The sequence below is a fragment of the Pseudomonas sp. 30_B genome, from assembly GCF_017491605.1.
GTDB lineage: Bacteria > Pseudomonadota > Gammaproteobacteria > Pseudomonadales > Pseudomonadaceae > Pseudomonas.
The window spans coordinates 1-112,099 of the sequence record NZ_JAFGYY010000005.1 but is presented as its reverse complement, the minus strand read 5'-3'; the positions used below and the strand labels follow the sequence as shown (position 1 = coordinate 112,099).

At 66.2% G+C, this 112,099-nt stretch carries 102 protein-coding genes and 6 pseudogenes; 36 read left to right on the top strand and 72 right to left on the bottom strand.

What is annotated here, in order from left to right:
* Positions 1-73: 73 nt before the first annotated feature.
* From J5M67_RS07000 to J5M67_RS06955, 10 genes and pseudogenes are all read right to left on the bottom strand, one after another.
* Complete coding sequence (locus J5M67_RS07000; protein WP_207884593.1) at positions 74-826, bottom strand: AraC family transcriptional regulator; 753 nt, start codon at positions 824-826, stop codon at positions 74-76.
* A gap of 112 nt (positions 827-938) precedes the next feature.
* Positions 939-2,186, bottom strand: coding sequence for an FAD/NAD(P)-binding oxidoreductase (locus tag J5M67_RS06995; RefSeq protein ID WP_207884592.1), 1,248 nt, complete (start codon positions 2,184-2,186; stop codon positions 939-941).
* Complete coding sequence (locus tag J5M67_RS06990) at positions 2,183-2,419, bottom strand: (2Fe-2S)-binding protein (protein ID WP_207884591.1); 237 nt, start codon at positions 2,417-2,419, stop codon at positions 2,183-2,185. Before J5M67_RS06990 ends, J5M67_RS06995 begins: the two co-directional genes overlap by 4 nt.
* Entirely contained in the window at positions 2,412-3,524 is a 1,113-nt protein-coding gene (locus tag J5M67_RS06985; RefSeq protein WP_368735923.1) for an NAD(P)/FAD-dependent oxidoreductase, read from the bottom strand. Before J5M67_RS06985 ends, J5M67_RS06990 begins: the two co-directional genes overlap by 8 nt.
* Positions 3,521-4,465: a 4-hydroxyproline epimerase gene (locus tag J5M67_RS06980; RefSeq protein WP_207884590.1), complete on the bottom strand. Its 945-nt coding sequence runs from the start codon at positions 4,463-4,465 to the stop codon at positions 3,521-3,523. Before J5M67_RS06980 ends, J5M67_RS06985 begins: the two co-directional genes overlap by 4 nt.
* A gap of 113 nt (positions 4,466-4,578) precedes the next feature.
* Positions 4,579-5,247: a GntR family transcriptional regulator gene (locus tag J5M67_RS06975; RefSeq protein ID WP_207884740.1), complete on the bottom strand. Its 669-nt coding sequence runs from the start codon at positions 5,245-5,247 to the stop codon at positions 4,579-4,581.
* A gap of 135 nt (positions 5,248-5,382) precedes the next feature.
* The gene (gene ispA, locus J5M67_RS06970; protein ID WP_207884589.1) at positions 5,383-6,270 is read right to left on the bottom strand and encodes a (2E,6E)-farnesyl diphosphate synthase; all 888 of its coding nucleotides are present in this window, start codon (positions 6,268-6,270) and stop codon (positions 5,383-5,385) included.
* Complete coding sequence (locus J5M67_RS06965) at positions 6,267-6,512, bottom strand: exodeoxyribonuclease VII small subunit (RefSeq protein ID WP_081517239.1); 246 nt, start codon at positions 6,510-6,512, stop codon at positions 6,267-6,269. Before J5M67_RS06965 ends, ispA begins: the two co-directional genes overlap by 4 nt.
* A gap of 218 nt (positions 6,513-6,730) precedes the next feature.
* Positions 6,731-7,356, bottom strand: a pseudogene (locus tag J5M67_RS06960) (START domain-containing protein).
* 100 nt (positions 7,357-7,456) lie between these two features.
* Positions 7,457-8,239 (bottom strand): hypothetical protein, encoded by a 783-nt coding sequence (locus J5M67_RS06955; RefSeq protein ID WP_243434548.1) that lies wholly within the window; start codon positions 8,237-8,239, stop codon positions 7,457-7,459.
* Positions 8,240-8,756: 517 nt separating this feature from the next.
* Here J5M67_RS06955 and J5M67_RS29920 point away from each other — a divergent pair.
* Positions 8,757-9,080, top strand: a complete 324-nt coding sequence (locus tag J5M67_RS29920; RefSeq protein ID WP_368735922.1) for a HEPN/Toprim-associated domain-containing protein — start codon at positions 8,757-8,759, stop codon at positions 9,078-9,080.
* Positions 9,011-10,051: pseudogene (locus tag J5M67_RS06945) on the top strand (HEPN/Toprim-associated domain-containing protein); the annotation flags it as partial. The gene J5M67_RS29920 and the pseudogene J5M67_RS06945, both read left to right, overlap by 70 nt.
* Before the next feature lie 44 nt (positions 10,052-10,095).
* Here J5M67_RS06945 and J5M67_RS06940 read toward each other — a convergent pair.
* The gene (locus tag J5M67_RS06940) at positions 10,096-10,455 is read right to left on the bottom strand and encodes a helix-turn-helix domain-containing protein (RefSeq protein ID WP_207884586.1); all 360 of its coding nucleotides are present in this window, start codon (positions 10,453-10,455) and stop codon (positions 10,096-10,098) included.
* A 212-nt stretch (positions 10,456-10,667) separates the two neighbouring features.
* Here J5M67_RS06940 and J5M67_RS29915 point away from each other — a divergent pair, with 212 nt between their 5' ends.
* Positions 10,668-11,297 (top strand): DUF4124 domain-containing protein, encoded by a 630-nt coding sequence (locus tag J5M67_RS29915; RefSeq protein WP_368735925.1) that lies wholly within the window; start codon positions 10,668-10,670, stop codon positions 11,295-11,297.
* Positions 11,298-11,391: 94 nt separating this feature from the next.
* A complete protein-coding gene (locus J5M67_RS06930; protein WP_207884584.1) occupies positions 11,392-12,153 on the top strand; it encodes a hypothetical protein in 762 nt (253 codons plus the stop codon).
* A gap of 423 nt (positions 12,154-12,576) precedes the next feature.
* Here J5M67_RS06930 and J5M67_RS06925 read toward each other — a convergent pair whose 3' ends face one another.
* Together J5M67_RS06925 and J5M67_RS06920 are read right to left on the bottom strand one after the other, a co-directional pair.
* Positions 12,577-15,630 (bottom strand): efflux RND transporter permease subunit, encoded by a 3,054-nt coding sequence (locus J5M67_RS06925; protein WP_207884583.1) that lies wholly within the window; start codon positions 15,628-15,630, stop codon positions 12,577-12,579.
* Complete coding sequence (locus tag J5M67_RS06920) at positions 15,630-16,712, bottom strand: efflux RND transporter periplasmic adaptor subunit (protein ID WP_207884582.1); 1,083 nt, start codon at positions 16,710-16,712, stop codon at positions 15,630-15,632. The genes J5M67_RS06925 and J5M67_RS06920 overlap by 1 nt, the downstream gene beginning before the upstream one ends.
* A 381-nt stretch (positions 16,713-17,093) precedes the next feature.
* Here J5M67_RS06920 and arcD point away from each other — a divergent pair, with 381 nt between their 5' ends.
* Both arcD and J5M67_RS06910 read left to right on the top strand, forming a co-directional pair.
* Positions 17,094-18,524, top strand: a complete 1,431-nt coding sequence (gene arcD / locus J5M67_RS06915) for an arginine-ornithine antiporter (RefSeq protein ID WP_207884581.1) — start codon at positions 17,094-17,096, stop codon at positions 18,522-18,524.
* A gap of 48 nt (positions 18,525-18,572) precedes the next feature.
* Positions 18,573-19,265, top strand: coding sequence for an MgtC/SapB family protein (locus J5M67_RS06910; protein WP_207884580.1), 693 nt, complete (start codon positions 18,573-18,575; stop codon positions 19,263-19,265).
* A 704-nt stretch (positions 19,266-19,969) separates the two neighbouring features.
* Here the strand turns inward: J5M67_RS06910 and J5M67_RS06905 are convergent.
* Entirely contained in the window at positions 19,970-20,116 is a 147-nt protein-coding gene (locus J5M67_RS06905; RefSeq protein WP_207884579.1) for a lmo0937 family membrane protein, read from the bottom strand.
* A 298-nt stretch (positions 20,117-20,414) separates the two neighbouring features.
* Between J5M67_RS06905 and J5M67_RS06900 the strand changes: the two genes are divergently transcribed.
* Both J5M67_RS06900 and J5M67_RS06895 read left to right on the top strand, forming a co-directional pair.
* Entirely contained in the window at positions 20,415-20,780 is a 366-nt protein-coding gene (locus tag J5M67_RS06900) for a hypothetical protein (RefSeq protein ID WP_207884578.1), read from the top strand.
* A 102-nt stretch (positions 20,781-20,882) separates the two neighbouring features.
* The gene (locus J5M67_RS06895; protein WP_207884577.1) at positions 20,883-29,387 is read left to right on the top strand and encodes a glucoamylase family protein; all 8,505 of its coding nucleotides are present in this window, start codon (positions 20,883-20,885) and stop codon (positions 29,385-29,387) included.
* Here the strand turns inward: J5M67_RS06895 and J5M67_RS06890 are convergent.
* A complete protein-coding gene (locus J5M67_RS06890) occupies positions 29,370-30,323 on the bottom strand; it encodes a slipin family protein (RefSeq protein WP_207884576.1) in 954 nt (317 codons plus the stop codon). The two genes, J5M67_RS06895 and J5M67_RS06890, sit on opposite strands and share 18 nt — an antisense overlap.
* Positions 30,324-30,407: 84 nt before the next feature.
* Complete coding sequence (locus J5M67_RS06885; protein ID WP_207884575.1) at positions 30,408-32,303, bottom strand: class I SAM-dependent methyltransferase; 1,896 nt, start codon at positions 32,301-32,303, stop codon at positions 30,408-30,410.
* Between the two features lie 219 nt (positions 32,304-32,522).
* Here J5M67_RS06885 and J5M67_RS06880 point away from each other — a divergent pair, with 219 nt between their 5' ends.
* The 4 genes from J5M67_RS06880 to J5M67_RS06865 all read left to right on the top strand — a co-directional run bounded on the left by J5M67_RS06880 (position 32,523) and on the right by J5M67_RS06865 (position 35,217).
* Complete coding sequence (locus tag J5M67_RS06880) at positions 32,523-33,410, top strand: BON domain-containing protein (protein ID WP_207884574.1); 888 nt, start codon at positions 32,523-32,525, stop codon at positions 33,408-33,410.
* 63 nt (positions 33,411-33,473) lie between these two features.
* The gene (locus J5M67_RS06875) at positions 33,474-33,689 is read left to right on the top strand and encodes a hypothetical protein (protein WP_207884573.1); all 216 of its coding nucleotides are present in this window, start codon (positions 33,474-33,476) and stop codon (positions 33,687-33,689) included.
* Between the two features lie 108 nt (positions 33,690-33,797).
* Positions 33,798-33,944: a lmo0937 family membrane protein gene (locus J5M67_RS06870; protein ID WP_207884572.1), complete on the top strand. Its 147-nt coding sequence runs from the start codon at positions 33,798-33,800 to the stop codon at positions 33,942-33,944.
* Positions 33,945-34,023: 79 nt separating this feature from the next.
* Entirely contained in the window at positions 34,024-35,217 is a 1,194-nt protein-coding gene (locus J5M67_RS06865) for a fatty acid desaturase (protein WP_207884571.1), read from the top strand.
* Here the strand turns inward: J5M67_RS06865 and J5M67_RS06860 are convergent.
* Complete coding sequence (locus tag J5M67_RS06860) at positions 35,175-35,927, bottom strand: Crp/Fnr family transcriptional regulator (protein ID WP_207884738.1); 753 nt, start codon at positions 35,925-35,927, stop codon at positions 35,175-35,177. The genes J5M67_RS06865 and J5M67_RS06860 overlap by 43 nt on opposite strands.
* Positions 35,928-36,095: 168 nt before the next feature.
* Between J5M67_RS06860 and J5M67_RS06855 the strand changes: the two genes are divergently transcribed.
* From J5M67_RS06855 to gnd, 4 genes are read left to right on the top strand one after another with little or no spacing between them, the layout of a single operon-like run.
* Positions 36,096-36,242 carry a lmo0937 family membrane protein gene (locus J5M67_RS06855; protein WP_207884570.1) on the top strand — a complete coding sequence of 49 codons (147 nt, stop codon included), beginning with the start codon at positions 36,096-36,098 and terminating at the stop codon, positions 36,240-36,242.
* Positions 36,243-36,277: 35 nt separating this feature from the next.
* Positions 36,278-37,591, top strand: a complete 1,314-nt coding sequence (locus J5M67_RS06850; protein ID WP_207884569.1) for a glucoamylase family protein — start codon at positions 36,278-36,280, stop codon at positions 37,589-37,591.
* Positions 37,584-39,065 (top strand): mercuric reductase, encoded by a 1,482-nt coding sequence (locus tag J5M67_RS06845; protein ID WP_207884568.1) that lies wholly within the window; start codon positions 37,584-37,586, stop codon positions 39,063-39,065. The genes J5M67_RS06850 and J5M67_RS06845 overlap by 8 nt, the downstream gene beginning before the upstream one ends.
* A 37-nt stretch (positions 39,066-39,102) precedes the next feature.
* Positions 39,103-40,008 (top strand): phosphogluconate dehydrogenase (NAD(+)-dependent, decarboxylating), encoded by a 906-nt coding sequence (gene gnd, locus J5M67_RS06840; protein ID WP_207884567.1) that lies wholly within the window; start codon positions 39,103-39,105, stop codon positions 40,006-40,008.
* On the opposite strand, the gene J5M67_RS29850 is transcribed toward gnd, so the two are convergent.
* The 9 genes and pseudogenes from J5M67_RS29850 to J5M67_RS06810 form a co-directional block, all read right to left on the bottom strand.
* Positions 39,995-40,978: a transketolase C-terminal domain-containing protein gene (locus tag J5M67_RS29850; protein WP_306432257.1), complete on the bottom strand. Its 984-nt coding sequence runs from the start codon at positions 40,976-40,978 to the stop codon at positions 39,995-39,997. The two genes, gnd and J5M67_RS29850, sit on opposite strands and share 14 nt — an antisense overlap.
* Positions 40,979-41,116: 138 nt before the next feature.
* Positions 41,117-41,176 (bottom strand): annotated as a pseudogene (locus J5M67_RS29845) (hypothetical protein); the annotation flags it as partial.
* A 125-nt stretch (positions 41,177-41,301) separates the two neighbouring features.
* Positions 41,302-42,015 (bottom strand): annotated as a pseudogene (locus tag J5M67_RS29840) (transketolase); the annotation flags it as partial.
* 71 nt (positions 42,016-42,086) lie between these two features.
* Positions 42,087-43,739 carry a phosphoglucomutase (alpha-D-glucose-1,6-bisphosphate-dependent) gene (pgm, locus tag J5M67_RS06830; protein ID WP_207884566.1) on the bottom strand — a complete coding sequence of 551 codons (1,653 nt, stop codon included), beginning with the start codon at positions 43,737-43,739 and terminating at the stop codon, positions 42,087-42,089.
* A 23-nt stretch (positions 43,740-43,762) separates the two neighbouring features.
* On the bottom strand, positions 43,763-44,860 hold the full coding sequence (gene tal, locus J5M67_RS06825) for a transaldolase (RefSeq protein WP_207884565.1): 1,098 nt from the start codon (positions 44,858-44,860) through the stop codon (positions 43,763-43,765).
* Positions 44,857-45,567: an HAD family hydrolase gene (locus tag J5M67_RS06820; protein ID WP_207884564.1), complete on the bottom strand. Its 711-nt coding sequence runs from the start codon at positions 45,565-45,567 to the stop codon at positions 44,857-44,859. The genes tal and J5M67_RS06820 overlap by 4 nt, the downstream gene beginning before the upstream one ends.
* Positions 45,561-45,995, bottom strand: coding sequence for a hypothetical protein (locus J5M67_RS29910; protein ID WP_368735924.1), 435 nt, complete (start codon positions 45,993-45,995; stop codon positions 45,561-45,563). The genes J5M67_RS06820 and J5M67_RS29910 overlap by 7 nt, the downstream gene beginning before the upstream one ends.
* A pseudogene (locus tag J5M67_RS29905) lies at positions 45,981-46,567 on the bottom strand (glucose-6-phosphate dehydrogenase); the annotation flags it as partial. The pseudogene J5M67_RS29905 and the gene J5M67_RS29910, both read right to left, overlap by 15 nt.
* A gap of 146 nt (positions 46,568-46,713) precedes the next feature.
* Positions 46,714-47,217, bottom strand: a complete 504-nt coding sequence (locus tag J5M67_RS06810) for a hypothetical protein (RefSeq protein ID WP_207884562.1) — start codon at positions 47,215-47,217, stop codon at positions 46,714-46,716.
* A 140-nt stretch (positions 47,218-47,357) separates the two neighbouring features.
* Between J5M67_RS06810 and J5M67_RS06805 the strand changes: the two genes are divergently transcribed.
* From J5M67_RS06805 to J5M67_RS06795, 3 genes are read left to right on the top strand one after another with little or no spacing between them, the layout of a single operon-like run.
* Entirely contained in the window at positions 47,358-48,080 is a 723-nt protein-coding gene (locus tag J5M67_RS06805) for a BON domain-containing protein (RefSeq protein WP_207884561.1), read from the top strand.
* Between the two features lie 14 nt (positions 48,081-48,094).
* The gene (locus J5M67_RS06800; protein WP_207884560.1) at positions 48,095-48,376 is read left to right on the top strand and encodes a hypothetical protein; all 282 of its coding nucleotides are present in this window, start codon (positions 48,095-48,097) and stop codon (positions 48,374-48,376) included.
* A complete protein-coding gene (locus J5M67_RS06795; protein ID WP_207884559.1) occupies positions 48,373-48,573 on the top strand; it encodes a hypothetical protein in 201 nt (66 codons plus the stop codon). Before J5M67_RS06800 ends, J5M67_RS06795 begins: the two co-directional genes overlap by 4 nt.
* A 550-nt stretch (positions 48,574-49,123) precedes the next feature.
* Here the strand turns inward: J5M67_RS06795 and J5M67_RS06790 are convergent.
* Positions 49,124-49,339, bottom strand: coding sequence for a hypothetical protein (locus J5M67_RS06790; protein ID WP_243434546.1), 216 nt, complete (start codon positions 49,337-49,339; stop codon positions 49,124-49,126).
* Between the two features lie 314 nt (positions 49,340-49,653).
* On the opposite strand from J5M67_RS06790, the gene J5M67_RS06785 reads away from it, so the two are divergent.
* Positions 49,654-50,214 (top strand): YSC84-related protein, encoded by a 561-nt coding sequence (locus J5M67_RS06785; RefSeq protein WP_207884558.1) that lies wholly within the window; start codon positions 49,654-49,656, stop codon positions 50,212-50,214.
* A 121-nt stretch (positions 50,215-50,335) separates the two neighbouring features.
* Here J5M67_RS06785 and J5M67_RS06780 read toward each other — a convergent pair whose 3' ends face one another.
* The 6 genes from J5M67_RS06780 to J5M67_RS06755 form a co-directional block, all read right to left on the bottom strand.
* The gene (locus J5M67_RS06780) at positions 50,336-50,551 is read right to left on the bottom strand and encodes a glycine zipper 2TM domain-containing protein (RefSeq protein WP_207884557.1); all 216 of its coding nucleotides are present in this window, start codon (positions 50,549-50,551) and stop codon (positions 50,336-50,338) included.
* Between the two features lie 119 nt (positions 50,552-50,670).
* On the bottom strand, positions 50,671-50,955 hold the full coding sequence (locus J5M67_RS06775) for a hypothetical protein (protein ID WP_207884556.1): 285 nt from the start codon (positions 50,953-50,955) through the stop codon (positions 50,671-50,673).
* A gap of 123 nt (positions 50,956-51,078) precedes the next feature.
* Positions 51,079-51,255, bottom strand: a complete 177-nt coding sequence (locus J5M67_RS29555) for a CsbD family protein (protein WP_207884555.1) — start codon at positions 51,253-51,255, stop codon at positions 51,079-51,081.
* Between the two features lie 74 nt (positions 51,256-51,329).
* Positions 51,330-51,488, bottom strand: a complete 159-nt coding sequence (locus J5M67_RS06765; protein WP_207884554.1) for a DUF3309 family protein — start codon at positions 51,486-51,488, stop codon at positions 51,330-51,332.
* Between the two features lie 200 nt (positions 51,489-51,688).
* Entirely contained in the window at positions 51,689-52,936 is a 1,248-nt protein-coding gene (locus J5M67_RS06760) for an AI-2E family transporter (protein WP_207884553.1), read from the bottom strand.
* Positions 52,937-53,025: 89 nt separating this feature from the next.
* Positions 53,026-53,517 carry a glycine zipper 2TM domain-containing protein gene (locus J5M67_RS06755; protein WP_207884552.1) on the bottom strand — a complete coding sequence of 164 codons (492 nt, stop codon included), beginning with the start codon at positions 53,515-53,517 and terminating at the stop codon, positions 53,026-53,028.
* Between the two features lie 312 nt (positions 53,518-53,829).
* Here J5M67_RS06755 and J5M67_RS06750 point away from each other — a divergent pair, with 312 nt between their 5' ends.
* Together J5M67_RS06750 and J5M67_RS06745 are read left to right on the top strand one after the other, a co-directional pair.
* Complete coding sequence (locus tag J5M67_RS06750) at positions 53,830-54,087, top strand: hypothetical protein (protein ID WP_207884551.1); 258 nt, start codon at positions 53,830-53,832, stop codon at positions 54,085-54,087.
* Positions 54,084-54,299 (top strand): CsbD family protein, encoded by a 216-nt coding sequence (locus J5M67_RS06745; RefSeq protein WP_207884550.1) that lies wholly within the window; start codon positions 54,084-54,086, stop codon positions 54,297-54,299. The genes J5M67_RS06750 and J5M67_RS06745 overlap by 4 nt, the downstream gene beginning before the upstream one ends.
* Before the next feature lie 129 nt (positions 54,300-54,428).
* Here the strand turns inward: J5M67_RS06745 and J5M67_RS06740 are convergent, their stop codons facing one another.
* The 14 genes from J5M67_RS06740 to eat form a co-directional block, all read right to left on the bottom strand.
* On the bottom strand, positions 54,429-54,767 hold the full coding sequence (locus tag J5M67_RS06740) for a hypothetical protein (RefSeq protein ID WP_207884549.1): 339 nt from the start codon (positions 54,765-54,767) through the stop codon (positions 54,429-54,431).
* A gap of 944 nt (positions 54,768-55,711) precedes the next feature.
* Positions 55,712-57,292: an AAA family ATPase gene (locus J5M67_RS06735; RefSeq protein WP_207884548.1), complete on the bottom strand. Its 1,581-nt coding sequence runs from the start codon at positions 57,290-57,292 to the stop codon at positions 55,712-55,714.
* A gap of 144 nt (positions 57,293-57,436) precedes the next feature.
* Entirely contained in the window at positions 57,437-57,730 is a 294-nt protein-coding gene (locus J5M67_RS06730) for a hypothetical protein (RefSeq protein WP_207884547.1), read from the bottom strand.
* Between the two features lie 2 nt (positions 57,731-57,732).
* On the bottom strand, positions 57,733-57,948 hold the full coding sequence (locus tag J5M67_RS06725) for an AlpA family transcriptional regulator (RefSeq protein WP_207884546.1): 216 nt from the start codon (positions 57,946-57,948) through the stop codon (positions 57,733-57,735).
* Positions 57,949-58,061: 113 nt separating this feature from the next.
* Positions 58,062-58,835: a DUF6387 family protein gene (locus J5M67_RS06720; protein WP_207884545.1), complete on the bottom strand. Its 774-nt coding sequence runs from the start codon at positions 58,833-58,835 to the stop codon at positions 58,062-58,064.
* A 92-nt stretch (positions 58,836-58,927) separates the two neighbouring features.
* Positions 58,928-60,163, bottom strand: a complete 1,236-nt coding sequence (locus tag J5M67_RS06715) for an integrase arm-type DNA-binding domain-containing protein (RefSeq protein ID WP_207884544.1) — start codon at positions 60,161-60,163, stop codon at positions 58,928-58,930.
* Between the two features lie 352 nt (positions 60,164-60,515).
* Positions 60,516-61,046 carry an inorganic diphosphatase gene (gene ppa / locus J5M67_RS06710; protein ID WP_207884543.1) on the bottom strand — a complete coding sequence of 177 codons (531 nt, stop codon included), beginning with the start codon at positions 61,044-61,046 and terminating at the stop codon, positions 60,516-60,518.
* Positions 61,047-61,126: 80 nt separating this feature from the next.
* A complete protein-coding gene (locus J5M67_RS06705; RefSeq protein ID WP_207884542.1) occupies positions 61,127-61,945 on the bottom strand; it encodes a zinc-dependent peptidase in 819 nt (272 codons plus the stop codon).
* A 6-nt stretch (positions 61,946-61,951) separates the two neighbouring features.
* Entirely contained in the window at positions 61,952-62,611 is a 660-nt protein-coding gene (locus J5M67_RS06700) for a DedA family protein (RefSeq protein ID WP_207884541.1), read from the bottom strand.
* 202 nt (positions 62,612-62,813) lie between these two features.
* Positions 62,814-63,698 (bottom strand): ABC transporter substrate-binding protein, encoded by an 885-nt coding sequence (locus tag J5M67_RS06695; RefSeq protein ID WP_207884540.1) that lies wholly within the window; start codon positions 63,696-63,698, stop codon positions 62,814-62,816.
* Between the two features lie 83 nt (positions 63,699-63,781).
* Positions 63,782-64,246: an N-acetyltransferase gene (locus tag J5M67_RS06690; protein ID WP_207884539.1), complete on the bottom strand. Its 465-nt coding sequence runs from the start codon at positions 64,244-64,246 to the stop codon at positions 63,782-63,784.
* A 284-nt stretch (positions 64,247-64,530) separates the two neighbouring features.
* Positions 64,531-65,328, bottom strand: coding sequence for an ethanolamine ammonia-lyase subunit EutC (gene eutC / locus J5M67_RS06685; RefSeq protein WP_207884538.1), 798 nt, complete (start codon positions 65,326-65,328; stop codon positions 64,531-64,533).
* 15 nt (positions 65,329-65,343) lie between these two features.
* Positions 65,344-66,738, bottom strand: coding sequence for an ethanolamine ammonia-lyase subunit EutB (locus tag J5M67_RS06680; protein ID WP_207884537.1), 1,395 nt, complete (start codon positions 66,736-66,738; stop codon positions 65,344-65,346).
* A gap of 11 nt (positions 66,739-66,749) precedes the next feature.
* The gene (gene eat, locus J5M67_RS06675; protein ID WP_243434544.1) at positions 66,750-68,117 is read right to left on the bottom strand and encodes an ethanolamine permease; all 1,368 of its coding nucleotides are present in this window, start codon (positions 68,115-68,117) and stop codon (positions 66,750-66,752) included.
* 324 nt (positions 68,118-68,441) lie between these two features.
* Here eat and J5M67_RS06670 point away from each other — a divergent pair, with 324 nt between their 5' ends.
* The gene (locus J5M67_RS06670) at positions 68,442-69,494 is read left to right on the top strand and encodes an AraC family transcriptional regulator (RefSeq protein WP_207884535.1); all 1,053 of its coding nucleotides are present in this window, start codon (positions 68,442-68,444) and stop codon (positions 69,492-69,494) included.
* A gap of 295 nt (positions 69,495-69,789) precedes the next feature.
* Here the strand turns inward: J5M67_RS06670 and J5M67_RS06665 are convergent, their stop codons facing one another.
* The gene (locus tag J5M67_RS06665) at positions 69,790-71,310 is read right to left on the bottom strand and encodes an aldehyde dehydrogenase family protein (RefSeq protein ID WP_207884534.1); all 1,521 of its coding nucleotides are present in this window, start codon (positions 71,308-71,310) and stop codon (positions 69,790-69,792) included.
* 319 nt (positions 71,311-71,629) lie between these two features.
* Here J5M67_RS06665 and J5M67_RS06660 point away from each other — a divergent pair, with 319 nt between their 5' ends.
* From J5M67_RS06660 to J5M67_RS06645, 4 genes are all read left to right on the top strand, one after another.
* A complete protein-coding gene (locus J5M67_RS06660; RefSeq protein ID WP_207884533.1) occupies positions 71,630-73,543 on the top strand; it encodes a sigma-54-dependent Fis family transcriptional regulator in 1,914 nt (637 codons plus the stop codon).
* Between the two features lie 459 nt (positions 73,544-74,002).
* Positions 74,003-75,355 carry a UDP-N-acetylmuramate:L-alanyl-gamma-D-glutamyl-meso-diaminopimelate ligase gene (gene mpl / locus J5M67_RS06655; RefSeq protein ID WP_207884532.1) on the top strand — a complete coding sequence of 451 codons (1,353 nt, stop codon included), beginning with the start codon at positions 74,003-74,005 and terminating at the stop codon, positions 75,353-75,355.
* A gap of 2 nt (positions 75,356-75,357) precedes the next feature.
* A complete protein-coding gene (ubiX, locus tag J5M67_RS06650) occupies positions 75,358-75,987 on the top strand; it encodes a flavin prenyltransferase UbiX (protein ID WP_081517259.1) in 630 nt (209 codons plus the stop codon).
* The gene (locus J5M67_RS06645; protein ID WP_207884531.1) at positions 75,971-76,264 is read left to right on the top strand and encodes a YceK/YidQ family lipoprotein; all 294 of its coding nucleotides are present in this window, start codon (positions 75,971-75,973) and stop codon (positions 76,262-76,264) included. The genes ubiX and J5M67_RS06645 overlap by 17 nt, the downstream gene beginning before the upstream one ends.
* Before the next feature lie 186 nt (positions 76,265-76,450).
* Here the strand turns inward: J5M67_RS06645 and J5M67_RS06640 are convergent, their stop codons facing one another.
* From J5M67_RS06640 to J5M67_RS06625, 4 genes and pseudogenes are all read right to left on the bottom strand, one after another.
* Positions 76,451-77,092, bottom strand: coding sequence for an oxidoreductase (locus tag J5M67_RS06640; protein ID WP_207884530.1), 642 nt, complete (start codon positions 77,090-77,092; stop codon positions 76,451-76,453).
* Positions 77,093-77,133: 41 nt separating this feature from the next.
* The gene (locus tag J5M67_RS06635) at positions 77,134-78,852 is read right to left on the bottom strand and encodes a C13 family peptidase (protein WP_207884529.1); all 1,719 of its coding nucleotides are present in this window, start codon (positions 78,850-78,852) and stop codon (positions 77,134-77,136) included.
* A 139-nt stretch (positions 78,853-78,991) separates the two neighbouring features.
* A pseudogene (locus tag J5M67_RS29550) lies at positions 78,992-79,150 on the bottom strand (TM2 domain-containing protein); the annotation flags it as partial.
* Positions 79,151-79,230: 80 nt separating this feature from the next.
* Positions 79,231-79,686 (bottom strand): MaoC family dehydratase, encoded by a 456-nt coding sequence (locus tag J5M67_RS06625; protein ID WP_207884528.1) that lies wholly within the window; start codon positions 79,684-79,686, stop codon positions 79,231-79,233.
* A 185-nt stretch (positions 79,687-79,871) separates the two neighbouring features.
* On the opposite strand from J5M67_RS06625, the gene J5M67_RS06620 reads away from it, so the two are divergent.
* The 3 genes from J5M67_RS06620 to J5M67_RS06610 are packed head-to-tail and all read left to right on the top strand — an operon-like array spanning position 79,872 to position 81,556.
* Positions 79,872-80,234, top strand: a complete 363-nt coding sequence (locus tag J5M67_RS06620; RefSeq protein WP_207884527.1) for a CidA/LrgA family protein — start codon at positions 79,872-79,874, stop codon at positions 80,232-80,234.
* On the top strand, positions 80,234-80,947 hold the full coding sequence (locus J5M67_RS06615; RefSeq protein WP_207884526.1) for an LrgB family protein: 714 nt from the start codon (positions 80,234-80,236) through the stop codon (positions 80,945-80,947). Before J5M67_RS06620 ends, J5M67_RS06615 begins: the two co-directional genes overlap by 1 nt.
* A gap of 18 nt (positions 80,948-80,965) precedes the next feature.
* The gene (locus J5M67_RS06610; protein ID WP_207884525.1) at positions 80,966-81,556 is read left to right on the top strand and encodes an LON peptidase substrate-binding domain-containing protein; all 591 of its coding nucleotides are present in this window, start codon (positions 80,966-80,968) and stop codon (positions 81,554-81,556) included.
* Positions 81,557-81,932: 376 nt separating this feature from the next.
* On the opposite strand, the gene prpF is transcribed toward J5M67_RS06610, so the two are convergent.
* The 5 genes from prpF to J5M67_RS06585 form a co-directional block, all read right to left on the bottom strand.
* Positions 81,933-83,120 (bottom strand): 2-methylaconitate cis-trans isomerase PrpF, encoded by a 1,188-nt coding sequence (gene prpF, locus J5M67_RS06605; protein WP_207884524.1) that lies wholly within the window; start codon positions 83,118-83,120, stop codon positions 81,933-81,935.
* Positions 83,121-83,254: 134 nt separating this feature from the next.
* Positions 83,255-85,864, bottom strand: coding sequence for a Fe/S-dependent 2-methylisocitrate dehydratase AcnD (gene acnD / locus J5M67_RS06600; protein WP_207884523.1), 2,610 nt, complete (start codon positions 85,862-85,864; stop codon positions 83,255-83,257).
* Positions 85,864-87,024, bottom strand: coding sequence for a 2-methylcitrate synthase (gene prpC / locus J5M67_RS06595; RefSeq protein WP_207884522.1), 1,161 nt, complete (start codon positions 87,022-87,024; stop codon positions 85,864-85,866). The genes acnD and prpC overlap by 1 nt, the downstream gene beginning before the upstream one ends.
* 193 nt (positions 87,025-87,217) lie before the next feature.
* Positions 87,218-88,105 (bottom strand): methylisocitrate lyase, encoded by an 888-nt coding sequence (prpB, locus tag J5M67_RS06590; protein WP_207884521.1) that lies wholly within the window; start codon positions 88,103-88,105, stop codon positions 87,218-87,220.
* On the bottom strand, positions 88,102-88,824 hold the full coding sequence (locus J5M67_RS06585; protein WP_207884520.1) for a GntR family transcriptional regulator: 723 nt from the start codon (positions 88,822-88,824) through the stop codon (positions 88,102-88,104). Before J5M67_RS06585 ends, prpB begins: the two co-directional genes overlap by 4 nt.
* A gap of 230 nt (positions 88,825-89,054) precedes the next feature.
* On the opposite strand from J5M67_RS06585, the gene J5M67_RS06580 reads away from it, so the two are divergent.
* Positions 89,055-89,666 carry a class I SAM-dependent methyltransferase gene (locus tag J5M67_RS06580; protein ID WP_207884519.1) on the top strand — a complete coding sequence of 204 codons (612 nt, stop codon included), beginning with the start codon at positions 89,055-89,057 and terminating at the stop codon, positions 89,664-89,666.
* Between the two features lie 8 nt (positions 89,667-89,674).
* Here J5M67_RS06580 and J5M67_RS06575 read toward each other — a convergent pair whose 3' ends face one another.
* The 10 genes from J5M67_RS06575 to ada all read right to left on the bottom strand — a co-directional run bounded on the left by J5M67_RS06575 (position 89,675) and on the right by ada (position 101,650).
* A complete protein-coding gene (locus J5M67_RS06575; protein WP_207884518.1) occupies positions 89,675-89,917 on the bottom strand; it encodes a hypothetical protein in 243 nt (80 codons plus the stop codon).
* Positions 89,918-91,047: 1,130 nt separating this feature from the next.
* Positions 91,048-91,497 carry a hypothetical protein gene (locus tag J5M67_RS06570; RefSeq protein WP_207884517.1) on the bottom strand — a complete coding sequence of 150 codons (450 nt, stop codon included), beginning with the start codon at positions 91,495-91,497 and terminating at the stop codon, positions 91,048-91,050.
* 157 nt (positions 91,498-91,654) lie between these two features.
* Positions 91,655-92,980: a sigma-54 dependent transcriptional regulator gene (locus J5M67_RS06565; protein ID WP_207884516.1), complete on the bottom strand. Its 1,326-nt coding sequence runs from the start codon at positions 92,978-92,980 to the stop codon at positions 91,655-91,657.
* Positions 92,977-94,869 carry an ATP-binding protein gene (locus J5M67_RS06560; RefSeq protein ID WP_207884515.1) on the bottom strand — a complete coding sequence of 631 codons (1,893 nt, stop codon included), beginning with the start codon at positions 94,867-94,869 and terminating at the stop codon, positions 92,977-92,979. The genes J5M67_RS06565 and J5M67_RS06560 overlap by 4 nt, the downstream gene beginning before the upstream one ends.
* Before the next feature lie 83 nt (positions 94,870-94,952).
* Complete coding sequence (gene ggt, locus J5M67_RS06555) at positions 94,953-96,626, bottom strand: gamma-glutamyltransferase (RefSeq protein ID WP_207884514.1); 1,674 nt, start codon at positions 96,624-96,626, stop codon at positions 94,953-94,955.
* 339 nt (positions 96,627-96,965) lie between these two features.
* Positions 96,966-97,700, bottom strand: a complete 735-nt coding sequence (locus tag J5M67_RS06550; protein WP_207884513.1) for an amino acid ABC transporter ATP-binding protein — start codon at positions 97,698-97,700, stop codon at positions 96,966-96,968.
* Positions 97,697-98,365: an amino acid ABC transporter permease gene (locus tag J5M67_RS06545; RefSeq protein ID WP_207884512.1), complete on the bottom strand. Its 669-nt coding sequence runs from the start codon at positions 98,363-98,365 to the stop codon at positions 97,697-97,699. The genes J5M67_RS06550 and J5M67_RS06545 overlap by 4 nt, the downstream gene beginning before the upstream one ends.
* Positions 98,362-99,108 carry an amino acid ABC transporter permease gene (locus tag J5M67_RS06540; RefSeq protein ID WP_207884511.1) on the bottom strand — a complete coding sequence of 249 codons (747 nt, stop codon included), beginning with the start codon at positions 99,106-99,108 and terminating at the stop codon, positions 98,362-98,364. The genes J5M67_RS06545 and J5M67_RS06540 overlap by 4 nt, the downstream gene beginning before the upstream one ends.
* Before the next feature lie 187 nt (positions 99,109-99,295).
* Positions 99,296-100,204: a glutamate/aspartate ABC transporter substrate-binding protein gene (locus J5M67_RS06535; RefSeq protein WP_207884510.1), complete on the bottom strand. Its 909-nt coding sequence runs from the start codon at positions 100,202-100,204 to the stop codon at positions 99,296-99,298.
* Between the two features lie 384 nt (positions 100,205-100,588).
* Positions 100,589-101,650, bottom strand: coding sequence for a bifunctional DNA-binding transcriptional regulator/O6-methylguanine-DNA methyltransferase Ada (gene ada, locus J5M67_RS06530; RefSeq protein ID WP_207884509.1), 1,062 nt, complete (start codon positions 101,648-101,650; stop codon positions 100,589-100,591).
* A gap of 124 nt (positions 101,651-101,774) precedes the next feature.
* On the opposite strand from ada, the gene J5M67_RS06525 reads away from it, so the two are divergent.
* The 5 genes from J5M67_RS06525 (at position 101,775) to J5M67_RS06505 (ending at position 108,009) form a co-directional block, all read left to right on the top strand.
* Positions 101,775-104,117, top strand: coding sequence for a transporter substrate-binding domain-containing protein (locus J5M67_RS06525; RefSeq protein WP_207884508.1), 2,343 nt, complete (start codon positions 101,775-101,777; stop codon positions 104,115-104,117).
* Between the two features lie 65 nt (positions 104,118-104,182).
* Positions 104,183-105,364 (top strand): two-component system response regulator, encoded by a 1,182-nt coding sequence (locus tag J5M67_RS06520; RefSeq protein WP_207884507.1) that lies wholly within the window; start codon positions 104,183-104,185, stop codon positions 105,362-105,364.
* 73 nt (positions 105,365-105,437) lie between these two features.
* Positions 105,438-106,334 (top strand): PA4780 family RIO1-like protein kinase, encoded by an 897-nt coding sequence (locus J5M67_RS06515; protein ID WP_207884506.1) that lies wholly within the window; start codon positions 105,438-105,440, stop codon positions 106,332-106,334.
* A gap of 5 nt (positions 106,335-106,339) precedes the next feature.
* On the top strand, positions 106,340-106,891 hold the full coding sequence (locus J5M67_RS06510; protein ID WP_207884736.1) for a nucleotidyltransferase family protein: 552 nt from the start codon (positions 106,340-106,342) through the stop codon (positions 106,889-106,891).
* Positions 106,892-107,118: 227 nt separating this feature from the next.
* The gene (locus J5M67_RS06505) at positions 107,119-108,009 is read left to right on the top strand and encodes an EamA family transporter (protein ID WP_207884505.1); all 891 of its coding nucleotides are present in this window, start codon (positions 107,119-107,121) and stop codon (positions 108,007-108,009) included.
* Between the two features lie 98 nt (positions 108,010-108,107).
* On the opposite strand, the gene J5M67_RS06500 is transcribed toward J5M67_RS06505, so the two are convergent.
* The 5 genes from J5M67_RS06500 to J5M67_RS06480 form a co-directional block, all read right to left on the bottom strand.
* Positions 108,108-108,434 carry a type II toxin-antitoxin system HicB family antitoxin gene (locus tag J5M67_RS06500; RefSeq protein WP_207884504.1) on the bottom strand — a complete coding sequence of 109 codons (327 nt, stop codon included), beginning with the start codon at positions 108,432-108,434 and terminating at the stop codon, positions 108,108-108,110.
* Entirely contained in the window at positions 108,431-108,685 is a 255-nt protein-coding gene (locus J5M67_RS06495) for a type II toxin-antitoxin system HicA family toxin (protein ID WP_207884503.1), read from the bottom strand. Before J5M67_RS06495 ends, J5M67_RS06500 begins: the two co-directional genes overlap by 4 nt.
* 92 nt (positions 108,686-108,777) lie before the next feature.
* Positions 108,778-109,179, bottom strand: a complete 402-nt coding sequence (gene cueR / locus J5M67_RS06490; protein ID WP_037013783.1) for a Cu(I)-responsive transcriptional regulator — start codon at positions 109,177-109,179, stop codon at positions 108,778-108,780.
* A gap of 46 nt (positions 109,180-109,225) precedes the next feature.
* Positions 109,226-111,628, bottom strand: a complete 2,403-nt coding sequence (locus J5M67_RS06485; protein ID WP_207884502.1) for a heavy metal translocating P-type ATPase — start codon at positions 111,626-111,628, stop codon at positions 109,226-109,228.
* A 98-nt stretch (positions 111,629-111,726) separates the two neighbouring features.
* A partial coding sequence (locus J5M67_RS06480) for a hypothetical protein (RefSeq protein WP_207884501.1) occupies positions 111,727-112,099 on the bottom strand: 373 nt, incomplete at its 5' end.

Below are 112,099 nucleotides of genomic sequence, written 5' to 3'. Positions count from 1 at the left end.
AGGGATGTGTCTGAAAGCTGTTACCGAATGAAGCAGGCGAGTGTTTCGCTGCCCCGAATCGAAGCACTGCGCATCAGCGCACTGTGGTCTGCGACTCGCGGTACTGGGTCGGCGACAGTCCGGTGAGGGCGCGGAACTGGCGGCTGAAGGCGCTGTGGTCGGTGTAGCCGCAGCGCAGGGCGATCTCGGTGATCGGCAGGTCTTCCGCCAGCAGGCGGGTGGCCGCGCCGAGGCGGGCCTTGTGGATCATCTGCCGTGGCGTGAGCTGGAAGATACGCTTGCAGTGGCGCTCCAACTGGGCGACGGAGAGCCCGGCCAGTTCGGTGAGCTCGCTGAGGTTGATCGGCTTGTCGAAGTGCTCGCGGATATGCGCATCCACCGCCGCCAGGCGCTGATACGCCGGATGTGTGGATTGCGCCGCCTGCAGGTCGCTGGAGATCCCGGCCATGCCGATCACCTTGCCGTCCGCATCGCGCAGCGCCAGCTTGTGGGTCAGGCACCAGCCGGGCTGGCGCGCGGGATAGAGGTGCAGTTCCAGCTGGTCGCTGAGCTGCGCGCCGGTATCCAGCACGCGGCGGTCCTGCTCGGTGTAGATCGGCCCGAAGCGCGAAGGGAAGACGTCTTCGGCGGTGCGCCCGAGCAACTCGCTTGCGTCCTTCACACCGCAACGCCGCGCCAGGGTCTGGTTGACCAGTACGTAGCGCGCGCTGGTGTCCTTGATGAAGAACACCACGCCGGGCATGGCATCGAGCAGCGGGGCGATCTGTCGCAGGGTCTGCAGCAGGCTGTCCAGGTCGCGGGCGCCCTGGGGGATCAGGTCGTGCATCGGGAAGCGGCTTGGCTGACGGAACACGGCTGAAGATACGGGACAAAGTGACGAGATGGTAGGGCGCATAAAGCGGAACGCTTTATCCGCCCTACGGGATGAGTGCGGCTCGTCAGTCTTCGGCGAGTTGCAACAGCGTATCGACGCGTGCCGGGCTGAACGGCGGGCGCGGCGCCGGCGGTTGCCAGCCGAACAGCTGCTTCGCCGCTGCGCCGCACACGCGGCCCTGGCAGGCGCCCATGCCACAGCGGCTGGCGAGCTTGGCGGCGGTCCAGTCCGGTTTGCCGGCCAGCGCCGAGTAGGGCACGTCCTCGCAGCGGCAGACCAGGGTGTCCGGTTCGGCCAACTGGTTCAGGCGTGGATCGAGGGCGAAGTCGCGCTGCAGTGCATCGGCGAAGCGTTGCCAGCGCTGGCGCTGCGGCCACAGATCGCGGGCACTTTCGTGCTCGCCCACCGCCGCGTGGCCGGCGATGCGGCCTTCCACCAGCGCCAGTTCAGAGCCGCCGAAACCGGTGCATTCGCCCGCCGCGTAGATACCGGCACGGGTGGTCGCCTGCCAGGCGTCGATACGGATCGCGCCGTTCTCGAGGGTGCAGCCCAGCGCCTGGCCCAGCTGCACGTTGGGGATCAGGCCAAAGCCGCAGGCCAGCCGGTCGCATTCGATTTCCACCGTCTTGCCGCCCTGGTTCAGGCGCACGCCTTCCAGGTGAGCCGTGCCCAGCGCGGCAACCACATGGCTGTCGGCGCGGTAGGCGCGGTCGTACAGACCGAAGGACTGCAGCAGCTTGTTCGGCCAGCGCGGCAGCTGTGTGGCGAAACGCGCGAGCGCCGGCCAGGACGCCTGTTCGGCGATGCGCAGAATCTTCGCGCCGTTGCTGCGCGCGGTGGCGGCGCTGGCCAGCAGCAACGGGCCGCTGCCGGCGATCACCACGCGCTGACCGTCCACCGGCACGCCACCCTTGATCAGCGCCTGCAAACCGCCGGCTCCGGTCACGCCGGGCAGCGTCCAGCCGGGGAAAGGCAACAGCAGTTCGCGGGCGCCGGTGCAGAGGATCAGCTTGTGATAGTCCAGCCGCCAGCCGCGCTCGAAGTCTTCCAGCAGCAGCCCGCGTTCGCCAGCGAGCGCGACGACGCGGGTGCCGTTGTGAATGCGGATATTGGCGCAGGCGGCGACGCGCTCGCGCAGTTCCGTGGCGGCACGCGGCAAATGGGCATTGGGTCCGTCGCGCCAAATCTGGCCGCCCGGCAGTGGATTGTCGTCGAGGATGACGATGCTGGCGCCGCTCGGCGCAGCGGCCAACGCGGCGGACAAGCCAGCCGGGCCGGCGCCGATGATGACGATATCGGCAGTCATGCTCATGGGCGCGTCTCCACCTGCATGCCATCGCGGCACAGGGTCTGGCAGGCTAGGCGGCGCTGGCCGTCGATGGTCACCCGGCACTCCTGGCAGATCCCCATGCCGCACAGCGGAGCACGGCGCTGGCCGCTGACCGAGGTGCGCGTGGTGCCGTCGCCACCCTGCGCGAGTGCGGCGGCGACCGTGGTGCCGGCAACGACGCGCAACGGGCGGCCGTCGAGGATCAGCTCAGGCATGGGTGGTGACTCCGAGGAAGCGGTGCGGGGAGTAGGGTTCGGCGGCCAGCGGCAGCGGCTCGTCACACAGCTGCGCGGCAAGCAGGTCGGCGGTGCCGGGGGCGGTGGTCACGCCCAGGCCTTCGTGGCCGACCGCCAGCCACAGGCCGGGGCGCTGCGGGTGTTCGCCTACCAGCGGCAGGCCGTCCGGGCTGGCGGCGCGGAAGCCGGTCCAGCTGCGAATCACATTGAGATTCGCCAGGCCAGGCATGTAGTCCACGGCGCGGCGCAGCATCTTCGCCAGCATCCAGCCTTCCACCTGCGGGTCGGTGGTGCCGAACTGGCGCGAGGCGCCGATGAACAGCTGACCGGTGGGGCGCGGCTGGATGTTGCAGGCCACCGACGGGCCGCTGGCGTTGTGCGCGCTGGTCACGTAGCCCAGCTCGACCAGCGTGCGGCGCACCTTGCCGGGGTAGCGGTCGGTGATCAGCAGATGGCCCTTCTTCGGCTCGATGGGCAGGCCGGGGCACAGCTCGCCGGCCTGGATGCCGTTGGCCAGCACCACGGCCCTGGCGCTCAGCCATTGGCCGTTATCGAGGCGCACGCGGGGCTCGTCGATTTCCACCACTTTCGCCTGGCGCTGGCGAATCGGTCTGGGCGTCGATTCCAGCAGCCAGGCGGCGGCGCGCGGCGCGTAGAGAATGCCGTCGCCGGTGATCTCCAGCCCGCCGTGCAGGTCGCTGCGCAGCTCGGGTTCTTCCTGCTGCAGCTCGGCGCTGTTCAATAGCTTCGCGGCGACGCCGTGCTCGCGCAGCACCGCGAACTTGCGCTCGGCTTCGGCCATCTCCTCGTCATTGGCCGCCAGCCACAGCGTGCCGTTGCTGCGGTAGGCGCACTCGGCGGGCATGTCGCGGCCCCACTCGCGCCAGCGCTGCAACGAGTAGTCGCTCAGGGCCAGTTCGGCGGCATTGTCGTCGAGTACCAGCAAGTGGCCCATACCGACGGCGGTGGCGCCGGGCAGGCGCGCGTCCAGCACCAGCACGTCCAGTCCGCGACGGGCGAGGGCATGGGCGCAGGCGGCGCCGACGATGCCGGCGCCGATGACGATGACGTCGGCATCGCTCACGAGCGGATGCCCCAGGCGAAGGGATCGTCCTCTTCCAGCAGCAGGGTGGCCTCGGCGCTGATGTTGGCGCGGCCACGGATGGTCGGGATGATGCGGCCTTCGGATGGCTCGCCGGCCCATTCGAAGCGGCCCTCGAACTGGCTGCCGATCACGCTGGCCTGGCGCCAGGGCTCGCCGGCGGCGAGCTTGCCGTCGGCCGCCAGGCACGCCAGCTTGGCGCTGGTGCCGGTGCCGCAGGGCGAGCGGTCGTAGGCCTTGCCGGGGCAGAGCACGTAGTTGCGGCTGTCTGCTTCGGGGTCGGCGGCGAACAGTTCGATGTGGTCGATCAGCCCGCCGTCTTCGCCACGGATGCCCTGGTCTTCCAGAGCCTTCTGCACGGCGACGGTGTAGGCGGTGAGGGCCTCCAGGTTGTCGCCGGCCACACGCAGGCCGTGATCGGAAATCAGGAAGAACCAGTTGCCGCCCCAGGCGATGTCGCCGTGCACCCGCCCATGGCCGGGCACTTCCACCGGCACCTGCTTGCGGTAGCGGTAGGCGGGCACGTTGCGCACGCTCACCGAGCGGTCGTCGTGCAGGGTCGCCTCGACGGTGCCTACCGGCGTCTCGATCCTGTGCGTGCCGGGGCCGATGCGCCCCAGGTGCGCCAGCGAGACCACCAGTCCGATGGTGCCGTGGCCGCACATGCCCAGGTAGCCGGTGTTGTTGAAGAAGATCACCCCGGCGCAGGCGCTCGGGTCCACCGGCTCGCAGAGCAGCGCGCCGACCAGTACGTCGCTGCCGCGCGGTTCCAATACCGCTGCGGCACGCCAATCGTCGTGGTCCTTGGCCAGGCGCGCGCGGCGCTCGGCCATGCTGCCCTTGCCCAGATCGGGAAAGCCGTCGAGCACCAGGCGCGTGGGTTCGCCGCCGGTGTGGGAATCGAGAACCTGGATGCGTTTCATGCTGCCCCCTGGGGTGTCTTGTCGTTGACCCTAGGGTGGCGCGGCGGGGGAGGCGGAGGCTTGAGGATTTTCCCCTGTGCCGATGATGAAATCGGCACAGGGAGAAGTGCCGGTCAGCTCGGCGAGGGGCGGTTCGGCAGGTGTTCGTAGAGGGTCCGGCAGACGCCGTTGATGTGCTCCTCCAGCAGCCGCGCGGCCAGCTCGCCGTCGCCGGCGCGACAGGCATTGAGGATGTCGTGGTGCTCGTGATCTGCGCGCTCCTTGCCGGCGGACAGGCTCATCTGCATGCGCAGGTAGCGTTCCAGCTTGTCGTGGATCGAACGGATCAGGCCGATCAGGTACGGCCGCTGCGCCGGTTCGTAAAGGCAGGCGTGCAGCTCCCAGTTCAGCTCGGCCCAGCGGCCCACGTCATCCTCGCCGACGAACTCGGCACAGATGCGCTCGGCGCGCTCGAAGGTCTCCGCCGTCATGTTCGGCACCGCCAGGCGGATCGCCTGGGCTTCGAGGATCACCCGCACCTCGAACATCTGCGCCAGTTCCGGCTCGGAAATCTTGGTCACCAGCGCGCCCTTGTTGCGCTGGAATTCCACCAGGCCCTCGGCCTCCAGGCGCTTGAGCGCCTCGCGCACGGGAATCTTGCTGACGTTGAACACCTGGGCGATGTCGTCCTGGCGGATCGGCTCGTTTTCCGGCAGCTGACCGGAAATGATCGCCTCGCGCAGATGCTTGGCGATGATCTCCGAGGCGGAAGGGACGATGCCCAGGTTGGGCGCGTTGCGCAGGGGTAGCGTCACGATGCGCTCCGATCAGGTGGCTGTTGTCGAATATTGTATACGAAACGGGCGCAGCACTGGGAGGGCCCGGTGATCGGGCGCTTCACGGCAATGGACACGCAAGGCGCGTGCCGGTAACAGGGGTCAGTTGCGGCGATCGACGATGTAGCGCGCCAGCGCGCGCAGCGGCTCGGCGGAGTCGCCGAAGCCTTCCAGCGCGGCCAGCGCCTGGTCGCGCAGGGTCAGGGCATAGGCCTTGGCGGCATCGAGGCCGAGCAGGGCGGGGTAGGTGGGCTTGTCGTTGGCCTGGTCCTTGCCCTGGGTCTTGCCGAGGGTCGTGGTGTCGCTTTCCACGTCGAGGATGTCGTCCTGCACCTGGAAGGCCAGGCCGACGGCCCGGGCGTAGCGGCTCAGCGCTTCCAGATCGGCGGCGCCGGCGCGGCCGCTGGCCAGGGCGCCAAGCTGTACGCTGGCCTCGATCAGCGCGCCGGTCTTGTGCCGGTGCATGGTTTCCAGCGCGGCCTGGTCGATCTTGCGGCCGACCGATTCGAGGTCGATCGCCTGGCCGCCCACCATTCCGGCGGAGCCGGCGGCGCGGGTCAGGATCAGCAGCATGTCGAGGCGGGTCTGGGCGTCCTGCGGGTTGAGCTGGGCGTTACCGATCACCTCAAAGGCCAGCGTCTGCAGGCCGTCACCGGCAAGGATCGCGCAGGCTTCGTCGAAGGCGATATGGGTGGTCGGCTGGCCGCGACGCAGGTCGTCGTCGTCCATGGCCGGCAGGTCGTCGTGCACCAGGGAATAGGCGTGGATCAGCTCCACCGCGCAGGCTGCGCCGTCGGCGCGTTCCAGCTCGCCACCCAGAGCCTCGCAGGCGGCGTAGGCCAGCAGCGGGCGCACGCGCTTGCCACCGTTGACCACGCTGTAGCGCATGGCGGCATAGATGCGGGTGAGCTCTTCACGGGGAGCGACGAACAAGGTTTCCAGCGCAGCATCGACACGCGCCTGGCAGCGCGCCTGGTAGGCGGCGATCATGCGTCGTCGCCTTCCGGATCGAAGGGTGCTTCGCTCAGCTCGCCGTCGCGTTCCAGCAGGATCTGTACCTTCTGCTCCGCCTGGGTCAACGCTGCCTGGCAATCGCGGGTCAGGCGAATGCCCTGCTCGAAGGCGCCCAGCGAATCCTCCAGCGACAGCTCGCCGCTTTCCAGGCGCTCCACCAGCGTTTGCAGCTCGGCGAGGGACTGTTCGAAGTCGAGGGAAGCTTTCTTGCGGGCCATGCGGACATCTCGGCGGGGGATTCGGAAACCTCGCGACACTAGCAGAGACGGGGTTTGCGGGCAAATCCAAGGGGCAGCGGTAGGCGCCAGGTCGGCTGCTGCGATGACTCAAGATGGGCGGATCTGCAAGCGAGCAAACGGCCCTTTTCGCGCAGAAATTCGCCCCTGACGTCTTGCTGAGTTCGATGGGGGAAATGCCAGCGGGGCAGTGGTGATTTCTAGTACCCGCCCTCCCTGATCCCCTGGTGCTCCGCCACCACCTTCAGCATCCGTAATGACTCGAACGGTGCATCCACCACGAACTGGTTCGCCAGCCAGGACGGCACGCTGCCGCCGGGTTCGGCGCGCATCTGGTAAGTGACTTCGGTGAGCTTCGGGCCCTTGGGGACCATTCGCCAGGTGCCGGACAGTACCGGCACGCGGATGCGGCCTTTCACCGGCGGAATGTAGTCCGGCGCCGCCTGGAGGTGGCGGATCATGCCGCCGTCCGGGGTTTCCTCGGTGGTGACTTGCAGCACCAGGTCACGGGGCGCGGCGGGCCAGGGGAGTTTGGTGTCGAGGTAGACCCAAATTGCCTGGTCGCTGTACTTGAGCAGACGCATCTGTGCGCAGGCATAGAGCCAGGCACAGGAAACGCGCAAGTTCTCCTGCAAGTGCCCGAGGGTGGCGACGTCGCCTTCACCCGTGTCACGCCGCGGAAGCTCTTGTACTGCGAACCTGGCACGTCGCTCAGGTAGACACGGATGCCATTCTCTTCCTTCGCCAGTTGCCAGTGCTCCGCCTGGGCCTGGACGATGGCCGGGGCACTTAGCAGCAGGGCAATAAACAGCAACGGGAGCTTCATGGCGGCGCTTCCTAGGGGATTAGCCCGATCTTAGGCGCTCTGGGTGGCAACGGCACATTGGCCGGCGAGCGGTCTGGCGCGGGGGCTGCGCTATGAACGACTACTGCAGGGCGACCTCGGTAAACTTCAGTGTCTGGGTTTCGCCGTCCCGGTTGCTGAACACCAGTTTTATAGCGGGAGTGCGGGTCAGTTTGTCGTTTGCATGTTGGAACGTCAGCGTGACGCGGGTGGGGACATTGCGAACCAATTGGAACTGCAACCCATAATAATCCTCGACTTGGCCGATCCGGATGTTGGCGGGCTGCAGCGGGCCTCCGGTCTCATCGAAGAGGCGAGTAGCCCCATCGAAGCGGAAGTTCCTATCGACATCCAGGTTCGTCAACTCGAAAGTGCAGGTTGGCAGACGGCCAATGTTCTCGCAGCCCGACAGTTCTACCCGCACGTTATCCAACACTTCCATGCGCTTACCGAGCAGGTTGGCGCCCTCGTTTTCTACGATCTTTGATTGCACCTTGGCGAACTCGAAAGAAGGCTTGGCGTACTCGGTCCCTAGGATGAAGAAGATTGCTGACAGTCCTGTAATCAGCAGGAACTGCATTGATCCGCGCAGCATGGCCGGCAGGTTGCGCATTTGCCAGCTGATGGACAGGGCACCCAGAAAGGTGAACGTGCTCACCAGCAGCACAACATTCTTCCAGTTGATGAAACTGAACCCAAAAACGCTGGGGTCAGGCACCACGTAGGTGATCAGTGCCCACATCAGGCCGAGGACGACGCCCAGCCCCGTCATGACGCGTGCGACCAGCGAGGCGACCTTGCTGGTCGGGGCTAGGGCCGGCGTGGTGGACGGTGCGGTGGGGAGAGGTAGATTCTGCTGCGTCATGATGGGCTCCTTTTCCATTCTTCGGGTCCTGTCCAGGTTCCCTTGCGGCAAAGTTCGATATCGGGGCGCCACAGCACCGGGTGGCATAGTGGATGGCGAATGGCCATTATCCAGCTGGGGGCAGTTTGGTAAAGACTTGCCTGTCATCGCAAGGTGTTCGTCCCGAACCGGGGGCATCGCTTAGAGGCCCGCATTTGAGTGCTGGGCAATGGAAAATACCGATGGGCTCGAAGGCGACGCTGGGAGCGTTCACCGACTGCGGGGCGGGAAATGGGTAAATCGCAGGCATTAAAAAAGCCGGCTTGTGGCCGGCGCATTTTAATTATAACTAATTGATTTTTAATGATTTTAAATAAAATATTGGTTTCGTACCCACACTTGTCCCCACATTTTTCGCTTGCGTGGTAGCGGACATAGCCTCTATCCACGACATGCCGGCTGCCGGGCCTGGGCATAGTAACTATTTCGATTAAGCATCGTTGGATGGTCATTCCATTCCGAATGGTGGCTGGATGCCATGCTCTCACCGTGCATTGGGAAATGGTTCCCTTGCAGCAGATGTTTAATTGAAGACCACGAGCGAGGTCAGTCGATGGGGAGCTACGCGTTCATCACGATTGGCGGTTATCCGATTCAATCTACAAAGAACTATTACGGCAGGTTCTACTTCAGGAAGGCAGACAGAGAGCTCCGCAAGCGGATGGCATCCCAGCGGAATCCAATGCTCTGGAGTTTTGGGCCTGACGAAGAGGATGTGAGGAGACTGATTATGTCTATGCCTGCTCCGCGTCGACGATGCGTCGCAGGTTGGAGCTTGCAGGTTTCAATCGCCGTACGTTAGAGGCCGAGTTCAATCAATGCATTTCCGAGCGGCTCAGATATCTTGAAGAACTTTTGGCTTGGGACGAGGAGTTGGCCAAAGACTATGTGCCACGCCTTGCTTTGCTGAGGGCGCACTCCAGTCTTGATGAGTGGCTTGCGGCGCTGAAGACGATGATCGACCGCTGTATTCCCTCATGGGCTTGGGAGGATCTTCAGAGCGGTGATCTGAACCCGGTACAGAGTCTGTTGGTGGGCATGGATGGGGCTGACGATAACTTTCCAGCACTTCACGACACAGGATTTCCATGCAAAACAATAGAGAGCATGGTTGTGGCGTGTTTGGAGGTGATGCCGCCCGACGTGGAGTGTGTTCTTGACGTCACCGACCTCATTAACGGCGGCTGGACCGACTCGTTTGAAGACCTGATCGAATATCACAAGGACTTCACGACCTTCTACGAAGTCTTCGCTACCTCGTTAAACGACACGCGATCCTTACTACCTGTAGCCGAAGAAAACAAAACGTTGGCAAGACTCCTTTATGCCAACGTCATTACGGCTATGGAAACCTACCTCTCTGACACCTTCAAGAAGCAAGTCATCAACCGAGATGCCATAAGAAGACGCTTCGTTCAGTCTAATGGTGCCTTCAAAGAGAAGATCGCTGTTCAAGAGACTTTTCGAAGAATAGAGGCTCTTAACGAAGAAATCGTGAAAGTTGTCGATCAGATGAGCTTTCACAATATTCAGAAAATCAAAGCTCTCTTCAAGTCGGTGCTGGATACCGAGTTTCCCACGGAAAAAATGAAGGACCTTATTAACGCTGTGGATATTCGGCATGACGTTATTCATCGCAACGGTAAGACGACCAAGGGACAGCCAGTCGACATCGCGCTAGCAGACGTTGCTCAGCTTCTTGATCTGGTCGACTTCACTGTCCAGTACATAGATCAGCAGGTCAAAGACGGTTTGCTTGAGGACGAGGAGTGAGCCCCCCTTCAACGAGATTCCACATGCATGTGGAAGTATGGGGGTCATTGTTGGAGTCGCCTCAGCATTTGAACAAACTCAAGCGTCAGGCGTTTGTTCTCTGGGGACAATTCGCGAAAACACTGGCGTAGCTGGATCACGTCACGTGAGAAGTCGGTGGCATGCACTGGCTCGTTGGTGTTTCGGGTATCCCCTTCCTGCACACCTTCAAGGCTCGCGTAGATTGCAGTCACACTGGTTTCCAGTGCTGACGCAAGCCGTTCCAGTAGCGCCCCTGAAGGGCGGCGCTGGCCTTTTTCGATGCGCGACAGGTTGCTGGTAGCTGTCTCTGCTGCCAGTGCCAGAGCTTCCTGGGTTAGCCCTTTTTCGCGGCGTAGCGCGTAGATGATCTGCCCGATATGCATGGGGCTGAATTGTTTGTCTCTCTTGCCGCTGAGACAAAACCAGTGTGTCAATTTGCCTTTTTATTTTGACATGGTGTCAAATTGATGCGGAGCTGCTATTTCTGGAAGGCTCAGACAGTGTTGCGCTGGTAGGTGTTGCGACACCCTTCCCTTGGAAGGGGTGCATTGCTCAAGGGGAGGCTCGCGCGCGCGCGTGTTGGTCCCGTAACTCCATGTGGAGATGCCCTCAAATGGATGTGTCCAAAAGCGTTGTGTGCGCCGGAGCCCTGTTGCTTGGCCTTACGTGGTCGCTTCAGGCGCCAGCTCAGGTCTTCAAATGCGTTGATTCCGCCACCGGAAAAACCACCTTCTCTGATCGCGGTTGCAACACGAGCGACGACGCATCTGCTGTCAGTATTCGTGCAGCCAATAGCATTGATGGCTCTCAATACCGACAGCACGCAGTAGAGCCTGAGCGGTACCGCACCTCAGTGGACCCCGTTCAGAGTGCGCCTCGCGTTACGGTCGTTGGAGAGAGCAACGATGCTCAGCGCGAGCACACAAGGCGGTGCAAACAGGCCTCAACGTCCTACCCCGGCTCGCGAGGGCTGACAGCTAGTCAGCTTGCTGCTGTGGCTCAGTTGTGTGCAGGAGTATCAGTTGCGCTTCCGGCAGAAAGCCAAGGTGCTTCGGCGTCGGCACCGCCTGCTCCAGCAGGCCCGCCAGTGATGACCAACTGCGATCCTGCCGGTTGCTGGGATAGCAATGGGGTTAGATACAACAAGGGGGCCGGGGAGACGTATTTCCCCTCCAATGGAGGGCCGGCTTGCCAGCGCATAAACGGAAATTTTAGCTGCCCATGAGCGTTCCCGTTAGGGCCTTGGAGTTCCCTCCTGAGGCCCGTCTCTCGCGCGCGTGCGCGTATTGCTCTCGTAATTCCATATGGAGATGCCAACAATGCTCGCGTTTCTGCTGATTCTTGGGATGGCATATGTGGTCGCCTACAGGGTGGGCGCTTATAAGTCCAGCTATAGGCGCGCCGCTGCTGGCTTCACTTTGGCCGTTATGGTTGCCTGGATCTTCGGAAGCATTCTTGTAGCCCAGGGGGCCGCTTTTCTGGATGGATTGCTGGGGCGAATGGATGGGCGTGATACAGATACCAAGCAACTCGTGCTTACTCTTTTTCAGCGTGGCGTGTGGTGGGCAGTGATTGGCGCGGGTGTTGGCACTTTCAGGGCGAGACGCAGAATCCGCCATCAGCAAGACGTACCGGCATCGGTGTTACCGAGGTGGGAGGGGAAAATTGTCCTGGCTGTGATCCTTTTTGGGGCCATGCTCGCAGTGGCGATACCGGAGTACCAGAATTACACTAGGCGTTCTCAAGAGCCGAGGGAGCTCTACCAAGCGCAGCAATCCGCAGCTGAGCAGCCCAGAATCCCCCCCCAAGCATCCGCCCCAAGTGCTGCTCCGCAAGTCTCTACTGACTCCAAACCAGCAGTTGATGCTGCGGTCGATGAGCACCTTAACCGAATCTACGCTGCCCACCCGGATGCAGATGCGATATTTGCCAGCGCGGACTTCAGGGCTTGGATGACGAGGTATCCGGCTTACCAGCGCATCGCGTCAGAGGGAACCACTCAAGAAGTGATTGAGATGTTCACTGCATATAAAAACCAGCGGCAATCCAATCCGTTCGGTGAGCCCAATTACGGAAAGTAGTGGTACAAGAAACGATCAGAGGGCATAGAAATCGCGGAGCGATTCAATAACTCCCCTGAACTATTCGGCTATTACGCCTTTGACCAACTCGTAGATAGTCCCTTGGCCTTCCATTGGTACTCTAAGATCGAGGAAACCAGCTACGCCGAAATCGCGCAGTCCTGCGCCTGTCTGTCCTCCGACTTTGAGGAGTAGGCAAGATAGCCAAGATGGGTGTCCAGCGGTTCCCTCTGGTTGACAAAAGTTAACGTTTTGCACTGCGACTAGTGCTTACTGCGCAATTGCACTTACTCGCCCACCTGATTGCATTCGACTTGACCAAGCATTTGCATCGGATCTGACCATCACACGAGTGGCCATGACCGGCAGAGAACGACCCATAGCGGACATGAGGCAATAGCTGCTGCTTCAATTTTCTACATGTCAGCGGAGACTCGCCTCGAATCTGCGAAGGCGATACGCGCTGGCATACAGCACCGGCAGCACGATCAGAGTCAGCAGCGTGGCGAAGCCTAGGCCGAACATGATCACCACCGACATGCTCTGGAAGAAGGCGTCCAGCAGCAGCGGAGCCAGGCCGAGGATGGTGGTCAGCGCGGTCAGGCAGATCGGCCGCAGGCGCGCGCAGGCAGCGTTCACCAGCGCCTCTCGGGGCGGCTGGCCGCTTTCGGCAAGATTGTCGACTTCCTCCAGCAGCACGATGCCGTTGCGTACCAGCATGCCGGACAGGCTCAGCAGCCCCAGCAGGGCCATGAAGCCGAAGGGGATGCCGGTGAGCAGGAAGCCCAGCGTCACCCCGATCATCGCCAGCGGCACGGTCAGCCAGATCAGCAGCGCCTTGCGCGGGGAGGAGAACATCAGCACGGTGATGATGAACATCGCCAGGAAGGCCATGGGCAGGCTGCCGAGCACGCCGTTGCGGGCGTCGCCGGAGCTTTCCACGTCGCCGCCCCAGGCCAGCTTGTAGCCCGGCGGCAGGGTCAGCGCCTCGATCTGCGGGCGCACCCGATGCAGCAGTTGCGAGGAGGTCTCGCCGCTCTGCGGGGCGACGTCGGCCATCACCGTCAGCGTGCGCTTGCGGTCCTCGCGCAGGATCAGCGGGTCCTCCCAGACGCTGTCGAAACCGCCGACCACCTGCTCGATGGGCAGGTAGCGCTGGCTGACCGGGCTCCACAGCATCAGGTCATTGATCTGCCCGGCGTCCACATCGCGTTCGCGCACGACGATGGGCATCTGCTGGGTGCCGTCGCGATAGATGCCTACACTCAGGCCGCTGAAGCTCATGCGCAGCAGGTTGTCGAGGTCGCGCTTGTCGATGCCCAGCTCACGGCCGCGGGCCTCGTTGAACTGCGGCCTGACCAGCAGCGCGCGGGCTTGCCAGTCGTGGCTGACGCCGGTGGCCACCGGGTCGGCGGCGAGAATGTCGCCCACCTGCGCGCCGAGGCGGCGCAGCTCCTGCGGGTCCGGGCCGGTCAGGCGCACTTCGATGGCGCTGCCGTTGGAGGGGCCGAACATCAGGCGCTTCAGCCCCGTCTGCACCTGCGGGTAGTTCTCGTCGAGGTAATGCTGCAGGCCTGCGATCAGCCCCGGAATCTGCGCGCGGTTCTCGGTACGCACCAGCACCTGGGCGTAGTTGGCATGCTGGCGCTCGGCGCCGTAGGTGAGGATGAAGCGCGGCGCGCCCTGACCGATGCTGGTCACCGTGCGCTCCACGCCAGGGAGGGCGGTGATGTGCCGGTCGATCTCGGCGGCGAGGTCGCGGGCGTGCTCGATGGCGGTGCCTTGGGGCAGCCACAGGTCGACAAAAAACATCGGCGTGTTGGCCGGCGGGAAGAAGTTCTGCCGCACCTGGGAGAAGCCCAGCAACGAGGCGGCCAGCGCCACCGCGAGCACGCCGAGGGTCAGTGCGCGCTGGCGCAGGCAGGCTTCCAGCAGGCCGCGGTAGGCGCGGTACAGCCAGCCCTGGTGCGGCTCGGCGCTGTCGGTCTTCACCGGCATCTTTTCGAAGGCCCAGCGGGCAAACAGCGGCGCCAGGGTCATCGCGGTGATCCAGCTGAGCAGCAGCGACACCAGCAGCACGTCGAACAGCGAGCGGCAGTATTCGCCGGTGGAGTCTGAGGACAGGCCGATGGGGGCGAAGGCCAGCACCGCAATCACCGTGGCGCCGAGCAGGGGCAGGGCAGTGAGGCGGACGATGTGGCGGATCGAGGCGTCGATGCTCTGGCCGCGCAGGCGCCCGACCAGCACGCCCTCGACGACGACGATGGCGTTGTCCACCAGCATGCACAGGGAAATGATCAGCGCGCCGAGGCTGATGCGCTGCAGCTCGATGCCCAGCAGGTACATCAGCAGTAGGCTGCCCAGCACGTTGAGCGCCAGCACCCCGGCGATCACCAGCCCGCTGCGCAGGCCCATGAACACCAGCAGGGTGCCGACGACGATGGCCAGCGCGGTGACGAAGCTGAGCAGGAAGCCGTTGACCGCGCCGTGCACTTCCACGGCCTGGTCATAGAAGGGCGTCAGTTGCATACCGGCCGGGCGTTCGCTTTCCAGCTGGTCAAGACGCAGGTGCACCGCGTCACCGACTTTCACCACGTTCACCTGCGGGGCGAAGGCGATGCCCAGCGCCAGCGCCGGCTTGCCATCGGCACGCCAGAGGTGGCTGGGTGTGTCGGTGAAGCCGCGCCGCACCGTGGCGATGTCGCCCAGGCGGATCAGCTGGGCGCTGCCCGGCGCGCTGACCAGCAGGCGCTCCAGCTCGCCGACCTCGGCGAACTCGCCGGTCGGGTGCAGGCGGATGCTCTCGCTGCCGACCCGCAGGCTGCCCGCGTCGGACACTACATTCTGCCGGTTCAGCAGGTCCGCCAGACGCTGCAGCGGCACGCCCATGGCGTTCATCTTCTCCCGCGAGACCTCCACCTGCACCTGCTCGGCCTGCAGTCCGGAGACCACCACCTTGCTCACGCCCGGCACCAGCACCAGTTCGCGGCGCAGGTAGTCGGCGTAATCGCGCAGTTCCTGGTAGCTGTAGCCGTCGCCGGACAGCGACAGGAGGATGCCATAGACGTCGCCGAAATCATCGTTCACCTGCGGCGGCGAAACGCCTGGCGGCAGGTGCGGGGCGAGGTCGTTAACCTTGCGCCGCAGCTCGTCCCAGATCTGCGGCAGCTCGCCGGCGCGATACTGCGGCTTCACGTTGACGGTGATCTGCGACAGCCCGGCGCTGGAAATCGAGGTGAGCTTATCGACGTAGGCCAACTGCTGGATGGCGTTTTCCAGCGGGTAGGTGACCTCTTCCTCGACCTGTTGCGGCGAGGCGCCGGCATAGCGGGTGGCGACCACGGCGGTCTTCACGGTGAAAGCCGGGTCTTCCAGGCGGCCGATCTCGAGGATCGCGTAGAGGCCGCCTAGGGCCAGCAGGAGGATGACGATCCAGCTGCTGACCTTGTTCTGGATAAAGTGGCCGCTGATATCCATCACAGCCCCCGTTCGCGTTGCCATGGGCGCACGTGCTGGCCTTCGCGAAGCTCGGCGGTGCCGGCGGCGACTATCCGCTCACCCGGCTCCAGCCCGGAGAGAATCTGGATACCTGCGGCGCCCGGCTGGCCGAGCTGCACCGCGCGGCGCTCGACGTGCAGCGCATCGCCAGCACTTTTCACCACCCACACCTGGCTCTCGCCCGGCGCGCCGTCGTCAGCGCTGAACACTGCTTCCACCGGGATGCGCAGGCTGGTCTGGGCGCCGCGGCCGAGCTGGGCGAAGTCCACCTCGACGGTGGCGCTCATGCCCGGCAGCAGGGTGACGTCCTTTGGTCGCTGCAGGGCCAGGGTGACGGTGTAGCTCAGGGTCGCCGGATCGGGGCGGGTGCTGTGCTCCTTGTATTGCGCGGGGAAGTCGTGACCAGGCACGCGGGCCAGGCGCACGATGGGCCGGTGGTCGCTGCGCAGGCTGGCTGCGTCGACCCGCTCCAGCAGGCTTTCCGGCAGCTGGAACTGCACGTCATAGGTATCGGCGGACTGCAGGATGGCCACCGGCTGCTTGGGTTGCAGCATTTGGTGGTTCTGCACCGGTAGTTGGGCGATGACGCCGTCGAATGGCGCGGTCAGGCGAGCATAACCGAGTTCCTGGCGGGCCAGCTTCAGCGCGGCCTCGGCGGAGTCCAACTGGGCCTTGCGCTGGTCTAGTTCGGCGCGCGCCACCAGTTGCCGCTCGTTGAGCGTGGCGACGCGCTGGTACTGGGCGCGGGCCAAGTTGAAGGTGGCTTCGCGGTCACGCAGGCGCAGTCGTAGGTCGGCGTCATCCAGTTCTGCTATGAGCTGGCCGCGCTCCACCCGCTGGCCGGTCTTCACCGCCAGGGTCTTGAGATGCCCAGCGAGACGGAAGGACAGGTCGACTTCATCCGAGGCCACCAGTTGGCCAGGGAACTGACGCACACCCTCGGCGGCCGCGGCGGGCACGCTGTACAGCTTCACCGGGCGCACGCTGTTGACGGGCGCCGAGGGAGTCGGGCCGCAACCGACCTGCAGGCTGGCGAGCAGAAGACAGGCGGGGATTTTCACGGAAGATTCCTCGTCATCGAGTGGGATGCGCCAAGGCTGCGCGCCACCCGTAGGAATTCGCCTGACATGTATCAAGGGCCGCCGGGCGGCCCTAGGAAAGTTCAGCGACGGTACAGGAATCGTTCAGAAATTGAATATAGGAATTGGATCGTCAGATCTTGATTGAGCCGGTGCCGCATGGTTGCCATCAGCTAAAGGCAGCAACTAACCCTGAGTGGACGCTTGAACTGCTGATTGGGACGATGAAGTTTATTTGATCTGGCGAAGTGTTTCGTTCAGGGCGGGTTCAGAAACCATTAGCTGACTACTGATTCATGTCACCCAAGAGCCTCCGGGTGGATTCGACACTATTCGAGTCCTAACTATTCAGGAGGCGGGGAAATGTCTGCATCGCCCAATCAGAAACTCGGACTGGCTGCCCTCACTGCGCTCGTAGTGGGCTCAATGATCGGTGGTGGCATCTTCTCGCTGCCACAAAGCGTCGCCCAAAGCGCCAGCCCTGGCGCGGTGATGATCGGCTGGGTCATCAGCGGCGTCGGCATGTTGATGCTCGCCTTTGTCTTCCAGAGCCTGTCCAAGCGCAAGCCGGAGCTGAATGCTGGCGTCTACGCCTATGCCAAAGCCGGTTTCGGCGATTACGTCGGCTTCAACTCGGCCTGGGGTTACTGGATCAGTTCCATGCTCGGCAATGTCAGCTACTTCGTGCTGATCTTCAGCGCGCTGGGCTACTTCTTCCCGGTGTTTGGCGAGGGCAACACGGTCATAGCCTTCGCATGCTCGTCTCTGCTGTTGTGGAGCCTGCATTTCCTGATCCTGCGCGGCATCAAGCAGGCCGCCTTCATCAACCAGGTCACCACAGTCGCCAAGGTGGTTCCCATCGTGCTGTTCATCCTGGTTGGCCTGGTGGCGTTCGACATGGATCTGTTCACCGCCGACTTCTGGGGCCATGGCTACGTCGATTTCGACAGCGTGATGAGCCAGGTACGCAACATGATGCTGATCACCGTGTGGGTGTTCATCGGCATCGAAGGTGCCAACCTTTATTCCGCTCACGCGAAGAAGCGCTCCGACGTGGGCACCGCCACGGTGCTCGGGTTCATCTCGGTGTTGGCGCTGCTGGTGCTGGTCAATGTGCTGTCGATGGGGCTGATGAACCAAGCGCAACTGGCCGGCTTGCCCAACCCGTCCATGGCTTACGTGCTTGAACACGTGGTTGGCCACTGGGGCGCGGTGCTGATCATCGCAGGGTTGGTCGTCTCACTGTTTGGTGCGCTGCTGGCGTGGATCCTGCTGAGCGCGGAAATCATGTTTGCCGCCGCTTGTGACCATACCCTGCCGAAATTCCTCGCCCGTGAGGATGACAAGGATGTGCCGGTGAACGCGCTGTGGATGAGCAACGTCGCGGTTCAGGCGTTCCTGGTGGTCACTCTGTTTGCCGCCAGCACCTATACCAGTCTGGTGTACTTGGCCGCCTCCATGGCGCTGTTGCCCTACCTGTTTTCCGCAGGCTATGCCGTGCTGCTGTGCCTGCGCGGGGAAAGCTATGAGGGGCTGCTGCGCGAACGCCGCAAGGACCTGGTAATCGGAGCCATCGCCTTGTTCTACAGCCTGTGGCTCGTGTACGCGGGGGGCATGGACCACCTGCTCCTGTCGGCGGTGCTCTACACCCCGGGCGCGGTGCTGTTCGTCATGGCGAAGCGCGAGCGCAGCGAAAGGGTTTTTAGCAGAGCGGAATGGGTGATCTTTGCCATTTTGGTGGCCGCAACCCTGGCCGCCGGCTACGGCCTGTATGCCGGCCAATTGAGCCTCTGAGTTTCCTTTCTCGAGCGCCGGCGCGAGCCTGGCGCGGAGCGCAAAGGCATGTCCTTCGAAATTGTCATTGACCTCTTCGCGGCGCTCTGCTTTGGAGCCCTGATAGGTATGGAGCGCCAGTGGCGCCAGCGTTTCACTGGCGTCGCCACTCACGCTCTGGTCGCGCTCGGCGCAGCTACCTTCGCCACGCTGCCCTTCCTAATGGGCGCGGAGGACCAGGTGGTGCGTATGTCTGCTCAAGTAGTAACCGGCATCGGTTTCCTCGGCGCCGGTGTCATCATGCGCGACGGCCTTAGCGTGCGAGGCCTGAGTACCGCCGCCACGGTCTGGTGCACCGGTGCGGTGGGCGTGCTGGCAGGCGCAGGATTCCTCGCGGCGGCGCTGGTCGCCACCCTGTTGATCGTGTTCTGCAACCTCACCCTGCCCTCGGTGACCCGCTGGATTCAGCGCTATGCCCACCTTGAGCCCAGCAGCGAGCGCTGCTACATGGTGCAGGCCGTCACCGAAGCACATCAAGAAGCGCTGGTGCGCTCTACGCTGCTACGCCGTCTGAGCTCCAACGGACTAGCCCTGCAGAGCCTGGAAAGCCACGCGCGCAAGACCGGCGGCGACGTGGAAGTGGCGGCGCTGGTATTTGCCCCCAGCGACAAGGACAGCCTGCTTGAGTCCCTGGTGGGCGAGCTGGCTCTGGCGCCGTACGTATCGGCAGCCAGTTGGTCGCTCAGCGACGGGCCGCAATGAGCACAGCTGTATGAAATACATGCGCACCGTCTCTCCTCGCGAGCGACCCCGGGAGATGATGCTAGTCGCCGGCTTTCGCCATCTGCCCTGTGCTGTTCATGCGCTACGGCGCCGCTCTCTGGCTGCCGTGGCCTGGGCGAACGTCGGCGTGGCGCCCGCTGGCTGCCAGGGTCTATGAACAGGCCACCTGACCCTTTAGAAAGGGCGTCAATGTCCGCTTCTGGCCGGAAGCTGCCTGATGCGGCAGCCTGCTTCTGGCCGTGGTGACCATGGTTCGTTTGCTAAGGACGAACCATGGTCATCGGTTTCTATCGATCTGAAACGGCCACTGAAGGTCGGATGAGCTTCCTTTACTCGCCGAGTCAGACGGTCTCTTGCAATCTGTGAAAGCCATTCGACGGGCCAGATCTTGATGAACTGGGTTCAATTCCCGCTCGGGCAACGACGCCTACTCGCCTTGAATCGCAAGGATCGACAGAATACTGGCGCCGATGCAGGACAATTGTCAGCAACGCCTCACCGAAGTGGACCTCATCGTGGTCTTATGCGACTCGTAGATTGGGGTGTTGGTGCTGTGCCATGCGGGCAACATTGTGCTAGCCCGAGCGGTGGTTCGGCGGGCGGGGACTTCTTGATCGGTGAAGTTCGGATTCCGAAGTATGGATTGCGTCTGGAAGCGCCTCGGCCATCTTCGATTCGGACTGTCAGACCGTGGCATTTCGCCTGAATCGATAGACCACCAGGCCGACTGCCAGGAGCGGCAACAGGTGGATGAGCCCGCCCATGTAGAACGCGGTGACGAGGCCCACGGCCCAGAGGGTGAGCAGCGTGATGATGAGTGCTTCGAACATTGGGAGCCTCCTGCTTCGTTGCGTTGGTTGTTTGCCTAGCTACAGGTTGCACCTGGCCGGGGAGGGGGTCTGTGCGGCATCGCACCCAGGGCTATTGGCTATCCGCGCCTGGAGGAGGGCGGGCTCGCCGAGCGCCTGATGGCATTGCCCGGTGCCGACCTTACCAAGACTCCTGCCGGCCAACCCTTCGCCTGGGCATAAGTGCGGCAACGCACCGACGCAGCCTGGGAGGGCTGCCATCTTGGGCGGGCCGACGACGGGCAATCGGGTTTGTCGCCGGCTCGATCCCGAGGTCCACATGAACGATCCCATCGACAGCGGCCCGCGTCGGGAAACCACAGAGCCCCTGCCTGCACCCAAGGCATCCGGGGCGCAGAGGGACGATCCGACCCCTGGCGCAACCGCCGGCCAGTCGCCCTTCGACCTGGCTGCCGCGGGCATCGCCAAGCCGCCCCCGCGCCCTGAGGAGTCCAGGCGGCTCACCCAATGGCGGCAGCGTGTCGATGCCGTGAGGCTGGCGTGGAGCAAGGTCGCCGGACGTGCGCGCTTCCCGCGGGTTGGCCAGGTGCGGCAGGCCCTGTGTGCCGTGCAGAAGCGCTATTCCATGACGCGCGAAGAAGCTAGCCGGATGGCGAGCAAACTGTTCCACCGGGACCCGTCCTGAGTTGGCGCGCGTGGCAGTCATGTACCGAGCCTGCGCCACCCTGGACTACCGGATCGGACCTTGCGCGTGCCGACAGGCGCGCAAGCGTAGGGAGCGCAGCTCGTGATTTCGATCTTCCGCCGCAGCCGCTCGCTTCCCCCCTGGGACAGCCTGGCGCCCGTGCGCGAGGAGCTGTTCGGCATCGAACGGCTCGAACAGCACGCGCAGAGCCTGGCCCTTGCCCAGCAGGTAACCGACCGGCCGCCGCGGGTGTTGCCGCTGCATGTGCGCCTGAGCGACAACGCCGCGGTCCTGCTGGCGGCCTACCGGGCCAGCGCCGCGGAACTGGAACACGGCCACGAGGTGGTGCCGGCGGCCGAATGGCTGCTGGATAACTACCACATAGTCGAGGAGCAGATCCGCGAAGTCCGCGATGACCTGCCGCCGGGTTACTACCGGCAATTGCCCAAGCTGGCCGCAGGGCCGTTCGCCGGCTACCCGAGGGTCCTCGGAGTGGCTTGGGCCTTTGTCGCGCATACCGACAGCCACGTCGATCTCGACCAGTTGCGCGTCTTCATCTGCGCCTACCAGCACGTCCAGCCGCTGACCATCGGCGAGCTCTGGGCGGTGGCGATCACCCTGCGCATCGTGCTGTTGGAGAACTTGCGCCGCCTCGCCGAGCAGATCGGCAGCGGCCGCGCCGCTCGCGCCGACGCCGACGCACTTGCCGACAGGCTGCTGGTTCCCGGACAGGCACGCTCCGCTTTGGAGGCCGACATCGCAGCACGCCCGTCGGGCCCGCTGTCCGAGCTGTTCGCGGCGCAACTGGCCAAGCGCCTGCGCGACCAGGACCCGCGCACCACCCCCGCACTCGGCTGGCTGGAGGAGCGCCTCAAAGCCCAGGGCGTGGCGATCGACGAAGTGGTGCAGCACGCGCAGCAACGCCAGGGCGCCTCGAACGTCACGGTGCGCAATGTGATCACCAGCATGCGGCTGATTTCTGCCGTCGACTGGGCGAAGTGGTTCGAAAGCGTCAGTCTGGTGGATGCGCGGCTGCGTGCCGGTAGCGCCTTCGCCAGCATGGATTTTCCCACCCGCAACCTCTACCGCACCGCCATCGAGCAGCTGGCGCGCGGTTCTGCGCTGAGTGAGCTGCAGGTCGTCGAGCGCGTGCTGGATGTCACCCATGTAGCGGCGAGCAGCGCACAGTCCGGGGTCGACGTCTCGCGCTTCAGTGATCCCGGCTACCACCTGATCGCGGAGGGGCGTCCGGCGCTGGAGCGCGTCATCGCCTTCCGCGCGCCGCTGCGCCTGAGCCTGAGCCGCTTCAACGTGCGCCTGGGCATCGGCGGCTACATCGGCGCCATCCTCCTGCTCGGCGCTGTGCTGCTGGCCTCGGTCTACCTGGCCTTGGCGCGGCCGGCGCTGCCCTGGGGCTGGATGCTGGCGTTCCTGCTGTGCCTCTCCGTACCGATCACCGAAGTGGCCACGGCGCTGATCAATCGCCTGGTCACCTGGAGCACGGGCGCCATCACCCTGCCGGCGCTTGAGCTGCTGGACGGCGTCCCGACCGAGCTGCGCACGCTGGTCGCGGTGCCGACCCTGCTGAGCAGCGAGGCGGACCTGCAGGAACAGGTCGAGCGGCTGGAAGTGCACCACCTGGCGGGCATCGGCGGCGACCTGGCCTTCGTCCTGTTGCTCGATGGCGCTGATGCGCCGCAGGAAGTCATGGGCAGCGATGCGCCGCTGCTCGCGCTGGCGGCCGAGGCGATCGAGCGCCTGAACCAGCGCTACGGCCCGGGCCCCGGCGGCCAGCGTTTCTTCCTGCTCTACCGGCAGCGCCGCTTCAATGCCGCCGAGGGCTGCTGGATGGGCTGGGAGCGCAAGCGCGGCAAGCTGCAGGAGCTCAACCGCCTGCTGCGCGGTGCCAGCGACACCAGCTTCGTGGCGGTCGCCGGGCAGCCGCCACGGGTGCCGGCGGACGTGCGCCTGGTCATCACCCTCGACGCCGATACCCGCCTGCCACGGGAGGCGGCCCTGCGCCTGATCGGCAAGATGGCCCACCCGCTGAACCGGCCGCACTTCGACCCGCTGCGTCAGCGCGTGGTCAACGGCCATGCGGTGCTCCAGCCACGGGTGACACCGTCGCTGCCGATGGGCGGCGAGGGTTCGCTATACCTGCGGATATTCTCCGGCCCGGCCGGCATGGACCCCTATGCGGCGGCGGTTTCGGACGTCTACCAGGACCTGTTCGGCGAAGGCTCTTTCACCGGCAAGGGCATCTACGACGTGGATGCCTTCGAGGCCGCGCTGGACGGCCGCGTCGCCGACAATTGCCTGCTCAGCCACGACCTCTTCGAGGGCATCTTCGCCCGCGCCGGGCTGGCCTCGGACGTCGAGGTGGTGGAGGAATCGCCGTCGCGCTTCGACGTCGCGACCAAGCGCACGCACCGCTGGACCCGTGGCGACTGGCAGCTGCTGCCCTGGATGCTCGGGCACTGGGCGGGCCCGCGCGCGGTGCCCCTGGTCGGCCGCTGCAAGATGCTCGACAACCTGCGCCGCTCGCTGATCGCGCCCTTCACCCTGGCCAGTCTGCTGCTGTGCTGGTGGCTGCCGCTGCCCCTGGCGCTGCTCGCCAGCGTACTGGTGCTGGCCACCCTGGCGATCCCGCCGGTGCTGCCGATCCTCTGCGCGCTGCCACCCCCGCAACGCAGCATCCGCCTGCGCAGCCACTTCGCCATGCTCGGCGGCGACTTCTGCCGCGCCGCGCTGCAGGTGCTGATGTCCGTTGCGTTCCTGGCGAACCAGGCGTGGAGCATGGGTGACGCCATCCTTCGCACCCTGTGGCGGCTGTACGTCAGCCACCGGCATCTACTGGAGTGGACCACCGCCGCGCAATCCTCCAGCCGGCCGCTGCCGGGCTGGCTCGGCAGCTACCGGCTGATGGCCGGCGGCACCGCGCTGGCGCTGCTGGCGGGGGTGGCCGGGCTGCTCCTGGCGCCGGCGAACTGGCCGCTGATCCTGCCGCTGACGCTGCTCTGGCTGGGCGCGCCGGTCATCGCCCTGCGCAGCAGCCGGCCCGCGCGGCCGGCCCGCCGGCTGGAGCTCTCGGCGGCGGATGTCGACGCCCTGCGCCTGACGGCCCGGCGCACCTGGCGGTTCTTCGAGACTTTCGTCACCCCGGCGGACAACCTGCTGCCGCCGGACAACTTCCAGGAACAACCCAAGCCGCAGCTGGCGCATCGCACCTCGCCGACCAACATCGGCCTCTACCTGCTCTCGGCGGTGGCCGCGCGGGACTTCGGCTGGGCCGGCGGCGGCGAGACGCTGGAGCGCCTGGAAGGCACCCTGGCGGTGCTGGAAAAACTGCCGCGCAGCCATGGGCACTTCTACAACTGGTACGGCACTCGCGACCTGCGACCGCTGGAGCCGATGTACCTGTCGTCGGTGGACAGCGGCAACCTCGCCGGGCACCTGATCGTGCTCGCCAACGCCTGCGAGCAATGGCGCGACAACCCGCGGGTCGAAGCGGCGCGCCAGGGGCTGCTGGACGACCTGCAACTGGCGCTGGAAATCATCGACGGGCCGGACCTGGTCGGTGGCGAGGCGTTGCGCAAGCTGAAGGCCGAGCTGGAGGAGATCCACGTTGCCCTGAGCGGGCCGCAGGCGCTCGATGCGCTGTTGCCGAGCCTCGGGCGCCTGGCCGAGAAGGCCGCCAGGGCCGCCGCCAGCCTGGTGCCCGCCGACGACCAGGGTACTGCCGGCGACCTGCTGTTCTGGATCGAGGCGCTGCGCAAGGCGTTGGCCGAGCACCACCGCGACCGCCAGCCCGGGCAGGCGCAATGCCTGGCGCAGCGCCTGCAGACGGTGGCCGACACGGCGCGCCGGCTGGCGCTGGAAATGGACTTCGGCTTCCTGCTCAACCAGGAGCGCAAGCTGCTGTCGATCGGCTACAGCCTGGCCGACAACCGCCTGGACCCCAGCTGCTACGACCTGCTGGCCTCCGAGGCGCGCTTGGCCAGCCTGTTCGCCATCGCCAAGGGCGATCTGCCGACCCGCCACTGGTTCCGCCTGGGGCGCACGGCGACTCCGGTGGCCGGCGGCTCGGCGCTGATTTCCTGGTCCGGTTCGATGTTCGAATACCTGATGCCGTCGCTGGTCATGCGCGCGCCGGCCGGCAGCCTGCTGGAGCAGAGCACGCGTCTGGCGGTGGCGCGGCAGGAGGCGTATGGCACCGCGCTCGGCATTCCCTGGGGGATTTCGGAGTCTGCCTATAACGCCCGCGACCTGGAGTTCACCTACCAGTATTCGAACTTCGGCGTGCCCGGGCTCGGCCTCAAGCGCGGGCTGGCCGAGAACGTGGTGATCGCGCCCTATGCCACCGCGCTGGCGACGATGGTCGATCCGCAGGCGGCGCAACGCAATTTCGATCGCCTGGCGCAACTGGGCGCGCTGGGCCGCTACGGCTTCTACGAGGCGCTGGACTTCACCCGCTCGCGCCTGCAGGAAGACGAGCGGATGGCCATCGTGTACAGCTTCATGGCCCACCACCAGGGCATGAGCATCGTCGCCATCGCCAATACCCTGCAGGGCGGGCGCATGCGCTGCCGGCTGCACCGCGAGCCGATGATCCAGGCCAGCGAACTGCTGCTGCAGGAGCGCGTGCCGCGCGATGTGGCGCTGGGGCATCCGCGTGCCGAGGAGGTCAAGGTGGCGGCCAGCGAGGGCGCCGAGGAGGCCTCGACGCTGCGCCGCATCGACGCCACGCGCGGCGGCCCGCCGATCACCCATCTGCTCTCCAACGGCCGCTACGCGCTGATGCTCACCGCCAGCGGCGGCGGCTACAGCCGCTGGGGCGATATCGCCGTGACCCGCTGGCGCGAGGACGCCACCTGCGACGACTGGGGCAGCTTCATTTTCCTGCGCGACATGCAGAGCGGTCAGGCCTGGTCGCCGACCCTGCAGCCCAGCGGTCAGCCGGTGGAGAACGGCGAGGTGCTGTTCGACGAGGACCACGCCGAGTTCATCCAGCGTGACGCCGCGCTTGCGACCAGCCTGGAAGTGCTGGTCTCCGGCGAGGACGACGGCGAGGTGCGGCGGGTGTCGCTAACCAACCATGGACGGCGGGCGCGGGAGATCGAGCTGACCTCCTATGCCGAGGTGGTGCTCGCCACGCCCGCTGCCGACAGCGCCCATCCAGTGTTCTCGCGGATGTTCGTGCAGACCGAATACCTTGCCGAATTCGGCGCCCTGGTCGCCACCCGTCGCCCGCGCTCGCCGGACGAGACGCCGGTGTGGGCGGCGCATTTCACTGTGGTCGAGGGCGAGGTGATCGCCGCGCCGCAGTACGAGTCCGACCGCGCCCGCTTCCTCGGCCGTGGCCGCAGCCTGCGCGAGGCGCACGCGCTGGTCGCCCACCAGCCGCTGGAGAACAGCCAGGGCAGTGTCCTCGACCCGATCTTCTCGCTGCGCCAGCGCGTGCGGGTGGCGCCCGGCAAGGTCGCGCGGGTGGCCTTCTGGACCCTGGTGGCCAGCTCGCGCGAGGCGCTGCTCGACCTGATCGACCAGCACCACGAGCGCAACGCCTTCGAGCGCGCCAAGACCCTGGCCTGGACCCAGGCCCAGGTGCAGCTGCGCGACCTCGGCATCGACCCCGAGGAAGCCGCGGACTTCCAGCGCCTGGCCGCCCCCATCCTGTATGCCGATGCGCGTTTCCGCGCACCGCCCGAGGCCATCCGCCGGGGCGCCGGGCGCCAGTCGGGGTTGTGGCCGCTGGCGATTTCCGGCGACCTGCCGATCGTCCTGCTGCGCATCGACGAGGTCGAGGACCTGGTCCTGGTCCGGCAGCTGCTGCGGGCTTGCGAGTACTGGCGGATGAAGGGCCTGGACGTCGACCTGGTCATCGTCAACGAGCGGTCTTCGTCCTACGTACAGGACCTGCAGGTGGCCATCGAGACTTCGGTGCGCAGTTGCCAGGTGCGTCCGCATGGCCCCGGGCAGTCGCCCTGCGGCGGGGTGCATACGCTGCGCGCCGACCTGATGACCCTGGAGGCGCGCGAGCTGCTGCACGCGGTGGCGCGGGTCAGTCTGCTGGCCCGGCATGGTTCGATCGCCGCCCAGCTCGGCCGGTTGCTGCAGGGGCCGCGTCGCCCGCTGCCGAACCGGCACGCGCAGGCGCTTGCGCCGCTATGGCCGGCGCCGGCCGCCGAGAGCGGCGAGGGCCTGGAGTTCTTCAACGGCCTGGGCGGTTTCGAGCCTGGCGGCGCGCAATACCGGATCAGCCTGGAGGGCGAGCGCAACACCCCGGCGCCCTGGATCAACGTGATCGCCAACCCGCAGTTCGGCTTCCAGGTTTCGGCGCAGGGCAGCGGTTACACCTGGGCCGGCAACAGTCGCGACAACCAGCTCAGCCCCTGGTCCAACGACCCGGTCGTCGACCCGCCCGGCGAGGCCTTCTACATCCGCGACGAAGACAGCCGCGCGCTGTGGAGCCCGACCGCCCAACCGATCCGCGACAGCGGCGTGTACCGCTGCACCCATGGTTTTGGCTACAGCCGCTTCAGCCACGCCGCGCACGGCATCGAGACGGAGCTGCTGCAGTACGTGCCGCTGGACGATCCGCTGAAGATTTCCCGTCTGACCCTGCGCAACGCCTCCGGACGCGCACGCCGCCTCTCGGTCACGGCATACGTGGAGTGGGTCCTGGGAACCTCCAGAGGCGCATCGGCGCCCTTCATCCAGACCGAAGTGGATGCCGACAGCGGCGCGCTGCTGGCGCGCAACCCGTGGAGCATCGCTTTCGCCGAGCCGGTGGCATTCGCCGACCTCGGTGGCCGGCAGAGCACCTGGAGCGCCGATCGCCGCGAGTTCCTCGGCTATACGGGCAGTGTGGCGGCGCCCCAGGCGCTGTCGGCGGGTACGCCCCTGTCCGGGGCTTGCGGCGCCGGCCTCGACCCGTGCGCGGCGCTGCAGTGCGTGGTCGAACTGGCCGCCGGCGAGTCGGTCGAGGTGCTGGCGCTGCTCGGCCAGGCGGTCTCGGCCGATGCGGCGCGGGAGCTGGTGGAGCGATACCGCACGGCCGACCTCGATGCGCTGCTGGCCAGGGTGAAGCAGCACTGGGATACGCTGCTCGGCGCCGTGCAGGTGCGCACGCCGGATCGCGCCATGGACCTGCTGCTCAACGGCTGGCTGCTCTACCAGACCCTGGCCTGCCGCATCTGCGCACGCTCGGCGTTCTACCAGTCCAGCGGCGCCTATGGCTTCCGCGACCAGCTGCAGGATTGCCTGGCGCTGTCCTTCGCCTGTCCCGCCGAGACCCGCCGCCATCTGCTGCGCGTCGCCGGCCGCCAGTTCGTCGAGGGTGACGTGCAGCATTGGTGGCTGCCGCAGACCGGGCAGGGCGTGCGCACGCGAATCTCCGACGACCGCGTCTGGCTGGCCTATGCCTGCGCCAGCTACATCGAGTCGTCGGCGGACGTCGGCGTGCTGGACGAGATCGTGGCGTTCATCGAAGGACCGCAACTTCATCCGGGCGAGAGCGATGCGTTCTTCCAGCCGCTGCCGGCGGAGGCGCGCGCCTCGTTGTTCGAGCACTGCGCCCGAGGCCTCGACCAGAGCCTGGAACTCTCCGGCGTGCACGGCCTGCCGCTGATCGGCAGCGGCGACTGGAACGACGGCATGAACCGCGTCGGCGCCGGCGGGCAGGGTGAAAGCGTCTGGCTCGGCTGGCTGCTGCTGCACACCCTGGAGCGCTTCGCGCCCCTGGCCGACGGCCGCGACGACACGCGCGCCACGCACTGGCGGGCCCGCGCCGAGGCGCTGCGCCAGGCCTTGGAACGGAGCGCCTGGGACGGCCAGTGGTATCGCCGAGCGACCTTCGACGACGGCAGCTGGCTCGGCTCGGCGGCCAGCGAGGAGTGCCGGATCGACGCCATCGCGCAATCCTGGTCGGTGCTCTCCGGCGGCGCCGAACCGGTGCGCGCGGCCATCGCCATGGACTCGCTGGAGCACTGGCTGATCCGTCGCGAAGAGGGCGGCCTGGCGCTGCTGTTCACCCCGCCCTTCGAGCACACGCCGCATGACCCGGGCTACATCAAGGGCTACCCGCCGGGCATGCGCGAGAACGGCGGGCAATACAGCCACGCGGCGATGTGGAGCATCCTCGCGCTGACCCGACTGGGCGAAGGCGACAAGGCTGCCGCGCTGTTCTCCCTGCTCAACCCGGTCAACCATGCGCGCACGCCGGAAGAGGTGCAGCGCTACAAGGTCGAGCCCTATGTGATCGCCGCCGACGTCTACTCGGTCGCGCCGCACGTCGGTCGTGGCGGCTGGACCTGGTACACCGGCTCGGCCGGGTGGATGTACCGGGCCGGCGTGGAAGGCATCCTCGGCCTACGCCGGGCGGGCGCGGACCTGCTGATCGACCCCTGCATCCCGCGCGACTGGCCGGGCTTCGAGGTCAGCCTGAGGCTGGGCGAGAGTCGCTACGAGATCGTCCTGGTGTCCGCCGGGCAGCGCTGCCGGGGGCTGCAGCGGGCGCTGCTCGACGACGCGCCGCTGGCCTGCGACGAAGGCACGGTGAGCGTCCGCCTGCAGGCTGGCGAGCACCGTCTACAGCTGTTCCTTTGACTGCGTGGGTTCGAGGCGAGCGGCCTGGTTGGTTTCTTCAAGTGCCTGGCCGTTGCCCTTGGCCCGTTCGTGCGCCGGCCTGGCACCGGCATAGACTACGCCGGGTTGTGCCGCCAGAGACACGGCGACGGCGGCGGCGGGGTTCATGCTGTCGACCATCGAACTGGGAATCAGGATGGTGGTGCCGCGTTCCTTGGTGGTCTCGTAGATGATGTTCATCGCCCGCAGTTGCAGGGCCGAGGGTTGGCTGGCGTAGACCTTGGCCGCCTCGACGAATCGCCCGGCGATTTCCGCCTCCGCCGAGCCGAGGATGATCCGCGCCTGCTTCTCGCGTTCGGCCTGGGCCTGGCGCGACATGGCGTCCTGCAACGCCACCGGGATGGCCACGTCGCGGATTTCAACCGAGCTGACCGTCACGCCCCATTCCAGGGTCTTTTCGCCGATCTCTCGGCACAGCTGCTGGTCGGAGGCGCGGCGGTCGGAGAGCAGCGCGGCGAGCATCGACGAGCCGATCATTTCGCGCAGCGAGGTTTGCGCCACGCGGTCGATGGCCTGGCGATAGTCGGTGATCGCCAGGGCGGCTTTCTGCGCGTCGTGTACGTGCCAGAAGATGATGGCGTCGACGTTCACCGGCACGGTGTCGCGGGTCAGCGCCTGCTCGGCGTTGAAGGCCGTGGTCTGGATGCGTTCGTCGATCACGGCGACCACGTTGTCCAGCACCGGGACGATCGCGAACAGCCCCGGTCCCCGCACGCCTTGCAGCTTCCCGGCGCGCAGGACGACGAATTTCTGCCAGGTGTTGGCCATCTTCAGGGTCTGCGAAACCACCGCCGCACAGAGCAGCAGGACGATGCCCCAGGCCAGCAGGCCGGCATAGATGAGCAGGGCGCCGACGGCGCTGAGCACGGCGACGATGAAGGCAGTGATGGGGTTCATGGAGGACCTCCGGCGGTGGATGGACTTCGCTTCGTCCTTCACGCTGCGCGCTGGGGCTTCGCTCGTCTGTGCGCTACGCCACCCTCAGCGACGGGGCGGCGCGTACAGGTCCTGCCGGGTCAGCGGCAGTATCTGGAGGGGGCCGTCGGCACGCCGGCTGGCGAGGATCTGGTAGACGCCGATGCCGCCGGCCTCGAACTCCAGCGCGCTGGCCGCCATGTACAGGCGCCAGGTGCGGTAGATCGGTTCGGTGACATATTGCAGCGCCTGCGCGTGATGCGCTTCCAGGCGCGCGACCCAGTGTCTGAGGGTCAGCCCGTAGTGGCGGCGCAAGGCCTCCAGGTCATGGATCTCGAAGTCCGCGCGCTCCATGGCGCGCTGGATGTTGGCGATGCTGTCCAACTGGCCGTCGGGGAATATGTAGCGATTGATGAAGCGGGTCCCGGTGGTGGTCTTCCAGCCCTCGCTGACGTTGGTGATGCCGTGGTTGAGGAACAGCCCGCCGGGCTTGAGCAGGCGCTGCACGCTGGTGAAGTACAGCGGCAGGTTGGCCAGCCCGACGTGCTCGAACATGCCGATGCTGGCGATCTTGTCGTAGCGCGCCGCGCCTTCGAGGTCGCGGTAGTCGCACAGCTCCACCGTCACCCGGTCTTCCAGGCCGGCCTGGGCAATGCGTTCGCGGGCCACTTCCAGCTGCTTGCGGCTGAGGGTAATGCCGTGGGCCTGCACGCCGTGGTGCCTGGCCGCGTGGATGACCAGCGCGCCCCAGCCGCAGCCGATGTCCAGCAGTCGCTCGCCCGGTTGCAGCCGCAACTTGCGGCAGATGTGTTCGAGCTTGGCGCGCTGGGCCAGCTCCAGGCTGTCGCCGGGCTGCTCGAAGTAGGCGCAGGAATAGACCATCTGCGCGTCCAGCCAGAGGCCGTAGAAGGCGTTGGACACGTCGTAGTGGAAGGCGATGGCGGCGCGGTTTTCCTGTTTCGTGTGGCGCTTCACCGGCTGGCGGTAGTGGCGCAGGGTCTCGGTAGCGCCGGCGTTCGGCAGCAGCAAGGCGCCCAGGACCGCGCGCAGGCGCTGGTGCCAGGACAGGCGGCTGTCCTGCAGTTGGTCCTTCATGCCGATGGCGGCGAAGAGGTCGCCTTCGACGTCGATGTCGCCGCGGAAGTAGGCCTCGACCAGGCGCAGCGGATCGCGCCCCAGCACCGGCGCCTGGACCGCCGCCGGATTGCGGCAGACCAGGGTGAAGCGCGGTGCTTCGGCGTCGCCGAAGTGCAGTTCGCTGCCTTCCCACAGGCGGATGGCGAAGTCGCCGGCGGTGTGCCGCAGCAGGCCTTGCAGTAGCCGGGTGGTGGCTTCGACGGCCGCCGAACGGGGCGGCGTGATGCTGGCCGCGCGCGGCAGGGGAGCCACCGTCGGCTTGCCGCGTACCGGCTCCGGCCGGGCGCTGCCCAGCAGCTGGTCCCAGACCCCGCTGGTCACGCCGTAGTGCCCGGGTTGCGCCAGGGCGCCGTGATGCAACGCGTGATAACGCCGCCGCTGCGACAGCCAGCGGTTTTCCGAGCCGTGCCAGTGGTGCAGGGCGTGATGGGTGATCGAGTAGAACAGGTAGCCGACGAGCAGGCCGAGGGTGAGCGCCCCGGCGCGCCAGATGTCGAGCAGCGCCAGGGCCGGCAGGAACACCAGCACCACGATCAGCGGCGCGCTGAGCGTTGCGGGGATGCCGATCAGCGCGGTGGGGCGCCGGTGATGTTCCCGGTGCCAGTCGCGGAACGGCTGCAGGCCATGCAGAACGAAGCGGTGCAGCAGGTATTCGAGCAGCGTCCAGCCGAGCAGGCCGAAGAGCGCGAGGAGCAGGCTCTGCAGGCGCAGGGCGGGCGGGCAGAGGCTGGCCAGCAGGGTCGCCAGGGCCAGGCTGAGGGTGCCGTAGAGAACGAAGTCGGCGAGATAGGCTGCCTTGCTGTGCTCCAGCTTGAATGGATTCATGCTGTTCCTCGTCGGGTGAAGGCTCGGTCTGCCTTAGCTTCCGCGCCGGGGCGCCGGCGGTCTGTCTGCTAACACACGTAGGGCGGAGGACATCGCTCGCGATGCCGACTCCGGAGGACTAAGTGCGTCGGCGCACCGACGCGCCAGCGCACGCCTGCCACTGTCGCACTCCCGATGCCTCGCAGTTTCGCGATGCCCCGGATGCAGACAGAGGTCAGCATGAACGGAACCGACACTTACGACACCGACCGCGGCTCGCCCAGGGCGATCCACCCGACCGGTCAATTCCGCAGGCTGCAGCTCGCATCCTGCATCGCCCTGGCCATGGTATTTGGCAGCACGGCCTTCGCCGAGGGGCCGAGCCCGCAGAATGTGCTCGACGCGCGGCAGGAATCGCAGATCGCCACGACCTACTCGCTGAGCCCGTACCTGCGCAACAACGATCTCCAGGTCTCGGTCCTGGACGGCAAGGCCACGCTGCGCGGCACCGTGGAGGAAAGCACCAGCAAGGACCTGGCCACGCAGATCGCCATGGGCGTGAAGGGCATCAAGCAGGTCGACAACCAGATCCTGGTCAAGGCCGACTATGTGCCCCAGCAACAGGAGGGCCGTGGCTTCGGGCAGGCGATGGACGACGCCAGCATCACCACCGCGGTCAAGTCCAAGCTGCTGTGGAGCAAGTACACCGAAGGGCTGTCGACCAACGTTGATACCACCGACGGCAAGGTGACCTTGCGCGGCACCGCCACGACTGACGACGCGCGCAAGGCTGCCGGTCGCCTGGCCTCGACCACCCAGGGCGTCACCGGGGTGGACAACGGCATCCGGGTCAAGACTGAGCCACCCGTTACCGCGCCGCCCACCGGCAAGGCGACGGCGCAGGCCGCCGGGCAGGGCATCTCCGATGGCTGGATCACCACCAAGGTGAAATCGACCTTGCTCTACTCGCGCAACGTCAGCAGTTCGGACATCGCCGTGAGCACCCGCAACGGCATCGTCACGCTCAGCGGCGTGCTGGGCAGCCGTGCCGAGCGCAACCTGGCCATCGAGCTGGCGTCGAACGTCCGTGGCGTCAATCAGGTGCAGGCGCAGGGACTCAAGTACTGATTCCCGCCAACCCCGGCGCCGCCTTCCCGCGGTGCCGGCCAGTTTCCGTTGCCCGGAGTACCCATGAAAAAATCCGTCGAAACCACCGCCAAGCCGCCTGCGCCGATACCCGATGCCGGCAGCGAACAGACGCCCTCCTGGGAGTACGGCTCGCCTGCCGAACGCTACTCCTTCCATGATCGCGGCAAGCGGCCGGTGCCGCCCGTGCCAGCGAAGGGGCGCGCCGTCGAGCCGACGCCGCCCGACGAGGACGAGGACTCCGAAAGCCCCGCCCCATGATTCGCTCCGGCGCTGCGTCCAGCGTTCGATGACGCACAGACGCGCGTGGCACGGTTGCGCAAACTGGGCTCGTCGAAAGAGACGGGCGCACTACAGGAGACACTCCAAATGCTTGAGACAATCGTGGTTCTGTTGATCGTTCTGTGGGCGCTCGGGTTGGCGACGTCGTACACCCTGGGCGGACTCATTCACATCCTGCTGGTCGTGGCATTGATCGTCCTGGCGTTCCGCATCCTGCAGGGTCGGCGGCTCTGACCCGGCTGGCGCCGGTGATCGAGCAACGCGGAAGGGCCCGTAGCGGGGCCATCCGCACTCCCCGCGAGGCAATGCCGTCATGTGGTTCACGGGCCTGCTCCATCCCTCAGTGTGGCAGCTCATCGCCGCAACGCTGGCGATGACCCACCTCACCACCCTCAGCGTCACGCTCTACCTGCACCGCCATTCGGCGCACCGCTCGCTGGAACTGCATGCCGTGCTCAAGCACCTGTTCCGCTTCTGGCTGTGGCTGAGCACCGGGATGCTCACCCGCGAGTGGACCGCCATTCACCGCAAGCACCACGCCCGCTGCGAAAGCGCCGACGACCCGCACAGCCCGCGCTACAAGGGCCTGGCTGTGGTGCTGTGGCAGGGCGCGGAGCTGTACCGCGCCGAGGCGAAGAACCCCGATACCCTGCGCCTGTACGGCAAGCACTGCCCCGACGACTGGCTGGAGCGGCATGTCTACACGCGCTTCCCCAATGGCGGAGTGACCCTACTGGCGCTGTTCGACCTGGCCCTGTTCGGCGTCCTCGGACTGACCGTGTGGGCGGTGCAGATGATGTGGATCGCCTTCTGGGCCGCCGGCGTGGTCAACGGCCTTGGCCATGCCGTCGGCTACCGCAACTTCGAGTGCCGCGACGCCGCGACCAACCTGGTGCCCTGGGGCCTGGTTGTTGCCGGGGAAGAGCTGCACAACAACCATCACACCTATCCCAATTCGGCCAAGCTATCGGTGAAGCCCTGGGAATTCGACCTGGGCTGGGCCTGGATCCGCCTGTTCTGCTGCCTGGGCCTGGCCCGCGCGGTGCGGGTCGCACCGGTCGCCTACCAAGTGCAGGGCAAGCGCAGCCTGGATGCGGAGACCGCCATGGCGATCTTCAACGATCGCTTCCAGGTCATGGCGCAGTACCGCAAGCGGGTGATCGCGCCGCTGGTGGCGGACGAGCTGGCCAGGGCCGATGCATCGCTGCGCCGCCTGATACGCCGTGCGCCACGGCTGCTGGGACGAGAACCCAGCCTGCTCGACGAGCACCAGCAGGCGGTGATCAGCGCGACCCTGGCGGTGAGCCAGGTACTTGGCGTCGCCTACGAGCAGCGCCTGGCGCTGCAGCGGATCTGGGCCCGGGCTGGCGGGCCGGGCGTGGCCGAAGCCATCGTGCAATGGGTGGGCGAAGCGGAGTCCAGCCCGCTCGAGGCGTTGCGTGAGTTCGCCGCATTACTGCGCACCTACTCCTTGCGCTGCCCGTCGGAGCTGGCGACAGGTCGGTAGGGCACGTAGGGCAGCAGGCGGTCGGTCTCTTTCTTCACCACCGCGTAGCACTCGCAGCTCAGTTCTTCCAGCCTAGCCCGGTCGAGTACGGTAATGCGGCCACGGCTGTACTCGATCACCCCCAGCTTCTGCAGCTTGCCGGCCGCCTCGGTAACGCCTTCGCGGCGCACGCCGAGCATGTTGGCGATCAGCTCCTGGGTCATGGTCAGCTGGTTGCTCGGCAGGCGGTCGAGGGACAGCAGCAGCCAGCGGCAGAGCTGCTGGTCGATCGAGTGGTGGCGGTTGCACACGGCGGTCTGGGACATCTGGGTGATCAATGCCTGGGTGTAGCGCAGCATCAGCTGGAGCATCTCGCCGTGGCGGTTGAACTCGTCCTTGATCCGCTGCCCGGACAGCCGGAAGACGCTGCCGGCGCTCTGCACGATGGCGCGGCTCGGGGTGCTCTCGCCGCCCATGAACACCGCGACGCCGATCAGGCCCTCGTTGCCGACTACGGAGATTTCCGCCGAGGCGCCGTTTTCCATCACGTACAGCAGGGAGATGATCGCGTCGGTAGGGAAGTACACATGGCGCATGGCGTCGCCGGACTCGTACAGCGCCTTGCCCAGCGGCAGCCGCAGCAGTTCCAGGTGAGGGAACAGGCGCTCCTGCACGTCGGGCGGCAGCGCCGCCAGCAAGTGGTTCTGCCGGGGGGAGGGGGTCTCGGGCATGGTGGCGTCCTGGGTCGGGTGGAAGGCCTGTCCTCCAGTAGTCAGCATATACCCGGCGCGGTGCTTGGCCAGTTCCCCATGGGTACGTTGGCGCACAGACCGGCGCGGCTGCGGGCGCCCACGCTGAAGGCTCATGCAATCCTGCCCGCGGCAGGAGGGAGAGCCGACATGCTCGAAGCCCTAGTGGTCGTCCCGGCCGCCCTGTGGCTGCTGGGGATGGCAACCGCGCACACCCTGGGCGGCTTCATCCACGTCCTGCTGATCCTCGCGTTCCTCGCCTTGATGCTGCTGATCGAGCGGGCGCGGCAATCGTAGTCGGCGCAATGGATATGCCTGGCCGGTCCCCTCCGATGCGACTGCCCACCTTGCCTGACGAGGCGCTGCTGGAGCACCTTCAGCGCGCTGCGTTCGCCTACTTCCGGGAGAACCTGAATCCGAGCATTGGGCTGGTGGCCGACACCTCGCGGCCCGGCTCGCCGGTCAGCATCGCCGTCGTGGGTTTCGCCCTGAGCGCCTACCCGCTGGCGGTGCGGCACGGCTGGCTGAGCCGTGCCGAGGCGCTGGACCTGAGTCTCGCTGCGTTGCGCTTCTTTGCCGCTAGCGAGCAGAGCACCAGCCCTACGGCGAGCGGCTACAAGGGCTTCTACTACCACTTCCTCGACTTCCACACGGGGGCGCGGGTCTGGCGCTCCGAGCTGTCGATGATCGACAGCGCGTTGCTGATTGCCGGGATGCTTGCCGCCAGCGCCTTCTTCGCCGGCACCGACACTGCGGAGCGCGAGTTGCGCGATCTGGTCGAAGGGCTCTATCAGCGGGTCGACTGGTGTTGGGCGCAGGGCGGTGAGGTGACCATCCGCCAGGGCTGGAAGCCCGAATGTGGGTTCCTGCATTACGGTTGGGAAGGGTACAGCGAGGCCATCGTGCTCTATGCCCTGGCTCTCGGTTCGCCCAGCCAGCCGATAGCCGCCGATTGCTACCACGCCTGGACCGCCACCTACCAGTGGGAGAACCTCTACGACCACGACGTCCTGTTCGCCGGACCGCTGTTCATCCACCAGTTCTCCCATGCCTGGATCGACTTTCGTGGCATCCACGACGCGTTCATGCGCGAGAAGCGCTCGGACTACTTCGAGAACAGCCGCCGCGCGGCCTATATCCAGCGCGAGTACGCGCGGCGCAACCCCCATGGGTTCGCCGGCTACACGCAAGACTGCTGGGGACTGTCGGCGTGCGGCGGGCCCAGCGACGAGAAGTCCGAACGGACCAACGAGTGTCGGCGCCTGTTCGGCTATGCCGCCCGTGGCGTGCCCTACGGTCCGGACGACGGCTCGCTGTCGGCGCCGGCGTTGCTTGCCTCGCTGCCCTTCGCCGGCGAGATCGTCCTGCGAGCGCTGCGGCACATGCTCGCTAGCTACCCGGAAATGTGCCGTGGAGGGCGCCTGGCCAGCAGCTTCAATCCCAGCTTGGCGGGGGCCGACGGGCGTGCCTGGGTGTCCGTTGGGCACTACGGCCTGGACCAGGGCATCGTCCTGTTGATGATCGAGAACCACCGCGACCAGGGGTTCTGGCGGCTGATGCGCCGCTCGCCGTACCTGCGCACGGGCCTGCGCCGGGCGGGCTTCCAGGGCGGCTGGCTGGACGCATGGGGGCGAATTGATGGCTGACGACGACCTGCGGGCCAACCTGCATCCGCCCCAGTGGCGCAACCCACGGGCCAGCGGGCGCTATCACCTGGTCATAGTCGGCGCCGGCCCGGCGGGCGTGGCCGCGGCCAAGACCGCCCTGGCGCTGGGGGCACGGGTGGCCCTGGTGGAGCGCTGGCTGGTCGGCGGCGACCGCCTGAACGACGGCTGCGTGCCCTCGAAGACACTGATCCGCACCGCCCGGCTGTACGCCGAGATGCGCAATGCAGGGCAGTACGGCGCGCGCGTGCCGGGCGACATCCAGGTCGATTTCGCCACAGCGATGGCGCGCGTGCGGCATATCCGCAGCCGGCTGAGCGAGGCCGAGTCGGCAATGCGCTTGCGCGCGCTGGGCGTCGAGCTGTTCTTCGGCGAGGCGCGTTTCGTCGATCCCGGGACCCTGGCGGTCGACGGGCAGCAGCTGCACTTTCGCAAGGCCCTGGTCGCCACCGGTGCACGGCCCTGCGTGCCGCTGATTCCCGGCCTGGCGGAGGCCGGCTACCTGACCAACGAGAACGTCTTCGACCTCGCCAGCCTGCCGCCCCGCCTGTTGGTGATCGGCGGCGGCCCGCTGGGCTGCGAGCTGGCCCAGGCCTTCTGCCGTCTCGGCGCGCGGACCACCATCGTGCAGGACCTGCCGCTGTTCCTCGGCAACGAGGAGCGCGATGCCGCGCAACTGCTGTCCGATGCCTTCGCACGCGATGGCATCGAGGTGTGCCTGAACACCCAGGTGCTGGGTGTGTGCGAGGAGGGCGGGGAGAAGCGCGTGGAGCTGCTGTGCGACGACTACCGGCATACGCTCGCCGTCGACACCATCCTCACCGGCATAGGCCACTCGCCGAACGTCGCGGGCCTGGGGCTCGAAGCCGCGGGCATCGACCACGACGTCATCGACGGTATCCGCGTCGACGATTTCCTTTGTACCAGCAACCCGAACGTCTACGCCGCCGGCGACGTCTGCCTGTCGCACAAGTACACCCATACCGCCGCGGCCTCGGCGCATATCGCGGTGCATAACGCGTTGTTCCGCGGACGCCGTCGCCTGAGCGCGCTGGTAGTGCCCTGGTGCACCTTCACCGATCCGGAGATCGCCCACGTCGGGCTCTATGTGCGCGAGGCGAACCAGCTGGACCTCCCGGTGAAGACCTTCACCATCCCGATGCACGAGGTCGACCGCGCTGTGACCGACGGCGAGACCGAGGGCTTCGTGAAGATCCACGTCGGCGAAGGCAGCGACCGGATTCTTGGCGCGACCATCGTCGCCCGGCATGCCGGCGACATGATCAACGAGGTCACCCTGGCCATGGTTGCGGGCATCGGCCTGCGCAGCCTTTCGCGGGTGATCCATGCCTACCCGACCCAGGCCGAGGCCATTCGCAAGGCAGCGGACGCCTACACTCGTACCCGCCTGCCGGCGCGGATCAGGGCGCGTCTCGCGCGCTGGCTGAAGCGTTGATCTGGCGGCCAACGGCTCTCATTGAGGAGGACTACGCATGAAACTCGGCATGATTGGGCTGGGGCGCATGGGCGCCAACATGGCCCAGCGCCTGCTGCGCGGCGGCCACGCGGTGGTGGGTTTTGACCCCAGGGCCGAAGCGCGCGCGGCGCTGCAGGAGCAGGGCGCCGAAACGGCGGACTCGCTGGCCGCGCTGCTGGCGAAGCTTGCACCGCCACGGGTGCTCTGGCTGATGGTGCCGGCCGGCGAGATCACCGACACCACCCTCGAGGCCCTGCTGCCGTTGCTGCAGGTCGGCGACACCCTGGTCGACGGCGGCAATTCCCGCTATCTGGACAGCCAGCGTCGGGCTGCGACCTTCGCCGAGCGCGGCATCGAGTACGTGGACTGCGGCACCAGCGGTGGCGTCTGGGGCCTGGCCGAAGGCTACAGCCTGATGGTCGGCGGCGCCGAGGCGGCGGTGAAACGCCTGCGGCCGCTGTTCGAGTGCCTGGCGCCGGCACCCGGGCGCGGCTGGGGCCGGGTCGGCCCAGTGGGTGCGGGGCACTTCGCGAAGATGATCCACAACGGTATCGAGTACGGCCTGATGCAGGCCTACGCCGAAGGCTTCTCGATACTGCGCCACAAGCAGGAGTTCGACCTCGACCTGCAGCAGCTCGCGGAAATCTGGATCCACGGCAGCGTGGTGCGCTCCTGGCTGCTGGAGCTGACCGCCAAGGCGCTGGCCGAACACCCGGACATGCACGACATCGCCCCCTACGTCGCCGACTCCGGCGAGGGCCTCTGGACGGTGGACGAAGCCATCGCCCTGGGCGTACCGGCGCCGGTCATCACCCATGCGCTGATCGCCCGGCTACGCTCGCGCGATGCCGAGTCCTTCGCTGACCGCCTGCTGGCGGCGCTGCGCAATCAGTTCGGCGGCCACGAGGTCAGGAAGGAGTAGATCTCGCCCGGCAGCGCGCGAGCACCGTTTCGGCGTGGACGCAGACGTTGTCCACGCTGAAGCCATATTCGCGCAGCACTACTGCGGCCGGCGCCGAGGCGCCGAAGCGCTGCACGCCGAGCATGTCGCCTTGGGCGCCGACGTAGCGTTCCCAGCCCTGGCGCACACCCAGCTCGACGGCCAGCCGCGCTTTCACGGTCGGCGGGAGAACGGCGTCGCGTTCAGCCTGTGGCAATGCCTCGAACAGCTCCCAGCTGGGCATCGACACGCAGCGCACGGCAATGCCGCGCGCCGCCAGGCGCTCGGCGGCGGCCAGGATCAGCGTCACCTCCGAGCCGCTGGCCAGGAGGATCAGCTCGGGCGGACCGGCCGGCGGGTCGGCGAGCACGTAGGCGCCTCGCCGCAGGCCTTCGGCGGCGGCGTAGCGCGTGCGGTCCAGGGTCGGCAGCGCCTGCCGGCTCAGCACCAGCAACACCGGGCGGTCACGGGTTTCCACGGCGACCCGCCAGGCCACCGCGGTCTCGTTGGCGTCGGCGGGGCGAATCAGCAGCAACCCGGGGATCGCCCGCAGGCTGGCCAGGTGCTCCACCGGCTGGTGGGTCGGACCGTCCTCGCCGACGGCCAGGCTGTCGTGGCTGAACACGTGCACCACATGCAGGCCCATCAGCGCGGCCAGGCGTAGCGACGGGCGCAGGTAGTCGGAGAACACCAGGAAGGTCGCGCCGTAGGGGATGAAGCCGCCGTGGGCGGCCAGGCCGTTGACCATGGCGGCCATGGCGTGCTCTCGAACGCCGAAGTGCAGGTTGCGTCCGGCCCGGCCCCAGCCGGCGCAGTCGGAGCCCTGCAGGTCGTCGCCCGCCGCTGCCGCCAGGTTGAAGTCGCCCTGGCCCTTGAGCGCGGTCCGGGTCGAGGGATCGAGGTCGGCGGAACCGCCAACCAGCGCCGGCAGCCGGGCGGCGATAGCGTTCATGACCTGGCTGGAGGCGTCGCGGCTGGCCAGGCCCTTGGCATCGGCGGGAAACGCTGGGATGTCGGCATCCCAGCCCGTCGGCAGTTTCGCCCCCAGGCGTTGCGCAAGCGCCGAGGCCAGATCGGGAAAGGCCTGCGAGTAGGCGTCCAGGCGCTGGTGCCAGGCCGCCTCGTCGCCGGCGCCGCGCTGCAGGGCCAGGCGGAAGTGCGCGCGGACCTTGTCCGGAACGAGGAACGCCGGTTGCTCCGGCCAGCCCAGCCCAGCCGGGCCTTGGTCTGGCGCACGCCCTCGACGCCCAGGGGCGCGCCATGGGCCTTGAAGCTGTCCTGCTCGGGCGAGCCATAGCCGATGTGCGTGCGCACCAGGATCAGCGAGGGACGGGACACCCGCTCTTGGGCGGCGGCCAGGGCGGCGTCGAGTTCGACGAGGTCGTTGCCGTCTTCCACCGTCAGGGTGTGCCATCCGTAGGCAGCGAAGCGTTGGGCACGGTCCTCGCTGAAGGCGATGGCGGTGCCAGCGGAGAGGGTGACGCGATTGTCGTCGTAGAGGCAGGTGAGCTTGCCCAGGCCGAGGTGCCCGGCCAGCGAGGCGGCCTCGCTGGCCACGCCTTCCATCAGGTCGCCGTCGCTGACCAGGGCGAAGGTGCGGTGGTCGATGACGGTATGCCCGGGGCGGTTGTAGCAGGCGGCCAGGTGCGCCTCGGCCACGGCCATGCCGACCGCGTTGGCCAGGCCCTGGCCGAGTGGCCCGGTGCTGATCTCGACGCCGGCGGTATGGCCGCGCTCGGGATGCCCGGGGGTCTGGCTGCGCCACTGGCGGAAGCGCTGCAGTTGTTCCAGCGACAGGTCGTAGCCGCTCAGGTGCAGCAGGGCGTAGAGCAGCGCCGAGCCGTGCCCGGCGCAGAGGACGAAGCGGTCGCGGTCGGGCCAGTGCGGGTTGCCCGGGTGGGTCTTCAGCCAGCGGGTCCACAACACATAGGCCATGGGCGCGGCGCCCAGCGGCAGGCCGGGGTGGCCGCTGTCGGCTTTCTGCACCATGTCCAGGGCAAGGAAGCGCAGGGTGTCGATGCATTGTCGATCGAGAGTGCTGGGCATCATGACCTCCGGGTTCAGTCGCCTGCGAGCGCTCTGTCGACCATGCTCTGCGCCTGCTGCAGGATGGCTTGCAGGTGGGCGGCATCCTTGAAGCTCTCGGCGTAGATCTTGTAGATCGCCTCGGTGCCCGACGGCCGCGCGGCGAACCAGCCACTGGCGGCGCAGACCTTGATGCCGCCGATCGGCGCCTGGTTGCCTGGCGCGCGGTCGAGCACCTGGGTGATTTTCTCGCCGGCCAGTTCGCTGGCGGTCAGCTGGGCCGGCGAGAGCTTCGCCAGCCGCGCTTTCTGTTCGGCATTGGCCGGCGCCTCGACGCGGTCGGCCAGCGGATCGCCCAGCTCCTCGGCGATCTCGCGGTAGCGCTGGCCGGGGTCGCTGCCGGTGCGCGCGGTGATTTCCGCGGCCAGCAGGGCGGCGGCCAGGCCGTCCTTGTCGGTGCTCCAGACCGTGCCGTCCTGGCGCAGGAAGGAGGCGCCGGCGCTTTCCTCGCCGGTAAAGCCGAGGCTGCCGTCGAGCAGGCCGTCGACGAACCATTTGAAGCCCACCGGCACCTCGTGCAGGCGGCGCCCGAGGCGGATGGCCAGGCGGTCGATCAGCGCGCTGCTGACCAGGGTCTTGCCGACGGCGGCGGCCGGGCTCCAGTGCGGGCGATGGCGGAACAGGTAGTCGATCATCGCCACCAGGTAGTGGTTCGCCGGCAGCAGCCCGGCGCTGCGAGTGACGATGCCGTGGCGGTCGTGGTCGGTATCGCAGGCGAAGGCCAGGTCGTAGCGCTCGCGCAGGCCGAGCAGGCGCTGCATGGCGTAGGGCGAGGAGGGGTCCATGCGGATGCGGCCGTCCCAGTCCAGGGTCATGAAGCCGAAGGTCGGGTCCACGGCCTCGCTGACCACTTCGAGGTCGATCCGGTAGCGTTCGGCGATGGCGCCCCAGTAATGCACGCCGGCGCCGCCGAGCGGGTCGACGCCCAGGTGCAGGCCGGCCCCGCGGATCGCGGCGAAGTCAACGACCTGGGCCAGGTCGTTGACGTAGGCGCGGAGGTAGTCGTGGCCATGGGTATTGGCGACCAGACGGGCGAGCGCGTAAGGCGTGCGCCGCACGCCCCGCAGGCCGTCGGCGAGCAGTGCGTTGGCGCGGGCCTCGATCGCCGCGGTGACGTCGCCACCGGCCGGGCCGCCGGAGGGCGGGTTGTACTTGAAACCGCCGTTGTCCGGCGGATTGTGCGACGGCGTGATGACGATGCCGTCGGCCAGCCCGCTGCTGCGCTTACGGTTGTGGGCGAGGATGGCGTGGGATACCGCGGGGGTCGGGGTGTACTCGCCGCCCCGGGCGATCATGCTGTCTACGCCGTTCGCCGCGAGCACCTCCAGGGCACTCTCGAACGCCGGCTGCGACAGCGCGTGGGTGTCCACGCCCAGGTACAGCGGGCCGTCGATGCCCTGCTGCCGGCGGTAATCGCAGATCGCCTGGCTGATCGCCAGGACGTGCCACTCGTTGAAGCTGCGATCCAAGGGAACGCCGCGGTGCCCGGAGGTGCCGAAGGCGACCCGCTGCGCCGGCTCCGTGGGGTCGGGGCGCAGGTCGGCGTAGGCCGCGCGCAGCTTGTCTGGGTCGATGAGCTGTGCCGCGGGTGCCGGATGGCCAGCGAGGGGACTGATGCCGCTGCTCATGGATACTTCTCCGTGGGGGCCGTTCAGCGCGCCAGGCGCCGGCGCGGGGCGACGGCGGCGCTCTTCTCTTCGATGCGATGCAACAGGCTACGCCAGGCGGCGATGAAGGCCAGGGTGCCTTCTTCCTGCAGCTGGTCCGCCAGGGCGGCATGGTCCACGCCGGCCTGGGCGAAGCGCGCCAGCATGGCCTCGGCATCGACGCCGTCCACGGCCATGCTCTGCTCCAGCGAGCCGCGCTCGGAAAAGGCCTGCAGGGTTTTCTCCGGGAGGGTGTCGATGGTGTCCGCCGCGGCGAGGGCTTCGACATAGAGGGTAGCGGAAGCTTCAGGGTCCTTGCTCCCGGTGCTCGCCCAGAGCAGCCGTTGCGGTTGCGCGCCGGCGGCGGCCAGACGACGCCAGCGCGGCGAGTCGAGCAGTTCGCGGTAGGCCTGGTAGGTGCGCCCGGCGATGGCCAGGCCAAGGCGGTTGCGCAGATCGGCCGGCACCCGGTCGTTCACCGCCACGTCCCAGCGGCTGACGAACAGCGAGGCCACCGAGCCGACCCGAGGGTCGAGGCCGTTGGCGATGCGCCGCTCGATGCCGCGCAGGTAGGCTTCGGCGGCGGCCAGGTAGTGTTCGCGGCAGAACAGCAGGGTGACGTTGACCGGCACGCCGGCGTAGATCGCGTCTTCGATCGCCTCCAGGTCCTGGTGGGTGCCGGGAATCTTCACCAGCAGATTGGGACGATTGGCCTGGCGCTGGACATGCCGCGCGGCCTTGAGGGTGGTGGCGGTGTTGCCGGACAGGTTCGGCGAGACTTCCAGCGAGACCCAGCCATCGAGGCGATGGCTCGCCTCGAACTGCGGACGGAACAGATCCGCCGCACGGCGCAGGTCCTCCAGGGCCAGTTCGAGGAACAGCGCCTCGCCGGCAAGTCCGTCCTGGGCCTTCTCGCGAATGCTCTGGTCGTAGGCGCTGCTGCCGCCGATGGCGGCGTCGAAGATGCTCGGGTTGGAGGTCAGTCCGCTGACCGAGAGTTCGTCGATGTAGCGGCGCAGGGTGCCGTTGTCGAGCAGCGGGCGGCTGATGTTGTCCAGCCACAGGCTCTGGCCGAGGTCGTGCAGTTGCTGGGTCGGTCTCATGGGATGGCCTCGCAGGTCGGAAGGGCGTTCGCGCCGGCATTGACCAGGTCAGACTGGCGCAGTGCGCGGACGTCGCCGATGCACTCGACGCCAATGTCCGGCGCCGGCGTGATGCGCCGCGTATTCGCCTCGGCGGCGTAATGTCCCTGGCGGACGAACAGGCTGGTCAGGCGCGGCCCCATGGCGCGTTTCATCGACGCCAGGAGCAGCGGCTTGTCATCGATCATCACGTAGTGCACGGCCGGGAAGTGGCGCTGCACCGCGGCGAGCATGCGTTCCTTGTGGACGAAGATCAGCGCCTGGCCGTCGACCGCCTCCCACAGCCCCGAGCGCTGAACCTTGCGCGGCTGGAAGACCATGTCGCCATCGCTGAGCAGCACCGTTCGGCCCAGGCCGCACAGGTGCTCGAGCGTATCCAGGGCGCCGGGATACAGCCGCGAGCGGAACGGATAGTCGAGCAGGAAGGCGGACATGCGCAGCAGCTCGGCCTGGTTGTCGCAGCCCTCGCGAAGGCGTTGCAGGGCGCCCAGGTAGTCGGCGTAGCCGAACTGGCTACGCAGCGCGTCGAAGGCCTGCCAGTAACGCTCGCTCTGCGCACGGCCGAAGGCCCTGACCAGGTGCGCCGAGAGATCGTCGACGAAGCGGTCGTTGTCCAGCAGGGTGTTGTCGACATCGACGAGGATGACCAGCGGCTGAGTTTTCAGCATGGCGAAAGGGCCTCTACCTGTGGGTTGTACCATTGGTCGCCGCCGTCCAGCACGTTCGCCGCGGCCGCCGGCCCCCAGCTCCCCGGGTTGTAGCTGTGCAGCGTGCCGGGCTGGCGCAGCAGTGGCTCGACCACGCGCCAGGCCGCCTCGACGCATTCGTCGCCGCTGAACAGGCTCGCGTCGCCGCGCAGGGCATCGCCGAGCAGACGTTGATAGGGCGACTCGTCGTGGTCCGGTGAGTGGTGCGCCACCAGCTCGACGGTCTCCCCGCGCATCGCCTCGCCGGGGCGTTTGACATAGGCGCCGGTGGCCAGGGTGACTTGCGGGCCGAGGCGGAAGCGGAAGTAATTCGGCCGCGCCCGCGGCCTTGCACGCCGAAGTCCTCGGCCAGGGTGATCTGCACGTTGTCGATGTAGCTGCGGTTCCACATCGGTTCGAGGAAGGCGTTGGCGAAGCGGAAGTACAGCAGGTTCAGCACCGCTTCCTTGCCCAGGTAATGGTCGATGCGAAAGATCGCCGACTCGGGGAAGACCTCGCGCAGCGAACGGTTCAGCGCCTGGGCGGAGCTCAGGTCGTGGCCGAAGGGTTTCTCCAGCACCACGCGGGCGTTGTCGGCGCAGCCGGCCGCGGCCAGCGCCCGGGCCACGCTGTCGAACAGGCTGGGCGGGATGGCCAGGTAGTACAGCGGCCGCGCCACGCCGCCCAAGGCCTGCTTGAGGCGGACATAGGTCTGGGGATCGTCGTAGCCGCCATCGACGTAGTGCAGGCGGCTGCACAGGTGGACGAAGGCGTCGGGATCGACCCCACCGTGCTCTTCAAGGCGGGCGCGCACCCAGTCCTGCAGCTGTTCCGAGGTCCAGCCGGCGCGGGCGACGCAGATCACCGGCATGTCCAGCTCGCCGCTGCGCACGAGCGCCTGCAAGGCGGGGAAGACTTTCTTGTTCGCCAGATCGCCACGCACGCCGAAGAAGACGAAAGCATCCGAATGGTCGGTCGGCATCGGGGTTCTCCTGCTTTGAGGCTGGAAAGTGCAACTGTCATCCCGGTGTCTGTGTCCTGGAGATGGGTTGCCGGGCGATCTGCCGCGTCTTTACCCTGCTGGCGCCGAAGGGGGCTGTCTGTTCGCTAGCGTACCCAGCCCGCCGGTCAGATCAGGCTGATGTCCATGTGCGTGCCGACGCCCAGGGAGGCTTCGATGGTGTCGCGGGCAAGCAGGGTCTCGCGTGCCGAATGGGTTTCGACCAGCAGGACCACCTCGCCGTGGGCGATGGCGTAGCTGAAGGCCTTGTCGATCTGTCCGGCATCGGCCGATGCGCCGACCATGCCGCCGAGCAGGGCGCCGAGCGCGCTGCCCCAGCCCAGCATTACCAGTGGCGTACCGCTGAACAGGCTGCCGTCAGGCTGCGTCAGGGCGAGCGCGGTCAGGGTGCTCACGGCCAGGCCGAAGAGCATGCCGATCGCGCCGCTCGTGAGCATCTGCCACAACGAGCGCCTGACCCTGCGGGAGCGCGTCATGGGCGGCAGGGCCTCGGCAGCGAGGATACGCAGTCGTTCGGCGGCGATGCCCTGGCCGATCAGCCGCTGGCGGGCGCTCTCGGCCTGGACTTGCCGGGCGAAGACTCCCGATACCTGGTGGCGATAGCCGACCATGATGGTTCTCCTTGTAAGGGCCGCTTGTGCAGCCACAACTGCAGTCTGCGCGCGGGTGGTGCCCGCCATCGGTGCGTTGGCGCACCGATGGCCCGGCGGGGCGGCGGCATGCTGGAAGCTCCAATCCAGGAGCGAAGGCCATGGGGTGCGCACTGTTCAAACCGGCCAAGGCATTGCGCATGGCCTGCGCAGGACTTTTGCTCGGCACGGGCGGCTTGCTCATGGCTGCAGGCCCGGGCGCGCAGGACGCCACCGACGTCCGCCTGGAAATCCGCATCGTCACCCTTTATGCACAGCGCCCCGAGTTGCGCACCAGCAGCCTGGTCGCCTCCGTGCAGGCGGGGCGAGCCACCCTGAGCGGAACTGTTGACGAGGACTACAAGCGGCGGCTGGCCGCACAGGTTGCACGGGCGGTGGAGGGCATCGATTCGGTGGACAACCGCATCCGGCTGCCCGCACCGCCACCGGCCCGGTCACTCAGCCACGCACCGGCAGCGCCGAGCCCGGTTGTGGCTGACGTGGATGCCCCCTGGTGCGGCGCCCCGGCCGGGCTAGCGGGCGACGACGGCTGGATCACGACGAAGGTGATCCTGGCGCTGCTGCATACAGGCGACAACGCGTCCCTGGCCATCGCCGTCAGCACCTGCAATGGCGTCGTCAGCCTGCGTGGGCAGGTGAGTAGTGATGACGAACGTACGCGGGCCGTGGCGCTCGCCCTGGACGTGCCGGGCGTTCGCTCGGTGGTCTCGCAGGCGCTCGCTTCGGCGCTCTGCGGCGGTAAGCGGGGTAGCGCACCGACACGCTGGCCATGGGTTGCCATTGTCTCTCTCCCGATACCTCGCAATGGCGCGAGAGCGGGGTGATCCACGAGGTCTTTATGGACAAGTCAGGCAAGCAAGGTCCGAACAACGAGTCCAGCCGCCCGAAGGCGCAGGTGCATCCGCAAGGTCCGCGCCACGAGGCGCCGAGGCTGTCGAGAGCTGAAGAATATTCCACCCCGAAATCGCGAGCCGAGGCGGGGCGGCAGAAGCTGTCCGACGCCGTCAGCGATGCCGGCAGAATGGCGCATCCAACGGGCGAAGCGAAGAACGCTGAAACAGTGCAGCACGCGGCCCGTGGCGATGACGACCTGATGAGCGAGGAGCAGCACAGGTCATGAAACGCTCCCTGCAGGCGCGCTTCAAACGCCAGTGGAAACACGCCCTGAGCCTCTGCCGCCGCGCTTGGCGGCAGTGCTGCGGAACAGTTGATGCCAAGCCTTCCCGGCCGCAACCGAAAAAGCCGGCAGCAAGTGCCGATAAAGCAGCGGCCGCCGCACGCGCGCAGGAGAATGCGCGCAGATGGGCCGAGAAATAGCGTGGCGACGGAGTTCCCGTACAGGCCTTCGTCCTCTCAACTGGATGTCGCCCCATTCGACTCGTCCGCGATCTTCAATCGGAAAAGGGGGCACTTCACCCAGTTCAGACACTCGTCTTCTGGGACTCCTTGGGCCCGGTTTGCTCCGAGGAGCCTTGAAGCACGAAGGCGCCAGCGGGGTCGGTGAGCGGCAGGCAGGACTCGGCAGAGTTTGCCGCTGTTGACGCCTTCCGCGTCGACCCCTTCAGGAAGTAAGGCGATGCCCAATCCCAGCGTCGTCAGTCGACGCAGCATGCCCACGCTGTTCAATTGAAAGCGCCTCTTTACTATGACTTCACTATGACTTCGACCCTTTCCGCGTGGCTGAAAAGGGCTCACTGATCAACCCTGGGCGCGCTGAGTCGCAGGCAATCCCGGCCCATCAATTCGAGCGGATGGCTCGGCTCGACGAGGCTCGCAGGGTGCGTCCTGCGGCATGGGCTTCGCTGCGCTCAGCCCATCCTACGAGGCATCTGTTCATCGGAGCGCAGGCGACTGCCGCGGTTTCCGTTCAATGCAGCTGTTCCCAGACATCGGTATCGGTCAGGTCCTCGGCGCTGACGTGCTTCGAACTGCCATAGGTGGGCGTGAGTTCGTAGGTGTCGTCGACCTCAGGGATCGCTAGGTAACGCACGCCGCTCAGCTTCTGCAAATACAGGCGTCGGGCGGCGCTCGGGGTGTTGTCGCACGGGCGCTGGATATCGAGGGGGAGCGAGAGACTGTCCATCTTTCGGCCTTCTGCACGGTGGCGTGGTGGCGTCGATTCATTCTGCTGCCGGTGCCAGGCCGGGTCTGTGCGCCGCAGCACCAAGGCACAGGGCCTGCCTGGGTGCGCTAGCGAACGGAAGGCGTGCCGTCTTCTGCCCATGATGATCGGGCGTTTGCGCCTGTCGGCAGGACTGGATCCCGCCGATGGAACAGCGCTTAAAGGCGATGCGTTCGCCGCGAGCGACAGAGGCGTGATCGCACGGGCGCGAAAGTGCTGACCCGCAAGCGCGGGTCAGCCTCGAGCGACTTTCTACGTACCTGTGGAGCACGACGATGACCAGATCACGAATGTTCGTTCCATTGCTCATGCTTGCCGCGCTTTCGCTCACATCGGTTGGGTTGCTGAACAGCGCGCGCGCAGCGACCGCGGAGGACCTGGACAAGGACTCCCGCCAGGCCCTGCAGATTCTCTACAAGGGCCATCCGCTCGCCGAGAGCATGTCCCACAAGGCCAAGGCCGTGTTGGTATTCCCCAAGGTCATCAAGGCGGGCCTGGTGTTTGGCGGCGGCTACGGTGAAGGCGAATTGATCAAGGGCTCGAAGGTCGATGGCTATTACAACTCGGTGACCGGTTCCTGGGGGCTGCAGGCCGGCGCCCAGTCGTATGCCTATGCGGTGTTCCTGATGAGCGACAAGGCCGTCCAGTACGTCGGCAACACCAAGGGCTGGGAAATCGGTGTCGGTCCGACCGTGGTCGTGGTGGACGAAGGGGTGGCGAAGAATCTCTCGACCTCGACGCTGAAGGATGACGCCTATGCCTTCGTCTTCGACCAGGAGGGACTGATGGCCGGTGTCAGCATCGAAGGCACCAAGATTTCCAGGATCAAGCGCTGAAGGGGGCGCCATGACCTGGCACGCGAGCGCGAAGGGAGCGGGGGGTGTGATGCCCCCTCTGGTAGGGGGCGCAGGATGTCGGGCGATTGCGGGGGCGCTCGACACCGGGAAGGGTTGCATCTCATTTCTTCAGTTCGTGGCCGACGATGCCGCCGATCGCGGCCCCGCCCAGGGTGCCCGCGGTGCTGCCGCCCGTGAGCACGGCACCGCCTACGGCGCCGACACCGGCGCCAATGGCAGTGTCACGGCCTTGCGTCGACATGGTGGGGCAACCTGCCAGGCTGGCGAGTAAAGCAACGACCAGGGCGCTTAGCGTGAATCTTTGCGTGATGTTCATGGGGGGGGCCTGTCAGCAAGCAGCGATCTGCCTATTGCTCAGGCTGCGCCCGGTGAGCCCTGGGGTCTGTACGCCAGGGCACGCACAGCGGTTTGTTTCGTTCCGGGGGGCGGCAGCCCCTAGACATACGGCTGGCCGCTGAAGCCGCGCGGCAGGCGCTGCAGTCCGGGGAGTCTGCTGAGCTTCTCCGCCCAGAACATCCGCCAGCCCTGGGTGCCATGGTCCTTCAGTAGCTTGCGGGCAGCCCTGCGCGCTGCATTGCGGATGTCCTTGCGGGCGAGCTGGAATGCATCGGTGCTCCTGCAGTTGCGGCATTTCACCCGTCCAGGCTCGTTGCTGGAGAGGAGATTGTCGCCATGGCGGCCGCAGGCCAGATGGCCGTTGACGCTGAAGTGCATGATCATGGGAACCTTCCTGGTCGGTCGGGGGCGACGCCGGGAAGCGGCAGCAAGCGATCGACGGTGTATCGAAGAGCCGCCCCGCGACGTTCGAGGGCAGGGCGGGCCTGGGGCGCTCATCGCGCCGGGCTAGTGGTTCCTGGCGATTTCCTCCTTGATGTCGCCGACGTCTTCCTGGAGTTCACCCAGCGATTTCTGCAGCCGGCCCTTGTTCTCCAGCGACTTGTTGCCAACCACCTTGCCGGTGGTTTGTTTGACCTGGCCGACGACCTGTTTGGCTTTGCCTTTGACTTGATCTTCGTTCACGGGACACGCTCCAACGTTGACGTAGGGGAATCGCCACCCGGCGATAAGCGCCGATAGAAGCCGAAGCCTTCGGCTCACAGACGTCCCAGCAGCACCAGGACGACAACCACGACCAGCAGCACGCCCAGTCCGCCACTGGGGAAGTAGCCCCAGTGGCGACTGTGCGACCAGTTGGGAAGGGCACCGATCAGCAGCAGGATCAGCACGACCAGCAGTATTGTTCCCAGGCTCATGGCGTTTTCCTCATGCGGGTGGATGCGGCCTGCCGGGCCGCTGCCCGGCAGTGTTGTTACTGAGAAAATCCTGGGCGCAAAGGGGCTGGGGGTCGGTTCGACAACGCACATAGAGGGGGGAGTTTTGCGCGGCCTCGGTTGCGGTTCGCGCTGCCGCTCCTAGGCCCGGGCGGAGTCGGGAGCCACTTCGCGCGGGGCGATCAACTGCCCTCGCCGGGTCCGACACGCGCGGCAGGTTTCGCGGGCGAGGCGTGTTCTTCCTTGTGCCGATCGGTGGTGATCTCGACCGCGATGGCTGCGGCCTGCTCGGCGGGCATGCCTTCGGCGCGGCGCTCATATTCCGCTTCGCCGCGCTCGTCGCTCTTGCGGATCTCCACGTCAGCGGCCTGCTCCTGCTGCCCCGGCAATTCGACCCGCAGTTCCTGGATGAGCATCAGCGCCGCCGCCGCCACGGGCAGCGAGAGCAGTGCGCCGGGAATACCCAGGAGAACGCTGCCCGCCAACAGAGCAAAGAAGATCACCGAAGACGGTAGGCGCAAGGCTTTTCCGTAGATACGCGGCACGATCAGGCGGTTCTCGAGTTCCTCGAAGGCGAGCATCAGCACGAGCACGATGCAGGTGATGGTAAAGCCCTTGATGAGCGCCACGCCCGTCACGGCTACCAGAACCAGCAGGCTGCCGATGTAGGGCAGGACGTCGGCCGCTCCGGCGAAAACGGCGATGGCCAGGGCGTTGGATATACCGCAGGCGGTCAACAGGCAGAACACGAACAACGCCATGCAGGCCGAGGTGATCAGTTGCCCGCGAATGTAGCCGCCGACGATGGTTTCCAGGTTGAGCATGATCCGCGAGAGCCGCACGTGATGTGACATCGGCACGATCAGGAACAGTCCGCCGCGCAGCCGGTCGCGGTCGAGCATGATGTACAGGGCGAGAAATACGGCGCTCAGGATGTAGGCGAAGATCGCCATCACATTGCCGGAGAGTTCCAGCACGCTGGAGGCGCTCACCGTGACCAGGTCGCCGACATGCAGGTCGCGGATTCTGTCCGCGAGGAGAGTGGTTAGTTGGTAGCCTTCCAGCCGCTCGGCGAGGCGTTCGCGCATGCCCTCCTGTTGATGCAAAAGGTTCGTCGCCTGCGCCATCAGTGCCGGAATCGTCAGGGTGATGAACAGCCCGCCCGCCATCGTCAGCCCGCAGAACACGATGGCGATGGCCAGCGTCCGGCGCATGTTACGCGCCTCGAAGTAGCGCACCGCGGGGCTGACGCTGCCGACGATGATGAGCGCCGAGACCAGCACCAGGACCACCGGCAGAATCCGGCTCAGCACCCAGAGGCCGGGGAGGGTGAGGGCCAGCAGAACCAGGGTACGGGGCGCTATTTCGAGGCGAATCACGCGGCGCCGCGGTTCTTCTGGAGGGCGTTGATCGGGAGCGGCAGTCGACACCTTCTCACCTCCGTTGCTGCAGGCGCCTCGACACCAGCGCCAGGCCAACGTCGAGGCTCACTGTCATGAACACCGAGCCATAGTCATGGCTAATACCGCTGGAGGCCGCCGCTGGCGATCCTCACTCGATCGCCCACGCGCAAACCGCCGGTCGTGCTCTGGTTCATCGTCTGAAAGGAACCGTCGTCCATGCGAACGCTGATGTTGTAGCTGGCCGACGTCGGATTGCGCGTCTCAATCTGGTGGCCGATGTAGGCGCCGCCTGCCGTGCCGGCGACTGTGGCGGCGGTCTTGCCGTTGCCTGATCCGACCTGGTTACCGGCGATTCCGCCAACCACGGCGCCAGCGAGGGTGCCCAGGCCGTAGCCTGTTCCGCCTACGCCCTGGTAGTCCTGATTGACGGCGACGATGGAATGCACCACGCCCGTACCGACGTACGCCGAGGTCGTGCGCGTGGGCATCTGCCCGTTGTCGGTGGTCGAGCCCGAATAGCCTGCATCCGGATAAAGCGGCGCGCAGCCGCCCAGGGCAAGGGCGCAGGTGATGCCGACGATGAGGCCGGGACTGATCATGATCCTCATGGCAAATCTCCTCTTCTGATGCTTGCCAAGCAGCACCGACCTGCAGCCGGTCTTGCGACGGTCTGCGACGGCGTGCGAGTCAAGAGTCTGGGCGCAATGAGCGCTGGGTTCAGTTCGATAGCGCACTGTGCACAGGACTTAGCGCACCGCCGCACGATGCCAGGAAGAAGACGAATGCCGAGCCCTGGCCGGGACTTGGGTAGCGCTCGAACCATTAAGTGTGTTGGCGCACCGACGCACCGGTGGGCAGCTGCCACTGTGGCTCCGCTCCCTCGCAGCTTCGCGAATTCCGGGATGCATACAGAGGTCGACATGAACAGAACAAGCAAGCACGACAGCACCAGCGGTTCGCCGAAAGGCGATAGCCCGACGCGTACGCAGGCACCGGCCAACGCCCAGGCCGAACGGACTCCCGACATGAAGGCTGGCAAGGAAAAGGTCACTCATCAGCAGCCGCTGCCCTCTAAGGGGGCTCACAAGGAACCGGCGCGTGCGGCCCCGGCCAAGCCCTTCGACAACCCGCCCGCTCACGCGGTTGACGCGCCCCAGCGCGGTTCGAAGAAGCCGTGAAAACTCTCAGCTCGGATCAGTTGATGGGCATGTGGAAGCAGTATGTCGGCGCGGCCAAGATCGCCTGGGGCGAATTGACCGAGGACGAGTTGCTGCAATCCCAGGGGCGTGGCGAAAAACTGGCGGGCCTGCTTCAGGAGCGCTACGCCATAAGCCGTGATGCCGCCGACGCGCAGGTCAAGCGCTTCCTCGATACCTTGCCCACGCTATAGAGCCAATCCTGCCCGCTCGGTGTTGTTCCGCAATGTCGAGCGTACTCAGGTCGCGGCCTTCCCCGTGGTGCGCCGGGAAGCCGGACGGCCGATTGCCGAAGTTCCGTATCGGCCTGCGAACGCAAGGGCTCAGATCAGTTGGTCGATCAGCACGGCGTTGGTGTAGATCAGCCTGCCATCGCTGGCCTGGTGCCCGACCAGGTGGAATTGGCCGCGTTCATTCGAATCCAGGTAGACGCGCATCCGGCAGTCGGACAACGGGCCGTATCCCGTTGGCAGGGTCAGGCCCAGTGTCGCCGCGTCGACGTCGACCATGACCTCCCGTTCATGGGTTCGTTGCAGGTACTCCTCGGCCTGCTCCAGGTGCAGATGATCGTCGCCGTTCAAGTGGAAATGGATGTCTTCCAGGGGCGTGGATTTCTGTTCGCTGCCGGTTTTGCACCAGCCTTCGATGGTCAGCGTACTCATGGTCGGGCCGCCTTCTGTGAGGGTTTGGGATAGTGCCTGCCGGCTGCGTCGTCGGGGCGCAGCCGGCAGGAGTTTCACCAGCTTCGATCGTTGGCGCGCGCGGGCTTCCTGCCGACGTTCGAGGGCTCCTTGTTATCGGCCGGCGTTGGACTGTTCTCCGTTGGCCGTGTATCCGAATACCGCTCAGCCCTGTTCGCCAGGGGCGAGTTTCGATTCGCACCGTGCTTCTGCTCCGCCGTCTTCCCGGTGGCGCCCTGTTTCCGGGGAGTGGACATGTACATGACGACCTCCGCTGCAATTTGGCGTCTCTCGCCATATCGAAAGACGCCCGGAGGAGCAGCGTTGCAGCATTGGCACAGAGCGTCGGTACGCTATCGAACATTCGAAACCGCTATACGCGTCGCCGGTGGATCAGTGCATCCAGTGAGTGACTAGCAACAGGGCAGCGCATGAACAGAACTCTCTAAACAGGTGAACCTTACGTGTGATCGTTGCCTCGGTAAGGCCCGGCCGGTTGCCCTCTTTCAGGTCGTTGATCGGTTACTTTAGGTAAGGGCGAAGTTTCACGCAGCCTGGGCCGAAAGCTGACCATGGTTCGTCTTGCTAAGACGAACCAGGGTAACCGGAAGGGCAGCTATTTGGCCGTTCTCTGCCGATCATGGTTTCAGACCGTTCTGGTCAAATCCGAGGCAATCGGTGGTCAGAGCGAATGCAAACGGACGGTCAAGTGCAATGCAATTTCGCACTTACCTAGGTCTCCACTAAGGAGTGGGCTTGGCCAATATCGGCGACTCCTCGCGCGTGGGGGTATTCACGACTGCCTGCGGGGCAACTCGGGGGCGGCCTCTTTTGCGCCGATTGCGCCGATGGTGTTTGGCGCTGCGCCGTTCATGTTTGGCGCGCTGGCGCAAGCATACCCATGCGCTGCGCCGATGCGCTGGGGGTTACAAGGGGGGGAGCGGCGCACTTTCGGTGCGGGTGATCGGCGCATTTTCGACCAGCTTGGCAGCCACCTCTGACAGATCTACCAGCTCCAGGCGCTCGCGTATTTTACGCTGGGGTGTTTTGTATTCGACGCGCCGAATGCGCCCGGCGCGGATCAGCGCCGTGATGGCGCGTGCGGCGCGTTGTCCCCCCGCCTTGCCCCGGAAGGTTTGCCCATACTCTGGCAGCGACTCCAGCGCCTTCATGGCCGAATGGGCGCCAGGGACGGTATGGGCTGGCACGTTGATTCCCGCATCATGGGCGGCCTTCATCGCCTGGATAATCTCGGTGCGGTCGAATTCTTCTGAGGTCAACCCCTCACCGTGGGCGCTAGCTTCGGGCACGGGCACGCCATCCACGAACTTGATCGACACGGGTTCGGCGCGTGCGCTCAGGTTGGCCTTTTCATGCGTCAGCAGAATGCGCCCGTCGTCTTCCAATAGCGCCAGGCGCGAACGGGCGCTGTTGTGCCAAGCGGTGCTCCCGCTGTAGCTGTTGCCGCCTCCGCCGTAGCGCGCAGCATTCTTGTCGATATGCGCTAGCAGTACCACGGCGGCATTGTACGTTCGGGCAATGCCTGCTAGGCCACGTACAAAGGCTCGCACGGTGCGTCGGCTGTTTTCGTTCGCATCGAAGGCGTCGGAGGCGTTGTCGATAACGATCATCCCCACACCACCGGCATGGCCGGACAATTCGCTGAAAGCCGGGGTGAATATCGGTGCGGCGTTGAGGCCGTCGCCCTCGGTCATCAGCGCAGCAAAGGTCTGGGTTCCGTCCAGCAGGCGTAGGCCAGCCAGTACCCTCGTAGCCGGCAGCCGGTATGCCTCAATGATTCGGCGCAAGCGAAGCCGCACAATGTTGGCCTCATCCTCCAGGCTCACGAACAGGACGGGAGATTGCTCGACCTCCAGGCCGGCGAACGGCAGGCCGCACGCAACATGTGCGGCGATGGCGAGGGCCAGGCTCGATTTGCCTATCCCACCATGCCCACCGAACAGAGTTACATGCCGGCGCGGCATCCATGGCTTTACGGCATGGCGCACAGGTTCCAGGCTGGCGCTCATCACGTCGTTTAGGGCTACTTTGACTAGCGCCGGGCGCTGCTGCTCTTGCTGTTTGTCCAGCTCTGCTAGCTGGCAGTTGAGTTGGTCGATTCGCTCATGAGCCAGGGCAAGCCGGGCGGCACTTTCATTGCTCAGGTCGCCGGCACTGACCTCTCCCTTTGCGGCTTCAACAACCACCAGTTCGAGACGACGTGCGGCTTCCAGCTTATTGCGTCGGTACTGCTGGCGTTGCTCAGGACTCAGGTTCTCGGGAAACAGGTCGCGCAGTTCCAGGCCGACGGTGGTCAGCACGTCACGAAGCTCACAGCCGGCGTAGCAGTGAACCAGGGCGCGACCATCGTCGCCACGCGAAAGGCTCAGGGAGGGGGACTTGTCTTCATGTGCCGGGCATCTGGCCATGTACTGCGCTCCGTGCTTCTTCACGCCTCTCAGACGCGATAGCAGCAGGTCCAGCGGGTCGCCTTGGTATTGGGGCATCAGCACAACGCCTCCAAAGGGAACAGACCGACCACGGCGGACAACACCAACAGTTCGACGACCAGCGGGTGAGGGCGGATGACTTGCGCCAGCCGACAGGTAATCAACCCGTTATGGCTGCGGGTGGGTATGTTCGACATGGAGTCAGCCCTCAGTGGTGGGGCCGGTGGTGCGCGTGAGATGGGCCAGTACGGCGCGGGCGTGGGGGTATTCGCTGGCCGGCAGGCTGTAACGCTTGGCGCTAGCAGGCTTACCCCAGCGGTTCGGGACACGCTCATGCTGACGCTGGAGGATCAGCTTGTGACGGTTGGCCAGCACGGAAACAGTGCTGGTCAGGCAATGGTCGCCGAGGTCTTCGGCCTCGAAGCGATTGAGGCTAGCGCCAGTGAGGAGGTAGGTCAGGATACGGGTAATTTTGCTGGGAGAGGTAGTGCCCATGTTTAGCGCTCCTCACCCAGTTGGGCCGCTACCCAGGCATCTACTTCTGCGCTGCTCCAACCCACGGCGCGGGTGCCGATTTTGTGAGCCTTGGGGAATTCGCCACGCTTCATCAACTCGTAGATCCAGGCGCGACCAAAGCCGGTGGCGTCCATAACTTGCCGCAAACGATAGATACGGCGTTCAGCACGGTTGAAGCGATTGGATGGGGCAGACATAGCCAAACCTCCTTTGCGCTCAGTGGCGCGTCGTAGAATTGGCTACGGATTAAATACACCAGTGCAAGGAGGGGCCATATCGAGATTCGGCCTCTGAGATTTTCCGGAAAAACTCAAGTCGCGGGTTCTTCCTGATACGCCTCGATGGCTGCGAGCGCTTCAAGCTCGGCAAGCTTCTGCGGCAGATTGAGGCGCAGAGGACGAACGTTTCTTTGGAAGCTCTCTCCTCCTTTGCTTGAGCCTCCTTGGCAATAGCCCACCGCCTCGGACATAAGCTGATACGGTATTTGGTTTCCCGTCAGTTTCGTCCAGATAAATAAATCAAGGTACGGCAGTAGGCCGTAACGAGCCCAGCTGTGATAGGCCGGTCGCTCTCGTTTGCTGGCAGTGCGTTGCTGTGATCGAACATCTTGCAGCCATGCCGAAAAGGCGTCCTTCAAAACGGAGTCCGTGGCTCGTAAGTTCACAAAGAGTGAACGGGACTCGTCGTTACTATTCTCAATAGGCGTTCTCATCGATGACTCTGGAATCCAGTCCCCGGCCGCTATCTTGTTCGCCGTCTGGGCCCATTGCTCAGCCTCTTTGGGAAAGGCTGGCCCCAACATCAGAGACATGCCGCCTTTGAAAGCAATATCAGCGAAGCTCAACGGCCTTACTGGGCTTTCCAAGGCTTCCCAGTCCAAGCGGAAGCAATCGGTTGGGTCGTTTCGGACTCGCTCTGCCAGATCGCTCGCGCCATCGATATCTCCAATGGATATCAACTCAATAATCAATTGTCGGGTCTTGAGGCAAGTCAGCCAGTCCATAGCCATAAATGACTCGCAGGATTGGTATTCTCGTAAGTTGAACCAGCCCGGCAGGTCTTCCACTCGACCAATTTTTGCCATCACACGCCCCCTAGGCGCTCCATCGATTAAGTCCGTTGGACGGCATGGAGTTCCGCTTCTTGCTCCATCACGCCAGTCCAGTCGGTGCCCCTTTAGGCGCGCCTGAAGTCGCCTTGAATGACATTGGCCGCAGGCGGCGTGGTGATGAACTGTGCCCATTCGGCCATCAGTGCCCGGCGCTTCTCCAAGAAGTCGGAGCGGGAATAGGCCGCCTCGGTTTGGTCCCGTTCGTCATGGGCTAGCGCCAGCTCGCAGACCTCGCGCGGGTAGTGGGTTCGTTCATTCGCCCAGTCCCGGAAGCTCGACCGGAAGCCGTGACGGGTCACGTCGTCATGGCCTAGGCTGTGTAGCAGGTTGCGGATGGCGTTCGCGTGGATGGCTCCGGTTTTGCCTTGGCCAGGGAAGAGAAACGGACTGCCCTCGATGCGCGGCAACTGCTTGAGCATTTCCACAACTGGTGGCGCCAGCGGTATCTCGAAAGCCTTGCGTGCCTTCATGCGCTCATCTGGCAGTGACCAGACGCCGGCTTCCAGGTTGAACTCATCCCAGGTAGCCAAGCGGATCATTTGCGCCCGTGCTCCGGTGAAGATCATTAGGCGGGTGGCCACCGCAGCACGAGAGTCGTGGCTAGCGAGGATAGTCATCAGCGCGGGTACGTCTTGCCATTTCATCGCGGCGAAGTGCTCGCGCTTGCGGGCCTTTTTCTTCTCCGCGCGGCTTAGCAGGTTGTCCAGATGCCCACGCCAGCGGGCGGGGTTGTCTCCCTTGCGTAGCTTGCGAGCCTTGGCAGCATCTAGTACCTGCTCGATTTGTCCGCGCACTTCGTCAGCAGTGCGGGTCTTGCTGCTCCAGATCGGTTGCAGGACGCGCAACACGTGCTCGGTTTCAACCTCGCTGACCGGGAGCTTGCCGATGGCCGGGAAGGCATACAGCTCCAGCTTGCGCAGCCAGCCCTTGCGCCACTTCTCCGACCAGGTGGAGCTGTGCGTGGTGTGGTAGTCGATTGCAAGGGACTGGAAGGTCACACGCTGTGCTTCCTTGGCTTGCTGCGCCTCCCGTTCGGCCTCGCGTTGGGCATCCCTGACAGCCATTGGGTCGATACCGTTCGCCAATTGCTTACGGTGGCCGGCCGCGATTAGGCGCGCTTCCTTCAAGCTCACTTCGGGATAGCTGCCCAATCCCATGTCGCGGCGCCGGCCCGCAATCTGATAGCGCAACAGCCAGGACTTGCTCCTGGATACCTTCACGACAAGACGCAAACCCTCGCCGTCCTCATAGGTGCCCGGCTCGTTCAGGTTTTCGACTTGCTTCGGGTTCAGCTTGCCCATGCTCCACTCCCTGATTCTGTCCCCACACTTGTCCCCACACTTTTAGGCTGGATGGGGATAGTTTTGGCTAGCGCTGAGTAGACAGATATTAGGCTGCAAGCCGCGCAGAGTCTAGGGTGTGGCAGACGTCGGTAGAAAATGCTGGGCATTAAAAAAGCCGGCTTGTGGCCGGCTTTCAGGGGGTGGTCCAACCTTACTTCTGGTACGGCAGACCGCCTTGATTCTGTGGCAACGCAGTGAGCTGCGTGCGGGGCGCAGATGGTAGCAAAGTCGGAACGAAAAGCCTAATCCCGGTCATGAAAAAGCCCCGCATTGGCGGGGCTTTTTGCTGCGCGGATGGTCCGCGCGACCATCACTTGGCCTGGTAGGCAGCGACGGCTTTGGTGATGTAGTCGCGAGCCTGGTCGGCATCGCCCCAGCCCTCGACCTTCACCCACTTGCCCTTTTCGAGATCCTTGTAGTTCTCGAAGAAGTGCTTGATCTGCTCCAGCAGCAGAGCCGGCAGGTCGGTGTATTCCTTCACGTCGCGGTACAGCACGGTCAGCTTGTCGTGCGGTACGGCGATCAGCTTGGCGTCGCCGCCGGCTTCGTCGCTCATGTTCAGCACGCCGACCGGACGGGCGCGGATCACGGAGCCCGGAGCGACCGGGTAGGGGGTCACGACCAGCACGTCCAGGGGGTCACCGTCGTCGGCCAGGGTGTTCGGGATGTAGCCGTAGTTGGCCGGGTAGAACATCGGGGTGGCCATGAAACGGTCGACGAACAGGCAGTCGGTGTCCTTGTCGATTTCGTACTTGATCGGCGCGTGGTTGGCCGGGATCTCGATGGCGACGTAAATGTCGTTCGGCAGGTCTTTGCCAGCCGGGATGCTGCTGTAGCTCATGGACGACTCCAGATAATGGTCGGGCCGAAAAAGTGCGGCGGATTATAGGCAGATTGCCGTGTCCAAGCCACAGACATCGCCTAGTGCGCCTGAGTTTCCTGATATTCGGGGTGTTCGCGCTGAAGCTGCTTCAGGCGCGAAAGCGGATCTTGCCGGTAGAACAGCGAAAGCTGTTCATAGACTTTGGGATAGGCCTCCTGAAGGAGGTCCGGGGCGGTGAAGAAGTACTCGCTGGTGACGGCGAAGAACTCCGCCGGGTTCTCGGCCGCGTAAGGGTCGATGGCGGTGTGCGCCTGCGGGTCGCGGTCGAGGTGACGGTTCATGTCGTCGTAGGCGCTCTGCATCGCGGAGGCCCAGTCTGCAACGCGCATGTCGCGGTGCAGCGGCGGCAGGCCGTTGGCGTCGCCGTTGAGCATGTCCAGCTTGTGCGCCAGTTCGTGGATCACCAGGTTGTAGGCGTCCCAGCCACCGCCGCTTTCCACGCCGGGCCAGGCGAGGATCACCGGGCCTTGCAGCGAGGTTTCTCCGGCGCGCTCGTCGTCGAACTCGTGGATGACGCCCGCCGGGTCGCGGTGCTTCTGCGGGCTGACGAAGTCGTCGGGGTAGAGCACCAGTTCGTGGAAGCCCTGGTACCAGTTCAATTCCGGCAGGTGCAGCAGCGGCAGTTGCGCCTGGGTGGCGAGCAGCAGGCGACGGAAGTCGTCCAGTTCGACGCCGGGCAGGGCGGAGAGGTGCTTGTCGCGCAGGAACAGCAGCGCCCGCTCGCCGAGCAGGCGCAGTTCGTCATCGTTCAGGCCGTCGAGGATCGGCAGGTGCCGGCGTACCTGCGCCCACAGCTGCGCGTCGAGCGGATGGCGGGCGAGGAAGCGCTGGCGGCGCCAGTCGCTGAAGGACCACATGGGTGATCAGCGCTCGCCGGTCTGGGCCTTGGCCGAGGGGCGCAGCTTGTGGCGGATGACGCCGATGATCATGGGCAGCAGGGAGAAGGCGATGATGCCGATGATCATCAGCGAGAGGTTCTGCTTGATGAACGGCACGTTGCCGAAGAAGTAGCCCAGGGTCACCAGGCCGCCGACCCAGGCGATGCTGCCGGCCACGCTGAAGGCCAGGAAGCGCAGGTAAGGCATGTAGGCCATGCCGGCGACGAAGGGCGCGAAGGTGCGGACGATGGGCAGGAAGCGCGCCAGGGTTACGGTCTTGCCGCCGTGGCGTTCGTAGAAGGCGTGGGTCTGGTCCAGGTAGTCGCGGCGGAACACCTTGGAGTCGGGGTTGCTGAACAGGCGTTTGCCCAATGTTCGGCCGATCACGTAGTTGGTGCTGTCGCCACTGATCGCCGCGAGCAGCAGCAGGCCGCCCAGCAGCCAGGGGTCCATGCCGCCGGCGGCGCAGATGGCGCCGGCGATGAACAGCAGGGAGTCGCCCGGCAGGAAGGGCGTCACCACTAGGCCGGTCTCGCAGAAGATCACCAGGAAGAGGATGGCGTAGATCCAGGTGCCATAGTTGGCCACCGCCAGCGACAGGTAGGTGTCGAGGTGGAGAATCAGGTCGATCGGGTTGAAATCCATGAGAAGCCTGTTTTGACAGCGGGGTGAACGTCCGGGGTGCGCATTATAGGGACGGTTGCGCGCCGGAAACGCGGTTCATCGCGTCCTGCGACGAACGTCAACTCAGGATATTACAGGTCGAAGGTGAAAATTCGGTTGGGGCGATGATGGAAACGCGCTGTGACAAATGTGCCTGAGTCCTCCGCCCTGGCGCAGGCCTGTGTCACAGCAGGCTGGCCTGCCAGCTCAGCAACTCTGGCAGGGGCGCCGGGCCCTGGGCGGCGCCGAGGTGCTGCGCGGGCGATGTGGCGGGCACCGGTAGCTGCTTGGCGACGGGGTGGTCCGCCACCTCCTGGGTGCGCATGGCGGTTTCCAGGTGTGCCTCGGCGATCAGTTGCTGCAGGCGGCCACTGCGCCGCAGGGTGCGCAGGCTGCGGTCGAGGCTGGCGGCCAGCGCTTCGCCTTCCGGACGGTTTTTGGGAACCAGGACGTAGAGTGGCTTGATGTCCAGCGGCGGTTCCACGAACACCAGCTGGTCGCGCAGCGCCGGGGCGTTCTGGTCGAGCAGTTGATAGCCGGTGTAGCGGTCCGCCACGGCCAGGTCGATGCGGCCGCGCAGGAGCTTTTCCAGGTTCTGCCAGTCGTTGCTGACCACTTCCTTGTTGAGGAAGTCGGCGGCGTCGAAGGCGCTCTGGTTGACGTAGCCGCGCACCACTCCGATGCGGTAGGGACGCAGGCTGTCGAGGTCGCCGGGGGTGATCGTTATGGCATGGTCGCGGCGACGGAAGAAGCCCAGCTGGGAATCCAGCAGCGGCATCGAGGTGTAGAAGTCACGGCTGCGGTCGGCGGAGAGGTAGGCCGGCATCAGCGCGTCGAAACGGCCTTCGCGGGTTTCGTTGAGCGCCCGTTGCCAGGGCAGGAAGACCAGCTCGGCCCTGTCTCCATTGAGCGCCAGGGCTTCGTCGAGGATGCGGCTGGCCAGGCCATGACCGGGCAGGTCAGGGCCGACGTACGGCGCCCAGTCCAGCGTGGCGATGCGCAGGGTCTGCGCCTGGCTGCCGGTGCACAGGAGCACGAAGAGGAGACTGAAGAGCAGGGCGCGACGCATGGAATCCCTTGATGGCGAGGTGATGGCCGGTCATCACTCTAGTGCGCCTGGCCCGCCGATTCCAGCGGGCCCCGGGTCTGCCGTCAGGTCAGGTCGTCGCTGATCGGCAGGATGTAGTTCTTGAACTCGGTATCTTCGCGGAAGCCGATGGACTCGTAGACCTTCTGCGCCACTTCGTTGTTGACGCTGGTGGACACGCGCATGCGCACGGCCTGGGTCTCGCGGGCCATCTGCCGTGCGGTCTGCAGCAGGTGGTCGGCCACCAGCTGGCGGCGGGCTTCCTCGGCGACATAGATATCGTTGAGGATCCATACGCGCTTGAGCGACAGCGAGGAGAAGCTCGGGTAGAGCTGGCAGAAGCCCAGCAGCTTGCTGTCGTCGTCATCCGGCAGGGCCAGGTAGATCACCGATTCCTTGCGGCGTAGGCGCTTTTCCAGGAATTTCCGCGAGGATTCGGGGTAGGGGAGCATGCCGTAGAACTCGCGGTATTTGACGAACAGCGGCGCGAGCAGATCGAGGTGGTCGAGCGTGGCTTGCACGATACGCATGGGCGGGCCTCGGCGTGGTGTGAATGGGCTGGTATGGCAATGCAGGGGCTATGCCAGCGGATAGCCATCTTGTCCGATGCTGCACCAGAAATTGTTGAAAACGCAATCCAAGCAAGCGTTTGATCTGGAGTAGTTGGCAAGGTAGGGCGCCAGGGGCGTAGGAGCGGACTTTGTCCGCGATAGGTCCGAATCGCGCCGGAGGCCATCGCGGCCGGAGTCCGCTCCTACGGGGTGTTTTTGTTCCGCGCGGAAATGTAGAAGTGCATTACGCAGCGGACGGGCATTCAGGTCAGCAGGAAATTCGCCCCCGGTCCGCTGCCTTCGAGTGTCGGCAGTTCCGCCTCGTCCTTCAGGTTCACCCCCGACAGTTGCCGGCGGCACGCTTCGCGCATCAGGTACAGCAGGCGGTGGGTGGCCAGGCCGTAGCTCAGGCCTTCCAGCCGCACGTTGGAGATGCAGTTGCGGTAGGCGTCGTTCAGGCCGACCTTGGGCGCCCAGGTGAAATACAGGCCCAGGCTGTCGGGCGACGACAGGCCGGGGCGTTCGCCAATCAGGATCACCACCATCTTCGCCCGCAGCAGCTCGGCCACTTCGTCGGCCACGGCGACGCGGCCCTGTTGCACCAGCGCGACCGGCGACAGGTTCCAGCCTTCGTTGCGCGCCTGTTCTTCCATGCGTTCGAGGAAGGGCAGGCTGTGGCGTTGCACGGCCAGCGAGGAGAGCCCGTCGGCGATCACCACCGCCAGGTCGTAGCCTTGCGGATGGCGATCGGCGTGGCGACGCAGGATATCCGCTGATTCCTCGTCCAGCCGGCGGCCCAGGTCGGGCCGTTGCAGGTAGGTGTCGCGGTCGGCGGCGGCGCTGTGCAGCAGCAGGGTTTCGCGGCCGCGCTCGGCCAGTTGCCGGGCCAGGCCGTCACGGTCGAAGGGCAGGTGCACGGCGTCGCGCGCCTGGGCATGGGCGAACTGGAAATCCAGTTGCGCGCCGGTCGGCAGGCTGGTGCCGGCGCGGCCCAGGGCGATGCGCGCGGAGGTCAGGCGGCGCAGTTCCTGCCAGGGGTTGGGGGTGAAGCTGTCGCTCATCGAAGACTCCTCAACTCAGGACAGTTGCGCGAGCGCGTGGCGGAAGGCGCCGGGCAGCTGGCCGGCCATCTGCACGCGGCCGTCCTGCTGGCGGAGGATTTCCATGCGCGCCAGCCATGCCTCGAATTCCGGCGCCGGCCGCAGGCCCAGCGTCTGGCGCACGTAGAGCGCGTCGTGGAAGGAGGTGGTCTGGTAGTTGAGCATCACGTCGTCGGAGCCGGGGATGCCCATGATGAAGTTGATCCCGGCCACGCCCAGCAGGGTCAGGAGCATGTCCATGTCGTCCTGGTCGGCCTCGGCGTGGTTGGTGTAGCAGATGTCGCAACCCATGGGCACGCCGAGCAGCTTGGCGCAGAAGTGGTCTTCCAGGCCCGCGCGGATGATCTGCTTGCCGTTGTACAGGTACTCCGGGCCGATGAATCCGACCACGGTGTTCACCAGGAACGGCTTGAAGTGCCGCGCCACCGCGTAGGCGCGGGTCTCGCAGGTCTGCTGGTCGACGCCGTGGTGGGCGTTGGCCGACAGCGCGCTGCCCTGGCCGGTCTCGAAGTACATGAGGTTGTCGCCCAGGGTGCCGCGCTTCTGCGACAGCCCGGCCTCGTAGCCTTCCTGGAGGATCGACAGGCTCACGCCGAAGCTGGCGTTGGCCGCCTCGGTGCCGGCGATGGACTGGAACACCAGGTCCAGCGGCGCGCCGCGGTTGATCGCTTCGATGGAGCTGGTGACGTGGGTGAGTACGCAGGACTGGGTGGGGATCTCGTAGCGCTGGATGATCGCGTCGAGCATCTCCAGCAGGGTGCAGATCGACTGCAGGCTGTCGGTGGCCGGGTTGATGCCGAGCATGGCGTCGCCGTTGCCGTAGAGCAGGCCGTCGAGCACGCTGGCGGCGATGCCGGCGGGGTCGTCCGTCGGGTGGTTGGGTTGCAGCCGCGTGGACATGCGCCCGCGCAGCCCCAGGGTGTTGCGGAAGCGGGTGACCACGCGGATCTTCTGCGCGACCAGCACCAGGTCCTGCACGCGCATGATCTTCGATACCGCGGCGGCCATTTCCGGCGTCAGCCCGGGCGCCAGGGCGCGCAGGCTGGTTTCGTCGGCGGCGTCGCCGAGCAGCCAGTCGCGCAGGCCGCCCACCGTGAGGTGGCTGACCGGCGCGAAGGCCTGGCGGTCGTGGCTGTCGATGATCAGCCGGGTGACTTCGTCGCTCTCGTAGGGGATCAGCGCCTCGTCGAGGAAGTGCTTGAGCGGGATGTCGGCCAGCGCCATCTGCGCGGCGACGCGCTCGGCGTCGCTGCCGGCGGCGACTCCGGCGAGCCGGTCGCCGGAGCGCGCCGGGCTGGCCTTGGCCATCACCTCGCGCAGGCTGTCGAAGCGCCAGGTCTGGCCACCGACGCTGTGGGCGAATCCGGACATGACGCTTCTCCTCAACCCTGGCTTGCGAACGATGCGTCGGTGCCGCGATTGAGGCTGATGACGATGCTGCAGATGGAGCAGCCGCCGATCATCAGCACCAGGAACACCGAGGCGATGACGCTATTGAACCATAGCATCGCCGCCAGGCAGACCAGCGCCAGGACCAGCGCGATCGCCGGCACCACCGGGTAGCCCGGTGCGCGGAAGCTGCGCTCCAGGTCCGGCTCGCTGCGGCGCAGCTTGAACAGGCTGAACATGCTCATGATGTACATGACGATGGCGCCGAACACGCTCATGGTGATCATCGCCGCGGTCAGGGTCATGCCCTGCAGGCTGATCAGGCCGTCGCTGAAGATCGCCGCGATGCCCACGGCGCCGCCGGCGAGGATGGCGCGGTGCGGGGTCTGGAAGCGCGACAGCTTGGCCAGGCCGCGCGGCAGGAAGCCGGCGCGGGCCAGGGCGAAGAACTGCCGCGAGTAGCCCAGGATGATGCCGTGGAAGCTGGCCACCAGGCCGAACAGGCCGATCCACACCAGCATGTGCATCCAGGTGGAGTTGTTGCCGACCACGGCTTTCATCGCCTGCGGCAGCGGGTCGTTGATGTTCGACAGGGCACGCCAGTCGCCCACGCCGCCAGCGAAGATCATCACGCCGATGGCCAGCGCCACCAGGGTCAGGATGCCGGCGATGTAGGCGCGCGGGATGGTGCGTTTCGGGTCCTTGGCTTCCTCGGCGGCCATGGCCGCACCCTCGATGGCGAGGAAGAACCAGATGGCGAAGGGGATCGCGGCGAAGATGCCGGCCATAGCCGGGGCGCCGAATACGTCGGAGCCGGCCCAGCCGTTGAGCACGAAGTTGCTGAAGCTGAAGCCCGGCGCGACTACGCCCATGAACACCAGCAGTTCAGCCACGGCCAGCAAGGTCACCACCAGCTCGAAGGTGGCGGCGATGCTTACGCCGAGGATGTTCAGGGTCATGAAGATCACGTAGGCGCCGGTGGCTGCCCACTTCGGATCGAGACCGGGGAACTGCACGTTGAGGTAGGCGCCGATGGCCATGGCGATGGCCGGCGGGGCGAAGACGAACTCGATCAGCGTGGCGATGCCGGCGATCATCCCGCCGGTCTTGCCGAAGGCCCGCAGGCTGTAGGCGAAGGGGCCGCCCGCGTGGGGAATGGCGGTGGTCAGTTCGGTGTAGCTGAAGATGAAACAGGTGTACATCACCGCGACGATCAGCGTGGTGACGAGGAAGCCCAGGGTGCCGGCGGCGGCCCAGCCGTAGCTCCAGCCGAAGTACTCGCCGGAGATCACCAGGCCCACGGCGAGGCCCCAGAGATGCAAGGTTCCAAGCGTCGGTTTTAGTTGTGATGCGCTCATCATGATTCCTCTGCCGCAAGGGGCGTGGACGGATACCTGAGCCTCGATGGTAGTGGCGCAAAGCCCCGTTAGACTTGACCGCTGGAACCGGCTTTTGCCGTGCAGGGTCAACTTGCTGTTACCCATCGCCCCACACAGGGTGAAACGCCCGAACATGGTGCCGGAATCATGCCAGCTGCCCCATGGGGTGGCACCTGCAAGCCAGGCGTGGCGCTGTGTTCGCGTTTTGTGCGATGGCTGTGAGGCACGGGATTTGCTTTGTAAAACAGTCCCCGTTATTCAGGGGGCAAAGTGCTTGCGTGTTTCATAACAAGATCGGTAACCGTCATGAGCCAGCCCCTGTTTTCCCATCCCGGCCTGAGCTTGCCTCTGGCCAACAACATCGGTGTGCTGTCCGCTGCCGCCAGCGGTCTTGGCCGCTTCATCGGCGACCAGGGTGGCGACATCGACAGGGTTTTCGGCCGTGCGGGCATCGATCCCGAGCGCTTGCTGCATCCCACCCTGAGCCTGGCGCTGACCAATTATTGCCAGGTGCTGGAAGAGGCAGCGCGGCAGTCCGGCTGCGACAACTTCGGGTTGCGCTATGGCGAGCAATTCCGGCCCCGTGAGCTGGGCCTGCTGGGGTACGTCGGGCTGTGCTCGGAAACCCTGGAGGACGCCCTGAAGAACTTCGCCGCGGCCTTTCCCTATCACCAGCACGACACCCTGATCCGCCTGGTGGATTGCGGCGAGTGCTACCGCTTCGACTACCAGGTGCGCCATGGCGCCATCCTCGAACGCCGCCAGGACGCCGAGCTGACCCTGGGCATGGCGCTGAACCTGATGCGCCATACGCTCGGCCCCACCTGGGCGCCGCGTGCGGTGAGCTTCGAGCACGCACGGCCGGAAGGCTGGCAGGAGCATGGCCGGGTGTTCGATGCGCCGGTGCTGTTCCAGCGTGGCTGCAACTCGATGCTGATTCCCAAACGCGACCTTTACGGCCGGCAGATGCCCGAGCGTGACGCCAACCTGCTGTTCCTGGTGCAGGATGTGATCCGTCGCCTGGGCGAGCAGGGCGGCGCGCCCAATCTGGTGGAGGATGCCGGTACGCAGATTCGCCTGGCATTGAGCGAAGGCGAGCCGTCGCTGGAGATGATTGCCGAGCAACTCGAACTCACCACGGCAGGTCTGCAGCGCCGCCTGCGCGAGGCCGGGCTGAGCTTCAGCCAGCTGGTGGAAAACACCCGCCGAGAGCTGGCGCTGCACTACCTGCGACAGCCCCAGCGGCCCATCTCCGAACTGGCGCCGCTGCTCGGCTATTCCGAGACCAGCGCCTTCTCCCGTGCCTTCCGCCGCTGGTTCGGGGTCAGCCCCCGGCAGTGGCGCAGCGACGCGCACTGACCGGCTTTTCGTAGGAGCGAGCTTGCTCGCGAACGGGGTTTTCCCGGCGACTTCGATGCTGGGCGGGTTCGCGAGCAAGCTCGCTCCTACAGGTTTTGCTCGGTATCCGAACCCTGCGTAGGAGCGGACTCCGTCCGCGATGACATCCGGCACGTCGCGAACCTATCGCGGACGGAGTCCGCTCCTACGAAAAGCAGCTCGCCGATAGCTTTTCCCCGGACATAAAAAAAGCGCGGCCCGCAGGCCGCGCAAAGATCGATTGGAGAGAATGCCCGGCTCGCGCCGGGCGGATGGATCAGAAGAAGCCCAGCGGGTTGATGTCGTAGCTCACCAGCAGGTTCTTGGTCTGCTGGTAGTGGTCGAGCATCATCTTGTGGGTCTCGCGGCCCACGCCGGATTTCTTGTAGCCACCGAACGCGGCGTGCGCCGGATACAGGTGGTAGCAGTTGGTCCACACACGGCCGGCCTTGATGCCACGGCCCATGCGGTAGGCACGGTTGATGTCGCGGGTCCACAGGCCGGCGCCCAGGCCGTACTCGGTGTCGTTGGCGATCGCCAGCGCTTCGGCCTCATCCTTGAAGGTGGTGACGCCCACCACCGGTCCGAAGATTTCCTCCTGGAACACGCGCATCTTGTTGTTGCCCTTGAGCAGGGTCGGCTGGATGTAATAGCCGGTGGACAGGCTGCCATCGAGCTTCTCGACCGAGCCGCCGGTCAGCACCTGCGCACCTTCCTGCTGGGCGATGTCGAGGTAGGAGAGGATCTTCTCGTACTGCTGCTGGGAAGCCTGGGCGCCGACCATGGTGTCGGTGTCCAGCGGGTCGCCGCGCTTGATCGCCTTGACCTTCTTCATCACCACTTCCATGAACTGCGGGTAGATGGATTCCTGCACCAGCGCGCGGGACGGGCAGGTGCACACCTCGCCCTGGTTGAAGAAGGCCAGCACCAGGCCCTCGGCGGCCTTCTCGATGAAGGTCGGCTCGGCCTGCATGATGTCTTCGAAGTAGATGTTCGGGCTCTTGCCGCCCAGCTCCACGGTCGACGGGATGATGTTCTCGGCGGCGCACTTGAGGATGTGCGAGCCCACCGGGGTCGAGCCGGTGAAGGCGATCTTGGCGATGCGCTTGCTGGTGGCCAGCGCCTCGCCGGCCTCGCGGCCGAAGCCCTGGACGACGTTGAGCACGCCCTTGGGCAGCAGGTCGCCGACCAGCTCCATCAGCACGCAGATGCCCAGCGGGGTCTGCTCGGCCGGCTTGAGCACGATGCAGTTGCCGGCGGCCAGGGCCGGGGCCAGTTTCCAGGCAGCCATCAACAGTGGGAAGTTCCACGGGATGATCTGCCCGACCACGCCCAGCGGCTCATGGATGTGGTAGGCGACGGTGCTGTCGTTGATCTCGGCGGCGGAGCCTTCCTGGGCGCGGATGCAGCCGGCGAAGTAGCGGAAGTGGTCGGCGGCCAGCGGAATGTCGGCGTTCAGGGTTTCGCGGATCGGCTTGCCGTTGTCCCAGGTCTCGGTGATGGCCAGCAGTTCCAGGTTCTGTTCGATGCGGTCGGCGATCTTCAGCAGGATGTTCGAGCGGTCCTGTACCGAAGTGCGGCCCCAGGCGTCGGCGGCGGCGTGGGCGGCGTCCAGCGCCTTGTCGATATCTTCGGCAGTGGAACGGGGGAATTCGGCGATGGGCTGGCCATTCACCGGCGAGGTATTGGTGAAGTACTGACCCTTCACCGGCGGGACGAATTCGCCGCCGATGTAGTTGCCGTAGCGCGCCTTGAAGGAAACCTTGGCGCCTTCGGTACCGGGATGGGCATAACGCATGGTCGAATCTCCTGGGTCTTGTGCTTGTTGGGGAGGACGTTGATCAAGCGTAGAGCAAGGGCCGGGCCATGCCAGCGCAATCCGCGCCGCACTAGGCCTCGGGCTTTTTTCTGGAAATGCCAGAAAGCCCGCTGTGACACGCTCGGGACAGTGCGTCGTGACACTTTGTCCCGTATCCGTGACAGTCGTGACCTGACGGTCGGACAGGCGTTGCATTGCCCGGACGCGTGGAGGATGCTGTCCGAGGTTCGTGGCCGATTCATGACGGCGACGGACCTTCGGGGCTGCCTCCCCGTCCCCATTGCGGAGAACAACAAGAATGCGTGCCAACGATATGAGCCGCCACGCCCGCCAGGTCATGACCGTCGCCGAGGGCCGCGTCCGTGCCGGTGATCCCGGCGCCGATCCGTCGATCGCCCGTTCCTGGATGCGCTGCCTGGAGCAGTACCACCTGGACCCGGCGCAGACCATGGCGCCCACGGTGCTGGAACATGCCCGCATGCTGGAGCGCCGCGAGCGCCTGCAGCAGGTGCTGGAAATCGCCAGCGGCGAGATGAACAGCCTGCACCAGCAGCTTTCCGGCGCCGGCCATGCCGTCCTCCTCACCGATTCCCGTGGCGTCATCCTCAACTGCGTCAGCGAGGCCGCCGAGCGGCGTACCTTCGAACAGGCCGGCCTGTGGCTCGGCGCCGACTGGAGCGAGGCCAGCGAAGGCACCAACGGTATCGGCACCTGCCTGGTCGAGCGCCAGGCGCTGACCATCCACCAGGACGAGCACTTCCGCAGCCGCCACACCGGCCTGACCTGCTCGGCCAGCCCGGTATTCGATCCGCAGGGCGACCTGCTGGCGGTGCTCGATGTGTCCTCCGCCCGCCGCGAGGTCTCGCGACAAAGCCAGTTCCACACCATGGCGCTGGTCAACCTCTCGGCCAAGGCCATCGAGAGCTGCTACTTCCTGCGCCATTTCGAGGACCAGTGGCTGCTGCGCTTCCACCTGCAGCCGGACGGCCTCGGCCTGTTCAGCGAAGGCATGATCGCGTTCGACGGTGCCGGCCGCATCCAGGCGGCCAACCAGAGCGCCATCAACCTGCTCGGCAGCCATCGCGAGAGCCTGCTCGGGCGTTCGCTGGAGCAATTCTTCGACTGCCGGTTGGACGATCTCTTCAGCCGCGCCGATCCTCAACCCAATGCCAGTTGGCCGCTACGCACCCATTCCGGCCGCACGCTGTTCGCACTGCTGCGTGGCAAGCGCCCCATTGTCGCCGCGCCGGTACTGCCGCGTGCGCCGTTGGCGAAGGGTCTGTGCATTGACGATCCGCAACTTGCCCATGATTTCCGCCGTGCGCTGAAGGTCTACGCCCACGACGTGCCGCTGCTGCTGCAGGGCGAGACTGGCACCGGCAAGGAAGCCTTCGCCCGCGCCGTGCACCAGGGCGGCGAGCGCGCCAGCAAGACCTTCGTCGCGCTGAACTGCGCGGCGATTCCCGAATCCCTGATCGAAAGCGAACTGTTCGGCTATCGCGGTGGCAGCTTCACCGGCGCGCGCAAGGAAGGCATGCGCGGCAAGCTGCAACAGGCCGACGGCGGCACCCTGTTCCTCGACGAGATCGGCGACATGCCGCTGGCCCTGCAGACGCGCCTGCTGCGCGTGCTGGAAGAGCGCCAGGTGGTGCCCATCGGCGGCGAGCCGCAGGACGTGGATATCCGCCTGATCAGCGCCAGTCACCGTGACCTGGAGGCGCTGGTGGCCACCGGGCAATTCCGCGAAGACCTCTACTACCGCCTCAACGGCCTGGTCGTCGCGCTGCCGCCGCTGCGCGATCGCGAAGACCGTGGCGCGCTGCTCGATCACCTGTTGGCCGAGGAGAGCAAGGGGCGCAGCGTGCGGTTGGACGAGGATGTGCGCCGGCACCTGCTCGACTACCCCTGGCCGGGTAACGTGCGCCAGCTGCGCAACGTGTTGCGTACGCTCTGTGCGCTGTGCGAGGGCGGGCGCATCCAGATGGCTGACCTGCCGCCGGACTTGCGTCGTACGCCGGCTCCCGCTGCTGCCACGCCGGTTGTTGTGAGCGAGGAGAGTGGCGATGCGCTGGGCAATGCCGAGCGCCTGGCGCTGCTGGAGGTGCTGGAGGCGCATCACTGGCATGTCAGCCGGGTCGCGCAGCAGTTGGGCATCAGCCGCAATACGCTGTACCGAAAGCTGAACCGGCACGGGCTGAGCCGCAGGACCTGAACGGGACGGTCACCGTAGGAGCGGACTCTGTCCGCGATTGGCTTTGTGCCATGCGGTTCGCGAGCAAGCTCGCTCCTACAGGTTCGGCACACATGCTCTTCGTAGGATCGAGCTTGCTCGCGAACAGATGTCAGGCTTGAGGTGGATTCCCCCGGCTGACTTCGCCCCCTCACCGAAGGAGCGTAGGGCGTATAACGTTCGACGTTATACGCCGTTTGACCTTGATCGCAGGGTGCTCCGGGCTCAACCAGGCGCTGGCGGCAAACAACGGTGTATCGGCGTACAACCGCGAACGGTTGTACACCCTACGGTTCGTTCCCGTGACAACATTCCCCGCCCACCGGGAACCGCCTCCCCACCTCGTCGTCTGATGCCCCGGCGGCGGGCCGCGCGGGGGCGCGCTGTGCTACTCTGCCGCCCATTCGAAGCGCCTTCAAAGGCTTGATTGCAGGAGTCTGCATGCATATCCACATCCTCGGCATCTGCGGCACCTTCATGGGGTCGCTGGCCGTCCTGGCCAAGGAGCTTGGCCACCGCGTGACCGGTTCCGACGCCAACGTCTATCCGCCGATGAGTACCCAACTGCAAGCCCAGGGGATCGAGCTGATGCAGGGCTACGACCCCGCGCACCTGGAGCCGGCGCCGGACCTGGTAGTGGTCGGCAACGCGCTGTCGCGCGGCAACCCGGCGGTGGAATACGTGCTGAACAAGGGCCTGCCCTATGTCTCCGGCCCGCAGTGGCTGGCCGACCACGTGCTGCAGGGCCGCTGGGTCCTGGCCGCCGCCGGCACCCATGGCAAGACCACCACCAGCAGCATGATGGCCTGGGTGCTGGAACATGCCGGCATGAGTCCGGGCTTCCTGATCGGCGGCGTGCCGCAGAACTTCGGCGTCTCCGCGCGCCTGGGCGGCACCCCGTTCTTCGTGGTCGAGGCCGACGAGTACGACAGCGCCTTCTTCGACAAGCGCTCCAAGTTCGTCCACTACCACCCACGCACGGCGATCCTGAACAACCTGGAATTCGACCACGCGGACATCTTCCCTGACCTCGCCGCCATCGAGCGGCAGTTCCACCACCTGGTGCGGACCATCCCCGGCGAAGGCCTGATCATCCATCCCACTGCCGAAACCGCGCTCAAGCGCGTGATCGACATGGGCTGCTGGACCCCGGTGCAAACCACCGGCGAAGGCGGCCAGTGGCAGGCGCGCCTGCTCAGCGAGGACGGCTCGCGCTTCGAGGTGCTGTTCGACGGCCAGGTGCAGGGCACCGTGGACTGGGAACTGACCGGCCAGCACAACGTCGCCAACGCCCTGGCCTGCCTCGCCGCAGCTCGCCATGTCGGTGTGGTACCGGAGCTGGGCTGCGCCGCGCTGTCGGCCTTCAAGAGCGTCAAGCGGCGCATGGAGAAGGTCGCCGAGGTCAAGGGCGTCACGATCTATGACGACTTCGCCCACCACCCGACCGCCATCGCCACCACCCTCGACGGCCTGCGCAAGCGCGTCGGCGATGCGCCGGTGATCGCCGTGGTCGAGCCGCGCTCCAACTCCATGAAGCTTGGCGCACACCGCGACGGCCTGCCGGAGTCCGTGGTGCAGGCCGACAAGGTGTTCTGGTACGCGCCGCCGAACCTCGGCTGGGACCTGACCGCCACCGTGGCCAGCTCCACTGTGCCCACGCAGGTTTGCGATTCGCTGGAAGCCATCATCGCGGGCGTGAAGGCCATCGCCACGCCGGGCACCCAGGTGGTGATCATGAGCAACGGTGGCTTTGGCGGCCTGCACGGCAAGCTGGCCCAGGCGCTGGAGGGCTGAACATGGCCGGAGCCGAACGCGTCACCCTCGCCATGACCGGCGCCTCCGGCGCCCAGTACGGCCTGCGCCTGCTCGACTGCCTGGTGCAGGAAGACCGCGAGGTGCACTTCCTGATCTCCAAGGCTGCACAACTGGTCGTGGCCACCGAGACCGACGTGACCCTGCCCAGCAAGCCGCAGGCGATGCAGGCTTTCCTGAGCGAATACACCGGCGCCGCCCCTGGGCAGATTCGCGTATACGGCAAGGAAGACTGGATGGCCCCGGTAGCCTCCGGCTCCGGTGCGCCCAGCGCGATGGTGGTGGTGCCCTGCTCGACGGGGACGCTCTCGGCCATCGCCACCGGCGCCTGCAACAACCTGATCGAACGTGCCGCCGACGTGGCGCTGAAGGAGCGTCGCCAGCTGATCCTGGTGCCGCGCGAGGCGCCGTTCTCCAGCATCCACCTGGAGAACATGCTCAAGCTGTCCAACCTGGGCGCGGTGATCCTGCCCGCCGCGCCGGGCTTCTATCACCAGCCGCAGACGGTGGATGACCTGATCGACTTCGTCGTCGCGCGCATCCTCAATCAACTGGGCATCCCCCAGGACATGCTGCCGCGCTGGGGCGAACATCATCTTGTCAGTGACGAATAAGCTCCTCGCCGCCCTGTTGCTGCTGCAACTGGGCGGCTGCGCCACCGTGAAGACCCTCAATGCCAGCAAGCCAGGCGCGCCGCTGATCTATGCCGGCACCCGGTTGGACTGGTATTCGCTCAATGACGGCTGCTGCCCGATGGACCGCTTCGGCGCCGAGGCGCCGGCCTATCCGGGCTTCGACCTGCCGGGCAGCGCGTTCCTGGATACGCTGCTGCTGCCGTTCTCGATTGCCGCGGAGCTGGGCGTCGGCCTGCAGGTGCGTGGCGGGAACTGACGGCGGAAATCGCCGGACCGATACCTGTAGGAGCGAGCTTGCTCGCGAACGGTGTTTGCCGGCGGCTGCACAGGTAGGCGGTTCGCGAGCAAGCTCGCTCCTACGAAAAGCGTTCTGCGTTCGTGCGGAAGGCGATGGCGCAGTGCCCCGTAGGAGCGGACTCTGTCCGCGATGATCGACGGTGGATTACTTGCCCAGCCGGCGCAGTTCGTCCGACTCGACGACGCGGGTGCCCTTGCCGGTTTCCAGCGCCAGGCGCCAGAGCGCACGGGCCAGGGCGCAGGCTTCGATGCCGTGCAGCTTGCCCGGCAGGATGCGGGCGAAGGGGGCGGCGAGCAGTTCGGCCAGACGGACGTCTTCACGCTGGCCCAGCAGCAGCGAAGGGCGGGCGATGGTCAGCTGCGGCCAGCCTTGCTGGCGCAGGGCGTCTTCCAGTTCGCCCTTGATCCGGCTGTAGAAGATCGACGATTTGCTGTCGGCGCCCAGCGCGCTGATCACCACATAGTGCCGTGCGCCCAGCTCCAGGCCGCGTGCGCCGAGCGCCAGCGGCAGGTCGAAATCGATGGCGCGGAAGGCCTCTTCGGAGCCGGCTTCCTTGATGGTGGTGCCCAGGCAGCAGAACACGGTATCCACCGGTCCGGTCAGGTCCGGAATCAGTTCGGCCAGCGGGCCGATGGGGTTCTTCAGGCGCGGGTGTTCGGCCAGCTTCCGTCGGGTGGGAGCCAGCACGCGCTTGACGGTGGGCTCGTTGAGCATGCGGTCGAGCAGGTGTTCACCTGTAAGACCGGTCGCTCCGGCAAGCAGGATATTCGTCGGTGTTGAGTACATCTGTGTTTCTCCCTGACACACTGACAAGCTTAGTTGCCGGCCTATTGTTTTGCCTGTACGGCGACGCTCTTGGCATCCAGTGGCCCACGCCGCTGCTGCGCGCGCAGGGCCTTCCAATGGTTTAGAACCGCCGGCGGCGCCCAAAGTTGCGGTTCCGACGCTTCGAACTGTTCCTCCTTCTCGCGCCGGGCGACCGTGTCGCTGGCCATCGCGAAGGCTTCCTTGAGGTCGTCCGTCTGTTGGAAGGCCTTGGCGAACAGCGCGTCACCAAAGTAGGTGAAGTCGGCTTCTTCGGAGCAGCCGAAGGATACGCGGTCGGCGCGGGCTGCGGTCATGATCAGCGTCTTGTCATCCTTGAGCGCAGGGATGAAGCCGCCGCTGTAGCAGGCCGAGATCACCAGCACCTTGTAGCGGTCCTTCAAGGGCGCCAGCAGGGTGGCCAGTTCGCTGGCCGGCAAGTCGTTGAGCTTGAGGCCGGGCATGTCCAGCACCAGCTGGTGGTCGCTGGAGCCGTGGCTGGTCAGGTAGATGAAGATCAGGTCCTCCGGCCCGCTGCGCTCGGCCAGGGTGCGCAGGGTGCGGGTCAGGCTTTCGCGGGTGGCCATCGGCCGATCGGTGAGGTGGTCGCGGTGGTTCACCAGGGTCACTATGCCCTGGGCGCCGAATCGCTTGCTCAGCAGGTTGGCGACATAGTCGGCCTCGCGCAGGAAGACGCTCTGCTTGCCGTCGCCCCCCAGGCTCAGGCCGTAGAGCTCGATGGCCGGTGTGGACGGCGGAATGGTCGCCAGCGCCTTGTTCAGCAGCAGACCCTGTTCCAGCAGACCGATTTCCAGAGCATTGGGCAGCAATGTGCCGCGCTCGTCGCGGATACGCTGGCCGCCGCTCCAGCTGCCGCGCTGGACGCTGCCATCGCTGCGGGTGAGGGAGCCTTCGCCCGCGTATTCGCCACGGGCGAAGCCGCCGCGGTAGACCTGTCCGTCGGCCTGGCTGAGGGTGCCCTTGCCGTCGAAGCGCCACTGGCGGAACCCGCCCTGGTAGCGGCTGCCGTCACTGCCGAGGAACTCGCCTTCGCCATCCAGCGAACCTTCCTTGAAGGTGCCAAGCCAGACGTCGCCGGCGAGGTTCTCGAAGCGCCCCTTGCCGTCGAACTGGTCGTTGCGGAATTCGCCGCTGTAGTGGTCGCCGGCATCGTCGCGGAAGGTGCCCTTGCCGTTGAGCGTGCCGTTCTTGAACTGCCCGGTGTACTGGTTGCCGAGGCTGTCCACGCGTGCGCCTTCGCCGTTGGCTTCGCCGCTTGCGAACCAACCCTGGTGGCGGGTGCCGTCGGGCAGTTCGAGGGTGCCGGCGCCGTCGTAGCGGCCCTTGCGGAAGCCGCCGCTGTAGCGGGTCTTGCCCTGTGTCAGGCGGCCTTCGCCGTCGAACTCGCCCTTCCTGAACTGGCCCTCGTAGTCGCTGCCGTCGGCAAATTGCAGGTGCCCCCGGCCATCGAACAGACCCTCGCGGAAGCCGCCGACGTAGGTCGAGCCGTCACCGCCGTGCCATTTGCCCAGGCCGCTTTGCAGGCCCTTGTCGAACTCGCCGTCGTACCAGGCGCCGTTGGGGTAATCCAGGCGGCCTTTTCCCTGTAACTGGCCGTTCACCAGATCGCCACGATAGCGCGCGCCATCGGGCAGGCGGCCGTCGGGCGGCGTCAGGGGTTCGCCTTCGCCGCAGGCAGCAAGGAGCAGGGCGAGGCCGAGGGGCAGGAGGTGGCGAGGCATGGGAGGTCTCGAATTGCGGTGGGGCGCGGTTTCAGTGTGGACGTAAAAAAGCCCGCGGGCGCGGGCTTTTTTCAGTGGCTCTCGATCAGGTCCACTGGGTGAGCTTGTTGCCTTCCTTGTCCTTGAAGGCACCGACGATGATCATGATGAAATCGACCAGCGTCCAGATGCCCAGGCCGCCCAGGGTGAGGATCTGCAGGATGCCGGTGCCGATCTTGCCCACATAGAAACGGTGGGCGCCGAAGGTGCCGAGGAAGAAGCAGAGCAGGAAGGCGGGGAGAATGCGTTTTTCGGTCATGGGACTGTCCTTGTGAGTTGCCGGAGGCCGCGCGAACCTGCGGCCTCCGACAGTCTAATCCATAACCGTCAGGGAATGTTTCAGACGAAGCACAGGCTCAGGGATTCGGCGATGTAGGCGGGCTTGGCCTGGCCGTCGATCTCCAGGGTGCAGCGGGCCTTGATCAGCCATTGGCCGGGGTTCTTCTCGGTGATGTCGCTGATGGTCACTTGCAGGCGTACGCGGGAGTTGACCGGCACGGGCTGGATGAATCGAACGCTGTCGAGGCCGTAGTTGACCACCATCTTGGGGTTCTCCGGCATCACCAGCAGCCCTTCGCAGAGCTTGGGGATCAGCGACAGGGAGAGGAAACCATGGGCGATGGTGCCGCCGAACGGCGTCTTCTTCGCTTTTTCCGGGTCGACGTGGATGAACTGGTGGTCCTCGGTGCATTCGGCGAACTGGTTGATGCGCTCCTGATCGATGGTGATCCATTGCGAGTGGCCCAGGTCCTTGCCGATGTAGTCCTTCAGTGCGCTTACAGGTACGAATGCCATGTTTCCTCCGGGGAATGCGTTTTTTCTTCTCTTGGTGCGTCCAGCAGGTCGTAAAGCAGCCCGTAGATCAGCATGGGCACCGGGGATGGTCAAGCACACTTGGCGATTCATGCTTTGGGCGAATGCCGTGCCATAGCGCCGCCCGGCTGGGCATAATGGCGCTTCCTTGCGCTGGAGATGTCCCCATGCTGTTACGCGGCCTGACCTGGCTGGTGCTGTTCCAACTGCTCGGCACGGGTCTGAATGCTCTCATCCTGCACATGATTCCCGGCCCCATCATTGGGCTGGTGCTGCTGTTCGCCTTCCTGGTGTGGAACGGCGAGGTGAGCAAGCCGGTGAACGAGGCGGCCTCCTCGCTGCTGCGCTACCTGCCGCTGCTGCTGGTGCCGGCAGCGGTCGGAGTGATGGCCTATGCGAAGCAGATTGCCGCGGACTTCTGGGCCATGGCAGGGGCGCTTGCTCTGTCGCTCCTGGTGTCCTTCGTGTTCGCCGGCTGGCTGATGCAGAAGCTCATCGACCGCCAGCGCAAGCAGAAGGAGAGCGCCTGATGTTCGACTGGCACGGCGCGGTTTCCTCCGTCATTCATCATCCGCTGTTCTGCGTCGGCGTTACCCTGGGTGCCTACCAGCTGGCGCTGGCTGCCTACGAGCGTACGCGCTGGGTGTTCCTGCAGCCGGTGCTGGTGTCGATGCTGATCGTGATCGGCGTGCTGCTGGCCTGCGGTATCGACTATGCCGAATACAGCACCAGCGCCAAAGTGCTGACCATCCTCCTTGGCCCCGCCACCGTGGCGCTGGCGGTGCCGCTGTTCCTCAACCTCAAGCGCATTCGCCAGTTGTTCTGGCCGACCCTGATCACTCTGGTGGTGGCCGGCCTGTTCGCCACTGGGCTGGGCATCGGTCTGGGCTGGTTGTTCGGCGTCGACCACGAGCTGTTGATGAGCCTGGCGCCCAAGTCGGTGACCTCGCCGATTGCCATGCTGGTGGCCAGCCAGATCGGCGGCGTGGCGGCACTGGCAGCGGTGTTCGTGCTGATCACCGGCGTGCTCGGCGCCATCCTCGGCCCGGAACTGCTGCGCCGCGTGGGCGTCCATCACCCGGCTGCGCAGGGCATGGCGCTGGGCATGACCGCCCACGCCGTGGGTACCTCCCGCGCCCTGCAGGAAGGTGAGGAGTGCGGCGCCTTCGCCGCCCTGGCGATGAGCCTGATGGGCGTCGCCACCGCAGTGCTGCTACCGTTGGCGGTAGCGCTGATCGCCTGACGAGAGATTGGAGTGTCCATGAGTTTCCCGCTGTTCCCGCTCAACACCGTGCTGTTTCCCGGCTGCCGCCTTGACCTGCAGATATTCGAGGCGCGCTACCTGGACATGATCGGCCGCTGCATGAAGCAGAACGGCGGGTTCGGCGTGGTGGCCATCGTCGAGGGCGAGGAAGTCGGCGATGCGCCGGAGCGCTACAGCCTGGTGGGCTGCGAGGCGCTGATCCGTGATTGGCAGCAGCGCCCGAACGGTTTGCTGGGGATTCGTGTCGAAGGCGGACGGCGCTTCCGCGTGCTCTCCGCCAACGTGCAGCCGGACCAGCTGACCGTGGCCGAGGTGGAGTGGCTGGACGAACAGCCCGACCAGCCTCTGACCAAGGAACATGAAGACCTCGCCGCGCTGCTGGAGGCGCTGTCCATGCACCCGATGGTCTCCGCGCTGGAGATGGGCGGGGAGGTCAACGGCCAGCAGGAACTGGCCTGCCAGCTCGCCTACCTGCTGCCCTTCGAGCGCGACCAGAAGCAGGTGCTACTGGAGATGGACGACCCTACCGTGCGCCTGGCGCGCATCCAGGTGCTGCTGGAGCAGTTGCAGGGCGATTTCGTCGCCTGACGTCTTTTGTAGGAGCGAGCTTGCTCGCGAACCCGCCCAGCTCCGTCACCGCCGGTTCACTCTGTTCGCGAGCAAGCTCGCTCCTACAGGTGGACGCCGGGCGTGGATGTGCGTAGGAGCGGACTCCGTCCGCGATCATCCCCGCCGCCGTGCGAAAGCATCGCGGATGAATCCGCTCCTACGAGAGCAAAAGCGGTTCGTGAGCAAGCTCGCTCCTACAGGTGGATGCCGGGCGTGGATGTGCGTAGGAGCGGACTCCGTCCGCGATCGGCCTCGGCACCGCGCAAGAGCATCGCGGATGAATCCGCTCCTACGTGACCTGGAACGACAAGGCCCGCGAATGCGGACCTTGTGCTTTTACGGGCAGGGCGAGCGCTTAGAACGAATCGCCCGGCACCCGTACCCAGCCTTCCATGAGGATGCGCGAGCTGCGGCTCATGATGGCCTTGGTCACGGTCCATTCGCCGTTCACCTGCTTGGCCTCCGCGCCCACGCGCAGGGTGCCGGAGGGGTGGCCGAAGCGCACGGCGCTGCGTTCGCCACCGCCGGCGGCGAGGTTCACCAGGGTGCCGGGGATGGCCGCGGCGGTGCCGATGGCCACGGCGGCGGTGCCCATCATGGCGTGGTGCAGCTTGCCCATGGACAGTGCGCGGACCAGCAGGTCGACATCGCCGGCCTTAACCTGCTTGCCGCTGGAGGTGACGTAGTCCTTCGCCGGCGCGACGAAGGCGATCTTCGGCGTGTGCTGGCGGGTGGCGGCTTCTTCCGGGGTCTTGATCAGGCCCATGCGCAGGGCGCCGGCGATGCGGAATTTCTCGAAGCGCGCCAGTTGCTCGGGGTCGCCATTGATCGCTTCGCGCAGCTCGGTGCCTTTGTAGCCGATGTCTTCGGCATTGACGAAGATGGTCGGGATGCCGGCGGTGATCATGGTCGCCTTGAAGGTGCCGATGCCGGGGACTTCCAGGTCGTCCACCAGGTTGCCGGTGGGGAACATGGCGCCGCCGTCTTCACCGTCGTCGGACGGGTCGAGGAACTCCAGCACGATCTCGGCGGCGGGGAAGGTCACACCGTCCAGTTCGAAGTCGCCGGTTTCCTGCACCTGGCCGTTGGTGATCGGCACGTGGGCGATGATGGTCTTCTGGATGTTGGCCTGCCAGATGCGCACCACGCAGGTGCCGTTGTCCGGGATGCGCGACGGATCGACCAGGCCGGCGTGGATGGCGAAGGAACCGGCGGCAGTGGAGAGGTTGCCGCAGTTTCCGCTCCAGTCGACGAAGGCCTTGTCGATGGAAATCTGCCCGTAGAGGTAGTCGACGTCGTGGTCCGGCTGGGTGCTTTTCGACAGGATCACGCACTTGCTGGTGCTGGAGGTCGCGCCGCCCATGCCGTCGATGTGCGCGCTGTACGGATCGGGGCTGCCGATCACGCGCATGAACAGCTTGTCGCGGGCTTCGCCCGGCACCTGGCAGCGCTCGGGCAGGTCCTGCAGGCGGAAGAACACGCCCTTGCTGGTGCCGCCGCGGATGTAGGTGGCGGGGATCTTCACTTGGGGTACGTGGGGCATGGGACTCGGTCCTGTCTGCTTTTCGTAGGAGCGAGCTTGCTCGCGAACCAACCCTCGCTGCGGGGCTGTTCGCGAGCAAGCTCGCTCCTACAGGATTGGTGCCGACCCGTCGCTCGGACGGGCCGGCTGTTACATCACGCCACGGACGACTCGAGGAAGTCCTTGGCGAAGCGCTGCAGCACGCCGCCGGCGTTGTACACCTTCACTTCGGCGGCGGTGTCCAGGCGGCAGGTGACCGGGACTTCGACGACCTCACCGTTCTTGCGATGGATGACCAGGGTCAGGTCGCAGTGCGGCGAGACATCGCCCTTGATGTCGTAGGTCTCGGTGCCGTCCAGGCCCAGGGTCAGACGGGTGGTGCCCGGCTTGAACTCCACCGGCAGCACGCCCATGCCCACCAGGTTGGTGCGGTGGATGCGTTCGAAGCCTTCGGCCACGATTACTTCCACGCCCGCCAGGCGAACGCCCTTGGCCGCCCAGTCGCGGGACGAGCCCTGGCCGTAGTCGGCGCCGGCCACGATGATCAGGTTCTGCTTGCGGTTCATGTAGGTTTCGATGGCTTCCCACATGCGCATCACCTTGCCTTCCGGCTCGACGCGGGCCAGCGAACCCTTCTTCACTTCACCGTTGACCACGGCCATTTCGTTGACCAGCTGCGGGTTGGCGAAGGTGGCGCGCTGGGCGGTCAGGTGGTCGCCGCGGTGGGTGGCGTAGGAGTTGAAGTCCTCCTCCGGCAGGCCCATTTTCGCCAGGTATTCACCGGCGGCCGAGTCCGCCAGGATGGCGTTGGACGGCGACAGGTGGTCGGTGGTGATGTTGTCCGGCAGGATCGCCAGCGGACGCATGCCCTTGAGCGTGCGCTCGCCGGCCAGCGCGCCTTCCCAGTAAGGCGGGCGGCGGATGTAGGTGGACATCGGGCGCCAGTCGTACAGCGGGCTTTCCGCTTCCTGCACGCTGCCCAGGTCGAACATCGGGATGTAGACCTGCTTGAACTGCTCGGGCTTGACGCTGGAAGCGACGATGGCGTCGATCTCTTCGTCGGACGGCCAGAGGTCCTTCAGGGTGACCGGGTTGCCGTTCTTGTCGGTGCCCAGCGGGTCCTGCTCGATGTCGAAGCGCACGGTGCCGGCGATGGCGTAGGCGACCACCAGCGGCGGCGAGGCGAGGAAGGCCTGCTTGGCGTAGGGGTGGATACGGCCGTCGAAGTTGCGGTTGCCCGAGAGCACGGCGGTGGCGTACAGGTCGCGGTCGATGATCTCTTTCTGGATCACCGGGTCCAGCGCGCCGGACATGCCGTTACAGGTGGTGCAGGCATAGGCGACGATGCCGAAGCCGAGCTTCTCCAGCTCCGGCAGCAGGCCGGCTTCTTCCAGGTACAGCTTGGCGACTTTCGAACCCGGCGCGAAGGAGGTCTTCACCCACGGCTTGCGAACCATGCCCAGCGCGTTGGCCTTCTTCGCCACCAGGCCGGCGGCGATGACGTTGCGTGGGTTGGAGGTGTTGGTGCAACTGGTGATGGCGGCGATGATCACCGCGCCGTCGGGCATCAGGCCCTGGGCTTCTTCACCCTTGCCGGCTTGCAGCTTGGCTTCGTCGGCGATGCCGCGCTCGGCCAGCGCCGAGGTCGGCAGGCGGCGGTGCGGGTTGGACGGGCCGGCCATGTTGCGCACGACGCTGCCCAGGTCGAACTCCAGCACGCGCTCGTACTCGGCGGTCTCCAGCGCGGTGCTCCACAGGCCGAGGGTCTTCGCGTAGTTCTCCACCAGCGCCACCTGCTCGGGCTCGCGGCCGGTGAGCTTGAGGTAGTCGATGGTCTGGCCGTCGATGTAGAACATCGAGGCGGTGGCGCCGTATTCCGGGCACATGTTGGAGATGGTCGAGCGGTCGCCGATGGACAGGCTGTCAGCACCCTCGCCGAAGAACTCGACGTAGGCGCCGACCACGCGCTCCTTGCGCAGGAACTCGGTGATCGCCAGGACGATGTCGGTGGCGGTGATGCCCGGCTTGCGCTTGCCGGTGAGCTTGACGCCGACGATGTCGGGCAGGCGCATCATCGACGGGTGGCCCAGCATCACGGTCTCGGCTTCGAGGCCGCCGACGCCGATGGCGATCACGCCCAGGGCATCTACGTGCGGGGTGTGCGAGTCGGTGCCGACGCAGGTGTCGGGGAAGGCCACGCCGCCGCGCGCCTGGATCACCGGGCTCATTTTCTCCAGGTTGATCTGGTGCATGATGCCGTTGCCGGCCGGGATCACATCGACGTTCTTGAACGCGGTCTTGGTCCAGTCGATGAAGTGGAAGCGATCCTCGTTGCGGCGATCCTCGATGGCGCGGTTCTTCTCGAACGCATCCGGGTCGAAGCCGGCGGCTTCCACGGCCAGCGAGTGGTCGACGATCAGCTGGGTCGGCACCACCGGGTTGACCTTGGACGGGTCGCCGCCTTTCTCGGCGATGGCGTCACGCAGGCCGGCGAGGTCGACCAGCGCGGTCTGGCCGAGGATGTCGTGGCAGACCACGCGCGCCGGGTACCAGGGGAAGTCCAGGTCGCGCTTGCGGTAGACCAGTTGCTCCAGGGAGGCGGTCAGGTCTTCCGGTTCGCAGCGGCGCACCAGCTGTTCGGCCAGCACGCGGGAGGTGTAGGGCAGTTTGTCCCAGGCGCCGGCCTGGATCGCATCGACCGCCTCGCGGGCGTCGAAATAATCCAGCGCAGTGCCGGGCAGGCGTTTGCGGAATTGAGTGTTCATCATTTGCGGTCCTTGAGCGGCACGAACTTCAGATCTTCCGGGCCAACGTAGTTGGCGCTCGGGCGGATGATCTTGCCGTCGATGCGCTGCTCGATGACGTGGGCGGACCAGCCGGCGGTACGGGCGATCACGAACAGCGGGGTGAACATGGCGGTGGGCACGCCCATCATGTGGTAGCTGACGGCGCTGAACCAGTCGAGGTTGGGGAACATCTTCTTGATTTCCCACATCACGCTTTCCAGGCGCTCGGCGATGTCATACATCTTGGTGTTGGACTGCTCGTTCGACAGCTGGTGAGCGACTTCCTTGATCACCTTGTTGCGCGGGTCGGACACGGTGTAGACCGGGTGGCCGAAGCCGATCACGACTTCCTTGCGCTCGACGCGGGCACGGATGTCGGCCTCGGCTTCGTCCGGGTTGTCGTAGCGCTTCTGGATCTCGAAGGCCACCTCGTTGGCGCCGCCGTGTTTCGGGCCGCGCAGCGCGCCGATGGCGCCGGCGATGCAGGAGTACATGTCCGAGCCGGTGCCGGCGATCACGCGGGAGGTGAAGGTAGAGGCGTTGAACTCGTGCTCGGCGTACAGGTTCAGCGAGGTGTGCATGGCGCGCACCCAGGACTCGCGCGGCTTCTGGCCGTGCAGCAGGTGCAGGAAGTGGCCGCCGATGGACTCATCGTCGGTCTCGACTTCGATGCGCTTGCCGTTGTGGCTGAAGTGGTACCAGTAGAGCAGGGCGGAACCCAGGGAGGCCATCAGCTTGTCGGCGATGTCGCGGGCGCCCGGATGGTTGTGGTCGTCCTTCTCCGGCGACAGGCAGCCGAGCACGGACACGGCGGTGCGCATCACGTCCATCGGGTGGGCCGAGGGCGGCAGGGTTTCCAGGGCGGCTTTCACGCCGGCCGGCAGGCCGCGCAGGGCCTTCAGCTTGGCCTTGTAGCCGGCCAGTTCGGCGGCGTTGGGCAGCTTGCCGTGGACCAGCAGGTGGGCGATTTCCTCGAAGTCGCAGCGGTTGGCGAAATCCAGGACGTCATAGCCACGGTAGTGCAGGTCGTTGCCGGTGCGGCCGACGGTGCACAGGGCGGTGTTGCCTGCGGCGGTGCCACTCAGGGCCACGGACTTCTTGGGTTTGAAGGCGGTGGTGGTTTCTGCGGTAGCGCTCATCGCGTGTCTCCTCATCAAATCCGGTTGCTTGTTCTTGTTCCCCGGCAGGGGGCGGGGTCTCGGTTCGAATCTGGTTGGCGGATAACGCCTGTGGCGTTATGCGCCCTACGTTCGCTTGCTTCGTCATCCCCGCGAACGCGGGGCCCCAGAAACAAAGGCGAATCCGGCACGGGGCCCGATTCGCCGGTTCATCTCACTTCTTGCCAGCGGCGAACAGCGCGTCGAGCTTCTGCTCGAAGGCGTGGTAGCCGATGCGGTCGTACAGCTCGGCACGGGTCTGCATCAGCTCGATCACGTTCTGCTGGTGGCCTTCCTGGCGAATCGCGGTGTACACGGCTTCGGCGGCCTTGTTGGCGGCGCGGAAGGCCGACAGCGGATACAGCTGGATGGCCACGCCGACCGAGGCCAGCTCGTCGCGGGTGAACAGCGGGGTGGCGCCGAACTCGGTGATGTTGGCCAGGATCGGCACATTCAGCGCATCGACGAAGCGCTTGTAGGTCGGCAGGTCGTAGGCGGCTTCGGCGAAGATCGCATCGGCGCCGGCCTCGACGTAGCGCAGGCAGCGTTCGATGGCGGCGTCCACGCCTTCGGCCTGGATGGCGTCGGTGCGGGCGATCAGGAAGAAGTTCGGGTCGGTCTTGGCGTCGGCGGCGGCTTTCACGCGGTCAGCCATCTCCTCGACGGAGACGATTTCCTTGCCCGGACGGTGGCCGCAGCGCTTGGCGCCGACCTGGTCCTCGATGTGGGCGGCGGCGGCGCCGGCCTTGATCAGGCTCTTCACGGTGCGCTCGATGTTGAAGGCGCTGGGGCCGAAGCCGGTGTCGATGTCCACCAGCAGCGGCAGGTCGCAGACGTCGGTGATGCGGCGCACGTCGGTGAGCACGTCGTCCAGGGTGTTGATGCCCAGGTCCGGCAGGCCGAGGGAACCCGCCGCCACGCCGCCACCGGAGAGGTAGATGGCCTTGAAGCCGGCGCGCTTGGCCAGCAGGGCGTGGTTGGCGTTGATCGCGCCGATCACCTGCAGCGGCTTTTCTTCGGCAAGGGCGTCACGGAAACGTTGGCCGGCGGTCTTGTAGCTCATTGTTCACCTCGTTCGTTGGCTGTCTTGGCTTGGGCGTCCAGGTAGTGACGCTCCACATTGCGTTTCGAGGCGCCGATGTGACGGCGCATCAGCAACTCGGCCAGTTCGCCGTCACGATCGGCGATGGCATCGAGAATCCGGTGGTGCTCGGCGAAGGCCTGGCGTGGCCGGTTGGGCGTCGCCGAGAACTGCAGGCGGTACATGCGCACCAGCTGGTACAGCTCGCCGCAGAGCATGCGGGTGAGGGTGCGGTTGCCGCTGCCCTGGATGATCCGGTAGTGGAAGTCGTAGTCGCCTTCCTGCTGGTAGTAGCCACGGCCGGCCTGGAAGGCCTCGTCGCGCTCGTGGGTGTCGAGCACCCGGCGCAGCTCGTCGATCTCGGCCTGGCTCATGCGCTCGGCGGCCAGGCGGCAAGCCATGCCTTCGAGGGATTCGCGGATCTCGTAGAGCTCCAGCAGCTCCTCGTGGCTCAGCGACACCACCCGCGCGCCGACGTGCGGCACGCGCACCAGCAGCTTCTGGCCTTCCAGGCGGTGGATCGCCTCGCGCAGCGGACCGCGGCTGATGCCGTAGGTGCGCGCCAGTTCCGGCTCGGAAATCTTGCTGCCGGGGGCGATCTCGCCCTTGACGATGGCCGACTGGATCTTGCGGAACACGTGTTCCGAGAGGGTCTCGCTGTCGTCGGAAACGGGGCTTGGCAGAGTCAGGCTATCGTTCATGGTGTCGACAATCTTCTTGATGTGCGGCGAAAGCTACCCCTCGAAAGCCTCTGGGTCAATCAAGATTTGATGAAGTGTCGACAATCGTCTAACAACCCCTTGGGTTTATGCCCAAGGGGATTGGTCAGTCGGCGCTGTCGCCCGCGAAGTTGGCGGATATCCCCTCGTCAGGCGCTGAGCCGGCGCCGCTGAAGGCCGCTAGGATCAGGGGAAAAGCGGAGATCGCGCGCATGCAACTCTACGACCGTTATGTCCTGCCCCGGCTGATCGATTTCGCCTGCGGCCTGGGCGATGTGATGAAGCAGCGCTCGCTGCTGGTGCCGCGCGCCCACGGCCGGGTGCTGGAGATCGGCATGGGCACCGGGCTGAACCTGTCGTTCTACGATCCGGCGAAAGTGTCGACAATCGTCGGGGTCGACCCGGCGGCGCAGATGCAGACGCTCGCCCGCGAGCGCGTGGCGCGCATCGGCATTCCGGTGGAGATGGTGGCGCTGGAGCTGGGCGAGATCCGCGCCGACTCCGGCAGCTTCGACAGCATCGTCTGCACCTTCACCCTGTGCAGCATTCCCGATGCGGTGGCGGCGCTGAAGGAAATGCGTCGGGTGCTCAAACCCGGCGGTGAGTTCCTCTTCTGCGAACACGGCCTGGCGCCGGACGCCAGCGTGCGCGCCTGGCAGCACCGGCTGACCCCGGTATGGAAGCCGCTGGCCGGCGGCTGTCACCTCGATCGCGACATGCCGGCGCTGATCCAGGACGGCGGCTTCATGCTGCGCGAGCTGGTCCAGGACTACCTGCCGGGGCCGCGGCCGATGACCTACGTCTATCGCGGCGTGGCCGACTGAGCGGGCTCTCAGGCGGCGCGGTGCAGCGGGGTGACGCTGAGGATGTGCGAGCTGGCGAGGAACAGGTCCTGTACGGCGCCGCTGGGCGCTTCGCCGTTCTGGCAGTCGTCCAGGCGCACCATGGCGGGCGCATGGCCTTCGTGCAGGGCGAGGAAATGCTCGCGGCTGATGCGGCCGTGGAGAATGCGTTGCGGGCGGTAGGGAGACCAGGTCTCCACTTCGACCCAGAGGCTGTCGGGATCGGTGTGCATGGCGGATGGTCCGGTGGGGAAAATGGGGTGCCTACTCTAGACATCCGCCCTGTGCAAAATTCATCAGAGACATCTGGTTAATTTGTAGGAAATTATTTTTATCCCACGAGCTCGTCCGACGGCGACGCGGAACAGGTTGCCGCCCAATCCTTGGCGGAAGCCTCGAACGGCATCGACGTGGAGTGCGGAGCGCCTGAGAGCGAGGACAAACGGCGTATAGCGTCGGAGGGGATCGCCAGACGCCCTTACAGGGGCTGGACCAGGAACAACTGTCTTCTTGGAAGCCCGTGCCAGCGCATGCCCTCACCCCAACCCTCTCCCGGAGGGAGAGGGGGCAGATTGTGCTGGCTCACGCTGTGGTTTCATCCTGCACCGAACGGTTCCCTCTCCCGCTTGAGGAGCGGGGCGCGCAGTCGGGGTCAGGGTGAGGGGGCTCGATCTCGTAGGAGCAACTGTCTTTTGGGCTCCCGCGTTCGCGGGAGTGATGGGGGTGATTCACGCGCCTCAGCGTCATCTCCGCGAACGCGGGGATCCAAAAAACAATGTAGGAGCGGACTCTGTCCGCGATGCTTTTGATTTCGGTGTTCCGCGCCGCTTCAGCGTGCGCTGGGACTTCTTGTTTCGCCCCCTCGGGCGACCTCCTTTGGCAAACGCCCCAAAGGAGGCAAAGGTCTTGCCCCGGACATCCGGTTTTTCGCTTGGGGCGAAAAATTCCCTCGCTGAAGCGAAGTTTCAGGGGCCCGCTGCGAAGGGCCGTCCCTGGCCCATCGCAGCTCTCGCGACATCCATGTCGCTCAACCCCTGAAACTGCGCTTCAACGAGGCCTCCTGAACGGGGCAGTCGGAGTGCGCGGGCGTTTCTCTGGAAGTCTTCAGAGCCAGAGCCAGAGCCAGAGCCGGGGGAGGGGCTTTTCGTAGGAGCGGACCTTGTCCGCGAAGTCCCACCGCCATCCCCGCGTTGCAGGATGAATGCCGCAGCACAGGGGCGGGCGCGAGACGGTGGTGTTCACCTGTCGGCGCGGATTCCGCCGCGATGGATTTCGCGGACAAGGTCCGCTCCTACAATTCAGCGCCGGCGCAACAGGCGCGGGCGATGCCCGCGATTCGCGCCCATGGGGCGCACCTGCGGAGTCAGAGCTGGATATCGTCGCGGATCAGCACACAGGTGCAGCCGTCGTTGTCTTCGCTCCAGTCGTGCAGGAAGTACATCTGGATCTTGCCGCCGTCCATCACCGCCAGGAAATCGCCGATCTCCGGCACGAAGAAGCCCGGCGTGCCCGGCTCGGCCTCGGATTCGAGGCGTGCATTGAAGAACAGCGCAGGGTCGGCGTCGTCGAAGAAGTCTTCGCGCTCGGCGGCATCCCACTCGACGGGGGCTTCGAAGGGGCCGAGGAAGAGCACCTTGGCGCTGCCCATGTCCAGCTCTTCGGCGTCCGGGTCGTTGTCGTCCGGGCGGTAGACGTCGGCGTCCAGTGCATCGGCGCTGGCGAGGATGGCGCGGCGTGCGGCCATGCGCTGCTGCGGGTCGACGCCGGCATCGGCGCAGAGCTGGTTCCAGAGGGTTTCGGCTTGGGTGGACATGGGGGCTCCCGCTCGTGCGGCCGGTTCAAAGGGCGATAGTGTCCGGGACCGGGCGGTGCAGATCAATGGGAATGCATCGTGTAGGAGCGGGCCACGCCCGCGAACGCGTAACAGGCCGGCCTGCGGCCGGATCGCGGGCATGGCCCGCTCCTACAGGTCAAAGGCCGTACTTCTTCACCTTGTCGAACAGCGTGGTCTTGGCCATGCCCAACGCGTGCGCCGCCTGGCTGAGGTTGCCGGCGTGGCGTTCCAGGGCGGTGGACAGCAGGCTCTTCTCGAAGGCCTCCACGGCCTCGGCGAAGCGTGGCTCGCCGGCATCCGGGCCGAGGTTGCCGCCGGCCAGCACCGGCAGGCCGAGGGCGAAGCGTTCGGCGACGTTGCGCAGCTCGCGTACGTTGCCCGGCCAGTCATGGGCCATCAGGGTGGCGGCGGTGGCGTTGTCGATGGCCGGTGCCGGACGGTCGAAGCGCAGCGAGGACTGCTGCAGGAAGTGCTCGAAGAGCATCAGGATGTCTTCGCGGCGTTCGCGCAGCGGCGGCAGGTTCAGGGTGATGACGTTGAGGCGGTAGTAGAGGTCGCTGCGGAAGCTGCCGTCGCGGCCCATGGCGGCGAGGTCGGATTTGGTCGCGGCGATCACCCTGCAGTCCACGCGGATCAGTTCGTTGGAGCCCAGGCGTTCCAGTTGCTGTTCCTGCAGCACGCGTAGCAGCTTGATCTGCAGGTTCAGCGGCATGCTCTCGATCTCGTCGAGGAACAGGCTGCCGCCGTCGGCGTGCTCGATCTTGCCGATCCGGCGCTTGCCGGCGCCGGTGAAGGCGTGGGCCTCGTGGCCGAAGATTTCGCTGTCGATCAGGCTTTCCGGCAGCCCGCCGCAGTTAAGCGCGACGAAGGGCTTGGGCTGGCGCCGGCTGTAGTCGTGCAGGCAGCGGGCGACCAGTTCCTTGCCGGTGCCGGTCTCACCTTCGATGAGCACGTTGGCGGAGGTGTCGGCGACGTTGGCGATCAGCTCGCGCAGTGCCTGCATGGCCGGCGAGCGGCCGATCAGCCGGCTCTCCAGGGCCTGCTTGCCGGCGAGCTGGCGGCGCAGCTGGCTGACTTCACGGGTCAGCGCGCGCTGGGCGAGTGCGCGGCGCGCGGTGTCCACCAGCTTCTCGGGGGAGAAGGGCTTCTCCATGAAGTCGTAGGCGCCGTCGCGCATGGCCTTCACCGCCATGGCGATGTCGCCATGGCCGGTGATCAGCACCACCGGCAGGCTGGGGTCCAGCGCCCTGAGCCGCTCCAGCAGTTGCAGGCCACCCATGCCGGGCATGCGGATGTCGCTGACGACAATGCCGGGGAAGTCGGCGCCGATCTTCTTCAGCGCTTCCTCGGCGCTGCCCACGCCGTCGCAGTCGATGTCTTCCAGGGCCAGCGCCTGCTGGCAGCCGAGCAGTACGTGCGGGTCGTCCTCGACGATCAATACGCGCAGGGATTCTTCGCTCATGCAGGGTTCTCCAGGGCAGGCAGCAGCGGCAGGTAGAGCTCGAAGGCGGTGCCGCCGGCCTCCGGGTAGGCCACGCCCAGGCTACCGCCGGCGGCGGTGGCGAGGCTGGCCGAAAGGGTCAGGCCCAGGCCCAGGCCGAGTTCGCCGGGCTTGGTGGTGAAAAAGGGTTCGAACAGGTGCGCGCGGGCGTCCTGGGGGATGCCGGGGCCGTTGTCGCGCACGATCAGGCGATAGCGGTCGCCGCCCTCGGCGCGGCCTTCGAGCCAGAGCTGGCGGTCGTCCTGTGGGCTCATGGCGTCCAGGGCGTTGGCGATCAGGTTGACCAGGATCTGCTCCAGGCGGGTCTGGTCGATGGCCAGGCGGGCGTCGGGGAAGTCGCGGTGCAGGCTCACCGGCACCTCCTTGAGACGCACCTGCAGGACCATCATCGCGGCGTCCACTGCCTTGCCCAGGCTGGCCTGGCCGTGGTCGTCGGCGCGCCGGGCGAAGGCGCGCAGGCTGGCGGTGATGCGGCCCATGCGGTCGACCATCTCGTTGATGGCTTCCAGGTTGCTGCTGGCGACGTCCAGCTTGCCGCGGGCGAGGAAGCGCACGGTGTTGCCCGAGAGGGTGCGCAGCGCCGCCAGCGGCTGGTTGAGTTCGTGGGCGATGCTGGTGGACATCTGTCCGATCACCGCCAGCTTGCCGGCCTGCACCAGTCGGTCCTGGGCCTTGCGCAGGGTGTCTTCGGCCTGGCGGCGTTCGCGAATCTGTTCGCGCAGGTGCTGGTTGCTGGCGCGCAGGTCACTGGTGCGCTCGGCGATGCGCCGCTCCAGGGCATTGTTGGCCTGCTCCAGCGCCTCGCGGGCGGCGAGGCGGGTGGCGATGACCTTGCGCCGCTCGTTCGAGGCGATCAGCAGGAAGGCCAGCAGGGCGAAGCCCAGGGCGGCGAGCATGCCGTGGATCATGGCTTCGCGACGCACGTCGTGCAGCGGGCTGAGCAGGGTGAAGTTCCACGAGGTGTCGTTGAGACGGCGGGTCTGCATCAGGTAGCTGACCGGGTTGTGGCCGTCGGCTTCGGGCGACTGCGGCGGGAAGCTGATTTCCTCCACGCCGTCGCCCAGCGAGCGCCGTGCCAGCGGCTGCCATTCGTTGAGCGCCCACCAGTAGTACTGCAGGCTGCGCGCCATGCGTTCCTTGTCGTCGGCGCTGAGCGGGCGCACGGCCTTCAGGCGCAAGGCGGGATCGCTGGAGAGGATGATGATGCCGTTCTCGTCGCTGACGAAAGCTTGCAGGCGGGCTTTCTGCCAACGCTCTTCGAGCGCTTCCATCTTCACCTTGACCACCGCCACGCCGATGATCTGGTCGCCGCTGACCAGACCGTGGGCCAGGTAATAGCCGGGCTCGCCGGTGGTGCTGTCCATGCCGTAGAAGCGTCCCGGCCGGCCCGCCATGGCGTCCTGGAAGTAGGCGCGGAACGACTGGTCCTCGCCCTGGTAGCTGTCCACGTTCTGCCAGTTGCTGGTGGCCAGCACCCGTCCGGAGGTGTCCAGCAGGTAAATGGCGCGGCTGCCGGCGCGGCGGTTCAGGCCTTCGAGGTAGGCGTTGACCAGGTTGCGGTTGTAGGGCGTGGGGTCGAGCAGCAGGCGGGTGACGTTCTTTTCCAGCTCCAGCACGCTGGGCAGGTAGGAGTAGCGGCTCATCTCGCTCTCCACGCCACGGGCGTGCAGTTCCAGCTGGCGTTCGCCGCTGCCGATCAGGGCGCGGGTGCCGGCGCCGTCGCTGATCAGATAGCCGCCGTAGCCGAAGCCCAGGGTGAGCAGGAGCAGCAGGAGAGGCAAGAGGAGGTTGCGCAGCAGGCGTGGTTTCACGGTGAGCGGCGGTGGCAATGGGCTGGGAGGGCATTGCATCACAGTCGTCCGGGCCGAGCCAGCCCAGCGCCGGGGTGCGGCGATGGACTGGCTCGGATACCACATGCTGCGCGTTCCGGAGGTTAGGGTTTGACGACCAGGCCGATGCCGCGGCCGCGCGGATCGGAGGCGGTTTCCAGGGCCTTGCCGTCGACACGGATGGCCTGGATGTCACCCATGTTCCAGCCCTGGTCTTCCAGCTTGTAACCCATGGCCTTCAGCTCGTCGGCGACCTTGCCGGTGAGCGGGGCGTAGGCGTCGTAGTAGATGGTGTCTTTCGGCAGCAGTTGGTGATGCACGCGCTGCGCGGCAACGGCCTTCTCCAGGGGCAGGTGGTAGTCGTAGACGTTGTTCAGCACCTGGAAGATCGAGGTGAAGATCCGCGAGCCGCCGGGGGTGCCCAGCACCAGGCTGACCTTGCCGTCGCGGGTGACGATGCTTGGGCTCATGGAGGAGAGCATGCGCTTGCCCGGTTCGATGGCGTTGGCATCGCTGCCGACCACGCCGAAGGCGTTGGCCACGCCCGGCTTGGCGCTGAAGTCATCCATCTCGTCGTTGAGCAGGAAGCCGGCGCCCTTGACCACCACGCCGCTGCCGAAGTCCCAGTTCAGGGTGTAGGTGTTGCTGACGGCGTTGCCGTCCTTGTCGACGATGGAGAAGTGCGTGGTCTGGTGCGGTTCCAGGCCCGGACGGACCTTTTCGGTGGGCGAGATGGCGTTCGGGTTGACCTCGGTGGCGCGCTTGGTGATGTACGCCGGGTCGGTCAGCTGGGCCACCGGCACCTTGGAGAAGTCCGGGTCGCCCAGGTAGTCGGCGCGGTCGGCGAACACGCGCTTCTCGATTTCCGCGAGCAGGTGGATGTACTTGGCGGAGTTCAGTTCCACGCCCTTGAAGTCGGCGGCGCGTTGTTCCTTGATGCCGATCAGCTGGGCCAGGGCGATGCCGCCGGAGCTCGGCAGCGGCGCGGTGTACAGGGTGTTGCCCTGCCAGTCGATGCGCATCGGCTCGCGCCACTTGGCTTCGTAGCCGGAGAGGTCTTCCTGGGTGATCAGGCCGCCGTCGTGCTTCATCTGGGCGACCAGCAGCTTGGCGGTCTCGCCCTTGTAGAAGTCGTCCGGGCCCTTGTCGGCGATGCGTTCCAGGGTCTTGGCCAGTTCCGGCTGCTTGAAGGTCTGGCCCGGCTTCATGGTGCCGAAGTAGTCACCGAAGTTGGTCTTGCCGTTGAACAGCGCGATGGCGTCCTGGCGGTACTGGTACTGCTGGTCGGCGACCTTGAAGCCAGTCTTGGCGTAGCCGATGGCCGGGGTCAGCAGCTCGCTCCACTTCAGCTTGCCGAAGCGCTTGTGGGCTTCCCACAGGCCCATCACGGTACCCGGCACGCCGGCGGCCTTGGTGCCCACCAGGCTGAGGTTCTCGATCACCTCGCCCTTGTCGTTCAGGTACATGGTCTTGGTCGCGGCCTTGGGCGCGATCTCGCGGTAGTCGAGGAAGTACGGCTTGCCGTCGATGTACAGGGTCATGAAGCCGCCGCCGCCGATGTTGCCGGCTTCGGGGTAGGTGACCGCGAGGGTGAAGGCGGTGGCGACCGCGGCGTCGACGGCGTTGCCGCCCTTCTTCAGGATCTCGGCGGCGACCTTGGCGCCGTACTGGTCCGGCGCGGCTACCGCGCCGCCGTCGAGGGTGGCGGCGAAGACCGAGGAACTGGCGGCGAGGATCGCGACGCCCAGGGGGAGTTTCGTGAAGTCGAACAAGCGCATGGACCTTCCTTATTTATTGTTGTGTTTCAGGTGAGGTTGGGGCGCCCCGGCGTGCCAGGGCGCACCGGGGGGGAGGGTCTGATGTCGTCTCGCCACGAGCCGCGTTGCCGCGACAAATCACGCCAGGCTAGGCGCGGGACGCAGGCAATGGTCATTCCCTTGGCAAGTCCTGCAACGACGCATGGCGTGATTTGCCGCGCAACCCGAAGGGACGGGCCGCATTTTGCGCAGTGCTGCGTTACTCGTCGTTCATTTGGAATGACCAAACCACTCTCCTCGCGCCTTGCCCTGCGCAAAATGCGGCGCCGTCGCGGCCGCGTCGAGACGTCATCAGACCCTCTAGTGCGGCAGGATCTTGGCCAGGAACTGCTGGGTGCGTTCGGCACGGTTCTTCAGGTCGCCGAAGAATTCCTCCTTCGGGCAGTCTTCGACGATCTGTCCGCGGTCCATGAAGATCACCCGGTCGGCGACCTTGCGCGCGAAGCCCATCTCGTGGGTCACACACATCATGGTCATGCCTTCCTGGGCGAGCTGGACCATCACGTCGAGCACCTCGTTGACCATCTCCGGGTCGAGCGCCGAGGTCGGTTCGTCGAACAGCATCACGATCGGGTCCATGGCCAGCGCGCGGGCGATGGCCACGCGCTGCTGCTGGCCGCCGGAGAGCTGGCCGGGGTGCTTGTGGGCGTGGGCCTTGAGGCCGACGCGGTCGAGCAGCTTCATGCCCTTGTCCATCGCCTCTTCCTTGCTCCGGCCCAGGACCTTGCGCTGGGCGATGGTCAGGTTCTCGGTGATCGACAGGTGCGGGAACAGCTCGAAGTGCTGGAACACCATGCCGACGCGCGAGCGCAGTTTCGGCAGGTCGGTCTTCGGATTGGCGATGGAGGTGCCGTCGACGGTGATGTCGCCCTTCTGGAAGGGCTCCAGCGCGTTGACGCACTTGATCAGGGTCGACTTGCCCGAGCCGGACGGACCGCAGACCACCACCACTTCGCCCTTGGCGACCTGGGTGTTGCAGTCGGTGAGAACCTGGAAGTCGCCATACCATTTGCTGACGTTATCGATGGAGATCATACGGTTAACCTTTTCTGCAGGCGCTTCACGCCGAAGGACGCGGCGAAGCTGATGACGAAGTAGACGAGACCGGCGAAGATCAGGAACTCATGGGGCTGGCCGATGATGTCGCCACGGGAGCGGGCGGCGTTGAGGAAGTCCATCAGGCCCACCGAGTACACGAGCGAAGTGTCCTGGAACAGGATGATGCTCTGCTGCAGCAGCAGCGGGGTCATCTTGCGGAACGCCTGGGGCAGGATGATCAGGCGCATGGCCTGGCCGTAGGTCATGCCCAGGGCGTAGGACGCGCCGATCTGGCCCTTCGGGATGGCCTGGATGCCGGCGCGGACGATCTCGCAGTAGTAGGCCGCCTCGAACATCATGAAGGCCACCAGGCACGAGGTGAACGCGCCCACCGGGGTGTCCTGGCCGGTGATCCAGCGCAGGATGAAGGGCACCGCGAAGTAGAACCAGGTGATCACCAGCAGCAGCGGGATCGAGCGGAAGTAGTTCACGTAGAAGCCGGCGATGTTCGACAGCAGCTTGCTGTTGGACAGGCGCATCAGCGCGAGGAGTGTGCCCAGCACCACGCCGCCGAGCACGCCCAGGATCATCAGCTGGAAGGTGGTGAGCATGCCTTCCCACAGGCCGGGGAGGGCGGGGACGATCTGACTGAAGTCCATCATTTACCTCCCACGGAAATCAGGCCCGGTACCGCGACCTTCTTCTCGACCATGCGCATGGACAGCATCAGGCTCATGTTCAGGGTGAAGTAGATCAGCGTGGCCAGGGTGAAGGCCTCGAACAGGTTGGCGCTGAACTCGGCGGTCTGCTTGGTCTGCGCCAGCAGCTCCATGAGGCCGATCAGCGAGGCCACCGAAGAGTTCTTGAAGACGTTGAGGAACTCGGAGGTGAGCGGCGGAATGATGATCCGGAAGGCTTGCGGCAGCAGCACGTGGCGGTAGATCGCCGGCAGGCGGAAGCCCATGGCGCTGGCGGCGGCGAGCTGGCCCTTGGGCAGCGCCTGGATGCCGGTGCGCACCTGTTCGCAGACCCGCGCGGCGGTGAACAGGCCCAGGCACACGACGACGCTGATGAAGGCCGAGGTTTCCGGGGCGATGCCCAGCTTGAACCAGTCCTGGATCGGCTGCGGCAGGTAGTCCGGCACCAGGAAGTACCAGATGAACAGCTGCACCAGCAGCGGCACGTTGCGGAACAGCTCCACGTAGGCGGTGGCGATGCCCGACAGCCAGCGGTTGGGCAGGGTGCGCATCACCCCCAGCAGCGAGCCGAGCGCCAGGGCGATGACCCAGGCCGCGAGCGAGACGGCGATGGTCCAGCCCAGGCCGGTGATGTACCAGTCCAGGTAGCGCTCATCGCCGATCCCGGTGGACTTGAAGAACACGCCCCAGTCCCAGTTGTAATCCATGACGGGTTTCCCCTCGGGTAAGACATTTCACGGTGTTCGAAGCCGGAAGCGGGCATGCAGCGTCCCGCCACCCGCGGGTAGCGGGTGTTCCGGTATCGTCATCAGGAGGAGTGGGCTCGGGAGCGCGTGGCGTGCGCTCCCGGTCCCCCGCGTGGTGCCGCCTTGTGGGCGGAGCCGCGCGCGACCGTTACATCTGCTCGGCAGACTTGTCGGTCGGATTGGCGATCAGCTTCTTGAGCTCATCACTCATCGGGAAGTTGAGGTTCAGGTTCTTCGGCGGAATCGGCTTCATGAACCACTGGTCGTAGATATTGTTCACCTCACCCGAGGCGAAGGTGTCGGCGATGGCCTTGTCGACCACCTGCTTGAACGGCGCGTCGCCCTTGCGAACCATGCACGCGTAGATCTCGTAGGACTGCGGCTTGCCGACCACGTGCCAGTCGGCCGGGTTCTTGGCCTTGGCCATTTCGCCATAGAGCAGCGCGTCGTCCATCATGAAGGCCACGGCGCGGCCGGATTCGAGCATCAGGAAGGACTCGCCATGGTCCTTGGCCGAGATGATGTTCATGCCCATCTTCTTCTCGGCGTTCATCTGCTTGAGCAGGCGCTCGGAGGTAGTGCCGGCGGTGGTCACCACGTTCTTGCCGTTCAGGTCGGAGAAGTCGTTGACGCCCGAGGTGGTCTTGGTCAGCAGGCGGGTGCCCACTTCGAAGATGCCGACGGAGAAGTCGACCTGCTTCTGGCGCTCCAGGTTGTTGGTGGTGGAGCCGCACTCGATGTCCACGGTGCCGTTCTGCACCAGCGGGATACGGGTCTGGGAGGTGACCAGGTTATAGCGCACCTTCAGATCGGGCATGTTCAGCTCTTTCTTCAGGGCGTCGACGACCTTCAGTTGCAGGTCGTGGGAGTAGCCGACCGGCTGGCGCGGATCGGTGGCGAGGTAGGAGAAGGGGATGGAGGCGTCACGGTGGCCGAGGACGACGGTGCCGGAGTCCTTGATCTTCTTCAGGGTGCCGGTGAGCTCTTCAGCGACGACGGGAGTGGCGAGCAGGGCCGCGACAATGGCGGCGCCCAACGCACGGGGTGCGAAACGCATGGAATCTACCTCGACTGGTTGTGTTTGTTATTCAGTCCTGCGACTGGCGATGGGGGAGCCATGCCGCATGCTCGGGATGGACAGGAGCAGGCTCTGTGCCAACTTCTGGATTTGTTTTTAAGTTATTGAATATAAAGAGTATTTGTCGTGAATGGCGGGCATTTTTCGGAGTGCTCCGTTCGGCAATCCGGATATTTGGCAATTTGGCGTTCGGAAATCCGAACGAGCGGCTGCGGGGAGCTCGCCTGGCCGGCCTGCTGCCTGAGTGGAAATGACAGCAGGTGCGGTGGGACGTTCCTGTCGCGGAAGGTCTTGGGTCCGGATGCGGCTGCGCCGGATACCGCTACCGCCGGAGCGGGGCGGCGGCAGCGGAATCGGCAACCTTCAGTCGTTGTCGCTGATCGGTGCGGCGGCCCGACCTTCGCGGCGCAGCAGCTCGCGCTTGCGCGACAGTCCCCAGCGGTAGCCGCCTTCGCCGGCGCTGCCGACCACCCGGTGGCAGGGCACCAGCAGGCCGATGCTGTTGCTGGCGCAGGCGCGGGCGATGGCGCGCGGATGGCTGCCCAGCTGTTCGGCCAGCTCGCCGTAGCGCCGCGTCTCGCCACTGGGAATGCGCGTGAGGGCGCGCCAGACGCGCAGCTGGAAGGCGCTGCCGTGCAGGTCCAGCGGCAGGTGGGCGGCCTGTTCGGGCTCGGCCAACTGTGCCAGCACCTGTTGCAGCCAGTCGCCCAGCCCCGCGTCGTCGCGCACGCGCTCGGCGGCGCCGAAGCGTTCGGCGAGCTGCTGCTCCAGCTCGGCGGCATCATCGGCGAAGAGCAGGGCGCAGATGCCCTTGTCGGTCGCAGCCAGCAGCATCCAGCCCAGCGGGCAGGGCGCAATGACATAGCGCAGACGCTCACCGGCGCCCTTCTGCCGGCGCTGTGCCGGGGTCAGCGGGGTGGCGCTTTCGTAGAGGGCGCGGGTGCCGGAGTAGCCGGCCTCAAGGGCGGCATCCAGCACGGAACGCGCCTGCGGCAGGGCGGCGGCCAGGCGCTGTTCGCGCCGGGACTCGGCCCAGGCACGCGGGGTCAGGCCGGTGCGGGCCTTGAAGGCGCGGGCCAGGTGCGAGGCGGAAAGGCCGATACGGCCAGCCAGCTCGTCGAGGGTCGGTGGTTTTTCCGCGCGGTCGAGCAGCTCACAGGCTGCGGCGACCAGTGCGTCCAGTTGTTCGCGGGGGCTCGGGCCGTTGGGCGAGCAGCGCTTGCACGGGCGGAAGCCGGCGGCCTCGGCGGCGGCCGGGTCCTCATGAAAGGCCACGTTGCCGCGCGAAGGGCGGCGGGCCGGGCAGTTGGGGCGGCAGTAGACGCCAGTGGAGCGCACGCTGAAGACGAAGCGCCCCTCGAAGCGCGCATCCCGCTCGCAGACGGCCTGCCAGCAGCGCTCGGGATTCAGGTCGATGCTCATCATGGCGAGTCTCCATGGAATTCGGCGTTGGGGAAATTGTCTGTCCCGCGCCGCGTGCGGGCAATCCGCATCGCGTTTTCAAACTGCGGACTACGCTTGCCGGTGTCCGCCTTCAGAGAACCTTGCCTTGCTTCGATTCTGCTTCTGCTGCCTGCTGCTCGTCACGCTGTACGCTCCGGCGCATGCCGATAGCCTGGCGCTGAACGATCAGGAACGGGCCTTCATCAGTGCCCATGAACCGATCCGCGTCGGACTGTTCCGTGCCGGCTGGCCGCCATTCGAGGTGATTGACGAGTTCGACCAGTTCCACGGTATCAGCGCCGATTATCTGCAGCTGATCTCCGAACGCCTGGGCATGAAGGTCCGGCCTGTCATCTACAACACCTGGGAGGACGTGCTGGCCGCGGTGCACGCCGGTGAAGTGGATATGGTGCCGTCGGTGGCGATGACTGAGGAGCGCAAGCGCTTCCTGAGCTTCACCCAGCCGTACCTGTTGACCAGCAGCCTGATCTTCGCCCGCCGCGACAGCACCATCCGCACGCTCGACGACCTGTCCGGACGGCGGGTGGCGGTGGAGCAGGGCTACGCCGTGCAGGAGTTGCTGGAGATGGCCGTGCCCGGCATCGTCTTCGTGATCAGCGACGACTCCAACGGCGCCCTGAAGGCGGTTTCCACCGGCAAGGCCGATGCCTATGTGGGCAACCTGATCACCTCCACCTACCTGGTCGAGCAGTTGAACCTGACCAATCTGGAGGTGCGCGGCGACAGCGGCCTGGGCAACAGCCAGGTGCGCTTTGCCGTGCGCAAGGAACTGGACCCGTTGGTGCCGCTGCTCGACCGTGCCCTGGGCAGCATCTCGAGCACCGAACAGGAGGATATCCAGGCCCGCTGGCTGCCGACGCTGGGCATGTTCGACTGGATGCACCTGCTGCAGATCGCCTGGCCCTGGGTGGTGGGCGTGCTGGCGCTGCTGGCCTTCGTTCTGGTGTGGAACCGGCGCCTGTCGATCCAGGTCGCCGAGCGCGCCCGTGCCGAAGCCGAGGAGCGCCGCCAGCGCAGCACACTGGCGGCACTGATCAACGCGATTCCCGATCCGATCTGGTTCAAGGACACCCAGGGCCGCTACCTGGGGGTCAACCAGGCGTTCGCCGATTGCCTCGGACGCCAGCCGGACGAGATCGTCGGGCGCAGCGACCGCCAACTGTTCAGCCGCAATGCCAGCGCCAGCCGGCACGAACGCGATCACCAGGCGCTGGCCGGCAGGGAACCCTATGCCAGCGAAGGCTGGGTGATCTATCCGGACGGCCGGCAGGTGCTGTTCGATACCCTGCGCAGCGCCTTCCAGGATGACCAGGGGCGCGTCCTGGGGCTGGTGGGCGTGAGCCGCGACGTCACCGCGCGCAAGTCCACCGAGGTGGCGCTGGCCCAGGCCCGTGACCTCGCCGAGGACGCCGCGCAGCTCAAGAGCGACTTCCTCGCCAACATGAGCCATGAAATCCGCACGCCACTGAACATCATCATCGGCCTGGCGCACCTGCTGCAGGAGACGACCCTGGACCAGCAGCAGCTGGATTACCTGGGCAAGATCCAGGGCTCGGGCCAGTACCTGCTGGAACTGATCAGCGACATCCTCGACCTGTCGCGGGTGGAGGCCGGCAAGCTGGAGTTCGAGCACATCGATTTCGACCTGGAGCGCATGCTCGGCGAGCTGTTCGACCTGCTCAGCATCCGCGCGGCGAGCAAGGGCCTGGCGGTGCGCTGCGAGATCGATCCGCGCGTGCCGGCCAAAGTGGTGGGCGATTCGCTGCGCCTGCGGCAGATCCTGATGAACTACGCCAACAACGCGTTGAAGTTCACCGAGCGTGGCGAAGTGGCGCTGATCGTCGAACTGGAGCAGGACGACGAGGACAGCCTGCAGCTGTACTTCGGCCTGCGCGACACCGGCATCGGCATCTCCCCGGCGCAGCAGGAGCGCCTGTTCGAATCGTTCCGCCAGGCCGACAGCTCGATCACCCGGCGCTACGGCGGCTCCGGCCTGGGATTGGCGATCTGCAAGCGGCTGGCCGAGGCGATGGGCGGCAGCGTCGGGGTGGAAAGCGAGGCGGGGAAGGGCAGCCTGTTCTGGTGCCGCCTGCCGATGGGGCGGGTGGACGATGCGCAGGAGTTGAACCTGGACAGCATCAGCCAGGCCGCGCTACCGCCGCCCGAGCCTGCGGCCACGGAGGTGTCGCACGTACCGGTCGCGCCCACCGAGGGCGTGGAGGTCGAGCGCGTGTGCCGGCGCCTGGCGCAATTGCTGGCTGCCGATGACCCACGCGCCGGGCGTTTGCTGGGCGAGCGTGCAAGCCTGCTGCGCAGCGTCTTCAATGAGGGGTACGAGGGCATCGCGACGAACGTCAGGCGCTTCGAGTTCGAGCGCGCCCTGGAAAACCTGGTGAATCTCGCCCGGGATCGCGATATCAGGATCTGAACGCCGGCGCGGATGAAAGGTCCGATCTGGCGCCGCGTGGCAGTCTGATCAATAAGGGGAACGCAATGGATAGCATGCTCGACCGGCCGGAACAGGAACTGATCCTGGTGGTGGATGACCAGCCGGACAATCTGATGCTGATGAGCGAGCTGCTCATGGACCGCTATCAGGTGCGTGTCGCCGGCAGCGGCGCCAAGGCGCTGCGCCTGATGCAGAGCGATCCGCGCCCGGACCTGGTGCTGCTCGACATCATGATGCCGGAGATGGACGGCTACGAGGTCTGCCGGCAACTCAAGGCCGACCCCGCCACGCGCGACATCCCGGTGATCTTCCTCACCGGCATGGTCAACGCCTCGGACGAGCAGAAGGGCCTGGACCTGGGCGCGGTGGACTACATCACCAAGCCGATCAGCCCGCCGGTTACCCTGGCGCGCATCCGCGCGCACCTCAACCTCAAAGCCAACGCCGACTTCCTGCGCGACAAGAGCGAGTACCTGGAGCTGGAGGTGCGCCGCCGCGCCCGCGAGCTGCAGGCCATCCAGGATGCCACGCTGGAAGCCATGGCGACCCTCTGCGACCTGCGCGACAACGCCCACAGCCAGCACCTGGTGCGCATCGAGCATTACATGCGCCTGCTGGGCAGCACCCTGGCGCTGCGCAACGAGTTCTCCAGCGAACTCTCGGTGGAGAACATCGAGCTGCTGTCGCGCTCAGCGCAACTGCACGACATCGGCAAGGTGGCGGTGCCCGACCGTATCCTGCACCACCCCGGCCAGCTCGATGAGGCCGACCAGCAGATCATGCAGAGCCATACCACGGTCGGCCGCGACGCGCTGGCGGCGGCGGAGCGCAAGCTCGGCTATCCGGCCGATTTCCTGCGCTATGCCAAGGAGATCGCCCACAGCCATCACGAACGCTGGGATGGCCGCGGTTATCCGGAAGGCCTGGCCGGCGAGAGCATCCCGATGGCCGCGCGGATGCTGACGCTGATCGACTGCTACGACGAGATGACCAGCCGCCACGCCTACCGCGCCTCGCTGGGGCCGGACGAAGCGGCGGCGCGGATCAAGGCCGGCGCCGGCAGCCAGTTCGACCCGCGCATGGTGGAAGCCTTCAGCGAGGCCGCCGAAGGCTTCGCCAGCATCGCCCTGCGCTATGCCGACAGTGACGAGGCCCTGGGGCTGGAGTTGCTGCGCCTGGAGGATGCGGTGATCGAAAACATTGAACTGACCCCGCCCGCCCCCTGATCGCGCTGGGCGGCCGACGGGGATTGCCGTATAAGGTGCGCAGCGCCCGTAGAGAGGTATGCCAGGAAGCCCGATGAAGACCCCGAAACGCATTGAGCCGCTGATCGAAGACGGACTGATCGACGAAGTATTGCGACCGCTGATGAGCGGCAAGGAAGCAGCGGTCTATGTGGTGCGCTGCGGCGACGAGCTGCGCTGCGCCAAGGTCTACAAGGAAGCCAACAAGCGCAGCTTCCGCCAGGCCGCCGAGTATCAGGAAGGCCGCAAGGTGCGAAACAGCCGCCAGGCGCGCGCCATGGCCAAGGGTTCCAAGTACGGCCGCAAGGAACAGGAGGACGCCTGGCAGAACGCCGAGGTCGCCGCGCTGTTCCGCCTGGCCAGTGCCGGCGTTCGGGTGCCCAAACCCTACGATTTCCTCGACGGCGTGCTGTTGATGGAGATGATCGCCGACGAGGACGGCGACGCCGCGCCACGTCTGAACGACGTGGAGATGGAGCCGGAGGTGGCGCGGGAATTCCACGCCTTCCTCATCCGCCAGATCGTGATGATGCTCTGCGCCGGGCTGGTGCATGGCGACCTGTCCGAGTTCAACGTGCTGGTAGGGCCGGACGGCCCGGTGATCATCGACCTGCCCCAGGCGGTGGACGCTGCCGGCAACAACCACGCCTTCCGCATGCTGGAGCGCGACGTGGGCAACATGGCCGCCTATTTCGGCCGCTTCGCCCCGGAACTCAAGTACACCCACTACGCCAAGGAAATGTGGGCGCTTTACGAAGAAGGGAAGCTGCAGCCGGACACTCCGTTGACCGGCCATTTCGACGACCCCGAGGACGAGGCGGACGTCGACTCGGTCCTGCGCGAGATCGCCGACGCCCTGCGCGAGCAGGCGCGCCGCGAGGCCGGCCGTGCCGCCCAGGATGCGCCGCAAACCCGCGACGAGCCGCCACCCCCGCCATGGGAGCAGGCTTGACCGCCCTGCGCGGAGAATCCGATCTCCTTGCCCTGATCGCCGCGCAGCCCGAGCGCATGCGCTTGCTGCGCGCCGTGCGGGACTTCGGTCCCGCGGGCGCCTGGGTCGCAGCGGGGTTCGTGCGCAACGCGGTGTGGGACGTGCTGCATGGGCACGCTGAAAGCACGCCGCTGAGCGATGTGGACGTCCTGTACTTCGCTGCCGATTGCCTGGTCCCGGAGGCGGACCTTGAGTGGGAACGCCGGCTGTGGGATGCCTGCCCGGATGTTCCCTGGTCGGTGCGCAACCAGGCCCGTATGCACCTGCGCAACGGCGATGCTCCCTACCGTGACTGCGGCGAGGCGATGCGCCATTGGCCGGAAGTGTGCACGGCGGTGGCGCTGCGATTGCAGGGCGAGCGGTTGGAGTTGCTGGCGCCGCTGGGCATCGACGATCTGCTGGACCTGCGCGTTCGGCCGACCGAACGCTTTCGCGCAAAGCCCGAAATCTACCGCGAGCGCCTCGCTGCCAAGAACTGGCTGGCGCGCTGGCCAAAGCTCCGGATCGAACACCTGTAGGATCAAAAGCCCTCCGATGTAGGGCGTATAACGTTCGACGTTATACGCCGTTTGACCCTGGTGTCAGGGCACGCCGGGTTCAGCCCTGGAGCGGCGATGATGCGCGGCGTATCGGCGTACAACCGCGAACGGTTGTACGCCCTACGCAACTGTACGGCAGCAACTGTATCCATACAGCGCGTGTCCGGGCTGGTAGCGTTGCCTCATCCCACTCCGAGCTTCTCGCCATGCCCCTGCGCCATATCCTGCTCGCCCTGCTGGTCACCCTCATCTGGGGTATCAACTTCGTTGTGATCAAGGTCGGCCTGCACGACTTCCCGCCGCTGTTGTTCTGCGCCCTGCGCTTCGCCCTGGCGGCGTTGCCGCTGATCTTCCTGCGCGGCCCGCTGCCGGCACCGTTCTGGCGCATTGTGCAGATCGGCCTGCTGCTGGGCGTCGTGAAGTTCGGCCTGCTGTTCGTCGGCATGCACCTGGGAATGCCGGCGGGCCTGTCGTCGCTGGTGCTGCAGAGCCAGGTGTTCTTCACCGTGCTGATCGCCGCCGCCTTCCTCGGCGAGCGCCCGACCGCACGTGCACTGCTGGGCCTGGCGCTCGCCGCCGGCGGGCTGCTGCTGATCGGCCTGGAGCGCCCGTTGGGCGACAGTCTGGTGGCCTTCCTGCTGGTGATCGCCGCGGCGCTGGCCTGGGCCTTCTCCAATATCGCCACCAAGCGCTCCGGCGCCAGCGACATGCTGCGCCTGATCAGCTGGGTCAGCCTGATCCCGCCGCTGCCGTTGCTGGTGCTGTCGTGGATCTTCGAAGGTCCTGAGGCGATCGAGCATGCCGTGCAGAACATCAGTTGGGGCGGGGCGGGTGCGCTGCTCTACATCGCCTTCCTCGCCACCACCGTCGGCTTCGGCCTGTGGAGCTTCCTGCTGCGCCGCTACCCGGCCAGCCAGGTCACGCCGTTCGCCCTCGCCGTGCCGGTGTCCGGGCTGCTGTCGGGCTGGCTGTTCCTGGGTGAAGCGCTGACCACCCAGGACTGGATGGCCTGCGTGCTGGTCTTCGTCGGCCTGGCTGTGACCGTCCTGCCGGCGTCGATCTGGCGCCGCCGCGCGGTGGCTAGCGCACAAGGCTGAAGCGATATCTGTAGGAGCGAGCTTGCTCGCGAACATCGGCTGACTCAGGGGGCAAGGCTGTTCGCGAGCAAGCTCGCTCCTACGAAGAGCATACGGCGTCAGACCGCCTCGCCGAGGCGGTCCACCACCCACTGGTTGATGCTCTGGTTGCTCAGCTCCGCCTTGATCGCCACCTGCGCATGCAGTTGCGGGTCGAGGCGCAGGCTGAGCTTGCCGGAGAAGGGGCGTTGCGGCTCGCGGCCGAGCTTTTCGCAGGTGGCCAGGTAATCGTCCACCGCTTCTTCGAACGCTTCGCGCAATTCGCTGACCGACTCCCCATGGAAGCCGATCACATCGCGGATGCCGGCGACATGGCCGATGAACAGTCCGTCGTCATCGCTGTACTCGATGCGGGCGGCGTAGCCTTGGTATTTCATGGGGGTCATGGGTGGATTCCTGCCTGTTCGAGCAAGGCGCGGGCATCGCGCACCTGGTAGGGCTTGGCTTCCTTGGCCGGGTGCGGACGGTGGAAGGTGGCGATAACACCCCTCAACTCGAAACGCACCCGGGAGCCATTGCCTTCGATTACTTGCGCGCCGAGGGCAATCAGCAGTGACTCGATGCGCAACCACTCCAGTGAAGCCGGGACGGGGAGGGAGAAAATCAGCTCCAGCGTCCTGCGTTGCCGGGCATTCATCCTGCGCTCCGGTTGTTGGTATCAGATTATGCTACCAATCCATGCCGCGAGCCAGATGTCGGAGACGGCGCCGAACACCGCCCGAATATTCCTCAATGACAGCAATTCCCCGACTCCAGGTCCTTGAGGATCGGGCAGTCCGGCCGGTGGTCGCCCTGGCAGTGGTCGCTCAGTTCCTGCAGGGTGTCGCGCAGGCTGCTGAGTTCGGCGATCTTGCGGTTGAGTTCGTCGATGTGCCGGGCGGCCAGGGCCTTCACGTCGGCGCTGGCGCGCTGGCGGTCCTGCCAGAGGGCGAGAAGTTGGCCGACTTCCTCCAGGGAGAAGCCGAAGTCCCGCGAACGGCGGATGAAGGCCAGGGTGTGCAGGTCCTGTTCGCTGTAGTGCCGATAGCCGCTGGCGCTGCGGCCGGCGGGGGCGAGCAGGCCGGTGGATTCGTAGTAGCGGATCATCTTCGCGGTCAGGCCGCTCTTCTTCGCCGCTTCGCCGATGTTCATGCCGATTCCTCTTGAGCGAACGCCCCGCTGGCGCGGGGCGTGAGTCTTACTGGTGGTCCTGGGGCTTCCAACGCTTGAGCAGCAGGGCGTTGCTCACCACGCTGACGCTGGAGGCGGCCATCGCCGCGCCGGCGACCATGGGGTTGAGCAGGCCGAAGGCGGCCAGAGGGATGCCCACCAGGTTATAGATGAAGGCCCAGAACAGGTTCTGGCGGATTTTCGCGTAGGTGCGCCGGGAGATGTCCAGCGCCGCCGGGACCAGCCTCGGGTCGCCGCGCATCAGGGTGATGCCGGCGGCGTGCATGGCCACGTCGGTGCCACCGCCCATGGCGATGCCCACGTCCGCCGCGGCCAGCGCCGGGGCGTCGTTGATGCCGTCGCCAACCATGGCCACGACTTTCCCTTCCTGGCGCAGCGCGCCGACCACGGCGGCCTTGTCGCCGGGCAGCACTTCGGCGTGCACGTCGTCCAGGCCCAGGGCGTCGGCGACGACCTTGGCGCTGCCACGGTTGTCGCCGGTGATCAGGTGGCTGGCGATGCCGCGCTGGCGCAGGGCGTCGATGGCCGGCCTGGCGCCGTCCTTGAGGCTGTCGCCGAAGGCGAACAGGGCGACCACGCGGGCCTGCGGCTCGCGCTCGATCAGCCAGGACAGGGTGCGACCCTCGGACTCCCAGTGCTTGGCGGAGTCTGCCAGTTCGCCGGGTGGCAGTTGCAGTTCGTCCAGCAAGCGACGGTTGCCCAGGGCCAGCAGGCGGCCGTCCACGCGGCCCTGGATGCCGCGCCCGGCCAGGGCCTGGATGGCGTCGGCGGCGGTCGGGGCGAGCCCGCGCTCGGCGCAGGCATCCAGCACGGCCTTGGCCAGCGGGTGTTCGCTGCCGCGTTGCAGGGCGCCGGCCAGGGCGAGGGCCTGGGCCTCGTCGTTGGCCGCGAGGTTGGTGATGCGCGGCTGGCCGGAGGTCAGGGTGCCGGTCTTGTCGAAGGCCACGGCGGTCACCCCATGGGCGACTTCCAGCGCCTCGGCGTCCTTGATCAGGATGCCGTGTTTGGCCGCCACGCCGGTACCGGCCATGATCGCGGTGGGGGTGGCGAGGCCCAGGGCGCACGGACAGGCGATCACCAGCACCGCCACGGCGTTGATCAGCGCGTGTTCCCAGCCGGCGCCGGCGAGCAGCCAGCCGACCAGGGTGACCAGTGCGATGCCGATCACCACCGGGACGAACACGTTGCTGACCTTGTCCACCAGCTTCTGGATCGGCGCCTTGGCGGCCTGGGCGTCTTCCACCAGGCGGATGATCCGCGCCAGTACGGTCTCGCCACCCAGCGCCGTGGTTTTCACCCGCAGCACACCTTCGCCATTGATGGCGCCGCCGGTCACGGCATCGCCCACGCCCTTGGCCACCGGCACGCTCTCGCCGGTGATCAGGGCTTCGTCGGCATGGCTCTGGCCGTTCAGCACTTCGCCGTCCACCGGGAAGCGTTCGCCGGGGCGCACCAGCACTTCGTCGCCCAGGCGCAGTTCGGCGATGGTGACGTCCTCTTCCACGCCGTTGCGCACACGGGTGGCGCGCTCCGGGCGCAAGGCTTCCAGCGCCCTGATGGCCGCGGCGGTCTGGCGCTTGGCGCGGCTTTCCAGGTACTTGCCGAGCAGGATCAGGGTGATCACCACGGCGCTCGCTTCGAAGTACAGGTGCGGCATCTGTCCTGGCGCGGCGGCGTACCAGAGGTACAGGCTCAGGCCGTAGCCGGCGCTGGTGCCGAGGGCGACCAGCAGGTCCATGTTGCCGCTGCCGGCGCGCACGGCCTTGAAGGCGGAAACGTAGAAGCGCGCACCGATGAGGAATTGCACCGGGGTGGCGAGCAGGAACTGCACCCAGGCCGGCAGCATCCAGTGCAGGCCGAACCCGTCGCCGATCATCGGCAGCACCAGCGGCAGCGACAGGGCGATGGATGTGGCCAGCCACCAGCGCTCGCGGGCCAGGCGTGCGACCTGCGGGTCGACGCCGGGCTGCTCGGATTCGATCGGGCGGGCCTTGTAGCCGGCCTTGTCGACGGCGGCGAGCAGGTCGGCGGTGTCCACCGCGCCGAGCAGGTCGAGATGGGCGCGTTCGCTGGCGAGGTTTACGCTCACCTCCCGCACGCCGGACACCTTGCGCAGGGCGCGTTCGACACGGCCGACGCAGCTGGCGCAGGTCATGCCGTCGATGGCCAGCTCCAGGCTGTGCGCGGGCACGGCATAACCGGCCTGTTCGACGGCGGCGACCAGGGCCGGCAGGGTGTCGCCGTTGGACGGGCCGTCCAGCTGGATGCGCGCCTGCTCGCTGGCGAGGTTGACGCTGGCCTGCTGTACGCCGGGCACCTTGCGCAGGGCGCGTTCCACGCGGCCGGCGCAGCTGGCGCAGGTCATCCCGGAGACGGGAAGGTCGAGTTCGATGGGGGTTGCGCTGTTCATGGGGCTCTCCCTGAGGTTCCCCAACAGGATCAACCTTGACACAAGGGCAAGGTCAACCCCTGCGCCGCGGTCCCTTGTCGCAGGTCAAGCCATCGCGCTCAACTGCCGCTGGAAACCGGCATCAGGTACAGGCCGCTCTCGCTGTTGGCGATGCGGAACTTGCGCACCTCGCCGGCACGCAGCACCACCGACTGCGCGCGCAGGGGCTCGATGCCGCCGTGGCAGAGGCCGGAGTTGGCGGTTTCGATGCGCAGGGAGGTTTCGCCCGGCGGCAGGTTGAGGGCGACCTCGCCTTCGGGCTGCAGGCGCGAGACCTTCTGGTCCTGCACATAGAGGTCGATGTCGCAGGCGGTGCCGGTGTCCAGGCGTTCGCGGCTGACGATCAGTACGGCGTAGGCCACCGGCTGGGCGTCGGGAATCGGCCAGGCACTGGGCGCGGCTACCGCGCTGATGGAACATGCCTGGTGGGCA

Bases quoted from the DNA above. Each gene is read 5' to 3' on its own strand.
- J5M67_RS06635 (WP_207884529.1), bottom strand. From the start codon at position 78,852: ATGCCTCGCCACCTCCTGCCCCTCGGCCTCGCCCTGCTCCTTGCTGCC.
- eutC (WP_207884538.1), bottom strand. From the start codon at position 65,328: ATGAGCGACAGCTTCACCCCCAACCCCTGGCAGGAACTGCGCCGCCTG.
- J5M67_RS06640 (WP_207884530.1), bottom strand. From the start codon at position 77,092: ATGTACTCAACACCGACGAATATCCTGCTTGCCGGAGCGACCGGTCTT.
- J5M67_RS06705 (WP_207884542.1), bottom strand. From the start codon at position 61,945: ATGTGGTCCTTCAGCGACTGGCGCCGCCAGCGCTTCCTCGCCCGCCAT.
- J5M67_RS06720 (WP_207884545.1), bottom strand. From the start codon at position 58,835: ATGGCAAAAATTGGTCGAGTGGAAGACCTGCCGGGCTGGTTCAACTTA.
- J5M67_RS06735 (WP_207884548.1), bottom strand. From the start codon at position 57,292: ATGCCCCAATACCAAGGCGACCCGCTGGACCTGCTGCTATCGCGTCTG.
- acnD (WP_207884523.1), bottom strand. From the start codon at position 85,864: ATGAACACTCAATTCCGCAAACGCCTGCCCGGCACTGCGCTGGATTAT.
- J5M67_RS06575 (WP_207884518.1), bottom strand. From the start codon at position 89,917: ATGCACACCGATCCCGACAGCCTCTGGGTCGAAGTGGAGACCTGGTCT.
- J5M67_RS06535 (WP_207884510.1), bottom strand. From the start codon at position 100,204: ATGCGTTTCGCACCCCGTGCGTTGGGCGCCGCCATTGTCGCGGCCCTG.
- J5M67_RS06740 (WP_207884549.1), bottom strand. From the start codon at position 54,767: ATGAGTACGCTGACCATCGAAGGCTGGTGCAAAACCGGCAGCGAACAG.
- J5M67_RS06870 (WP_207884572.1), top strand. From the start codon at position 33,798: ATGCTTGAGACAATCGTGGTTCTGTTGATCGTTCTGTGGGCGCTCGGG.
- J5M67_RS06955 (WP_243434548.1), bottom strand. From the start codon at position 8,239: ATGACGCAGCAGAATCTACCTCTCCCCACCGCACCGTCCACCACGCCG.
- J5M67_RS06885 (WP_207884575.1), bottom strand. From the start codon at position 32,303: ATGAATCCATTCAAGCTGGAGCACAGCAAGGCAGCCTATCTCGCCGAC.
- J5M67_RS06565 (WP_207884516.1), bottom strand. From the start codon at position 92,980: ATGAGCGAAGAATCCCTGCGCGTATTGATCGTCGAGGACGACCCGCAC.
- J5M67_RS06965 (WP_081517239.1), bottom strand. From the start codon at position 6,512: ATGGCCCGCAAGAAAGCTTCCCTCGACTTCGAACAGTCCCTCGCCGAG.
- J5M67_RS06865 (WP_207884571.1), top strand. From the start codon at position 34,024: ATGTGGTTCACGGGCCTGCTCCATCCCTCAGTGTGGCAGCTCATCGCC.
- prpF (WP_207884524.1), bottom strand. From the start codon at position 83,120: ATGCCCCACGTACCCCAAGTGAAGATCCCCGCCACCTACATCCGCGGC.
- J5M67_RS06665 (WP_207884534.1), bottom strand. From the start codon at position 71,310: ATGCGTTATGCCCATCCCGGTACCGAAGGCGCCAAGGTTTCCTTCAAG.
- J5M67_RS06880 (WP_207884574.1), top strand. From the start codon at position 32,523: ATGAACGGAACCGACACTTACGACACCGACCGCGGCTCGCCCAGGGCG.
- J5M67_RS06790 (WP_243434546.1), bottom strand. From the start codon at position 49,339: ATGGACAGTCTCTCGCTCCCCCTCGATATCCAGCGCCCGTGCGACAAC.
- J5M67_RS06520 (WP_207884507.1), top strand. From the start codon at position 104,183: ATGGATAGCATGCTCGACCGGCCGGAACAGGAACTGATCCTGGTGGTG.
- J5M67_RS06505 (WP_207884505.1), top strand. From the start codon at position 107,119: ATGCCCCTGCGCCATATCCTGCTCGCCCTGCTGGTCACCCTCATCTGG.
- ada (WP_207884509.1), bottom strand. From the start codon at position 101,650: ATGATGAGCATCGACCTGAATCCCGAGCGCTGCTGGCAGGCCGTCTGC.
- J5M67_RS06585 (WP_207884520.1), bottom strand. From the start codon at position 88,824: ATGAACGATAGCCTGACTCTGCCAAGCCCCGTTTCCGACGACAGCGAG.
- J5M67_RS06495 (WP_207884503.1), bottom strand. From the start codon at position 108,685: ATGAATGCCCGGCAACGCAGGACGCTGGAGCTGATTTTCTCCCTCCCC.
- J5M67_RS07000 (WP_207884593.1), bottom strand. From the start codon at position 826: ATGCACGACCTGATCCCCCAGGGCGCCCGCGACCTGGACAGCCTGCTG.
- ppa (WP_207884543.1), bottom strand. From the start codon at position 61,046: ATGAGCTACAGCAGCATCCCGGCTGGCAAAGACCTGCCGAACGACATT.
- J5M67_RS06980 (WP_207884590.1), bottom strand. From the start codon at position 4,465: ATGAAACGCATCCAGGTTCTCGATTCCCACACCGGCGGCGAACCCACG.
- J5M67_RS06765 (WP_207884554.1), bottom strand. From the start codon at position 51,488: ATGAGCCTGGGAACAATACTGCTGGTCGTGCTGATCCTGCTGCTGATC.
- J5M67_RS06860 (WP_207884738.1), bottom strand. From the start codon at position 35,927: ATGCCCGAGACCCCCTCCCCCCGGCAGAACCACTTGCTGGCGGCGCTG.
- J5M67_RS06890 (WP_207884576.1), bottom strand. From the start codon at position 30,323: ATGAACCCCATCACTGCCTTCATCGTCGCCGTGCTCAGCGCCGTCGGC.
- J5M67_RS06715 (WP_207884544.1), bottom strand. From the start codon at position 60,163: ATGGGCAAGCTGAACCCGAAGCAAGTCGAAAACCTGAACGAGCCGGGC.
- J5M67_RS06900 (WP_207884578.1), top strand. From the start codon at position 20,415: ATGAACGATCCCATCGACAGCGGCCCGCGTCGGGAAACCACAGAGCCC.
- pgm (WP_207884566.1), bottom strand. From the start codon at position 43,739: ATGAGCAGCGGCATCAGTCCCCTCGCTGGCCATCCGGCACCCGCGGCA.
- J5M67_RS06540 (WP_207884511.1), bottom strand. From the start codon at position 99,108: ATGGATTACAACTGGGACTGGGGCGTGTTCTTCAAGTCCACCGGGATC.
- J5M67_RS06485 (WP_207884502.1), bottom strand. From the start codon at position 111,628: ATGAACAGCGCAACCCCCATCGAACTCGACCTTCCCGTCTCCGGGATG.
- J5M67_RS06755 (WP_207884552.1), bottom strand. From the start codon at position 53,517: ATGAGGATCATGATCAGTCCCGGCCTCATCGTCGGCATCACCTGCGCC.
- J5M67_RS06780 (WP_207884557.1), bottom strand. From the start codon at position 50,551: ATGAACATCACGCAAAGATTCACGCTAAGCGCCCTGGTCGTTGCTTTA.
- J5M67_RS06610 (WP_207884525.1), top strand. From the start codon at position 80,966: ATGAGTTTCCCGCTGTTCCCGCTCAACACCGTGCTGTTTCCCGGCTGC.
- J5M67_RS06855 (WP_207884570.1), top strand. From the start codon at position 36,096: ATGCTCGAAGCCCTAGTGGTCGTCCCGGCCGCCCTGTGGCTGCTGGGG.
- tal (WP_207884565.1), bottom strand. From the start codon at position 44,860: ATGAGACCGACCCAGCAACTGCACGACCTCGGCCAGAGCCTGTGGCTG.
- eat (WP_243434544.1), bottom strand. From the start codon at position 68,117: ATGATGAGCGCATCACAACTAAAACCGACGCTTGGAACCTTGCATCTC.
- J5M67_RS06990 (WP_207884591.1), bottom strand. From the start codon at position 2,419: ATGCCTGAGCTGATCCTCGACGGCCGCCCGTTGCGCGTCGTTGCCGGC.
- J5M67_RS29915 (WP_368735925.1), top strand. From the start codon at position 10,668: ATGTGGAGATGCCCTCAAATGGATGTGTCCAAAAGCGTTGTGTGCGCC.
- prpB (WP_207884521.1), bottom strand. From the start codon at position 88,105: ATGAGCTACAAGACCGCCGGCCAACGTTTCCGTGACGCCCTTGCCGAA.
- J5M67_RS06725 (WP_207884546.1), bottom strand. From the start codon at position 57,948: ATGTCTGCCCCATCCAATCGCTTCAACCGTGCTGAACGCCGTATCTAT.
- J5M67_RS06560 (WP_207884515.1), bottom strand. From the start codon at position 94,869: ATGCAATGCCCTCCCAGCCCATTGCCACCGCCGCTCACCGTGAAACCA.
- J5M67_RS06545 (WP_207884512.1), bottom strand. From the start codon at position 98,365: ATGATGGACTTCAGTCAGATCGTCCCCGCCCTCCCCGGCCTGTGGGAA.
- J5M67_RS06620 (WP_207884527.1), top strand. From the start codon at position 79,872: ATGCTGTTACGCGGCCTGACCTGGCTGGTGCTGTTCCAACTGCTCGGC.
- J5M67_RS06995 (WP_207884592.1), bottom strand. From the start codon at position 2,186: ATGAGCATGACTGCCGATATCGTCATCATCGGCGCCGGCCCGGCTGGC.
- J5M67_RS06550 (WP_207884513.1), bottom strand. From the start codon at position 97,700: ATGATCTCCATCGATAACGTCAGCAAATGGTATGGCGACTTCCAGGTT.
- prpC (WP_207884522.1), bottom strand. From the start codon at position 87,024: ATGAGCGCTACCGCAGAAACCACCACCGCCTTCAAACCCAAGAAGTCC.
- J5M67_RS06515 (WP_207884506.1), top strand. From the start codon at position 105,438: ATGAAGACCCCGAAACGCATTGAGCCGCTGATCGAAGACGGACTGATC.
- J5M67_RS06730 (WP_207884547.1), bottom strand. From the start codon at position 57,730: ATGGGCACTACCTCTCCCAGCAAAATTACCCGTATCCTGACCTACCTC.
- J5M67_RS06910 (WP_207884580.1), top strand. From the start codon at position 18,573: ATGTCCTTCGAAATTGTCATTGACCTCTTCGCGGCGCTCTGCTTTGGA.
- J5M67_RS06750 (WP_207884551.1), top strand. From the start codon at position 53,830: ATGAACAGAACAAGCAAGCACGACAGCACCAGCGGTTCGCCGAAAGGC.
- J5M67_RS29920 (WP_368735922.1), top strand. From the start codon at position 8,757: ATGCTCTCACCGTGCATTGGGAAATGGTTCCCTTGCAGCAGATGTTTA.
- J5M67_RS06805 (WP_207884561.1), top strand. From the start codon at position 47,358: ATGGGGTGCGCACTGTTCAAACCGGCCAAGGCATTGCGCATGGCCTGC.
- J5M67_RS06850 (WP_207884569.1), top strand. From the start codon at position 36,278: ATGCGACTGCCCACCTTGCCTGACGAGGCGCTGCTGGAGCACCTTCAG.
- J5M67_RS06925 (WP_207884583.1), bottom strand. From the start codon at position 15,630: ATGGATATCAGCGGCCACTTTATCCAGAACAAGGTCAGCAGCTGGATC.
- J5M67_RS06810 (WP_207884562.1), bottom strand. From the start codon at position 47,217: ATGGTCGGCTATCGCCACCAGGTATCGGGAGTCTTCGCCCGGCAAGTC.
- J5M67_RS06615 (WP_207884526.1), top strand. From the start codon at position 80,234: ATGTTCGACTGGCACGGCGCGGTTTCCTCCGTCATTCATCATCCGCTG.
- J5M67_RS06930 (WP_207884584.1), top strand. From the start codon at position 11,392: ATGCTCGCGTTTCTGCTGATTCTTGGGATGGCATATGTGGTCGCCTAC.
- J5M67_RS06775 (WP_207884556.1), bottom strand. From the start codon at position 50,955: ATGATCATGCACTTCAGCGTCAACGGCCATCTGGCCTGCGGCCGCCAT.
- J5M67_RS06785 (WP_207884558.1), top strand. From the start codon at position 49,654: ATGACCAGATCACGAATGTTCGTTCCATTGCTCATGCTTGCCGCGCTT.
- J5M67_RS06845 (WP_207884568.1), top strand. From the start codon at position 37,584: ATGGCTGACGACGACCTGCGGGCCAACCTGCATCCGCCCCAGTGGCGC.
- J5M67_RS06580 (WP_207884519.1), top strand. From the start codon at position 89,055: ATGCAACTCTACGACCGTTATGTCCTGCCCCGGCTGATCGATTTCGCC.
- ggt (WP_207884514.1), bottom strand. From the start codon at position 96,626: ATGCGCTTGTTCGACTTCACGAAACTCCCCCTGGGCGTCGCGATCCTC.
- J5M67_RS06940 (WP_207884586.1), bottom strand. From the start codon at position 10,455: ATGCATATCGGGCAGATCATCTACGCGCTACGCCGCGAAAAAGGGCTA.
- J5M67_RS06875 (WP_207884573.1), top strand. From the start codon at position 33,474: ATGAAAAAATCCGTCGAAACCACCGCCAAGCCGCCTGCGCCGATACCC.
- J5M67_RS06670 (WP_207884535.1), top strand. From the start codon at position 68,442: ATGAGCCAGCCCCTGTTTTCCCATCCCGGCCTGAGCTTGCCTCTGGCC.
- gnd (WP_207884567.1), top strand. From the start codon at position 39,103: ATGAAACTCGGCATGATTGGGCTGGGGCGCATGGGCGCCAACATGGCC.
- ubiX (WP_081517259.1), top strand. From the start codon at position 75,358: ATGGCCGGAGCCGAACGCGTCACCCTCGCCATGACCGGCGCCTCCGGC.
- J5M67_RS06905 (WP_207884579.1), bottom strand. From the start codon at position 20,116: ATGTTCGAAGCACTCATCATCACGCTGCTCACCCTCTGGGCCGTGGGC.
- cueR (WP_037013783.1), bottom strand. From the start codon at position 109,179: ATGAACATCGGCGAAGCGGCGAAGAAGAGCGGCCTGACCGCGAAGATG.
- J5M67_RS06570 (WP_207884517.1), bottom strand. From the start codon at position 91,497: ATGTCCACCCAAGCCGAAACCCTCTGGAACCAGCTCTGCGCCGATGCC.
- J5M67_RS06700 (WP_207884541.1), bottom strand. From the start codon at position 62,611: ATGGATTTCAACCCGATCGACCTGATTCTCCACCTCGACACCTACCTG.
- J5M67_RS06695 (WP_207884540.1), bottom strand. From the start codon at position 63,698: ATGCGTCGCGCCCTGCTCTTCAGTCTCCTCTTCGTGCTCCTGTGCACC.
- J5M67_RS06820 (WP_207884564.1), bottom strand. From the start codon at position 45,567: ATGCTGAAAACTCAGCCGCTGGTCATCCTCGTCGATGTCGACAACACC.
- J5M67_RS06680 (WP_207884537.1), bottom strand. From the start codon at position 66,738: ATGTCCGGATTCGCCCACAGCGTCGGTGGCCAGACCTGGCGCTTCGAC.
- J5M67_RS29850 (WP_306432257.1), bottom strand. From the start codon at position 40,978: ATGAACGCTATCGCCGCCCGGCTGCCGGCGCTGGTTGGCGGTTCCGCC.
- J5M67_RS06500 (WP_207884504.1), bottom strand. From the start codon at position 108,434: ATGACCCCCATGAAATACCAAGGCTACGCCGCCCGCATCGAGTACAGC.
- J5M67_RS06690 (WP_207884539.1), bottom strand. From the start codon at position 64,246: ATGCGTATCGTGCAAGCCACGCTCGACCACCTCGATCTGCTCGCGCCG.
- J5M67_RS06625 (WP_207884528.1), bottom strand. From the start codon at position 79,686: ATGGCATTCGTACCTGTAAGCGCACTGAAGGACTACATCGGCAAGGAC.
- J5M67_RS06660 (WP_207884533.1), top strand. From the start codon at position 71,630: ATGCGTGCCAACGATATGAGCCGCCACGCCCGCCAGGTCATGACCGTC.
- J5M67_RS06800 (WP_207884560.1), top strand. From the start codon at position 48,095: ATGGACAAGTCAGGCAAGCAAGGTCCGAACAACGAGTCCAGCCGCCCG.
- ispA (WP_207884589.1), bottom strand. From the start codon at position 6,270: ATGATCGCCGCCTACCAGGCGCGCTGCCAGGCGCGTGTCGATGCTGCG.
- mpl (WP_207884532.1), top strand. From the start codon at position 74,003: ATGCATATCCACATCCTCGGCATCTGCGGCACCTTCATGGGGTCGCTG.
- J5M67_RS06795 (WP_207884559.1), top strand. From the start codon at position 48,373: ATGAAACGCTCCCTGCAGGCGCGCTTCAAACGCCAGTGGAAACACGCC.
- arcD (WP_207884581.1), top strand. From the start codon at position 17,094: ATGTCTGCATCGCCCAATCAGAAACTCGGACTGGCTGCCCTCACTGCG.